This is a genomic window from Capnocytophaga sp. ARDL2 (genome assembly GCF_041530365.1).
Lineage (GTDB): Bacteria > Bacteroidota > Bacteroidia > Flavobacteriales > Flavobacteriaceae > Flavobacterium.
On sequence record NZ_CP168034.1, the window covers coordinates 634,386 to 749,728 of the forward strand.

Consider the following 115,343-nt stretch of genomic DNA (forward strand, 5'->3'; position numbering starts at 1 on the left):
GAATGTAATACCGTAAGACAATGATACATTGTTTTTCTTATCAAGTGGCGATGTGGCCATAAATCCCCATTCCCAATTCATGTTTTTTACATCTTCAAAAGCTGAATTTGGTATTAATCCATCAAATTTTCCAAAACCAAAACCAAAGATAGGTCGAAATTTTGTAGATAATTTCTTTACATCTTTCAAAGGATTTTTGTCTTTTACAATTTTGCTGAAATCAACGTCGTCGTCTTCTTCTATTATTACTTCCACAGCTTCAGCTGCTTCCATTGTATCCCAATCTTCAAACCACTGTGCATAGGTGATATTACTTGTTACTAGCTCAACCATACTTTCTGTTTTTGATTTTTCCAATTGAGCCAAGATGTACTTTTTCTCGTCTTGAGAGATACTACCATTTTTTGCTGCAAATTCTACTGCTTCAATTGCTTTTGTGTAGTTTTCTTTGTACGATTTCAAATCTTTAGAAATTTGTTCGTTTGAAACTTCTTGAGCAAATGCAATGCTTCCTACTAGCAAAGAAGCCAAAATCAATGTTTTTTTCATGATCTATATGTTTTTTAATTAGATTCGATTTTCTGATCTCAGTTTCCAATATCTCAATAATCCTGCCAAAGACATCCAGCAAGGGTTGGCATATTCGTAAATTTTGATTTCTCTTTCACTCAATCCTGATTTTGAATAGGTTTTATGTACAAATTGTATAAAATCTTGGGTTGCAATTTCTACATCAATATTGTTTTCAAAATATGGTTTGATGAAATTTGCCGAATTGTCCAGTTCTGTTTCCAGTTGTTCCAACAGTTCTGTGGGGTTGTGATGCTGAGCAAAATGAGTTAAATACAAAGATTTCGGTTGTTTGGCACGGATTTTCTCTATTGATTGTTTCCACAATTCGATGTTAATATCAGGCGGTGGGCAGGGCGGTATCACAGGTCCATTAGCGATTTTGCATCCTGCCACATCGCCTGTAAAAATGATATCGTCTAAGAAATAGCTGTTGTGATGTACGGCATGACCAGGAGTGTAAAGTACCTCGATGGTCGTATCGCCAAAATGGAGCAAATTGCCCTCGTCTGCCGCTATCAAAAGCGTTTGATCGATGGGTTGCATCGTATACCCCACAGCGTTTGCATTTGGTCTCCGTAGATCATTGCAGCCGAATTCCACAATTTTTCGGGATTGTGCAAATGTTTTATTCCATGAGGGCTTACGAAAATTTTCGTTCCGTTTTGAGCAAATTTCCAAGCCGCTCCTGCATGATCGAAGTGAATATGCGTAAGTAAAACTGCTTGAATATCCTTTGGTGTGTAACCAAAAGTTGCCAACGCCTGTTCGAGTTGTTTGAAAGTAGATTCAGGTCCCGATTCGATGAGTATAGGCCAATAGAGGTTTCTATAAGAAAAACCCCAATAGATTCTTCCGTGTTTTGAAAAGCAAGGTCTATGGTATGGATGTCCATTTTTATTGATGTTTGTTGCAAATATAGCGAATTAGCCAATTTTTCGAATAGAGATTACGGAAGAAAAAATCTGTTTTATTTCTCACTTTTATAAAAATTAAGAGGTTGTATTATCGACAGCCTCTTTAGGATAATAGTATTTGAATATAGAACAATCGAAAAGAACATTTAATATTTTGCAAACCATTCAAACTTTTTTTGAAATCTATTGTCTTCAAAAAACATGTCAACTGGATAATAATCAATTGTGTCTTTTTTGATAACTATTCTATGCTGTAGATTTGTAATATGCTTTTTATAAGAAAGAAATTTATGCGTAGAATTTTGCAAAGTTTTTATCACAAATTGAGTACAATATAACTCATTTTCATTGTCTGAAAATGTATAATTGAACTTTATGTTATTTTTCGACACTTCATCGATTCTATTTTGAATAATTTTTTTATCAAAAGGTATTGCATGATAAATAGAAATGTAATCAATGTTTTCTTTGGTTTTATCTAAAAAAGATTCTATTTTTTCTGAATGAAAAGAACTTTCTTTCGAAAAATCATTCATTACATGATATACTGTCCAATGGTTTTGATTATACAACAAAATTCCGACATGAGATACATCTTTATGGTGTAAATTAAACTTTTTAGCTAATCCACCTTCTTTAGACTCTGTTCCTCTAAAAATCAGATAAACAGAATCTTTATAAAGATTTTCAAGCAGAACATCCTCCGTATTTGAAGGATGTTTACATGAAAACAATGCTGAAATTACAACAATATTAACAAATAGTTTTTCGAGTATTTTCATTTATTTCAATCTAAATTCCAACCCAATGCTTGCATTGTTGAACTTATAGGTTTCTCCTGCGTGTTTGATTGTTGAATAAAAATCACTTTCATAAGACAATTTTACACCTACGCTGTATTTTGCACTTTGTGTAAGCATTGTTCCTACTTCAACTCGCATTCCAGTAGAAAAACCATCAAACGATTGTTTTTTTATATATTGTGTTTGTGAAGCAACCAATGATTTTCCATACAACCCAAATTCCAAAAACGGGGCGATGGTGTTTTCTTTTGTATCGGCAGAAATTCGCACAGATACAGGTACACTTATAAAATGATTGACTGTATTGGTTTTTAGATGATTTTCAAAAGTAGAACCGTTATACGCCAAACCTGTTCTAAAGGTTAAATTGTCTTTTTGAAAAACCGTCTTTTTCAAACCAGCAAACATATTTTGCCCAAACAAAGTACCGTGATTTGCTGTCATTACAGTTGTTAATCCCAATCCTGTTTCCAATGAAACTGTTTCTCTGTTTGTTTCTTGCCCATAACTTACCAAAGTTCCTGCAAGTAATAATGCGATTGTGTGTTTCATAATCTTTCAATATTATTTTATGAGTATCAAGGGGCGGATTCAAGTTATAAATGCAACTTTATCCTCGTGGTTAATATTTTGTAAATGTACTTGATTTGGAGTCAAAAATCCAAATCTTTTTCTTGGTCTATTGTTTAGTTTTTCTTCTACATATTTTATGTCTTTTTCTGTGATTAAATTAAAATTGTAATCCTTTGGAAAATACTGTCTTATAAGCCCATTTAAGTTTTCATTAGAACCTCTTTCCCAACTATGATAAGGCCTTGCAAAGTAATAATCTATTTCTAATGATGTGGCAATTTCCTTATGTAAGGCAAATTCTTTTCCATTATCAGAGGTGATTGTTTTTAAAAATGGCTTCCATTGGCTTAGAATTTCAATGACTTTTTGTTTAGTTTCTTCTGATGATTTTGATTGCAATAACGCCAATTTGGCTTTTCCCGTTACTCTATCATTTGCTGTTAAAATAGCTTTTTTGTGATTTTTGCCAATTACTAAGTCTATTTCTATATCACCAATTCTAATTTTTTCATCAACTATTTTTGGACGATTTTCAATACTCACTTTATCGGGTATTTGACCTCTTTTGTCTTTTTTAGATCCTCGTTTTCGATACTTTTTTCCCTTTGTTCTCAAATGGGTATATAGGTCTCCTCCTTTCTTTTTGTCTGCCCAAATATGTTGATAAATTCGCTCTATTGACACACAATCTTTTCCTAAGAGTTTTCCGAATCCAACGATTTGCTCTGGGCTATAATCTTCTCTGAGCAAACCCTCTATATATTTCTGTATTTCAGGGGTTAATCGTATGTTTTTCCTTTTAGTCTTTTGCCTATGAACATATTTTTTTTCCGCTAATTGTGCTTTGTAAACACCGTTCCTTCGATCTGAATTCCTTTTCAGTTCTCTACTTACAACAGACTTATCGCGATTTATTTCTTTGGCGATGTAACTTTGTGAAAAGCCTTGTTCAAGTAATATTTGAATTTTGTATCTTTGCTCCTGGGTTAAATGACTCATTATTGTGATTTTTGGACGAGGAGCAAGATGAGAATTTTTTCCATTTCAGCAAAAGGGAAGAGTTTTTTCTCTTCTCTTTTCTGAAAAAAAATATTTCATTCCTTCTAAAAGTTGCATTTGTTAGTTGAATCTAAGCTATATTAAAATTTTTAATGAAGAATTTATTCTATTTTTCACGCTGATGAGAACAGATATGTCTTTGAACATTTCGATTAGGTTGTTTATTCTGTAGCAAAGATGGAAAACAAAATCGTAAATCGTTTACAAAATCGTAAAGACTTTTTGGGGTTGACGATTTTTCGAGTGCAAAAAAAGTGAATTATAGTGGAAAAGCGTATTTTTTTACACATAAAAATAAACAAAACATATTTAAAGTTCACAAAATCAACAATCTAAAGTTTTTTGTTATTTTTACAAGAAAATTTTATATTTGTAGCAAGAAAATTTTAAATTTATGAAAGTAAAAAAACACATATTTTATGTTCTTGCATATATGCTTACGATTTTGTTTTTTGTAAATTCGTTGTATGCTCAAAATAATTTACTTTCCTATCAAGAATTAAGAGAAAAAATCGATAGCAAAGAGATTTCTGATGAAGAAAAACTCGAGTGTTTAGACATTTATTTGGAAAAAGCTATCTATGAAAACAATCCTCAAGAGGAATATTATGCCCTTAGAAAAAAAGTGCGAGTACTATCTATTGACCATATAAATGCTTTGAACATTCTCACCAAGATGCAAAATTTACTTGCAGAACTAAAGGATGAGGAATTGGAAAAAAATTTTTATGGCATTGCAGATGAGGTTCATTACAGATATCGTGCGTTTGATCGAGCTCTTGAATATGCATTGAAAGGCGAACAATTCAATTTGAAAAGAAAAGATTATTACAATGCTAATTATTTAAGAGTTGGTATTGCCAATATTTATGCTCATACAAAACACTATTCCAAAGCAATTGAATATTATTCATTATCCCTTGAATATTATAAAGAAAACATAAATACTTCGTATAATCATTTGTTGGGGTATATTACTTCATTACATGGATTAGGAAAAACCTATTGGCAAACAAATAACCAAATTCTTTTAAATAATCTAATAATAGGTTTCGAAAAAGGAATTGAGCTATTAAATGAAGAAGATAAAATACGAGAAATAGCATATTTAAATACATTAAAAGGAGGAGCCTCGTTTTTAGAAAATGATTACGAGCAATCAAAACGATATCTTTTGGTAGCTGCAATGGCATTTGAAAATGATTTTTACAATCCTCCAAATCAACATTTTGTTTATTTGTATCTTGGCAAAATAGCTTGGCAACAAGGAGAAAAAGAAGAGGCTGTAGCATATTTCAAAAAAATAGACGAATTCTATCAAAAAAATAAATTCTTAGACCAAGATTTGAGGGAGGCGTATTCGTATTTGGTATCGTATTATGAAGACATTGATGATATACAAGCAAAAGAAGCGGCAAGTGCTATCTCAAATAAATTGGATGCGATGTACAAAAAAGAGCAGAGAGATATGGCTCTTACATTGAAAAAAAATGAACACACTCAATTTGGCAACGGATACAATATCCGCTTGTGGCAATATGTAGTAGGAGGGGTTCTTTTGTTATTGATATTGGGTTATTGGTACAATCGTAAAAGGAGAAATAGCACAGCGTCTCTTACTGAAAACGAAGTACAAGCTACAACTATCGAACAGGTTCCTACTGCAAAAGAACAAAGTGCAGAAGAAATATCAAAAGTTAGTGATGAGATTGTAGAAAATGCGATGATGGAAGACACTACAGAAGGTTCAGAAAACACTAGTCATGAATTGGGAGGCGATGAAGAAGAAGTTGAGGTTGAAGCTCTTAGAGAAAGTTCAGAAAAAGATCAAAGGAAAGAATATACTTTTTCGGAAGAACGAGTACTCAGGTGTTTACAGCAATTTGAAGAGCGTAAACAATTTTTGGGAAGTGTAAATCTCAATCAATTGGTAGAGGCGTTTGGAGTCAATCGCACAACGATTTCAAAAGTAATCAATCAGGAATACGGTAAGAAATTCAATAAATACATCAATGATTTGCGTATTCAACAGTTTTTGAAAGATGTAGATGCCGATCCTGCAGATTATTTTCTATCAAAAACCAAATTGAGTAAAAAGTATGGTTTCAAAGATCAACGCACTTTTTTACTTGCTTTTTATGAATACACCGACAAAGGATATGATGAATATTACAAAGGGGCAGTATAAATTATCGAAATTTTGCTGTCCTTTTTTTAGCCATGAATTAATTACACCTGCGATGTGTAAATTCTAAACACATAGAAATCATAGGAAGCATAGACGCTTCGCTTTTAGAGAATACAAACTACTCACCACCCACCCACCAACGACTATTCGCTATTCACCAAAAAAAACTATCTTTGCAAAAATTTTGTACAAATGAAAGAAATCAATGGTTTTTCGAAATTAACTAAAACAGAGAAAATAGATTGGATTGTTCAAGCCTATTTTCAAGGAAATTCGTCTGTGGCTGAAACACTTACCAAGTATTGGAATACAGATGCTCAATTGCAAAAATTACACGACGAATTTATAGAAAACACCATTTCAAATTTTTATCTTCCCTTGGGTATTGCTCCCAATTTTATCATCGATGGTGAGGTAAAAGCCATGCCTATGGCTATAGAGGAGAGTTCGGTGGTGGCAGCAGCAGCAAATGCCGCAAAATTTTGGAGTCAAAGGGGCGGATTCAAGACCACTATTTTAGGAACAGAAAAAATAGGACAGGTACACTTTATTTTCAAAGGCGATTATGCAAAACTGTCAAATTTTGTTGCTTCTATTCAGCCGTTGTTTTACGAAGCTACCGATAGCATTACCAAAAATATGAGAGCTCGTGGTGGAGGAATTTCAAAGATAGAGTTGCGTGATATGACGGACAAAATTCCAAATTATTATCAATTACACGCATCGTTTGAAACCAAAAACAGTATGGGAGCAAATTTTATCAATTCGTGTTTGGAAACATTTGCCAGTGTGTTGAAAGAACAAGCTCAACTTTATGCAGGTTTTTCGGTAGAAGAAAAAGAATTAGATGTCGTAATGTCGATACTTTCCAACTATGTACCCAATTGTGTAGTTCGTGCTGAGGTTTCGTGTAAAATCGAAGAATTGGCTTCAAAGGAAATAACCAACCCAAGAAAATTTGCAGAGAAATTTATACAAGCCATTCGCATAGCAGAGGTAGCTCCTTTCCGTGCCGTAACGCACAACAAAGGGATTATGAACGGAGTAGATGCGGTGGTGATAGCCACAGGAAACGATTTTAGAGCCATCGAAGCAGGAGTACACGCTTATGCAAGTAAAGACGGAGAATACAGCAGTTTGTCTCACGCAGCAATCGACGGAGATTCGTTTCGTTTTTGGCTAGATTTGCCATTGGCATTGGGCACAGTCGGCGGATTGACAACCTTGCATCCGATGGTGAAATTTTCGTTGGAATTATTGGGTAATCCATCGGCGGAGGAATTGATGCGTATCATTGCCGTAGCTGGATTGGCACAAAACTTTGCTGCTGTAAAATCTTTGACCACTACGGGGATTCAACAAGGACATATGCGTATGCACATTATGAACATTTTGAACCAAATGAATGCAACCGACAACGAACGAGCAAAAGTTGTGGAGCATTTCCGTGATAAAACCGTTTCGCACAGCGGTGTGGTAGAATTTGTAGAAGCGTTGAGAAAATAAGCCCCCCCCAAAGGGGTGAGGTCTCGGATCGTAGCAAAAAAACAAGCGTAGCGTAAAAATGAAAATAAAAGCAAATGGAAAATTACTTCTTACAGCGGAGTATATGGTATTATTAGGAGCAAAAGCACTGGCACTTCCTACAAAAGTAGGTCAAGTGTTTCAGGTGTTTCCTTTGCGTTCGGCAGGAATTTCATGGAAAAGCTACGACGAAAAAGGAGCGGTTTGGATCAACGAACAGCTTTCTTATGAGGAAATTTATTCGTTTTCGGAAGAAGTCCTCGAAAACAGTCCAAAAACACGCTTGTTGCAGGTGTTGCACGAAGCTCATAAACTCAATTCAACCATTTTAACGCAAGGAAAAGGCTATTTAGTAGAAAGCACTCTTGAATTTCCCAAAAAATGGGGATTGGGAACTTCATCAACGCTGTTGTATTTCATTGCAAAATGGTTTGAAATCGATGCCTATCAACTGTTGGAAAAAACCTTTGGAGGAAGCGGTTACGATATAGCTTGTGCAGGGGTTTCACACCCTATTTTTTACACTAAAAATACACCGCCAAAAATAGAAAAAGTAGAATTTAAACCACATTTTCAAGAAAATTTGTATTTTTTGTACCTCAATCAAAAGAAAAACAGCCGAGAAGCAATTGAGAGTTTCAAAGCGAAAACATCAAATGTTTTCTCAGAAACAATAGAAGAATTTAGTCAAATAACTGAAAAAATTGCCAAAGCATCAACTTTTGAGCAATTCTGCGAATTGATAAACCTACATGAAAATAAGTTGAGTCAATTATTGGAAATTCCGACTATAAAACAAGAGTTGTTTTCAGATTTTCAAGGAAGTATCAAAAGCCTTGGCGGTTGGGGAGGCGACTTTGTGTTAGTAGCAAGTAAAACCTGTCCCAAAGCCTATTTTTCAGCGAAAGGATACGATACTTTGCTGAGGTTTGAGGAGATGTTTGATTAGGGGGATATATGTGGTAAAAAATTTAAAAGTTGAGTAACACACAGCAAAGTTATCTTGACTTTTTTTTTCACGTAGATTTTACAGCTAGTCACATATTTTTTTGAAATGATTTAATAAAACTATACTCATAAACGATTAAATCTATGGTTTAAAGCAGATTACCACAGGTTTTGTTTTTTGATTTATCAAAAAACATCAGCGAAAATCAAATCAATAGAAAGAATTATAAAAATCTGTCTTTTTACACACCTCGGTCTGCGACCAGCCCTCTTTTTAGAAGGGAATGCGTGAAATAAAAGTAAAATTTAAAGTCGAGATAATTTCAACAGCAAATTGTAAAAAAAGTAAAATATTAGAAAAAAGAATAAAATAACAATGCAACCAAAAACACCTAAAGAATCCATAACCATACTTACAGATTTGGTATTGCCAGGAGAAACCAATCCGTTGAACAACCTGTTTGGAGGAGAATTATTAGCGCGAATGGATAGAGCAGCAAGTATTACCGCAAGAAGACATTCGAGAAGAATATGCGTAACCGCATCGGTAAACAATGTAGCGTTCAACAAGTCGATTCCCTTGGGAAGTGTAGTAACTTTACAAGCCAAAGTTTCGAGAGCCTTTCATTCGTCTATGGAAGTGTTTATCGATGTGTGGATTGAAGACCGTGAATCAGGCGAACGCATCAAGGCAAATGAGGCTATTTATACCTTTGTGGCGGTAGATGATACGGGAAGACCTGTGCAAATCCCAGAAATTATCCCAGAAACAGAAGAAGAAAAACAGCGATACGATGCGGCATTGCGTCGCAAACAATTGAGTTTGGTATTGGCTGGAAAAATGAAACCACAAGACGCAACCGAATTAAAGGCGTTGTTTGTGGGAGAATAAAAAAAGGGTTGCTCATCGAGTAACCCTTTTTGTGTAAATGAATAAGATTAATTATTTTACTACTTCGTAGTCTTGAGTTTGGTTTGCTTTAGCTTTTTGTACATTTAAAACTTTACCATCTTTGTCTGTTACAAATACTACAACCTCAGCTTTTGAAACATCGTTTCCAATTAGAGTATATGAAACGGATTGATTGTTTTTAACAACTTCTTGTCCAGCAGTAACTGTCCCTAAAGATGTTCCGTTATATCCATCTAAACCGTATCTGAATACATTTTTGTGAATATAATTTGCTCCTTGAGATGAACCAGTTTGTGCTTGATTAATTTTAACGTCTTGTTCAAGGATAACGATGTGGTAAGACAAATCTTGGTATCCGCTATTAAACTTGAAAGTTGCATTGACAGTACCTCCAGTATTTGAAAGATTTGATTCGATTTTAATTCCTATAGGGCTACCTTCTTGATTCACCGAATTGTAAACAGCTGCAGCATTTCCTGGCAAACCAACAGTTCTATTTAGCATTGAAAAAGGAAAATAAATTTGATTTGAACCTGGTTCAATACGTGTGTCAAACTTAACGTAATTTCCAATAAAATTATTAGATTGGTTCGTTTGCATTGCGTCACCTCTGTGTACAGAGATTGAAATTACTTTACTACCTAATGTGCTGTGACCTTGTGCAGTTGCAATGGCAGATGCCATTGACGGACATGCTCCACACCATGCACCAGTCATGTTTTCAATCAAAGTTTTATGTACAAATTTGGTAGAGGCATTGATGTTGCCATTATTATTGTTGTTGTCAATGTTTTTTTTACCCCCATCATTGTCATTACCACATGCTACAAACGCCAATCCTGTTGCTAAAGCTAAAAAGCCTTTAAAAAAATTTCTTTTCATTGTTTTTGTTGTATTTTAAATGAGTTAAACTTATATTTTTAAGCTGTTTGATTTTCCAAATGTATAAAAAAAAATCATTTAATCAATAAAAAAAATACTTTTTTTTAATTTTAACATCTTATGGTTTTGTTAGAATAAATAAAAATAATATTTTTGTATCGAATTAATTTTAATCTGAATAAAATGAATAAACATTTACTTTCTGTCTTTGCTTTAGGAGGTTTTACGCTATCATCTGCCTTTGCTCAAGTTGCAAACTATTCTTTTACACAAAATGTGGGTACATACACTGAATTGACAAACCCCACGGTACTCGCTACAGCATCATCTACTGATGACTTGGAAAATACGGCTTATACCACTACTTTACCTTTTGTATTTAATTTTAATGGTGTTGATTATACTACTATTCACGTATATGCAGCTGGTTATGTTTCATTTGGTACTGAGAGTATTTTAGGGACATACTATCAGTATAAGCCACTTACTCAAGATACTGCTCACGAAGGGATTATCGCTGTATGTAACGAAAAATTAGTGGGATTAAACAACGATGGTAAAGTTGGTGAAATATCATATAAAGTAGAAGGTGTTGCACCTAATAGAGAATTTGTTATTCAATGGAAAGATTTTACTCGTTATCGTTTTATGGGGTATGATACTGATCGTTATGAGCTAAACTTTCAATTGCGATTACAAGAAAATCAAAATGTTATAAAAAAAGTGTATCAAGCAACTGCGGTAGGGAATCCTTCAGTTGAGTTTATTACTGTAGGGTTGAGAGGAACTACTTCTGCTGATTTTGCAGTAAGAGAATCTTCTACAGGTGTTTGGAGTGCTACAACAGCAGGTGAAACAAAGTATAAAACGATTTCTATCACTCCTTCTACATTGCCTCAGTCTGGTCTTACATATACTTGGACGCCTTCTGGAATTTCTACTCCTACAACTTGTCCTGCTGTTGCAACTTTTGATTTTACCTTTGAAAACAATACCACTGAAACTCTATTTTCTACTGATTGTTGGAAGGGAACGCATACATCATTCCCTACCGTATCTGTAACTAATGCAGCCGGTGGAACTGGAGATATTGCATTGCCAGACAAAGTTTTACAAATTTATAAAAGTGGAACTATTACAACTCCAATTACACTGGTTACACCTGAAGTTTCATCGACAAATGGTACACATGCATTAAGTTTTGATATAGAGTTGGCTTTGGCAGGTACACCAACTGCAATCGATGGAAATGAAAAAATCATTGTAGGTACTATGTCAGATGCCAATGATTTTTCAACTTTTGTAGCGACAAATCAAGAGTTTGCTGTAAATCAAACAGGAACTTTTACTACAGCACCTATTGTTTTTCCAACTAATCATAAATATGTAGCGATACGTTTTGACTTTGGTGTTGCCGGTCATAAAGCATTGATAGTAGATAATATCAAGTGGCAAGAAGCACCTGCTCAGGAAACTTGTCCCGCTGTAAATACTTTTACTTATGATTTTGAAAATCAAACCAATGCAACTGTATTCGAAACTGGTTGCTGGAAGGGTACACATACTTCCTATCCTACCATTTCTATTACCAATATGGGAGGAATGGGCGGAAATATACAATTGTCTGATTATGTGATGCAGGTATATAAAGGAGGCAGTGTTTCAACTCCAATTACATTGGTTACTCCAAAAGTTTCTACAACTTCGGGGACACATGTATTGAGTTTTGATATCGAATCGGCAATCACAGGAATGGCAATCACAGGAACAGAAAAAATCGTCATAGGTACTATGTCAGACAATACAGATTTTACAACATTTGTTTCTACAGGTCAGGAGTTTGCAGTAAGTGAATCGGGTTCGTTTACTACAGCACCTATAACATTCCCAGCAAATCACCAATATGTGGCTATACAATTGGATTTGGGAACTTCGGGACATAAAGTAGTTGTTTTGGATAATATCAAATGGGACGTTCCGTTGAGTACTCCAAAATTGGATAAAAACGCAGTAAAATTGTTTCCAAACCCTGTTTCAGATATACTATATGTAGAAACAGACGAATTAATTAAAGAAATTGCGATTTATGATACCGTTGGAAAAATGATTGATTCAACAGAAAAATTTTTCATAAATGTAAACAGTTTAGAAAAAGGGATTTATATTTTGAAAGTAGAAAACCAAGCAGGTGCCATCGGAAATTATAAATTTATCAAGCAATAAATGAGTCAATAAAAAAGAGAAGCCTAAAAGCTTCTCTTTTTTTATAATGGTAAATGCACCACTTTTTTTGTTTCAAAAAAATCATCTGAAAAATAATCAGAAAGATTGTATAAAGTTGCCTTTGGAAATGATTGTAATTCTTCGGTCAAATCGCCTCCTTTTAAATACAAAATACCATTTGCGAGTTCGTGTCGATGCTTTGATTTTACTTTTCCCTCTATCCAGCTTACAAAATCGGGCATATTGGTCACGGCTCTACTTACGATAAAATCCAGTTTTTTTGTAACCAATTGAGCTCTTTTTTGTTCGGCATATACATTTTTTAGTCCTAAAGCCGAAATCACTTCACTTACCACACGTATTTTTTTTGCAATGACATCAATACCATAAAAATCTACCTGTGGAAAGGCGATTGCCAAAGGAATCAACGGAAAACCACCTCCTGTGCCTACGTCCATGATTTGAGCCCCCTCCTTGAAAGGTTGAATTTTTGCAATACCCAACGAATGCAATACATGACGCGTATATAATTCGTCTATGTCTTTGCGAGAGATAACATTGATTTTTGCATTCCATTCGGTATATAATGGTTCTAACAATTCAAATTGTTTGATTTGTTGGTCAGTAAGATCAGGAAACTGTTTGATGATTTCTTCCATTGAAAAAAAAATTTTCACAAAAGTAGTAAAATTGAAGTCAACTTTGAAAGCGAAAGTAGTTTGAAACCAAAATAAATTGGCTAATAATTTCATGATTAATCGTTTAACTGTCAAAATAAAAGTTTACATTTGTAAGAAAATTGCGTATGAAAAATAAATGGTTTTTACTTTTTATCTTGCAATTAATAAATAGTTTAGTAACGGCTGTCTTTTTGTCTCAAGCTAAATATGTAGATGCAAGTTATCGTTTTATTTATGAATACACCAGCGACTGGAAACAAGGATTTTTTCTATGTTTAGCTATACTTTCTTTGTTGGTTTTGTTTCTAATAGTTGCAAAGCGTTGGTTGAAATCAAGTACTTTTTATATCATCAATCTGTTGTTGATTATTTTTTCTTTGGTGGGCTTGTTGTTTTCTTTTAAAGAATTTGACGCTCAGGCTTCCAATTATTTAAATGAGTATTTCAAATATGGTATTTATGTTTTTTGGGGCACGTGGATTTTTGACTGTTTAGTACTCTTTCTTTTTAAAGTGAAATACAATCAAATGGTTGAAAATCAATCTTCAGAAATTGAAATTATATCAAAATGAAGGACATGAAAAATATGAAAGTCTTGCACATAGACAAAAACCATCCTTTGTTGATAGAACAATTGGCTAGACATAGATTTGAAAATCACGAAGATTATCATTGTACAAAGGCTGAATTTTTAGGTAAAATTGCTGATTATCAAGGGTTGATTGTACGCAGTAGATTGCCTATTGATAGAGAAGTGCTCGATGCGGCTGTACAGTTGAAATTTATTGGGAGAGTAGGGGCTGGTTTAGAAAATATTGATGTAGAATATGCACATTCCAAAGGAATAGAGACAATTGCTGTACCCGAAGGAAACAAAACCGCCGTTGCCGAACACGCAATGGGGATGCTACTTTCTTTGATGAACAAACTCGCCATAGTAGATGCTGAGGTGCGTAAAGGTAAATGGGAGAGAGAAGCCAACCGTGGGTATGAAATAGAAGGGAAAACGGTAGGAATCATCGGATATGGAAATATGGGGAAAGCCTTTGCAAAAAGGCTCAAGGGGTTTGACTGTAAGGTGATTTTTTATGATATATTACCCAATATTGGTGATGAATATGCAGAGCAGGTAACATTACAACGATTGCATGAAGAGGCAGATATTGTGAGTTTGCACACGCCACAAACTCCAGAAACCTTACATTTAATCAATGAGGAATTTATTTCAAAAATGAAAAAATCGTTTTGGTTTATCAACACTGCCAGAGGGAAATCGGTTTGTACCAAAGATTTGGTGAAAAATATTCAATCAGGAAAAATTTTAGGAGCAGGTTTGGATGTATTGGAATATGAAAAATCATCTTTTGAAAATATTTTCTCAGAAGACAATATGCCCGAAGATTTTAAATATTTGATGCAATCTGACAAAGTGTTGCTTTCTCCTCATATCGCAGGTTGGACTATTGAAAGTAAAGAAAAATTAGCTCAATTTTTAGTTGATAAAATTGTAAGAAATTTTTAAAAAAGAAGAATAGTTCTTAAAAGTTAAAATAATGTAATTAAATTTCTAATTTTTCATTGTTTCAAAAATAGGATTTGTTTCTTTTATAAATCCAACATTACAACAAAAAATCTATTGAAAAATTGATTATCAAAAAATGAGGCGATAGCCTCATTTTTTTTGATATCATTCCAAATTTACAGCTAATTTCCTCTACCATTAATAGATAATTGTTTATTTTTGCAAGGTTTTTTTAGAAGTTGTCCAAGAAAGTAGGCTTTCTGTCTTTGCTTTGCCAGTTAGTGCAAAATTCTCGTATTTGAGTAAGGAAAAAAATATATTGTTGATTTTTAAAGATTTTTTCCTTTATTCGAAATAGCAGATAGTTTAAATGATTGACTTTGTGGACTTCTTCAATTACATTAGAAAAAAAAATTGTGAATAGAATTTTTACGCATTAAACACATTGACATATAGCCTACATAGTTTATTTTATACTATAGCCAATGTTTTCTTTGAAAGCAAAGCGTCTAAACATAACCACAAAGTTGTATCTATGTTTCTATTGTGTTTTATGTGGTAAAAAAAAAAGAAAACTGTGTTTTACACACCCCGCCATATGGCACCCCTCATTTTAGAGGGGAATACGTGAAAAACGAATAATATTACAACAACAAATTATGAAATCGCAAGATATAAGAAAGAAATTTCTCGCATTTTTTGAAAAGAAAGGACATTTGGTTGTGCCTTCTGCACCTATTGTACTAAAAGACGACCCTACTTTGATGTTCAACAATTCGGGTATGGCTCAGTTTAAAGAATTTTTCTTAGGAAACGGTACACCACCAAACAAGCGTATTGCCGATACGCAAAAATGTTTGCGAGTGTCGGGAAAACACAACGATTTGGAAGATGTAGGTTTTGATACTTACCACCACACCATGTTTGAAATGTTGGGTAACTGGTCGTTTGGTGATTATTTCAAAAAAGAAGCGATTGCTTGGGCTTGGGAATTTCTTACCGAAGAATTGAAACTTGACAAAGACCGCTTGTATGTTTCGGTTTTTGAAGGAAATAAAGACGAAAATGTACCTTTCGATCAAGAGGCGTGGGACATTTGGAAAGAATTTGTGGACGAAGACCGCATCATTTTAGGAAATAAAAAAGACAATTTTTGGGAAATGGGAGATCAAGGGCCGTGTGGTCCATGTTCGGAAATCCATATCGACCTAAGACCTGACAGCGAAAGAGCATCAGTTCCTGGTAAATCGTTGGTAAATGCAGACCATCCGCAAGTGGTGGAAATCTGGAACAATGTATTTATGGAATTTAACCGCAAAGCCGACGGTAGCCTCGAAAAACTTCCTGCAAAACATGTAGATACAGGTATGGGATTTGAGCGTTTGTGTATGGCTATGCAAGGCGTAACTTCCAACTACGATACGGATGTATTTACACCGCTAATTCAAAAAGTAGAAGAAATTACAGGTCTGAAATACACCAACAATGAGGTAAAAAATATTTCAGACGAACAAAATAAAATCAACATTGCCATTCGTGTAATTGTTGACCACATTCGTGCGGTTGCATTTGCAATTGCCGATGGACAGTTGCCGTCAAACAACGGTGCAGGATATGTAATTCGTCGTATTTTGCGTAGAGCCATTCGCTACGGATTTACTTTCCTCAACAAAAAAGAACCTTTTATCTACGAATTGGTAGCTGTGTTGGCAAAACAAATGGGAGAGGCTTTCCCAGAAATTGCTAAACAAGAACAATTGGTTACCAATGTAATCAAAGAAGAAGAAAATTCTTTTTTGCGTACCTTAGAACAAGGCTTGTTGATGTTGGATACGATGATTGTAAACTTAGAAGGAAAACAATTGTCTGGTAGTAAAGCTTTTGAATTGTACGATACTTACGGTTTCCCAATCGATTTGACTTCTCTTATTTTAGCAGAGAGAGGATTTACTTTAGATGAAAAAGGTTTTGAAGAAAATCTACAAAAACAAAAAGAGCGTTCGCGTGCGGCAGCTCATACCAAAGCCGATGATTGGGTGATTGTTCGCGAAGACGAAGAAACCGAGTTTATTGGTTACGATATTTTGGAAGCGATTGTTCGCGTTACAAAATATAGAAAAATTGAAAGTCAAAAGGATGGAACTTTGTACCAATTGGTATTTAATGTTACACCTTTTTATCCAGAAGGAGGAGGTCAAGTAGGAGATAAAGGTACAATTACTTCTGCCAATGGAGAAACTACTTATATCATTGATACCAAAAAAGAAAATAATCTGATTATTCATTTTACTCAAACTTTACCAAGTAATTTGACAGATCCATTCAAAGCTTCGGTAAAAGGTAGAGCCTTTATAGAAGCTAACCATACTGCTACGCACTTGCTACACCAAGCCTTGCGTGAAGTATTGGGAATACATGTAGAGCAAAGAGGTTCTAAAGTGGATTTTGACGGATTGCGTTTCGACTTTTCTCATTTCCAAAAAATGACAACGGAAGAAATACAACAGGTGGAACGATTGGTAAATCAACGTGTTTTGGAAAAATTACCATTAAACGAACACCGTTCTATTTCGATGAAAGAAGCAATGGACGCAGGTGCTATGGCGTTGTTTGGAGAAAAATACGGAGATAAAGTTCGTATGATTGAGTTTGGAGAAAGCAAAGAGCTTTGCGGAGGAACACATGTTAAAAATACCGCTGATATTTGGTATTTCAAAATTGTGTCAGAAGGAGCGGTTGCCTCTGGAATCCGGAGAGTAGAAGCCATTACAAGAGATAAAGTAAAAGACTATTTTATCAATCTTGAAAAAGAATCGCAACAATTGGCAGAGCAACTCAAAACGAAAGATGTGAGCAAAGCGGTTGAAAAATTACAAGACGAAAATGCCAAATTGAAACTCCAAATAGAGCATTTGCTCAAAGAAAAAGCGAAAAATCTAAAAGGCGAGCTGATTGCACAAGTTCAGGAAGTAAACGGAGTGAAATGCGTAGTAGCCCAAGTAGCTTTGGATGCCGCAGGAGCAAAAGATTTGGCTTACGAAATAGGAGCAACAGGCGAGAATTTCTATATTTTATTGTCAACAGTAAACGACGACAAACCGATGCTTACAGCCTATATCAGCAAAGAAATCGTAGCCAGTCATGGCTTGAATGCAGGGCAAATCGTACGCGAATTGGGTAAATATATCCAAGGGGGCGGAGGTGGACAGCCGTTCTTTGCAACCGCCGGAGGAAAAAATCCAGAAGGTGTAGAAGAGGCATTGAGCCACGCATTAGATTTTGTGAAGTAATATAAAAAAAAAACAAGAGATTGTCAAACTTTGGCAGTCTCTTGTTTTTTTTTAAGAGTTGTAAAAATTAGCGTTTATTTTATTTATAGACAGATTAAAAAAGTTTGTTTATAGTGATTATATATTGTAATTTTGCACTTGTTCAAATATCTGTACAATTAAAAAGTAAACTTATCATAAAAAAATTACATTTTAGATTTTTATTATTTGCCTTTTTTCTTTTAATGTCATGTATAAGAGATAATTGTGTAGATTATATGATAAAAAAATGCAACTAGTTCTGATTTGAAAATCATTTTTTAAAAAGAAGATGTTGTTGAAAAAAATATTAATATATTTTCAAATAATTATCATACAGAATTGAGCAAATGTGATTGGGGAAGTTGGGGAATTGAATATACATACTTTGATTCAATTCAGTTAATTTTAAATAATGTAGTAAGAAGAACCTATTATCCAACTGATGAAGGTAAAAGTATTTATAAAGCAGAAGATTCAAATTATTGGAAACCTGTAGAATCAAGAAAATATTATAACAAATATGTTTTTGAAATTACAGAAGAGGATTTGAATTAAAAAACACGCGGCTGTCCATGTGGACAGCCGCGTGTTTTTTACGCCGTTTCACTTGACGTATAAGTATCTTCATCATCCAAATTATTGGGTTCTTTAAAAGCAATTTCTGGATTGAGTATTTCGTTGAGCAAATTTGCCAATTGTTCTTCAAATTGTGCTAAAATATCAGGGGTAATCAGCGTACCTACTTTGTCTATAGTTAGCAATTTGTATCCCTCACTTTTCAATCGGAAGGAATATATCCCAGCTTGAACTGGTTGTCCATTGGCTTCTTCTTTATACATCAGAGCATAGCAAAATAGCTGTATAGCTTTTTCTCTTTCTAAATGGATTAAATTTTCAAAATTAGAAACTTTTACATTTCGCTCATGCAGGTATCCTGTTTTGTAATCGATAATTCGCAAAATGCCGTTTCTCAATTCGATGCGATCGGCAGTTCCTTTCAATTGGATAGGGCAGGGCAACGTAGGATGTGTAAATGTGTATTCCATTTTTTTCTCCAATGCTACCAATTGAATGGTGTTTCCATCGTTTAATTCGGCAATTTCATTGTCTAAAAAAGCATTGATGTTGTACAAAGTAGCCTCCATCGCTAGTAGATTTTTTCCTGATAAAACATAGTGTGAGGAATAGATTTCTTTGAAATATTTTTCCAACAGAGCAGGTACTTTTTCTTTCATTTGCTTGACATCTTCTGCCAAAATCTCTTTTCCAATGAATGGGGTGTAGAGTTCTTCTAAGGTGCTGTGAATAACATTTCCCAGAGTGTTGACAGCGATGTTTTCTTCCACTTCGGGATTGTCGTAGATTTTTAGTACACTTTGAAGGTAAAACTGCAAGGGATCGCGAAGATAGCTACTCAAACTCGATGGCGAATAGGCAATTTCCTTCAGTAGAGAAATTAGTTGGTCGGTTTTGACGATTTTCTTCTTTTTTTGTGTCGATTTATCAGTGGGTGCAGTTGTGTTTACCTCGGTGATATGGTGTTGTTTGATGTTGTCGAGCTGCAATTGAGTGATAAATCTACTCGGTTCTTTTCCTTGGCTTTGGTCGTTGTCGTAAATGATGTAAATGTTATTTGCTCGATGCAGCAAATGATAAAAATGATAGGTAAAAATCGAGTCTTTTTCCTTGTAAGTTGGCAATCCCAATTCCACTTTTACATCATAGGGGATAAAAGTGTTGATAGTTTTACTCTTAGGGAATTTTCCCTCATTTACTGATGTGATGATAACTGTGTCAAAATCCAACACACGACTTTCGAGAATTCCCATGATTTGTAAACCTTGTAGTGGTTCTCCTTCAAAAGAAACTTCCATCAAATCTGCAATTTGCTTGTAAATATTGGTAAAATGCGATAGCGAATCAATCAACTGATAGGTTTCTTGATAATTTTTTATTTTGTTTAAAGTCTGATAAATCGTGTAGGTAAATGCCAATGAAATATCATCATTTTTTTCGACTAATAGATGTTTTATTTCTTGTAAAACAGTAAACAATTTTTCTATGATTTCATCTAATGAAAGGTTTTTCCATGGAGTTAAAATCGATGCTATAAACGGACTGATTGCGACGTTTTTTTCTAAAGTTTCATAATAGAAAAACGAAATATTTTGCTTGTTGATGAACTGTACAATCTCTTTAGCATCAGTGTGTTGCGAAATGTATGGGTGCTGCAACACATCTAGAACTTCTTTATAGTAAAACGTAGTATGTTCGTTGCGATTGCATGCATTATTTTGCATTTTTAATAACTTTTGAATCAACAAATGCGAAGGATGCGTTTTTGATCCAAATCCCATGGTGATATTGAGAGCATTTGTCTCAATTGGGAGTTGATTGAGTAAAGGCAAAAGCAAGTTTTCGTCACTCAGTATCACTGCAGTTTCTTGTAGATTTTTTCCCTCTTTGGTAAAATTATTGATGATTTCGCCTACGATTTTCGCTTGTCCTATATTTTTAGGCGTACCGTATATGTGGATGTTTTTTTCTTTTGTATAAAAATCATTGATGTCTTCATAAGGACGCGAATTGTACAATCCCCAGTTTTTCTTTATTTTACGAGCAAAATATCCCGCTTCATGGTCGTTGTCGTTGAGGAAATATTGGTCTATGTTCCACAGTATTTTGGCTTTTTGTTCTTTTGCCAAACGTTGAAAAATGATTTCTTCAGCTTGGTTCAATGCATTGAATCCACAAAAATAATAGGTGTTTTCAGAGCGATCGTTTTGGATAAAATCATTGAGTTTTTCAACAGCTTTACGATAGATGATGCCTTGATATCCTTTGTTTTGTGAAATAAGATGTTGCGAAAATTTTTCGTAATAAATAGGTAAAGTCTCCCAAAAAGTCAAATGTTTTTTGATTAAATCGGTTTGAATATCAGCATTTACCGCCCAATGATTGATGTCGTCTATGTTTTGAAGATACGAAAATACGTGATTAGGGTCGAGCAAATAAGTGTCTATGTCGTTGAAATCTTGCAACAACAATTTTGCCCAACCAGAAAACGATTCAAAATCTTGAATTTTTTCTTTGGGAGTGTTTTCGATATAAATGGTGTAAAACACAAATAGAGACTCTAAAGAATCGATTTTTTTGACATGAGAAATTTGAGCTATCAACTCTTCTATACTCATAATTTCTGGAGCAATCACAAATCGTTCCGAGCGATTTTTTAAGGCGTCTTGTAAGAAAATTTTTGCACGTTTGTTGGGTAAAACCACTTTGGTATGAGCAAAATCCCACGCCGTGTCTTTGATGAGTCGCTCGGCTATTTCTTCTACAAAGCTGATGTGTTTCATGATATATGACTGAATAAAACATTTGAAGCGTAAAGGTACTCAAAAAAAGCGTATTTTGAAAAAGGATAAAAGTACATTATATGATAAAAAGTAGTATATTTGAAAAAAAAATAAAAAGAATGAAAAAAGTAATTTGTGTTTTGGCATTGTCGTTTGTTATGTTTCAAGCAAATGCTCAAGAGGTTGCACCTAAAGATATTTTGGTTGCAGGGAAAAAAGAATATGCAGAATATGCTAAAAAAGAAGCAGATTTTGTAGCTGAATATTGCGGGTTGACTAAGGTGCAAAGAAATAATTTGTTTTACATTTTTGAGAAAAAATACGAATTTTTGTCTCAAGATATGTCTACAAAAAAAATAGAATGGGTGAGTGATTTTGTCGGAGAAAGAATGCGTTCGCTTTTGTCAGCAGAAGAATTTGAAAAAATAGCTAGAAAACCAAAGGCAATGATAAAATTGACAGGGACAATCTATTTAACTAAATAAAATATGAAAAAAATTACATCAATAGTAGCATTAAGCGGATTGGTATTTGCTTCTTGTTCGGAGGATAAAACAACAACAGAGCCTACTGACGAAATCGTTGGAAAGTGGGTGCCTAAGAATGTAGAGTTGATTCAAGTGGTAAAATTGTACGAGTACGATTATCCTCACACAGTAGGATGTGACAAGGATTTCTTGGATATACAATCAACTACACAAGGTACATTTACACACTTTTCTGGTACTGAATGTAAAGCAAAAGTAGCAAGTCAGGCGTTTTCAAAAGAAGGGAGTGATGTAAAACTCAATCTAAACGGAGTTGAAGTTTCTGGAAAAGCAACTTTTTCTGGAAATCAAATGTATATCACAGGTAGTTTGGGAGATTATACCACTTTCTTTCAAGAATATTTTCCAGAATATGCAAGTATGATTTCTATGCTGAGTGGAGCAACTGTAAAAATGACTTTTGATAAAAAATAATTTTATGATATATATAATAGTTGTAGTTATTTTAGCTTTGTTTTTTATGAGTTTTTTTACCGTAAAACAACAAAGTGCTGTGATTGTTGAACGTTTTGGAAAATACCTTTCGATTCGTCAATCGGGATTGCAAATCAAAATCCCCGTGATTGATCGAATTGCGGGAGTAGTAAACTTGCGTATCCAACAATTGGATGTTATTATCGAAACCAAAACCAAAGACAACGTATTCGTAAAGATGAAAGTATCAGTGCAGTACAAAGTAGTACAAGATAGAGTTTACGAAGCGTTTTATAAATTGGAATATCCTCACGATCAGATCAGATCGTATGTGTTTGATGTGGTACGAGCTGAGGTTCCAAAATTGAAATTGGACGACGTTTTTGAAAGAAAAGACGATATTGCAATCGCTGTTAAACGTGAATTGAACGATGCAATGATTACCTACGGATACGATATCATCAACACTTTGATTACAGATATCGACCCAGATATTCAAGTAAAAAATGCGATGAACCGTATCAACTCTGCCGATAGAGAAAAAACAGCAGCAGAATACGAAGCAGAGGCTCAAAGAATCCGCATCGTAGCAAAAGCAAGAGCAGAGGCAGAGTCAAAGAGATTGCAAGGGCAGGGTATCGCCGACCAGCGTAGAGAAATTGCACGTGGTTTGGTAGAATCGGTAGATGTGCTAAACAAAGTAGGAATCAACTCTCAAGAGGCATCTGCTTTGATTGTAGTTACACAACACTACGATGCTTTGACAGCTATCGGAGCTGAAAACAATTCTAACTTGATTTTGTTGCCAAATTCACCACAAGCAGGTAGCGATATGCTCAATAATATGGTGGCGTCATTTGTCGCAAGCAACCAAGTGAGCGAAGTAATGAAAAACGTTGCAAAAGTGAAGAAAGAAATAAAACCAAATGTTTCGCAAGAATCCACTTTTGAAGAAGACGAAGAATAATGTATTCTACACAGTAAATGATCCCTTTCAGACAGCTGTTTGAAAGGGGTTATTTATTTATCTGATTACCACTGTAGGTTTAGTTCTATATATGCGTTGAGGTTTTTAGCATTGTTTGAAGTGATGTTACTATTTGATCCTACAAATAATGGTTCAACTCTGAAAGCACTCCCAATAGTTGTTCCCATGTCAGCTACACGATTAATAGGAACATAAACTTCCCCAATGTTTCGCTTCAAATTTTGGTGTGATAGACAAGTTGTTGTGATAGTAAGCGTTGTATATAGATTGACCTTTTGAAGTGAGTTTTACCCTCTAAGTCAGATCTATAAACAATTTACTACAAATGCGTACGTCAACTCTCAGGTGCATTGTTGTAGGCAACGAAGAAGTAAATGTACGACCTTCAATGTTTTCATAAGTTACAATCTTGTTGTAAGATTGTAACGTGTTTTTAATGTTTTGCAAATCGATTCTTATTTCTTGATTACCTGTGTTCAAAGTATATTTAAATGAGTTGGCATTCGCTTTGTAATTCAAACTGCCTATATCTGTAATCGAAAAGCCAATTTTTGCATCATATAGATTTTTTGTAGCCATTTTTTTCTAAATTCATATACAGCACCAATGTCAAAACCTATGGTTGAGGTGTTGATTTTCAATGCGTCTTTGATAGAAAAATCGTCGTCAAAATTGTTGAGACCACCATATTCAGTAATAAATTCTCTTGAACCTTTGGTTGTAAGTATTAAATCGTCATCATTATGGTCTAATCGTAGCTCTCCACTAAAATTGTTGAAACCAATACGAGAATTAGAAGCTTCCCATTACATATTTCACATTGGCACCTATATTGAATTTGTGATGTTCAGTTTCGATGAGATTACGTGAAAATGCTACTCCAATTTCACAAAAGGCGTTTCCTGATACGTTGGTGTTTTCTTTTTTTAATAAAGGATAATTTGCTAAAGTTCCTGTGTTTACATCACCGATAAAATCTTGAATGATTTTTGCATCAATCTCTCTTGCGTGTACCATTGTGCGAATACGAGTAGAAAAACCGATGACATTTTTATCTAATTTAAAAAAGGCTGAAGGCTCCAAAATGTCAGAATGGATACTCTGATTGATATGGTTGTGTGAGTAAACTGAAGAGTTGATAGATGTAAATTTTTCATAATTCTTTTTAAATCTAGCGAATAACTCAATTTGTTGTTTGATAGATTCGCGTCAGTAGAAAAAAGGTAGATTCCTATCTTACTGTTGCTGTTTAATAAATCGGCAGGATTTGAAAGGCTATTGTAAATATCTCCATGAGCACTGCTATTTACCCCAGTGTATTGTTGTTGAGCAAAAGCAGAACATACTGCTATAACACTCAAAAGAATAAAGGATTTTTTTCGTAAAAAAATGTTTAATTATTTTGCAAAGGTACAATGATATGTGCTATTTAAACAGATTTATTTTAACAAAATAAAAGTTTTTGTAAATGGTTGAAACTAAGGAAATAATTCCAAAAGTTTGGTTGGTAACTATTTCTTTTTTAGAGTATCGATAAATAAACGAAGATATAAATAAAATTTTGTATCTTTGGTGATTTAATTATAGGAAATCAATATGCAGAAATTACTATCGTATCCATTAAGTGTTCTCTATTATATTTGTTTGGGATTGAGTTTGGTAATCTTTCATCCGATCCAATGGTTTTGTTTGAAAGTTTTTGGATATCAGTCGCATAAAAAAAGTGTGGATATACTACAATGGTTTTTGATGCGTAGTGCCAATGTATTGGGGACGACTTTTTCGGTAACTGGAAAAGAAAACTTACCAAAAGAGCGACCATTGATTTTTGTTTGTAATCACCAATCGATGTTTGATATTGTGAGCATTATTTGGTTTTTGCAAGAGGCTCATCCAAAATTTGTAAGTAAAATTGAGTTAGGGAAAGGTATTCCGAGCGTCTCATTCAATTTGAAATACGGAGGATCTGCCCTGATAGACAGAAATGACCCAAAACAGGCGTTGTCTGCTATAAGAGACTTGGCAAAATACATACAAACTAACAAGCGTTCGGCTGTAATTTTTCCTGAAGGAACGCGATCAAAAACAGGAAAACCAAAGAGATTTTCTGAAAATGGATTGAAAATGTTGTGCAAATTTGCTCCCAATGCGATGGTTGTACCTTTGACAATCAACAATTCTTGGAAAATATTTAGATATGGTAGTTTTCCGATGGGATTGGGAAGTGCAGTAAAATTGCATGTACACCCCGCTATCAAAATAAAAGATATGGAGTTTGAGCAACTACTAGAAACAGTAGAAAATACAGTAAAATCAAAGATTGAAGAATAATTTGTAAATTATTATCACATTTTCAAATTTCTCAGTCTCATAAATTATAATAAAAACACACTATGTCAGTAAAAAACATCAGATTGGAGGTGATGCAGTTTTTGGAAAAAAACATCGACTCTTTTGTACAAAACTATTTGATTCCAGTAGAGAAAATCTGGCAACCATCAGATTTATTGCCCAATTCACAAAGCGAAAATTTCTTTGAGGAAGTAACCGAATTGCGTGAATATGCCAAAGAATTGCCGTACGACTTTTGGGTGGTATTGGTAGGAGATACAATCACGGAAGAAGCCTTGCCTACTTACGAATCTTGGTTGATGGAAGTAGAAGGTGTAAAACAAAAAGAAGGTGAGGATGGAACAGGAAACGGCTGGGCAAAATGGATTCGTCACTGGACGGGTGAGGAAAATCGTCATGGAGATTTGCTCAATAAATATTTGTATTTGTCTGGGCGTGTAAATATGCGTGAAGTAGAAATCACTACACATCACTTGCTCAACGATGGTTTTGACCCCGGTACAGATCAAGATCCTTATAAAAACTTTGTGTTTACGAGTTTTCAAGAATTGGCAACCTATGTATCTCACAATCGTGTCTCACAATTGGCAAAAAAATACGGAGATCACAAATTGTCAAAAATCTGTAGAATCATTGCAGGAGACGAAATGCGTCACCACCATGCATATTCTGATTTTGTAGAAAGAATTTTTCAAGTAGATCCGTCGGAAATGATGAAGGCGTTCTACTATATGATGAAGAAAAAAATCACTATGCCAGCCAACTTGATTCGCGAATCAGGTGGAGCTATGGGAGATGCTTTTGTACATTTCTCTGAATCTGCACAACGTATCGGTGTTTATACTTCTACCGATTATGTCGATATCTTAAACAAACTTATCAAACGTTGGGAAATCGATAAAATCACCAATCTGACGGATGAGGCAGAAAAAGCAAGAGATTATCTCATGCGTTTGCCAGATCGTATGTTGAAATTGGCGGAACGAATGAAAGTTTCAGAAGAATCATATATTTTTAAATGGGTGAATCCCGCAACTTTACGATAAAAATTAAGGCTGTCCGAAAAGACAGCCTTTGATTTTTAGTTAGCTTTTTTGTAACGGAAAATGACATATTCTTTTACATTATCACCGTTTACGTCAATAAATTCTAAATTTAAAACCTACTGTTTGTGCTGTATGATTATGCAATTGAAAAACAACAGATTCATCTATGTTTAGTTGTACAGTGTTTTCAGCTTGATTGTGAACATAACTACTGATAAACGCTTCTGGAATATATGTTTCGTTTAGATCTTCGTCGTGTACTGTTACTGTCAATTTTCCGTCGTTTTCAAATAAATAAGAATCTAACAATTGACAAGTTTCACCTTGATTAGTCATCAAAGGTTCATGTTTAGCTCCATCGTATAAAACGTTTTTTTCATACGTCCATTTTCCTAATAAAGATGGCTTTGTGTTGTTGTCATCATTTTTACAAGCAACAAAAGCCAAGGCAGTGAATACCATAAAAACTAATTTTTTTTCATAACGTTTTTTGATATGATTGAATTAAATGATTTCTCAAGTTTAGAAATATTTTTTATAAAAAAACAAGTAAATAGATTTTTCTTTTGATGATTTGAAATAAAAAATGAAAAAGGTTTCAATATTTTTATATCTTTGTACATTATATGAAAAATTACAGTCGACTATGTCTAAATCATTTGAAAGATACCAAAAACGAAGATTGATTTCTTCTTATTTCTCTGTTGTAATCAGTATATTTTTAGTTTTGTTTTTGTTGGGTACATTGGGAATGTTTGTCAACAATGCCGAGAAAATTTCCAATACTTTTAAAGAAAATATTCCGATGACCATTTTCTTTAAAGACGAAGCAAAAGATACTGATATCATTGCACTTCAAAAAGAATTAGAACAAAAAGAATATTTAAAAGACATCGCTTTTGTACATAAGGACACAGCAGCTATTCAACATCAGGAAACCATTGGCGAAAATTTCGTTCAGTTTTTAGGGCACAATCCATTGCGTCATTCGTTGGATTTGCATCTGCACGGAGCGTATGTAGAAAAAGATTCTATCAAAAATATCGAAATGAGTTTTAAAGAAAACAAACTAGTTGATGATGTGATTTACGACGCTCAATTGGTGAATTTGGTAAACGACAATGTAGAAAAAGTTACCTTTTGGGTATTGGTTGTAAGTGGTGTTTTTGCGTTGATTGCAATGTTGCTAATCAACAGTTCGTTGAGACTTTCGGTTTACTCCAATCGTTTTATTATCAAAACAATGCAAATGGTAGGAGCGACAAAATCATTTATCCGTCGTCCTTTTGTGTGGAGAAGCATCAAATTGGGATTGATTGGTTCGGTATTGGCAGTAATCGCAGTGTTGTCATTGACATGGTACATTGATAAACAATTACCAGCCTTGGGATTGATGCAAGATTATCAATCTTTGGGAATTGTATCGGTAGAAATTTTATTATTAGGGATTGTCATCACTTGGTTTAGTACTTATTTTGCTACTACAAAATATTTAAATCTAAAATCAGATGATTTGTATTAAATTACAGTTTTTAACCACATAGGAACATAGTTTTTTTACAACGGATAAACAGAGAAGCTTCCGCTTTTAGAGAAAAAATAATTCGTAGCAAATTAAATATGGAAAACAATAAAAAAACATTATTTACAAAAGAAAATTACCTATTGATTGTAGTAGGTGTATTGACCATTGCGGTAGGATTTATATTGATGATGGGAGGGAATAGCGAAAATCCAGAAATCTTCAACGAAGAAGTATTTAGTTTTCGTAGAATAAGATTGGCACCAGCAGTTATTTTTGTTGGATTTACCGTTTGTATCCTTTCTATTTTTTATTCAAGAAAAAAGTAAAAAACAAATTTTGAGGCTATCGCAATATGGAACTTTTTCATTACATACTCATCGCAATCATCGAAGGGTTGACAGAATATTTGCCGATTTCATCAACGGCTCACATGGGGTTTACTGCTGCATTGCTGGGTTTGGATAGCAATGATGAATTTTTGAAAATGTTTCAAGTTTCTATTCAATTTGGAGCTATTCTTTCGATAGTAGTATTGTATTGGAAAAAATTTTTTGATTTCAACAATTTCAATTTTTATTTAAAATTGGCTTTTGCCGTAATTCCTGCTTTGGGATTGGGTTATTTATTTGACGATATGATTGAAGAAGTTTTAGGAAATCAAAAAGTAATTTCGATAGTGTTGATTCTTGGGGGAATTGTTTTGATTTTCGTTGATCAATGGTTCAAAAATCCAAAAATTCACGACGAAAAAGAAATTTCATTCAAAAAAGCCCTAACTATCGGATTTTGGCAATGTTTGGCAATGATGCCTGGTACTTCGCGTTCGGCTGCTTCCATTATCGGAGGGATGACGCAGGGGTTGAGCAGAAAAGCCGCGGCTGAATTTTCTTTTTTTTTGGCGGTGCCTACTATGTTGGCTGTAACTATTTATTCTGTTTTTGTGAAAAAATGGGGGGCAGAAGGGATTGTACAACAAAAAGGTTATGAAATGATTTTGGCTACTTCAGAAAACACACAAATCTTTATTTTAGGAAATATCATCGCGTTTATTGTGGCACTTATCGCCGTGAAAACATTTATTGCAGTTTTGACAAAATACGGATTTAAATTTTGGGGTTGGTACCGCATCATCGTAGGAATTATTTTGTTGATTTATTTTTGGTAATACATTTAAGGTGTAAGGAGTAGCCACGAATTACACAAATTATCACAAATTTCTTTAACATATTCCTCTTCATGATGATTGAGGATTTGTAACAAAAAAGATGTATATGTTCATACTAAAATAGAAAAATATATGATTAGACACTCAGTCTTTAGCCACCATTCTTTTTAGATGTGAATACGAAAGATATTTATTAATAAATGGTGAATAATTTATGGAAATTCGTGGCTAAAATAAAAGCGTATGCAAAAACTAACAAAAGAACAATTTCAAGAGGGACAAATCTTATTGATAGATAAACCATTGACTTGGAGTTCGTTTCAAGCAGTAAATAAAATCAAATATACTTTATTGAAAAATTTGAATTTGCCCAAACGATTCAAAATAGGTCATGCAGGTACATTAGACCCTCTTGCTTCTGGATTGTTGATTGTTTGCACAGGGAAATTTACCAAGAAAATACCCGAACTTCAAGCACAAATCAAAGAATATATAGGCACGATAACCGTTGGGGCAACCACACCTTCTTATGATTTGGAAACGAAAATCGACCAAACTTTTCCTACAGACCACATCACTTCCGAATTGATAGAAACCACTCGTCAGCAATTTATCGGACAAATTCAGCAATTTCCACCTGTTTTTTCGGCATTGAAAAAAGATGGGAAACGATTGTACGAACATGCAAGAGAGGGTAGTGAAGTAGAAATTCAAGCACGAACAATTGAGATTTTGGAATTTGAAATCACTCGAATTGCTTTGCCAGAAATCGATTTTAGAGTGGTTTGTAGTAAAGGAACCTACATTCGCTCATTGGCGTTTGACTTTGGGAAAGCGTTGCGTTCGGGTGCACATCTTATCGCTTTAAGAAGAACTAAAATCGGAAATTTTTCAGTGGAAAAAGGCATAGAACCCAACGATTTTGAACGAATTTACAATCCAAGTAAGTACGAAAATCAAGTAAAATAAACGAGGGTTTGAATGATGAATGAATTAGTAAAACTTGTGTTTTTCTTTTTGTATATACAGTTTTCTTTTGCTCAATCGCCAACCAAATTGGAAAAAGGCGATTTGTTGTTTATCAATATCAATTGTGGTGAAATGTGTGAGGCAATCAATGCGGTAACAGAGGGATATCATGGTTTGAAATTCAACCATGTGGGATTGGTAGATATTGATGAAAAAGGAGGCGTTTGGCTATATGAAGCCGTAGAAAAAGGAGTGGTAAAAACCCCTTTACGATTGTTTTTGGCATATACCAAACAGCCTGTTTATGTTGGAAAATTGGCTAACGAATACCATTATTTAATTCCCAAAGTTTTGGATTTTTGCAATTCACAATTGGGTGTACCGTACGACCATGATTTTTTATATGACAATGGAAAATATTATTGTTCAGAATTGATTTACGATGCGTTTTTATTTGCCAATGAACAAGAAGATTTTTTTCAAATGTATCCTATGAATTACAAAGAACCACACTCTGAGGAATATTATGCCGTTTGGATTAAACATTTTGAAGAAAGAGGAATGGAAGTACCACAAGGAAAATTAGGGTGTAATCCAGGAGCAATGAGTATGGATGAAAAAATTATTATGAAAGAATTTATAAAATAATACACTAAAAATGACAACAAACATTTATTTGAATTTCAACGGAAATTGTTAAGAAGCCTTCAATTTTTACCGTATTGTTTTTTGAGGTGAGTTTCCTTATGTAGGAAGGTTTAAAGATATGCCATCAGAATATCCCATTTCTGAAGAAATGGGCAATCAAAAGCCGAAGCGGATGAAATTTTCGGAAAATTGTTCGCAAATGGTACAGTAACGATGTCAATGGAAAATACATTTTGGGGCGAATATTTCGGAATGTGTACCGATGCTTTTGGTATCAACTGGATGATGAGTTACCGCGAAGGGTAAAAATAAACGAAAAGACTATCTGTTAAATTACAGATAGTTTTTTTTAGTTTTAAAAATTCGTGTAGTGATTGATACTTTTTCTTGTTTTACCAACTTTTTTCCGATATGTCTATGAACGTTTCTGAATTGTCAATTATCAATTACTTATTATTCGCTCTCGTATAAATCCTCTACACGGAGCTTGGTGTATCTGCGAATAGCTCTTGCTATTACTTTTTGTTCTAACCGATGCGTTTCTACATACAACATTCTATATATAGTGGTCGGTGCTTTACCAACGTCGTTAGCTATCTTGGTAATGTTTTTTTTTATTTTTTCTTTTGCCTCTTCTGTTACTTTTCTTTTATTCATATCTTTGGATATTTTTAATGACAGAAATAATTGATTTTTGTCATTATCACATTGCAAATATAATACAGAAATTCTGAATTAAACAAATTAAATTTCAGAAATTTTGAAAATAATTTTATGTTTATGAGTAAAAATATTGTAAATCAGAGATTTATAGAAGTGATAAATTTTCTTATTTTAGAAAAAAAAGTTCCTTCAAAATCATTTTTAGCAGAAAAATTTGGGATAACAGCATCTAAATTTTCAGAAATTCTGAAAGAAAGAATGAATGTAGGAGTTGATTTATTATCTGTATTGATAGACGACTATGAAATCAACGCCGAATGGTTACTTACAGGAAAGGGTTCTATGCTCAAAGGTGAGGTAAAAAATGAGGTTGTTACTCCTAATAATGATAAGTATATAGCAATGTTAGAGAAAAACAATGCTTTATTAGAGGAAAACAAAGCTTTGTTACAAGAAAAAGTAGCCAAGTTAGAGTCTGAGATACAGGCGTTAAAGTCGGCACAAAGTAAGTCAGTCAATAAATATACCCAACCAACTCAATCACAACCTCTTATTCAGCCACGCCGTTAATTATTGTCCTGTGTGTGGGTTTAATGGGGCAAATTTAGGCGAGGCGTAATGTACAAGTAATACATTTAATAACATTGTGTGTAAATAAAAAAATAGGTTTTTTAGGGGTGGGTATCATTTTCGTGGGGTCACGAAAATGGTCGGTTTGCAGGTCTAAAAGTGGAAGGTGGGTATAAAAAAAGCCCCAAAAAAGGCTTGTTTTCAAAGGGTATAGTAGATTAATGATAAAAAACAATAATGATATGGAAGTTAAAAAAATAGAAATTTTTGTTGAAAAAGACAAGGAAGGAATGTATTGGGGAACAACTCAAAATTTTGTGGGTGTGGTCAGCTCTTGTGGAAATACATTTGAGGAATTGAAAAGCAATTTGGAAGGGGCTTTTGCAGATAATATAGAAATTGCTAAAGAGTTTGGGGAAGATTATGCAAATGATTATGAAGATGTAGAATTTGTTTATAAAATGGATTTGTCTTCGTTTTTTGCTTTGATTCCTGAAGTGAAAATTTCATCGGTGGCAAAAAAAGCTGGATTGAACGAATCATTAGTAAGACAATATAAAAACGGCATAGCAACTGCCTCGCAAGAACAGGCTTATAAAATTCAAAATGCTATCCATCAATTGGGTAAAGAGTTGTTGGCTGTGCAATTTTAAAATTTTATTGAGTAGTAAAAAAGCGGAGTTTGTAGCTCCGCTTTTTTTTGTTGGAAAAAATTAATATTTTAGGGGTGGGTAACAAAAATATTATATATCATTTGCAATGATTTTAATTATGGTTTCATAATTAATTCAATAGTATTTAACTACTCTTAAAAGCTAAAACTCTGTACCTTTATACAGAGTTTTTTTTTACTCTTCCTCGTTTAGGAACTTGCAAAATTTATCAATTACACTTTCGTCTAAATCTGTAAGTTTTATCCTCGTGTTTTGGTTTTCAAATTCCTCGAATGTTTGGATAAATTTTTTTGTAATATTTTTTATTTACTTCAGATAATAGTTTGTATCGACTACTTTTATGCGTGGGTGCTTTTTCTTTCATCCACCATTTGCAAAAGTCGGTAAAAAATAGCGTGTGGGCTGTCCTCGATTTGGGTTCGTGTCCGTAAAAAAATAGAATTGTATCACTGAGCCAATTTTTATCTATTTTTCGCCCTTGTGTAAAATCTTTATTAAATGTATCAAGAACAGAGTATTTTATTTCTTCTAACTTCTTATTGATAAAATCATAATCTATCTTCAGCACTTTGCGTACTTTTTTATTTTTTGTATCCCAAAATTCGGCAGGTACACTCAAATTGGTACGGCTCGAAACATCTATATTATATCCGTGCGTTAGTCTCGCATATATGGAGCTTATCCCCTTATTTTTCTTAATGTAATAGTTTACATTTGCCATAACGAAAAATGATTTGATTATTAATTTTATTCTCTTTATTTTCTCTGAACAAAGGTAATTTAAAGGGGTTTTAAGTGCAAAGAATACCGTGTTATTTTTTTTAAGTTATTGAAAAATAAATAATTATAAGTATTATTTAGTAGTTAATATAAAACTACTCTTTTTCCTTTTTCTCTTCTTCTTCCAAAACTTCTTTTTCTACTTTTACACATTCGATGGTAGTAATGTATTTAGCGTCGTATTTTGGTGTTTTTTCGTCGTCTTCTCCAAGCAAAAAGCCGTAAGGACGCATACCTTCTACATTGTCACAAATGATTTTGAACATAGCCATCAACGGAATAGCCAAAAACATTCCTGCTAATCCCCAAATGGCCTCTGCAATTAAAATTCCAAACAAGACCACAAATGAATTGAGTGATACTTTTGAACCTACAATTTTTGGCATAATGATATTTCCATCGATAGAGTTTACAATCACTACCGATATAATTACCCACAAAGCCTGAATGGGTGTACCCGTGGTGTAGGTAACAATGGTTGCCATAGCTGTTGCAGTAAATATTCCAATATAGGGAATCAGGTTTAGCACTCCACACAAAACGGCAAACAACAAAGCGTATTTGATGCCAATGATGCTATATGCAATAAACATTAATACGGTTACAATTACAACCTGTATCATCAATCCAAAGATATACTGTTTTACCACAGATTGTATCTCTTGAGTTACTTTCATAACCTTAGTTTTTTGTGAAACAGGGAAACACCATGTCAGAAATTTTACCAAATGTGAGCGATATAGCAACAAAAAGAATACTGATAAAAACACAAATGAAGCGGTAATCAATATCGAGGTAAGGCTTGATAATACAGATTGTGCAATTGTAGAGCTTCGTTGTAATAGTGTTTCGACATTTCCGCTAAGGTATTGCATTTGTTCTTCTTCAGATACACCAAAATTGGTATAGATATAATTTTGAGTTTGATGAAACAAATTGACCATTTGCGTTTGAAATAAATCCCAGTCTTCTCTGAATTTTGCCATTTGTGTACCTATAAGAAACAGCACCAACAAGACCCCCAAGGTAAACAAAATCGGTGATACTAAAGACGAAACAATTATAGGGAAACGTAATTTTTGTTCAAAAAAACGCGTCATTGGTACAAGTAATAAGGCAATCAAAAGTCCGAGAATCAAAGGCAATAAAATTGATTTTCCGATGATTGCAATATAAACAATCAAAACCATACTGATAAGTATGGTTGCTAATTTTATTACAAAAGGAGTTTTCTTAACTCCTTTTGTAGTGTTGATTTCTGTTGAATGATTTGTCATAATTGATTAGATATTTTAACCTTTTTATATAGATTCCTCCTTTCGTCGGAATGACATTTATCAATTTGTCATTCAGGACAAGAGAGTTCCGATTACTATCGGAACGAATGAAGTGAAGAATCTTTTTATTAGTCAATAATCATTTCGGGAATATCCCCTTCGATAATTAAATCGGCTTCTGTAGCTTTTACGATGTCCTCTACTGAAACCCCTGGTGCTCTTTCCAATAGTTTAAATCCTTTTGAAGTAACCTCCAAAACAGCCAATTCTGTAACTACTTTTTTCACGCATCCTACACCCGTAAGAGGCAATGTACATTTTTTCAGAATTTTAGACTCCCCCGCTTTGTTTACATGCATCATAGCTACGATGATATTTTCGGCAGAGGCTACCAAATCCATAGCACCGCCCATACCTTTTACCATTTTTCCTGGTATTTTCCAGTTGGCAATATCACCATTTTCGGCAACTTCCATAGCACCTAAAATCGTCAAATCTACATGTTGCGAACGAATCATACCAAAACTCGTTGCCGAGTCAAAAAACACCGCACCTGGCAAAGTAGTAATCGTTTGCTTTCCTGCGTTGATGATGTCTGGATCTTCTTCACCTTCGTAAGGAAAAGGCCCCATACCCAACACTCCGTTTTCTGATTGAAATTCTACATTCATACCCGACGGTACATAATTGGCTACCAAAGTAGGAATACCAATGCCTAAATTTACATAAAACCCGTCTTGAAGTTCTTTTGCAATTCGTTTTGCAATACCTATTTTATCTAAAGCCATAGCGATTAGTCTTTTTTTCTTACAGTTCTTTGTTCAATTCTTTTCTCGTAGTTTATTCCTTGAAAAATTCTTTTTACAAAAATCCCAGGAATGTGAATTTCATTAGGATTCAATGCTCCTGCTGGCACCAATTCTTCTACTTCGGCGATGGTGATTTTTCCTGCACCTGCCATATTTGCGTTGAAATTTCTGGCAGTACCTCTAAAAATTAAATTTCCAGCTTCGTCGCCTTTCCAAGCTTTTACAATGGCAAAATCAGCTTTGTAAGCCTCTTCCATTACATACATTTTTCCATTGAATTCACGAGTTTCTTTACCTTCGGCAACCTCTGTTCCGTATCCTGCTGGAGTGAAAAAAGCAGGAATTCCCGCTTGAGCAGCTCTACATTTTTCTGCTAAAGTACCTTGAGGAGTCAATTCTACTTCGAGTTCACCGCTGAGCATTTGTCTTTCAAATTCAGCATTTTCGCCCACATACGAAGCAATCATTTTTTTGATTTGTTTGTTTTGCAAAAGCAATCCTAAACCAAAATCGTCCACACCTGCATTGTTTGAAATACAAGTAAGACCTTTTATATTTTTCTTTACTAATTCAGCAATAGAATTTTCAGGGATTCCGCTCAGTCCGAAACCACCTACCATAATTGTTTGATTGTCTTTTACATCAAACAAAGCCTCTGCGGCATTGGCTACTTTTTTATTTATCATAATTGTATGCTTGTGTTTATTGGGTTTAAAATTAGTGATTTTTTTGATTGAATGGGTATTTTGGGGAGAAAATATTTAATTCACCTTAATAATAAAAACAACTCTAACACAATTTAGTATTAGAGTTGTAAAGTTTATATTTTACTTTTTTTCTGAAGAAAAATAATCGGTAGGGAAACACGCCAAAATTAAATTGACAACAGGAATTAAAAACAAAAATTTATTTAATCCTATGTCATTCATTCTTCTGAAACCAATCGCAAGGATAAAAAACACACCAAGGTATAATTGAATTTTACTTGAAATATCTTCAGGAATTTTTAATAATTTGAGAATAACCATTGAGATTGTACTCATTAAAAAGAGAAACAAATAAAATAGCCAAAATTCTTTTCTTGTAGATTTTCCTGAAAAATCAAACAATTTTTTTAATGGAATTGTAATGTGTTTCATGTCTATTTATTTTAAAGTTATCTAACAATAGTTAAAGAAGGCGTTTGTTTTTGCCAATCTTGAATACCTCTTTCTATACCACAATTATCCCATGCACAACTTGCCATATGTAGTAACAAACAATTCGGCATTGTAAAAGAACAAACAACTTTATCAAATGTATTCAAATTATCTATTCTTTGTACAGCACATTGTCTAATACCTTCGTACGAACAAGGATTTACAGGGCCTATATAATAATTTACTCTTGTTTCTTTACCATCTACAATATCAACAGAATAATATTTTATACCATTAGACAAAAAATAAAGAGTACCTCTTACTTTTCCTCTTTTTTTATAAAAATATTCTTGAAAATCTTTAGAATTTATCGGTAAGTCTTCTGAAGTAACAAACGCTGTTTCTAAAATATGCTTTTTTCCATTATTAAAGAGTAACGCTTACCTTATCTAAAGTTATGGTTTTTTGTTTTGAAAAAGCTGAAACTTCTTTGTTTTTTATGTTTTCATTTGTTACAGATAGTTCTTCCTTATTACAAGATGAAAAGAAGAATGATAATGCTAAAATTGATAATGTTAATTTTATCATATGAATTAATATTTATAATTAATTATGAGGCATAAGGTATCTTTTTTTAATTAATTCTAAAAAAAAATAAATATATTTTTTAGTAATTTTTTTTTGAAAAGATAAAAATGAACCTACATTTATCTTTTTTTATTTATTGAGTATTTTGGGGAGAAAATTTATTGATTACTCTCCAAAATCCAATTCCAATTGATCGGGTAGCAATTTGAAACTCATTCTATGATATTTGCAAGGACCGTATTTTTTGATGGCTTCTCTGTGTTCTTTCGTAGGGTATCCTTTATTTTTATCCCATCGATACATAGGAAATTCCTCGTGCAATTGCATCATTATTTCATCTCGATAGGTTTTTGCCAAAATAGAAGCAGTAGCTATGCTTAAAAATTTTGCATCACCTTTTACAATCGTTTGGTGAGGTATATTTAGAAAAGGATGAAATCTATTGCCATCAACAATGATAAATTCGGGAGAAATAGGCAATTTTTCTAAAGAAAGATGCATGGCTTTGATAGAAGCATTTAAAATATTTATTTCATCAATAATTTTAGGTTGAACATGAGCAACTGCAAAACAATCACTATTTTCTTCGATAAATTTTCTGAGAAAATTACGGGATTTTAGTTGTAACTTCTTAGAATCATTAATCATTTCATGTTGCAATTTTTCGTTCAGAATCACAGAAGCAGCAGTAACTGGCCCCGCTAAACAACCTCTACCAGCTTCGTCAGTTCCTGCTTCAAAAGAAAAGGTACTGTATTTGTAGTCTAACATGTTAAAATATATATAATAAGCGAAAGTAATTATTTTTTAGCAAAAATAAATGTATATTTGTGATCTTCAAAAAATAATTTTTTAAAAGCATTACAAAATGAATAAAAATAAAACTAAAATTTTCTTTACAGCATTGGCATTAGGATTGACTTTTAATGCAAATGCACAAACTGATGAAGAGAGAAAAAAAATTGTAAAAGATTACGATCAGGAATGGTTAGAAAACTTTGCAAAAGAGCAATCAGAGAAATATCATAGAGATATGAAAATTGCTGTACAAAAAGCAAAAGAATTAGGAAAGCCATTAGAAGGTGTTACCGAAGATGGGAGATATTATAGTCTTGTAGGTATTACAGAAGACGAAAATTTGAAATATTATATCACAAATAATAATACAACTCCGAGTTCTATCCAAACTGCAAGAGTACAACACTTACACAACGGAGGTTCTCTAGGTTTGAATATCGAAGGACAAGATATGAATATTGGTATTTGGGACGATGGACCTGTTTTTTACCAACATACAAGTATAGGGTCTAACCGTGTTTCAATAAAAGACAATTCAGGTTCTTCTGCTGCAGGAGAACATGCAAGTCATGTGGCTGGAACGATGGTTGCAAACAACAACATTCCAGGTATCAAAGGTATGGCACCACAAGCAAATCTATGGTCAAACAACTGGACTAATGATACTTATGAAATGACAACTCAAGCCGCAGAAGGATTGTTGATTTCAAACCATTCGTATGGAGCAGATTATGTTGCCTTAGGATTGTCCTCTAATCCTGCTGAGTTTGGACAATACAATGTCGATGCAAGAACATTGGATTTACTTTTGTTCAATGCAGATAGATACTCTGTGGTAATTGCCGCAGGAAACTCAAGAAACGGAGATTATCGCGGAGGACAAATTTATTATTTCAATACTGCAAAAGGAGGGGCAGATTTAATTCATGGAGACGCTGTGTCAAAGAATGCTTTTGTAGTTGCAGCTATTAATGGAATAGAAAATTATACTTCCGCTAGTGACGCTACGATGTCACATTTTAGTCAATGGGGACCAACAGATGATTTTAGAATTAAACCAGATATTTCTGCAAAAGGTGTAGGGGTTAGATCTGTGAGTATCAGTGGAACAAATGCAACAGAGTCGAAACAAGGTACTTCTATGGCAGCACCTTCTGTAACGGGAGTGTTTACATTGTGGCATCAATATTATAGACAACAATTCCCTACGAGAGGATATATGCGTTCTGCAACAGTAAAGGCTTTGATGGCAATCTCAGCAGACGAAGCAGGAAGATACCAATCGGCGAATACAACTACTTGGACAACTTCTCCAGACGGTCCCGATCATCGTTTCGGTTGGGGAGTAATCAATGCTAAAAAAGGAGCAGAAATCATCAGAAATGCCAAAAACTCTACAGCCGTAGGACACAAGTCTCGCATTTTGGAATTGGAATTAACCAACGGACAAACTTACGAAATTCAAATCCAAACTCCGGGTAGTATGCCTTTGAAAGCAGCGATTGCATGGACAGACCCAGCTGGAACGACGAAATCAGGATCCGACAACTCTTCTCCTGCTTTGGTAAACGATTTGGATTTGCGTATCATAAGACCTGGTGGACAAGAAGTTTTGCCTTGGGCTTTGAATAAAGATTGGAATAATATCTATGCGTCCCGTACGGACAACAATGTAGACCCTGTTGAGGTTGTAGAATACAAAGGAGCAGCGTCGGGTGTCGCAAGTCCTGGTTTATACACTATTAGAGTAACTCACAAAGGAACATTAATGGGTGGTTCTCAAAAATATTCATTAATCATCTCTGGTGAGGATACAAATGTTTCTGTTGAAGAAAAAGTATTTGACAACTTGACTGTTTATCCAAATCCTACAACTGATTTGTTGAACATCAAAGCTGATTTTGCTAGTATTGCAAATGCTACTGTAGAATTGTATGATATTACTGGTAAGAAAATCATAACTGATGCTGGTCTTTTCAATAATACTGACAATGCTACGCTAGATATTTCTCACTTGCAAACAGGTATGTACATCTTGCGTTTGAAAAATGACGGAAAAGTACAAGAAGTTAAAGTAATTAAGAAATAATAATAACAAAAAAATCCGACGAAATCGTCGGATTTTTTTATGTTTTGATGGTTTGAATTACACTTCCTTCATTCGTTTTGGTAATAGAAAGCGAGAAGGGTATTTGTTCTTTCAGAGCTTCTAAATGCGAAATGATTCCTACGATATGGCTTTCACTTTGCAGTTGAGCTAGTGTTTCGAAAATGATATGCACCGACTCACTGTCTTGTGTTCCAAACCCTTCGTCGATAAAGAAAAATTTCTTTTTCAATTCAGGCGATTGTGTACTTTCTGCCAATGCCAATGCCAAACTCAAAGAAGCCTGAAATGATTGACCTCCTGAAAGGGTTTTTACACTTCGTGCTTTGCCATCGTTGAGGTAATCAATGATTTCCAATTGTCCTTTTTCGTTGATAGAAAGACTCAACTGATTGCGTGTCATACGGAGAAATCTCTGGTTGGCCACATCGCACAACTGACGCAAATATACATTGGCTATGTATTGTACAAATCCCAAACCATTGAAGAGTTTTTTTATCAATTTTAGGTTCTCTTCTCGAGTTTTCAATTGATGTAATTTTTCTTCTAGTTCTTGCTTTTCTTTGAGCGATTTCTCTTGTTCTTTCCATTCCTTTTCTAGCAATGTAGATTCTTTGGTAAGCTGTTCCAATTGGTTTTTTAGTTCGTTGCAAGACTGCAATTGTGTTTCGTAATCTTCAGTAGAAAAGCGTTCGTTTTTTGTTACTTCTTTCAGCTGATTGATTCGCAGATTTACCATATTCAATTCGGCGTGAAACTCGTTGATTTGTTTTTGCAATTCGGCTACATCCCAATCTTTTTTTAAAATTGCTTTTACATTTTCAATTGAACTGAAATTTTTTGTAATAATCAAATCGTTCAACTCTTTTTCTACTAGATAAATTTCCTCTTTCAATTGTTTTAACGAAAGGAGATTTGCCTCGTAGATCCCTTCTATTTTTGAAATGGCTTGTTTATCAAACTGAATTTTTTCTAAAATTTCCTGATAGTTTTTTATCGTTTGATTGATCAATGTTTGTAATTCGCTTTGTTTTTTCTCCAATTCTTGTTTTGAAAACTCTTTTACATCTAAAAAGTTTAATGCTTGAAGTGAAGTTTCAGCGATTTTTCGTTGTTCTTTTTTTACATCGATTGCTGTTTGAAATTCTTTGATGCCATTGTTGTATTTTTCGTCATTTTGTCGGCATTCATCAATTGTTGTTTGTGTATTTTTTATTTTTTGTTGTAACTGTTCGATTTGATTTTCGATGCGTAATGAATTTGATTTTTTTAGTTCAAAATCCTTTTCATCGGTACAAAAATCCCTCCATTGAAACAGTTTGTTGTGTTCCAAAACATTGTGCTCTTTCGACTTTGAGAGTTCGACTGCTGTTTGCAGTAATTGGTCTTGTGTCTTTTTTTCGTTTAACAATTTAGCAAATTCTTTTTCTTTATCATCAATAGCTTCAACTTGTTGTTTTAGCAAAGTGATTTCTTGCTTTAATATCGTTTTTTCTCTTTCTACATCGTTGGTTTCCAAAATATTCGGATGTTTTTTTGAACCACAAAGCGGACACACACCTGTTTCGTGCAATTGCGTGGTGTAGGCACTCAGTTTTTCGTGAACTTCAACCGTAGAAAGTTGTTCTTCTAGTTGATTGATTTTTAGTTTGTAATCTTTTTTCTTTGATAAAAATTCATTGGGCGTATGTTGCCAATCCCATTGATTTGCTGTTAGTTGTCTTTCGATGTTTTTTAATTCGTCTTCGATTTTTGAAATAGAAAATTTACTTTCGTTTTGCTGTTGTAGCAAAAGATTGTATTTGTCGTACCATTTTCCTATTTCCAACAATTTTTCGGTCGGAATTAGTTGCGTTTTCAAATGTTTTAATTCGTTTTCATATTCGGTTAAAAACAACTTTTCACTATGGAGTTTTCTTTTGTTTTCCTCGATAGCTTTTGTGCCGTTTTCTGTGCGTTTTTCCAAATGTTCGATTTCATCGATTAGTGTTGCACGATGAATCAACTGTGTATAATCGTTTAGTCTTTTTTGATAAATATCTATGTTTAAATAATTCTTTTTTATGGGTGCAAATTGTTTTTCTTCTTCATCTAAACTAAATTTTAAATGTTTCAATTTCAATTCATCTTTCTCAATGGTTGAATGTAAAATTGCCATTTTACTGTTTTTATCTTCAAAAACTGAAAATTTTCCCGAAAACAAACGATTGATTTCTTCGTATTCTTGAATTTCTTTTTGTTTTTGGTTGATAGCTGGAGTGTTGAGTTCCAATTTTCGTTTGCGTTCCTCTTTGACTTCCAATTCCTCGATTTTTTCTTTCAATTTTTCCATAATTTGCAATCGAGCATATTCTATTTCTGTTTTAGTCGAAATCTTTGATAGCAATTCGGAAATAGATTTAAACTGACTTTCCAGTGAGTTACAACGCTCGAGACTGGTGTTTTGATACGCCTGTATTTCCCCTTCCTTGAAAGTGAGTTTTTCGTGATTTTTGTTGTACAATTCACTAGTTTTTGCAGACAAATCAAAGCGGTTGAGGTGGAAAATTTCCTGTAACATTTGGGTACGGTCTTTTTCCGATAATTCTAAAAACTCTTTGAATTGCCCTTGAGGAATAATCACTGTGCGTTTGAAGTTTACATAGCTCATTCCTACGATTTTTTCTATATCAATTTGGTCGATGGGTACCCATTTTTCGTTGATTTTTTCGTAAAATGTGGTATAGCTATGCTTGATGTCTTCAAACTTTTTGGAATTGCGACGATATTCTCTCTCTACACGAAAGATTTTGTTTTCATAATTGAGAAATTCAAGGGCGATAAACGAGCGATTACTCTTTAAGTTCATCATGTTGTAGGCACGAAGGTCTTTGCTGTTGAGTCGTTCGGTTTCTCCATATAATGCAAAGCTAATAGCTTCTAAAATAGAAGATTTTCCTGAACCTACGCTTCCAAAAATTCCAAACAATCCGGCATCGTTGAGTTGAGAAAAATCAATTTCTTGTCGTGTTTGATACGAATAAAGACCTTCGATAGTCAAGTGAATTGGAATCATGGTTGGGTAATTTCTTTAAATAAGTTTTTAATATCTTCGTTGGGTTCTTGGTTGTTGTTTTTCAATTTGAAATAATCGACAAACAATTCCCATTCGCTTTTGTTTAGGTTGATGTTGTGGTGTTCTTGGTTGTTTTTTTTGCCTTTTTTCACAATTTGAGGAATTAGATAAACGATTTTGTCATGAGCGGCAAACAATCGCTTTTTGTCCTCGTTTTTGATAAATTCATCACTGCAAAAGGTAAGCTCGACATAGGTGTTTTTATGATTTTCAAGAAATTGAACCGCATTTTCAATGTCGTTGAATGTTGGTCTATGTAATTGATATCCAGATGAAAGTGGTAAGCGATTGACAACAGTTTTTTTGTTGGGAAATAATTCTACAATAGCTACAGCCTTTTGCTGACCTGCTTCACTAAAACTATAGCAAAGAGGAGAAGAGGCATACACTATAGGACAGTTTTCTGTCCCTATATCGTTGAAATTGTGTAAATGTCCCAAAGCTACATATTGAAATTCAGTTGGAATAGCGTCGGTATAAATCAAATCTGCCGTACCGATTTTGAGCGGTTTTTCGCCGTCGGGTTCGTCGAGTAGGGGAGTGTTTCGCTTGTTCATATACAGATGTGTAACCAAAAGATTTACCCCTTGATTGTCGCAGTAGTTTGTTGCAATTTTTTGCCAGTGATTTTTTAAGGCATCGTTGAGAGCCTGTTCACGGTCTTCGCCCATATAAGATTTCAATCGCCATTCGTTGGCAAAAGGTGTAAGAGCAACTCGCACAGGAAAATCTATCGAATTGATTTTCAATTCTACAAAGCCTTTGTCGGATTGCAAAATTTCAAACCCTTTTGCTTTGTAGGGAGCAATCCTATCGAGAGGAAATCCTGTGAGTATAATTCCATTTATTTTTGCTAATGCATTGGGAGCGTTGATAAAAGCAGGAGCATCGTGATTTCCAGCAATCGCAATCACGGGTCTGTTCCCGTGGTCTGAAAGTTGAATAAGTGTTTCAAAAAACAATTCGATAGCCTCAGCGGGTGGATTGAACGAATCAAATAAATCACCAGCAACGACAACCATATCTACGCTTTCGCGATTTGCGATGCATATGATTTCGTTTAGTACAGCTTTTTGCTCTTCGATGCGACTAAAACGGTCGAGTCTTTTTCCTAAATGCCAATCGGCAGTGTGAAGTAGTTTCATTTTGTATGGATAAATGCTTTACAAAAATAAAAAAAACTCTCCATACGTGCTATCGAGAGTAAATTATTAAAAAGAAAAGTTATTATATATACCCTTAGAATCTGTAACCAAAAGCGATACCACCTCTAAAGAAAAACTCTCTTACTTCTGTAGAAAAATTTTTACCGATTTCACCAGTGAGGTCAACTACCATTCCTTTTCTGTTGAGTAGTTTGTAAACCAAATCCAATACCAGTGTCTGTAAATGATTTTTCGCTTGTTGCTACATTAGCAACTCCTGTAAGATATTGATATTCTTTATAGTCTCTTTTAGAAACATTTAAAAAACCTTCGGCAAAAAATCCATTTGCTTCTCCTTCGTTTGTCTCAGAAAAATAATATCTTACAACAAACGGAGTTACTGCAAAATCTTCTTTAATATCTCTAGTTCCAGAGAAATCAGAATCAAAGTCATCCATTCCTAAACTAATAGACGCACCAACTCCTAATGTACTATTTGGAAAATACTCATAACTAAATTTTGCACTGTGTCCCATTAGCAATTGTACAACGTCTAATCTTATTTCACTTGTACGTGATGGTGTTTCATTGTTGTTTAGGTTCAACTCTTGTCCAAACGATTGATCTACTGTTAATAATCCTATGATAAATGCTGATTTTTTCATCTCTTAAAATTTTTAGTTGTTAAATCAACAAATAATAAAAAAACTTAATTCAAACTATTTTAGTTGAAAAAAATCATTTTTATTTTAAGAATAAGGAAAATTTTGTACCAATTTTTAAGAGAAATATTAAAGTTAGTCATATACATAGTTTTACAATTTCTGCAAAATAAAATCTGTCATTTTGTTGTAGAGCTGTACACGAGTAAAGCCTCCGTAAATTCCGTGGTTTTTGTCTGGATAAATCAACCAATCAAAATTTTTGTTTTGGTGTACCAATTTATTAATCAATACCATAGCATTCTGCACATGCACATTGTCATCGGCTGTACCGTGAATCAACAAATAATTTCCTTTCAGTTTGTGTGCGTGTGTAATCGGTGAATTTTCATCATATCCCGACGGATTTTCTTGCGGTGTGGTCATAAATCTCTCTGTGTAAATCGTATCGTAAAAACGCCACGAAGTTACCGGTGCTACAGCAATGGCAGTTTTGAACACCTCATTTGCCTGAAACAAACAGTTACTCGACATAAATCCTCCAAAACTCCAACCCCAAATTCCGATGCGACTTTCGTCTATATCTTCTCTTTGTGCCATTTGTTTGGCTACAAAAATTTGGTCTTCTACTTCGTATTTACCCAACTCTTTTTGTGTACATTTCTTAAAATCAGCTCCTTTGTAGCCTGTCCCTCTTCCGTCCACACACAAAATAGCATAACCTTGCTGTGCTAACGATTGATGCCATAAATCATTGCCCGAAAGCCAGGTGTCGGCTACTTGTTGCGATCCTGGTCCTGAATATTGAAACATTAGTAAAGGATATTTTTTTCCTGCTTCTTTATTGGTTGGTTGAATCATATAAGCATTCAAATCATGCCCTAATTCATTTTTAATGGTAAAAAACTTTTTTTTAGGCAATCGATACCCATTGATAATTTCTTCCAATCGCTGATTTGAAACCAAATTTTTCAATAGTTTTCCGTCAATTGCATCTGCCAAATCATAAGAAGGAGCTTTTTCCGTTGATGAAAATTTGTTGATATAATGAGTATATTGCGAATTGAATACTGCCGAATTGGTTCCCTTGTTTTTGCTCAATAATTTTTTGTTTTTTCCATTTAGGGAAATGCTGTACACATCACGATAAATCGAACCTCTTTCAACCGATTGATAATAAATTGTTTTCGTTTTTTCGTTCAAGCCATAATATTGAGTTACTTCCCAATTTCCATCAGTGATTTGCTTGATTAATTTTCCTTTTATTGAATAATGATACAAATGATTGTACCCAGATTTTTCACTTGTCCAAATAAAAGAATTGTCATTTAGGAACGTAAGATTGTCGTGTATATCCACATACGCCTTGTCTGTTTCCTTTATAATGATTTCTTTTTTCAAAGTTTTAGCATTTACCAAATTGAAATTCAATTCGTTTTGATGACGATTTAATATTTGAACCGAAAGCAAATCACTGTCGTTTGTCCATTTTATACGAGGAATGTAAAAATCGTTATACGAACTAAAATCGATGTTTTTCGTCAATTTTTGCTCAATATCGTATAAATGTAGCGATACTTTTGCGTTTTTTTCTCCCGCTTTTGGATATTTGAAAACTTCTTGTTTTGGGTACAAATCTTTTCCGTACACATTCATTGAAAACTCAGGTACTTGCGATTCGTCAAATTTGATATATGCCAAAGTAGTTCCGCTTTTGTTCCATTCAAAGGCACGAACAAAGCCAAATTCTTCTTCATACACCCAATCGGTAATTCCGTTGACGATATGATTTTTCTTTCCGTCGGTAGTAATTTTGTCGGTTTGTAAAGTGTTTAAATCCAATATGTGCAAATTGTTTTGAAAGACAAAAGCAACATGAGTTCCCTGCGGATTGATGGTAGGTTCTTGAATTTGTGAATTGGAAATTTTAATCAATTTTTCGGTGGTACGATTATAGATATAAAAAATCGAAGTAAACGAATGTCTATAAATAGGAGCATAATTAGTAGCAAAAAGTACTAAATTTTCATCTTCTGAAAATTGAATATTTGAAATTTCTGTAACCTGTGGAAATTTTTCATTAGAAAAAGCGGTATAAACCTTTTGTTGTGTAAGAAAATCATACACATTGATTTCAGTATGCAGACCATTTCGTTCCAATACCACATATTGATTAGACTTTGGTAACGATTGCAAATCTTGCATGGTTTTGGGTTGAAATTTGCCACCCCAAATTTGTTCTACCGTAATTTCATTTTGCGAAAAACCTATCGCACTGCCCAGTAATAAAACAAATAATGTAAATATTGATTGTATGTTCATTTTGTAGGTGTTTTAAAATATTATTTCACACAAAAATACGTTTAGCATATAAAAACGTACTAATGATTGGACGGCTAAATTACATAAATTTATTACGTATAACAAATTTTGGGTAAAACGAACTATGGTAAAAAAGGATAAATAACTAAGATTGAATGCCGTTTTTTACAAAAAAAGAAAAAAACTATTGTGTTGTAAAATAAAATGTTTAATTTTGCAGTCCCTTAATTGGGAAAGGAATGTTTAATTAATAAAAAGTAATTTATTGTGGAAAGTTTAAGCTACAAGACTATTTCGGCAAACAAAGCTACAGCTCAAAAAGAATGGGTTGTTGTAGATGCTGAGGGGCACAACTTGGGACGCTTGGCTTCTAAAGTAGCAAACCTACTTAGAGGAAAGTACAAACCAAGCTTTACGCCTCATGTGGACTGTGGAGATAATGTAATCGTTATCAACGCAGAAAAAATCAACCTTACAGGAAACAAGTTGAACGACAAAGTATATGTTCGTCACACAGGTTATCCAGGAGGACAGAGAGAATTGACAGCTAAAGTAATGCAAGAGAAAAATCCAGCATTATTGATCGAGAAAGCTGTAAAAGGAATGTTGCCTAAAAACAAATTAGGAGCACAATTATTCCGTAATTTAAATGTTTATGTAGGTGGAGAGCACAAACACGAAGCTCAACAACCTAAAACCGTTAACTTAAACGAATTGAAGTAATGGCAGTTATTCACAAAATCGGTAGAAGAAAAACCGCAGTAGCTCGTGTATATGTTTCTCAAGGAAGTGGAAACATCACGGTGAACAAAAAAGATTTCACAACTTATTTCCCAACTGCAACTTTACAATACAAAGTTACTCAGCCTTTGGTAATGACTGAAAACGCTGACAAATACGATGTAAAAGTAAATGTATATGGTGGAGGAACTACAGGACAAGCAGAGGCAGTGCGTATGGCAATTGCAAGAGCTATGTGCGAAGTAGATGTAGAAAACAGAGCAATCTTGAAACCAGAAGGATTATTGACTCGTGACCCTCGTATGGTAGAGCGTAAGAAATTTGGTCAGAAGAAAGCTCGTAAGAGATTCCAATTCTCTAAACGTTAATATTTTATATTATTATTTAAAAGAATCTAAGTTTTTGTTGTCGCTTGCCGAGGCAAGAGGTAGTTTAGCATCTAAATGGTACGGACCGAATGTTTCCTCGCTACCTTACCATTGCTAATTTCAACAGAACGTAAACTATTACTAAAATGGCAAACAAAGTAGAAGTTAAAGAATTACTAGAAGCAGGTGTTCACTTTGGACACATGACTAGAAAATGGAACCCAAACATGGCTCCTTACATTTATATGGAGCGTAACGGTATTCATATCATCAATTTATACAAAACAGCAGCTAAAATCGAAGAAGCTAACGAAGCTTTGAAAAAAATCGCTGCATCTGGTCGTAGAGTATTATTCGTTGCGACTAAAAAACAAGCAAAAGATATCGTAGCTGAAAAAGCAAAAGCAGCTAATATGCCATATATCACTGAGCGTTGGCCAGGTGGTATGCTTACTAACTTCGTTACTATTCGTAAAGCAGTTAAAAAAATGGCTTCAATCGACCGTATGAAAAAAGACGGAACTTTCAATACTCTTTCTAAAAAAGAGCGTTTACAGGTTGACCGTTTGCGTGCAAAATTAGAGAAAAACTTAGGTTCTATCGCTGATATGACACGCTTACCAGCTGCATTGTTTGTAGTAGATATCAAAGCTGAACACATCGCAGTAAAAGAAGCAAAAAAATTAAACATTCCAGTATTTGCTATGGTAGATACAAACTCAGACCCTCGTTTGGTTGACTATGTAATCCCAGCAAATGACGATGCTTCTAAATCTATCGAAAAAGTATTGTCTTTGGTTTCTAACGCAATTATCGAAGGAAACTCTGAAAGAAAATCAGAGAAAGAAGAAGTTGCTAAAAGTGAAGCTCAAGGATAATCCTAAATAGCATCTTAAAGTCGTTATGCTGATGGAATCTTTTTCGATACTATCTCGTAACGACTTTTTTATTTTTGAACATAAAAACAATTTAATAACTCATAAAAAATTATAGATATGGCAAATATTTCTGCTGCAGATGTAAATAAATTGAGACAAGCTACAGGTGCCGGAATGATGGACTGTAAAAAAGCACTTGTTGAGGCTGAAGGAGATTTCGATAAAGCAATCGAAGTACTTCGTAAAAAAGGACAAAAAGTAGCTGCAAACCGTTCAGACCGTGAGTCTTCAGAAGGTGCTGCTGTTGCTTTCTTGAACGCTGATAACACAAAAGGTGCAGTAATCACTTTGAACTGTGAAACTGACTTCGTAGGTAAAAACGAAGGTTTCGTAGCGTTGGCTAAAGAATTGGCTGAAAAAGCAATTAACTACAATACTAAAGAAGAATTCTTGGCTTCTCCATACGATGCTACACAAACAGTTGCTGAAAAATTGATTGAACAAACAGGTGTAATCGGTGAGAAAATCGAAATCGGTGGATTTGAAATCTTAGAAGGGTCTTTCGTTGGTGCATATGTACACGGAAACAAAATCGCTGCTTTGACTGCACTTTCTGAAAAGAACGAAGCATTGGCAAAAGACATCTCTATGCAAGTAGCTTCTATGGGAGCAGATACTTTGTCTTACAAAGATTTCGACCCTGCATTCATCGCTTCTGAAACAGATGCTCGTATCGCAGTAATCGAAAAAGAAAACGAAGAGTTGGCTCGTTTAGGAAAAACATTGAAAAATGTACCTAAATACATCTCTATGGCTCAATTGACTCCAGAGGTATTGGCTCAAGCAGAAGAAGATGCAAAAGCTGAATTGAAAGCTGAAGGAAAACCAGAGCAAATTTGGGATAAAATCTTACCAGGTAAATTGCAAAGATTTATCTCTGACAACACTACTCTAGACCAGGAGAAATGTTTGTTAGACCAAAATTTCATCAAAGACGATGCTAAAAAAGTTGGAGATTATGTAAAAGGTTTCGGATGTGAAATCACAGGTTTCAAACGCGTAACTTTAGGATAATCAGTCTGATAATTGTTCAAAACCTCGAATGTTCTATTCGAGGTTTTTATATTGTAAAAAATGACAAATACCACACAGACTACATGATTTTATCGTATATTTGTATATTAATCGAATAAAAACTCATGGAACAAGCAAAATTTGCGGTAATAGGAGGTGGTAGCTGGGCAACAGCTATCGTTAAAATATTATGCCACAACTTAGATAAAGTGTCTTGGTATATGCGCAATGAAGCGGCTATTGAGCATATCATTGAAAACAAACACAATCCCAATTATTTGAGTTCTGTAGAATTCAATACTGATAAATTAGCACTTACTTCCGATATAAACGAGGCAATTTCACAAGCTGATTATGTGATTTTTGCCATTCCTTCTGCTTTTTTAGGAAAAGAATTAGAAAAATTGACCGTTAGTCTCGACGGAAAAACGATTATTTCTGCCATAAAAGGAATCATTCCAGAAACTGGTCTCATTGTAGGGCAACATTTTATGCAAACCTACAATATTCCCATAGAAAACATTGCGGTTATTGCAGGGCCATGTCACGCAGAAGAAGTGGCTTTGGAAAGATTGTCGTATCTTACAATTGCTTCGGGCGATAAAGCCACAAGCGAAGTCATCGCCTCTTGTTTGAGAGGGCATTATATCAAAACCAAAATCTCTACAGATATCATCGGTATAGAGTACGCCTCTATGTTGAAAAACATTTATGCCATTGCCGCAGGAATTGCTCACGGATTGGGATATGGCGATAATTTTCAAGCCATTTTGATGAGCAACGCCGTAAGAGAAATGAACCGTTTTGTGAAAAAAGTACATAAAACCAAACGAAATATTAATCATTCAGCCTATTTGGGCGATTTGTTGGTTACAGGCTATTCACTGTTTTCTCGCAATCGCATGTTTGGAAATATGATAGGAAAAGGCTATACGGTAAAATCGGCTCAAATGGAAATGAACATGATAGCAGAAGGGTATTATGCAGCAAAGAGTGCATTCGTCATCAACGAAAAACATCAAGCCAAAACACCAATTATCGATGCGGTGTACGAAATATTGTACAAAGGTACCCATGCAAAAGCTACATTTAAAAAATTAATAGAAAAATTAGATTAAAAATGAATCAAATTCCCGACGATCATATCATCAATCATCCGTGGCTTATTGCAGGATTTGCCGTTACGGTTTTGTTTATGCTCTTGTTAGATTTAGGCGTTTTCAACAAGAAAAGTCATACTATTTCCAACAAAGAAGCACTCAATTGGACAATACTTTGGATAGCATTGTCTATGATTTTTAGTGGTGTAGTGTGGTGGGTACTCGACAAACCTTATGGCATTACTGACAATTTTTCAAAATACCAAGCCGCCTATTGGATAGAAAAAGCACTTTCGGTGGACAATTTATTTGTCTTTGTATTGGTGTTTAAATTTTTCAAAATACCCAAAGAATATCAGCACAAAGTATTGTTTTGGGGGATTTTAGGAGCTTTGATATTTCGTGCCGTATTCATTTTTGCAGGAGTCGAACTCATCAAACACACATTTGTAACGCTTCCGTTTTTGGGTGTAGATGCCTTGGGCAACCCTCGAGAGTTGAACATTATATTGTTTATTTTCGGTTTGTTTTTGTTATTTGCAGGTTTTAAATCGGCAAAATCAGACGAACCCGATACCGAAGATGCCAATTTGTCGAAAAGTTTTGGTGTGCGATTGGTACATAAATTCTTCAAAGTAAGCAAGGGTTTTGACAAAGACAACTTTTTTATTGTAGAAAACGGAGTGAAAATGGCAACTCCTTTATTTCTTGCATTGGCCGTTATAGAAATTACCGATTTGGTATTTGCCGTAGATAGTATTCCAGCCATTTTTGCCATTGCACCCGATGACCCATTTATTCTTTACACATCCAATATTTTTGCAATATTAGGATTGCGTTCGATGTATTTTCTATTGGCAAATTCTATGGATTTGTTCTCCAAATTGCATTACGGATTGGCAGTGATTTTGTCATTTATCGGAGTAAAAATGATTATCATGCCTTTTTACCATTTCGAGCCTACACATTCCTTACTCATTATCGGAGGCGTACTCACTTTGACGATACTTTGGTCATTGTTGGTTCGAAAAAAAAATATAAAAATTAAGACATCATAATATGAATTTTCAACCAAAATATGTAAGTGTAGAAGAGGCAGTTTCGATTGTGCAAAGCGGCAATCGAGTGTTTTCTCACGGTAGTGCTTGTACTCCCACGGTATTATTAGACGAATTGGCAAGACAAGCCCACAGACTAAAAAATGTAGAAATCGTTTCAATCACCCAACAAGGGAATGTAGAAATTGCAAAACCAGTCTACAAAGATTCATTTTTTATCAATTCGCTCTTTGTTTCTACTCCAGTCAGAGAAGCTGTGGCAAGCGAACGAGGAGATTATGTGCCTATTTTTTTGAGTGAAATCCCTATTTTGTTCAAAAATAATATATTAGAACTCGATGTAGCGATGGTTACGGTTTCGCCACCAGACAAACACGGCTATTGTACTTTGGGAACATCGATTGATATTGCTCGTGCAGCTGTAGATTCTGCCAAAAAAGTAATCGCAGTAGTCAATCCTAAAATGCCCAAAACTCATGGAGACGGTATGATTCATATCAGCCGTATAGACAAGATGGTGTGGTATGAGCAGGATTTATATACGGTAAATTATGCCGAAAAAGTAACCGACATCGAACTACAAATCGGTAAAAATGTAGCAGAACTCATCGATGACCGTGCAACATTACAAATGGGAATTGGAACCATTCCAGATTCAGTTTTAAAATGTTTGCACAATCACAAAGATTTAGGGATTCATACCGAAATGTTGAGCGATGGAGTGATTGACTTGATATTAAACGATGTGATTACCAACAAACACAAAGGTTATCATGTCAATCGTTCGGTAACGGGGTTCTGTTTTGGAACGCGTAGATTGTATGACTTTGTAAACGAAAATCCATCATTGTCATTTTTGGATATACAGACGGTAAACAACCCGATGAATATCATGAAAAACAAAAAAATGACGGCGATAAACTCTGCGATAGAGATAGATATTACAGGTCAAGTATGTGCAGATTCTATAGGTAGTGTCCAATATTCAGGAATTGGAGGACAAATGGATTTTATGAGAGGAGCGGCATTGAGCGAAGATGGAAAACCTATTATTGCTTTGACTTCTAGAACCAAAAAAGGCGTACCTCGTATTGTGCCGTTTTTGAAAGAGGGAGCAGGAGTAGTTACCACTCGCGGACACATGCATTATGTAGTTACTGAATACGGTGTAGCTTATTTGTATGGAAAAAATTTGCGCCAAAGAGCTAAAGAATTAATCAATATCGCCCACCCCGACGATAGAGAAGAGTTGGAAAGACAGGCATTCGAGCGATTTAAAACATCATTGTAATAAAAAGAAAAGAGACTGTCAGCAACTGGCAGTCTCTTTTTTTTATGTTGCAAGGTGAGTTTTTAATAAATGATTAACAAAAAAGTGATGTTTTTTGGGTAAAAAAAAGAAATTAAAATTTAACAAAAAAATGTATATTGTAAAAAATTAACAATGTAATTTAGTAAACAGATAATTTAATATAAAAAATATAAACATAAATAACAATAAATGGCTAAATATTTTTTGTTATTGATAAAAAAATAAAAAATTGATTTTAATAAAATATTTTGAAGTTAAAAAATACTTTAATAGATTTACAACCAATTAATTTTTAAAAGTAAAAGACATGGTAAAAAAATTACAAACAAAGAGAAGTTTTTTAGGAACTTTGACGGGGGCTTTTCTTGCCTTAGCAGGATTTACCAGTTTAGATGCCTCGGCTCAGTATTGTACGCCTACTTTTAGTAGTGGGTGTAATTATGGTGATGGAATTAACGATTTTAAGGTTACTCAAAATGGAGTTGTTATTTTCGAACATTTAGATTCAGGTTGTTCTCCAGCTGCTTATGGTGATTTTACATCCCAAACGATTTCTGTGGAAGCTGGTCAAACGTATTCTTTTACATCTATTACCAATGGAGAAGATGGTCAGAGACTTAAAATTTGGGTAGATTTTGATAACAATGAAACTTTTGAAGAAAGTGAGCAGTTAGCTTTTGTTACGGGAGGTGTGATTGCAAACGGTACATTTGTAATATCCGAAACTATACCTACAGGACAATATAGATTACGTGTTGCATCGAGATATTATAATTCATCATTATTATCTCCTTGTAATAATACAGCTTATGGAGAGGCTCATGATTATACGTTAAGTGTTGTTAACAATGTTACATGTTTATCTCCGACAGATTCTTCAGTATCTAACATCACAGCTTTTACAGCTAATTTATCATGGACAGTCTCTGGAACACCAGAGTCTTATGTTGTTGAATATGGAACCAATGGATTTTCCTTAGGTTCTGGGACAACGGTAACCACAACAGAGTCTTCATATCAATTGACAGGGTTGTCTCAAAACACTCAATATCAGTATTATGTGAAATCTATCTGCACAATGGGAGATGAAAGTGTTTTTGCGGGACCTTTTAGCTTTACAACTCTATACTCTTGTCCTGCACCAACTCAATTAGAAGTTTCTAATGTTACTGCTTCAAGTGCAACTTTGACGTGGCAGTATAGTGGTGATGGGACTAATTTTGAAGTAGAATATGGTCAATTAGGATTCACGGTTGGTACAGGAACAGTGCAAACTACGACTACTAATACAGTTACATTATCAGGACTGACAGATTGGACTAATTATCAGGTGTATGTGAGAGAAATTTGCTCAGCATCAGATACATCACTTAACTCAGCTGCTGTATCTTTTCTGACTTTGTTAAATCCAGTTCCTTCACCTTGGACTGAAAACTTTAATTCTTTAGTTTTGCCATTCTCTACCTCAAGTAACAATGTATTTCCAGATGGCTGGACACATTCATCTTTTAGAAGTGTGGGACCAGAATATCATAAAGTAATAGCAAATGGGGATGGAAATTATGTAGATACCAATTTATTTGGTGTATTGGAGACTACTTGGGTTCAATCAAGACCCGTAACAGTTCAATCGGGTGATTCATTAAAATTGAAATATGCGTTAAGAGGTTGGAATTCTGATAATACAGTAGGTGGTGATCTACAAGTGAAAATTGTTTTAGAAGATAATTCTGAAATAACATTAGGTACAGTTACTTATGATGAACCGACCCCTTGGACAGAATTATCTTATTCGTTAGATGATTATGCAGGACAAATACTTCAAGTAAAAATAGTTGCTCAAAAAGCTTCAGGACCGCATGACTTCTTACTTGGTTTAGATGATTTTGAAATCAGAGGATGTACACCAGGTGTTGCACCAACAGGTGAAACTAGCCAAACAGTAGATGCTGGTACTACATTGGCTCAATTGAATGTAACTGGTACAGAATTAAAATGGTATGCAGACCAAGACTTAAACAATCAATTAGCAGATACTACTGCAGTTGTTAACGGAACTACATACTATGTTACTCAAACTGTAAACGGATGTGAAAGTAATGCATTGGCTGTAACTGTTGAGGTTACTTTGAGCAACGATACTCTTGATTTAGCTGAGTTGAAATTGTTCCCTAATCCTACAACTGATGTATTGAATATTTCTTACAAAAACGAAGTAGCTAATGTTACAATCTTTGATATCCAAGGACGTCAAGTAGCAACTCACAACGTAAACGCTACTAGTGCTGTAATCAACGTTACTGATTTGGCTACAGGAACTTACTTGATCAAAATAGAAACTACTTCAAACGAAGTATCTACTTTGAAATTTATTAAAAAGTAATTTCTCGCTGAATATACAATAAAACCAAAAGGGTTGTCTTTTGACAACCCTTTTTAGTTTTAAAAATCTCTTTTGATTTTTTATTAAAATGATTTGTTGTTTAAGAAAAAATGAGTAAATTTATGCAAAACAAAAACTGTCAGCTATGAATACTATTAGAAACAGCGTTCGTCTAATCGGTAGAGTGGGCAACGCACCAGAGGTGAAAACTTTTGACAATGGCAATAAAGTGGCTTCATTTCCTTTGGCAACTAACGAATATTTTTACAACGACAAAGGAGAAAAACAAGAACAAACTCAATGGCATAGCATTGTAGCTTGGGGCAAAAATGCAGAAGTAGTGGAAAGATTTGCTGAAAAAGGAAAAGAATTGGCCGTTGCAGGTCGTATTAATTACAACAGCTATCAAGACAAAGATGGTGTAAAACGCACTAACACCGAAATTGTCATCAACGAATTGCTATTGTTATAATTTTATGGGCTACCATGTGTAGCCTTTTTTTTATTATTTTTGAGCAAATACTAAATCATGGATAAACAACAAATACTCAAACGACATAAATTACTGGCTACAGGTTTATTTGTCTTGATGGCTCTGATTTTTGCAGCGATGCTTTTACTCGAAAAATATCAACCTGCAAAATGGATTGGGTATGTAAAAGCGTTTTCCGAAGCGGCTATGGTCGGTGCTTTGGCAGATTGGTTTGCTGTAACCGCTTTGTTTAAATATCCTTTGGGACTAAAAATCCCACATACCAATCTCATCGAAAATCGAAAAAATGATATTGGCGAAAACCTTGGGACTTTTGTAGTTGATAACTTTCTTACACCACAGACTCTTCGACCTTATGTAAAGGAAATTGCGGTTACCAAAACAGCAGGTAATTGGTTGTTGAAAAACAATCAAATGATTTTGAATGAAGTAAAAAATGGAGTGGTAAATTATTTAGAAACCAATGATTTAAAACACATTAAGCAATATATTGCGGAACAATCGACGCAATTGGTTCATAAAATACCTGTGGAAAATTTGATGTCCAACGCACTAAATTATCTCATCGAAAATAGAGAGCAAGACAAGGCATTGGATTACATTTTACAAAGATTGAATGAAGTAATCAAGCAACCCAAATTACTACAAATGGTACAAGAAAAAGTGGATAAAAAGTTTTTTTCTTTATTACCCAATTTTGCTTCAGAATTGATAGCTTCCTATTTTTTAAGTGAAATACAAAAAATTATAGACGAAGTCAGACAAAATCCTCAACATAAGATTAGACGAGAAATCGATAGGGAATTGTCTCAATTTGTCATCGATTTACATTCAAAACCACAATGGAAAGACAAAATCCATCAATTGAAACAACAATTAATAACGGTTGAAAATTTATCAAACTACACCAATCAAATCGTTTTTTACCTAAAAAATCAATTGATAAATGATTTAAATTCAGATCAATCCAATGTTTTGGCCTATATAGATTCTATTATTGAAAATTTTGCTGTAAAACTATCAACAGATAAAGATCAACAGGAAAAAATAGACGGATTTGTAAGAAAAAAACTCTATCATTTAGCTTTGAAAAACAACAAAAAAGTAGGACAATTGATTAGCAATACAGTAGAAAGTTGGGAAGGAAAATCATTGAGTGAAAAACTCGAACTCGAGGTTGGAAAAGACCTGCAATTCATCCGAATCAACGGAACTTTGGTAGGGGGTATGGTCGGATTGATGATTTATACTTTGGTACAATTGTTTTTTTAGTAATTACTGTTTAAAAGGAGACAAATTGTTCTCCTTTTTTTATTGAAATAATTTCAACAATAAGAAAATATTCAACTGTTGAAAACCTATATTTTTCCATAAATTATTTAAAGTGGGAAAAATTTTTCAACAAAGTGGGAAAATGTGCCAAAAAGTGACGTAAATATCATAATTTTGTCAAATAGTATAAAAGCCATTTTGTTTTGAATATTTTGTTAGGTACATACGAGTGTAAAGTCGATGCAAAAGCCCGCATCTCTCTGCCTGTGGCACTGAAAAAACAGTTGCCTCAGCTGTCTGATGGCTTTGTACTAAAACGCTCTGTGTATGAGAAATGTTTGGAACTGTGGCCAATGCAGGAATGGAAAAAAACAATGGAGGGTATCAACCAACTCAACCGATTTGTGAGAGAAAACGATTTGTTTATCCGCAAATTTATGGCAGGGGTAAAATTTATCGAAATGGATGATACAGCTCGTTTTCCTATCTCGAAAGATTTACTCCAATACGCTCAACTTTCCAAAGAGGTGGTATTGGCATCGAAGCTCAACATCATCGAAATTTGGGACAAAGAGGCTTACGAACAAGTGGTAAACGAAGACTCTATCGACTTTGCTGCCTTGGCGACAAAAGTGATGGGAGGTACGATCAATCAATAAATTTAGATTTCAAACATGTCAAACGAATATCATCTTTCTGTGCTATTGCACGAAACAGTTGACGGACTCAACATAAAATCCGACGGCATCTATGTAGATGTAACTTTTGGTGGGGGAGGGCATTCTCGCGAAATTTTACGCAGATTAGGACCTAATGGAAAATTATATGCCTTTGACCAAGACGAAGACGCTTTGCAAAATGCCATAGACGACCCAAGATTTACTTTGATCAACGAGAATTTTCGCTTTTTGAAAAGATTTTTGCGTTTTCATGGCGTAAAACAAGTGGATGGTATTTTGGGAGATTTTGGTGTTTCTTCTCATCAATTCGATGTGGCAGAAAGAGGTTTTTCTACTCGTTTTAATGCGGTTTTGGATATGCGCATGAATCAAAACGGCGAATTGTCGGCTCATCAAGTGATTAATGAATACAGCGAAGAGGATTTGAGTACAATGTTTTTCCAATACGGTGAATTGAAAAACGCTCGTGCATTGGCAAGAACGATAGTAGAGGCGAGAAGAAACGGCGAAATAAAAGATTCGGATCAATTGAAAGAGGTTTTGTCGGCTCATCTTCCAATACATAAAAGCAATAAAATTTTGGCTCAAATCTATCAAGCCATTCGCATAGAGGTAAACCAAGAAATAGAAGTGTTGCGAGAGTTTTTACAACAAGCTTTGGAAGTGCTAAAACCAGAAGGACGATTGAGTGTGATTTCGTATCATTCGCTCGAAGACAGATTGGTAAAGCGATTTATCAAAAACGGAATGTTTGAAGGAGAGCCTGAAAGAGATTTCTTTGGACGATATGAAGTACCGTTTAAGTCTATTGGAAAATTAATCGTTCCGTCAGACGAAGAAATCGAACGAAACAACAGAGCCAGAAGTGCCAAATTGAGAATCGCAGAAAAAAGACCATGAAGTTAAAAGAAATATTTGACAATAAAGCTATAGTTCCTCAGTTGAAGTCCGCATCCAACTGGGGGGTTGTTTTTTATTTGGTATTGCTTGTATTACTCATTATCGGAAACAATCACAGATACGAAACAAAGGTAATCGAGCTAAAAAGACTAAATGAAGAAATGAAGGAATTGCGTACCGAATATGTAGAAAGGCGTTCGGAATTGATGCGAATCAAGATGGAGAGTAATGTTTCGGACATTATGCAAGAACGAGAGGTGTATCCGTCGCAAGTTCCTCCACAAAAAATCAGAGTTGTGATAGAGAAAGAAAAAAAATGGTATGAGCTATGGGATTGAAAAATATAGATAGAAACATATATATCTGCTTGTTTATCTTCATTTTTTTCATCTTTATGGTTATGGTAAAATTGGTGTATATCCAAGTGGTAGAAGGAGATAAATGGCGTGCAAAAGGAGAAAGACAAATTTTAAAAGATGAAATCGTTCCTGCTACAAGGGGAAATATTTATTCATCAGATGGTAGTTTGTTGGCAACTTCTGTTCCCAAATACGACATTGCCTTTGACCCATCTGCCTCGACTGAAGAGCTTTTTCAAAGTGAAATAAAAGCATTGGCAGATTCGTTGGCCGTTTTCAAAGGAAAAAAAACATCTAAAGAATACGAATCTCGTTTTAGAAAATTGCGTTCCAACGGAGGAAAATATGTCTTTTTGTTTAGGCGTTTGAGTTATCCTGAATTTCAACGATTGAAAAAATTTCCGTTGTTGAAATATGGTGGAAATGCGGGTGGATTGATTGTAAATCAAACCCCTGTACGCGAACATCCAATGGGAATGATTGCCAACCGAACGATAGGATATGAAAGGCAAAACGAAGACGGTACTATTACAAGGAAAGGAATTGAGGCAGCATTTACAGAATATTTATCTGGAAAAGACGGCAAGCGAAAAGTTCAAAGGGTTACTAAAACAGCTTGGAAACCAATCCATGATGAAAATTTTGTCGATCCACAAGACGGATTGGATGTGGTAACGACGATCGATGTCTATATTCAAGATATTGCACACCATGCCTTACTCAACTCACTGCAATATTATGGAGCCGAACACGGAACAGTGGTGGTGATGGAAGCAGAAACTGGTGAAATCAAAGCCATTTCAAACCTCGGATTAGGTGCTAATGGAAAATATACCGAAACCATCAATTACGCTGTTTTGGAACGACATGACCCAGGTTCAACCTTCAAATTGGCGTCTTATCTCGCGTTGCTCGACAATGGAAAAGTAGATACCGCAACGATTTTTGACACGCGTAATGGAGTGGTAACTTTCGGTGGAAAACGAGTAACGGATTCCAACCGAAGAGGTTATGGAAAAATTTCATTTGCTCGTGGATTTGAAGTTTCGTCCAATACTGTGATTACACAGGCAGTTTATCAGGCTTATAAAGACAAACCGACAGAGTTTATCGATAAATTGGAATCGTTTGGTTTCAACAAAACTTTGGGATTGGATTTAAAGGGCGAACCTGCATCGTATATTCCAAGACCAGGCGATAAGGCGTGGAGTAAAATCGCTTTGCCATGGATGGCTTATGGATATGGTATTTCTGTAACACCGTTGCAAACTCTGACATTTTACAACGCTGTAGCCAACGGAGGAGAATTGGTAAAACCACGATTTGTAAAAGAAATCAAAAAGGTAAACAAAACAGTAAAAACCTTTGACAAAGAAGTGCTAAATCCTCGCATTGCAAGTAAAGAATCGATAGGAAAAGTACAAGAAATGTTGAAAAATGTAGTGAAACGCGGAACAGGAAAAAGTTTGTATTCATCAGATTTTTCAATGGCAGGAAAAACAGGAACAGCTCAGATGAATTATGGAGCAGGAAAACAAAATATGTTTTATGCCTCATCGTTTGTAGGATTTTTCCCAGCCGAAAATCCAAAATATTCGTGTATCGTAGTGATTCACAGACCTACACAACATAGTTATTATGGAGGAGATGTGGCAGGCCCAGTGTTTAAACGCATTGCACAAAAGATTTTTACAGATGTGCCGTCTTTGAAAGAAATCAAAAACATAGACGAACCACTGAAAAACACTAAAAAAGATTACGAAACCTATTATACCAATGTGCGAAAAATGAACGGAATCGTTCCAAATGTGGTGGGTATGCAAGTAATGGATGCCTTGCCATTGTTGGAAAATTTGGGAGTAAAAACGCAAATCATTGGCAAAGGAAAAGTAAAACAACAGTCGTTGCCATCAGGACACGAAATCAAAAAAGGCGACCAGATGGTTTTGACATTGGGATAGAATTTCAATTGTTAATGATTAATGATGAATTTGCAGGATTGGTTATTTAATTAAAATCTTTAGTTTAAAGCCAATAATATGACTGAAAAACAAATACAAAACATTCAGCAAAAGGAAGAGATTCTCTAAAAAGCTGAGGAGTTTCTTCAAAAAGCGGAAAGTTTATTAGAAGAATGGAAAGCTTTGCAACCTGAAATAAATCAATTAGAGAATTATTATTTCAGTGAACAATGGAAAGTAGATTTTGAGGCGAGTAATCGTGGAGAAATTCCTAAAGAAATACCGCACGGCGTGTTGAGTGAAGGTTTGGTTTACAATCTCATCGCCACGCAACAATCATTAGCGATTCAATACCTCAAATGGATGGCTGAATTATTGGAAAGAAAATGAGAACATACATTGTATTGCTCAGAGGCGTAACGCCCACAGGGAAAAACAAAATTCCGAGTATGGCTTTTCTGAAAGAAATTTTAGAAAAAGGCGGCTTTGTGAATGTAAAAACCTATATCCAAAGCGGGAATATTGTATTACAAACGGAGCTTTCCCCTATGGAAGTGAGTGGGAAAGTACACGAACTCATCAAGGAAAACATTGGGGCAGAACTCCCTGTAATGGTGAAAACCGCTGAGGAAATCAAACAGGTCTTGAGCGAAAATCCGTTTACGGAAAACCACGATATTAAGCGTGTTTTCTTTACCCTTTTTAACGATGAGCTATCGCAATCATTGGCAAACGAACTCAAAACGCAAGATTTCGGAGAAGAAAAATTCGATTTCACACCCCGAGCGATGTATATGTATTTACCCAAAGATGCCAGTCGCACCAAACTCAGTAACAATTTTTTGGAAAAGAAACTAAAAATCATTGCTACCACGCGTAATTTTAATACATTGGGTAAGTTGGTGGAAATGGCAACAGAGGGAGCGAATTTATAAAGTAAAAAATCAAAAACTATGAATTTTATTTTAAATAAATTTACAGCAACAGATTTCGAAGATTATTACCGATTGGTCGGTGATGAGCAGGTAATGGCGATGATTACCGAAAGAGCGATTCCGTTAGAGGAGGCGAAAAGTGATTTTGCAAAGGAATTGATAAAAAATACAATACATCCCGATTTTGGTATTTTTAAAATCATTAATGCAGAAAACCATTCTTTTATTGGACTTGCGAAATTGGAAATTGAAAAATCAGAAAGCAAAGAAGCGGAATTGGGTTATATGATTTTACCCGAGTTGTGGGGCAAAGGCATTGCAGGAAAAGTGACAGCTCAGTTGGTGGACTTTGCCAAAAATCATTCTCAAATATATGAACTTTTTGCAATTATTGACCCTAAAAATATTCCATCAAGAAAGATATTGACCAACAACGGTTTTGAACACCAAGAATACAAAGATTTTGACGGATTACCTGGCGAAATTTTGAGATTAAAGTTTTAATATCAACTCTTAGTAACAACATTATGAACAACAACCAAAATTGGATAGATAAGTGGAATCATAATTTCCAAAATAAAGAATATGTATATGGCAAGTTGCCCAATGTATTTTTGAAAGAACAGCTGGATCAGCTTCCCGCTCAAAACATTCTCTTTGCTGCCGAAGGCGAAGGTAGAAATGCCGTATATGCCGCCAAAAAAGGGTGGAATGTTACGGCTTTTGACATCAGCGAGGAAGGACGAAAAAAGGCACTTCAGTTGGCGAACGAAGTAGGGGTAAACATTGATTATAGAGTAGGCGAATTGCCTAATTTGGATTTTTCCAACCATAATTTTGATGTGGTGGCACTGATTTACGCCCACTTCCCAGCAAAAATAAAATCTGATTATCACAAACAACTCGCAAAGCTCTTACCAGCCAATGGACTGGTGATTTTCGAGGCATTTTCCAAAAAACATTTGCCTTACCGCGAGAAAAATCCCAAAGTGGGAGGCCCTGCTGATGAAGCCTCGTTGTTTTCTATCGAAGAGCTAAAAGCAGATTTTTCAGATTTTGAGTTACTCTATTTCGAAGAACTTGAAATAGAGCTGAATGAGGGGCTACTCCATAACGGAAAAGGAGCCGTAATTCGATTGGTAGCGAGGAAGAAATAGACGGTATTCGAAGATGTATGAAATTAAGAAAGGATATTACTGATTGAAAACAAAACTATGAACCTAAAAGATATATTACAAAACATAGAAATCATTTCCCTTTTGGGGGAAGTCAATACCGAAGTAGGTAACTTGGTACAAGACTCACGGTCAATACAGCAAGGCGATGTATTCATTGCTATAAAAGGCGCCGCATCGGATGGGCATCAATTCATCAAAAAAGCAATCGAAAAAGGAGCGAAAGTCATCGTTTGCGAGGAAATTCCGCAAGAAACTATTTCGGAAATCGTTTACATAAAAGTAAAGGATAGCGTTTCGGCTTTGGCAACGATGGCTTCCAATTTCTACGGAAATCCTTCCGAAAAACTCAAATTAGTAGGTATTACAGGAACCAACGGAAAGACCACTACCACGAGTTTGCTGTATCAATTGTTCAGAAAATCAGGACACAAAGTCGGACTGATTTCTACTATTGCTATTTATGTTGATGATGAAAAATTCGACACGATAAACACCACACCTGATATTCTTACATTGAATAAATATCTGAAAATGATGGTAGATGTAGGTTGCGAATATTGCTTTATGGAAGTAAGTTCGCACGGCGTGGAGCAACGACGCATCGAAGGATTGCACTTTGCAGGGGGCGTGTTTACGAACCTCACACACGACCATTTGGACTATCACCAAACCTTTGCTAATTACCGTGATGCCAAAAAGAAATTTTTTGACCAATTGCCCAAAACGGCTTTTGCCCTAACAAATGTTGATGACAAAAACGGCAGTGTGATGCTTCAAAACACCAAAGCCCAAAAGAAAGCCTATGCACTAAAAACAATGGCAGATTATCGTTTGCAGATTTTGGAAAATCAGTTTTCAGGATTGGTGGTAAAAATAGACGGACAGGAAGTTTGGACAAACCTCATTGGGCAGTTCAACGCTTATAATCTGTTGGCGGTTTATGCCGTTGCCGATTTGCTCGGAATCGAAAAAATGCAGAACCTAACCGCATTGAGTACGTTGCAGTCGGTGGGCGGACGATTTCAGTATTTTGTATCGAAAGACAAAATCACCGCGATTGTGGATTATGCCCACACACCCGACGCCTTGCAAAATGTGTTAGACACCATCAACAACATACGCACCAAAAACGAACAACTCATCACGGTGGTAGGTTGCGGAGGCAATCGCGATAAAACCAAGCGTCCGATTATGGCGGACATTTCAACCAAGGAAAGTACACGAGTGATTTTCACTTCGGATAATCCGCGAGACGAAGACCCACAAACGATTTTGGAAGAAATGGAAGCAGGGGTTTCGGCAGAGCATTACAAAAAGTTTGTTACCATAACCGACCGCCGTCAGGCAATAAAAACCGCGTGTCAGTTTGCCCAATCAGGCGATATTATCCTCATTGCCGGCAAAGGACACGAAACCTATCAAGAAGTAAAAGGTGTTCGCACCCATTTTGATGATATGGAGGAGGTAAAGGTTGTTTTTGAATAAACCTAAAACCGATAAACTATGAAGACATTACCTTATTTACCGCCTAATAAAGAGATAGAAACCATCGCAGTATTTAAGCAGTTGAATATGTCTCACAGACGATTAGCAGAGTTAAAAGGAGTTGTGAAGACAATTCCAAACGAACAAATATTGATAAATACTTTAACGCTCCAAGAGGCAAAAGATAGTAGTGAAATTGAGAATATTGTAACAACTCACGATGATTTGTTTAAAGAAAATATATTGATAGAAACCAAAAATCCGGCTTCAAAAGAAGTGTATAATTACGCTCGAAGTTTGCGTTTTGGTTTTGAAATAGTTCGTAATGAAAAAATGTTGTTGAATAAGCACATTATTGCAGTTCAGCAAATTTTGGAACAGAACAATGCAGGATTTAGAAAACAAGCGGGAACAAAATTGGTCAATTCATTAGGAGAAACTATATATGTACCACCACAAGATAGTGAAGAAGTATTGCGATTGATGGCAAATTTAGAAAAGTTCATCAATGATGATGATTTTTCAAACTACGACCCTTTGGTAAAAATGGCAATCATTCATTATCAATTTGAAAGTATTCACCCATTTTACGATGGAAATGGTCGTACAGGTCGTATTATCAATATTTTATATTTGGTTTTACAAGGGTTGTTGGATTTGCCAGTGCTGTATTTAAGTCGATATATCATTCAAAATAAAGCACAATATTACCAAGTATTGCAAAATGTAAGGGATAAAGATGATTGGGAATCGATGATTTTATATTTATTAAAAGGAGTTGAGGTTACATCATTACAAACCATTGATTTGATAATGAAAATCAAACAAACAATGAGTGAATATAAGTTGCGATTAAGAAGATCATTGCCAAAGATTTATAGTCAGGATTTATTGAATAATTTGTTTAAAAATCCATATACTAAAATAGAATTTTTACAAGAAGATTTACAGGTAGCAAGAAGAACAGCATCAAATTATTTAGATGCAATTGTGGAGTTGGGATTGTTGGAAAAAGTAAAAGTCGGAAAACAGAACTATTATTTGAATCTAAATTTGATAAAAGTTTTGATGGGAGAACAATGATACGGCAAAAAAAAGCGATTTTTTGCCACGAGAAAAATAATGTGGCAAAAAAAAGCGATTTTTTGCCACGAAGATAGTGATATGGAAAAAACGCCATTTTTTTCCACGAAACTGACAAATTGCGTTGTATATAAAAACCTAAAACCGATAAACTATGAAGACAAACAAAATACAATTATTTGAACAAAAACAAGTTCGCACCCATTGGGACGGAGAACAAGAAAAATAGTATGTTTCTATTATTGATGTGATTAAAGTTTTAATGGGAACTGATCGTCCAAGAAAGTATTGGAGTGATTTAAAAACCAAATTGAAAAAAGAAGGAAGTGAGTTGTCCGAAAAAAATCGGACAACTGAAAATGCAATCTTCGGATGGGAAATATTATAAAACAGATGTAGCTGATAATGAGCAGATTTTACGATTGATTCAGTCGATTCCTTCCAAAAAAGCGGAACCTTTTAAATTATGGTTAGCACAAGTAGTCAGTGAGCGAATAGATGAAATGCAAGACTCTGAAATTTAGATAGATAGGGCATTGGAACAATATCTGAAATTAGGTTATTCCGAAAATTGGATTAACCAACGATTAAAAAGTATTGAAATTCGCAAAAAACTGACCAAAGAATGGAAAAATAGAGGTGTAAAAGAAGGGAAAAATTTGCTATACTTACAGATATTATTACCAAAGCATAGAGTGGCAAAACTACTAAGGAATACAAAATTCTCAAAGGTTTAAAGAAAGAGAATTTGCGTGATAATATGACTAATACAGAATTGATTTTAAATATGTTGGCTAAGGGCTTCGACCAAAGATATTTCTCAGGCTACCCAGTCAAAAACATTTGAAGAAAACGCCATAGTGGCACAACAAGGCGGAGAAATAGTAGGTGGTGCAAGAAAAGAATTAGAAGCTAAAACAGGCAAAAAAGTAGTGAGTGGAATTAACGCAAAGTCGGTTTTAGAACTAAAAAAGAAGGAATAATCCAAAGAATAAGTGAAAACACAATTAAAATGCATTTTTACCACAATGAGACATATCAAAATCAAATTGTGATGTAAATATAATGGTAAAATAACAAAATATTTTCTCTTTAAAATGAACATAGAACAGTTACGAGATTTTTGTTTGTCATTTCCAGAGGCAGGAGAAAAGATGCCTTTTGATGATGATATATTGGTTTTTACCGTATGCGATAAAATATTTTGTTTGGTAAGCACCAAAAATTATGAATTTATGAATCTGAAATGCAATCCCGAAAAGGCAATCGAACTCAGAGAGCGATACAGCGAGGTTTCTCCTGGGTATCACATGAACAAAAAACATTGGAACAGCGTACGCGTAGAAGGGAATTTGTCGGAGGAAATGTTAAAAGAGTGGATTTCAGATTCCTATTGGTTGGTGGTAAATACGCTGCCAAAGAAACGAAAAGAATTGTTGAAAAGTAATGGATAATAAAGAAGAAAATGAAAGTAAATAAAGTGAAAAGAATTGTAATATTGTTGTTTGTATTGATAGGTTTCTTACAATCTTGTACGGTAAATGCAGAATATGTTTTTCATAAAGATGAAACTTCTACTGTAACATTAGAAGTTGAGGTTAAAGAAGACTCTGAAGGGAATTTAGTATCGAAAGATTCAGTAAAATCAAAATTTCCGAAGGAGTGGACAAGTGTTTATGATATGAATAAAGTGGAAGGGGAAGTTATACCGCCAGATTCCGAAGAAATTGCAAAACGAACTTTCGTAAAAGGAATATATAAAGATGAGAAAAAAATAGGCTTTGGAATTCGGTTGGAGCGATTGAGCAATGAAGATTGGAAGAAAATAGAAAAATCTCAAAAAAAAGAAGAAAAATTACTTTCTTCTCTAAATCAATCATCTATAGAATGGAGTGATAAAAAATTGATTATTAATCTTGAAGAGTTGCTAAGAGACGATAATCAAACAAAACAAAAGTCCAAAAACAAAACAAAGAAAAAAGAGGATGATTTTGGAGCCCAAATAGCCTCTTCAATGCTTGAAGCTTTTGATATTCAATTGAACACAAAGTTTGTGTTTGAAAATGAAATAAAGTCAATAAAAGGAAAACATCCAAACTTTAAACAAATTAATAAGCACACAGTTCAGTTTAACATAAACTTAAAAGAAAAAATGGAGCAATCCAGCAAAAAGAAAAAGCACGACAAATTCATCATCATTGAAACAAAATAAAAAAAAAATGATTTATAGTATTTAAACAAAGAAAGATAAAAATTAAATTATGGCTCAAAATACTAAAACACTCTTTATTCAGATAAAAGATTTTTTATTTGAATTAATGAATATTCAAGACGGAACGGATAAAAATGCCACAATAGAAAGCATTAAATCAGACATATATCTCAAAGGGCATACATCATGGATTTTGATATGTGCAATAGTGATCGCGTCTTTAGGATTGAATGCAAATTCTCCTGCTGTAATTATAGGGGCGATGCTTATTTCTCCTTTGATGGGACCTATTTTAGGAATAGCACTCTCATTAGCCATGAATGACTTGGATTTGTTAAGGAAGGCTATGAAAAACTTTGCTATTATGGTTTCTTTGAGTGTTTTCTCAGCATTTGTGTTTTTTTATCTTTTTCCATTGTCCAATACATCTTCAGAACTTTTAGCACGTACATCACCAGATATTCGTGATGTTTTGATTGCTTTTTTTGGAGGTTTGGCTTTAGTAATCGCAAGAGCCAAGAGAGGAACTATGGCTAGTGTGATTTTTGGTGTAGCTATAGCAACGGCCTTGATGCCTCCTCTATGTACGGTAGGTTTTTTCTTGTCGAAAGCAGATTTTAAATTTGCTTTTAGTGCCTTATATTTGTTTTTTATAAATACATTTTTCATAGCATTAGCAACCTTTATAATACTACGTTTTATAAAAGTACCTATGGTTGTTTATGCCAATTCGTCAAGAAGAAAAAAAATCTCTAAAATCATTTACTTTTGTTCAACCTTGATGATTGTTCCAGCAGGATATACCTTTTATGGAGTATGGAAAGAATCAAAATTTATATCAGACGCCAATTTATTTATAGACAACACTATTACAACTTATCAATTTGATGGAAAAGGATATTTTTTAAAAGACTTTTCTAAAATAGATTATAATAAAGGAAAATCTTATATAGAATTAGTTTTTTTTGGAGACGTTTTTATTTCTCCTGAAATCGAAAAAAGTTGGAATCTTCAAAAACAAAAATACAATTATTTGAAAAATACAGAATTACGAATTTTAAGTGGTAATCAAAATTTACAAGATCAAAGTGTTTATGTAACAGAACTATACAATACAAGTAAAGAACAACTTGTTACAACACAAGGGCAAATAAAACTATTACAAGAGCGATTGGAAAACTTAAATAAATATACAAAAGAAGCAACCAAATTTGAACAAATAGTAAAAGAAATTTCCACAAGAAACGATTGGATTGCTTCCGTATCTTTTGCAAATGAGTTGAGAAGTACGTTTGATAAAACAGATACTATCCCAGTATTTCGTTTTCAATGGAAAGAGAACGTAAAAGATGAAATAAAAAAGAAAGAAAAAGAAAATATAGAGAAATGGTTAAAAGTACGATTGGAAATAGACACTCTTGAAGTAAAAACATATGAAAGATAAAAGTCTAATAAAATAAAAACGCATAAAATAAAAATGTTATATTATTTATTTAATTTTTTAGGAAGAGAATACGATTTGATTGGAGCAAGATTGTTTCAGTATCTTACTTTCCGTTCGGGTGTAGCGTTTATTTTAGCCTTGTTGTTATCAACGATTTTCGGAAAACGTATCATCAATTATTTAAGGAAATTGCAAATAGGCGAGACCATTCGCGATTTGGGATTGCAAGGACAAAACGAAAAAGCAGGTACGCCAACAATGGGAGGAATTATCATTATTTTGGCAACATTGATTCCTGTGTTACTGATGTCAAAAGTTGATAATATTTACATCATCATATTACTGATTACCACCGTTTGGATGGGAACAATTGGATTTTTGGACGATTATATCAAAGTGTTCAAAAAAGACAAAGAAGGATTGAAAGGTAGGTTTAAGGTTATTGGTCAAGTGGGATTGGGGTTGATAGTAGGAGCGATGTTTTATTTTCACCCAGATATTACGATTAAAGAAACACCAAATGCCTTGATAGACGGAACAATTAGCCGATTTGATGTGAAATCTACAGCGACGACCATTCCATTTTTCAAAAACAACGAATTTGATTATGGATTTTTCCTTTCGTGGATAGGCGAAGGATACCAAGATTATGTTTGGGTGATTTTTATTCCAGCGGTTGTTTTTATTATTACGGCGGTTTCCAATGGAGCCAATTTGACCGATGGAATTGACGGATTGGCGGCAGGAAGTAGTGCAATCATTGTTTTGACTTTGGGGATTTTTGCCTTTGTATCGGGAAATTTTATTTTCTCAAACTACTTAGACATTATGTTTATTCCCAATGCAGGAGAAATGACGGTGTTTATATCCGCCTTTGCTGGAGCTTTGATAGGCTTTTTGTGGTACAATACTTTCCCAGCTCAGGTGTTTATGGGCGATACAGGAAGTTTGACTATCGGAGCTATCATTGCAGTTTTGGCAATTGCGGTTCGCAAAGAGTTGATTTTGCCAGTACTTTGCGGAATTTTTGTTATGGAAAATTTATCAGTAATTATACAAACTTCCTATTTCAAATATACGAGGAAAAAATATGGTGAGGGGCGACGCATCTTTTTGATGGCTCCATTGCATCATCATTATCAGAAAAAAGGATATCAGGAAAGTAAAATTGTTACTCGTTTTTGGATTGTAGGAATTTTATTGGCAATTTTTTGTGTGATTTCATTGAAATTGAGATAAAATGAATCCATTCATGGTATTTTCGTAATTCGTTGGTTAGAGTAAATTATGAGGATATTTCTCAGGGAATTTACAAAATAGAAAAGTTTCTCATTCGTTTTTTATCGAATTTACTATTAGGAGAAAATTTTTTATTGAGAAATCGAGAGATGCATATTCGTTATGACCTTGTAAATTCAGAAAGTGGCACTGTAAATTTAGAAAACGATTCTTTATTATTATTGATTCAAGAAAATCAAAATATTACAATACAACAATTAGGCGAGTCGTTGAATTTAAGTATTCGAACAATTAATAGAAGGATTAAAAAAACTAAAAGAAGAAGGTGTTTTAGAAAGAATTGGCAGTGATAAAACAGGACATTGGAAAATTGTAGAAAAATAGAATGAAAAAATTAATCATACTTGGAGGAGGCGAAAGCGGCGTAGGTACAGCAATACTTGGCAAGAAACAAGGCTGGGAAGTCTTTCTTTCAGACAAGGGGAAAATCGCACCAAAGTACCAAGAAATCCTTAATCAGTACACTATAGAATGGGAAGAATTGCAACATACGGAAGCGCGTATTCTTCAAGCCGATTGCATTGTGAAAAGTCCTGGTATTCCCGATAAGGTTGCATTGATTCAACAAGCGAAAGAAAAGGGAATTGAAATCATTTCCGAAATAGAATTTGCGTATCGATATACCGACAGCGAAATCATTGCAATTACAGGAAGCAACGGTAAAACGACTACTACAAGTCTGGCTTTTTATGTGTTGAAAGAATTGGGGTTAGATGTCGAAGTAGGAGGAAATATCGGATTCAGTTTTGCTCAGTTGGTTGCCAATCAATCAGCAAAAAACTATGTATTGGAATTGAGTAGTTTTCAATTAGATGGAATCACTAGTTTTAGACCACATATTGCTGTGATTACCAATATTAGTCCCGATCACCTAGACCGATACGATTACAAGTATGAAAATTATATAGAAGCAAAATTTAGAATTACAAAAAATCAAACCGAAGAAGACTTTTTGATTTATGATGCAGATGACGAAGCCATAGAAAATTGGATGAATCAAAATGAAATCAAAGCCCAAAAAGTACCTTTTTCAATTACAAAAACATTTACCGGAAACGGAGCCTATTTAGAAAACCAAAACATCATCATACAAATGGAAGGAATAAAAAACACAATCGCAGTAGAAGAATTGTCTATCAAAGGAAGTCATAATGTAAAAAATGCTATGTCTGTAGCATTGATTGCCCAAATGAAAAACATCAGAAAGCAAACCATTAAAGACAGTTTGTGCCGTTTTGAAGGAGTAGAGCATCGTTTGGAAAAAGTGGCTAAAATTGAAAAAGTACAATACATCAACGATTCGAAAGCTACAAATGTAAATGCTGCGTATTTTGCATTGGAAAGTGTAAAAACTCCAATTGTGTGGATTGTAGGTGGTGTGGACAAAGGAAATGACTACGACGAATTGATGAATTTCGTAAAACAAAAAGTAAAAGCCATCGTTTGTTTGGGTACAGACAATAAAAAAATCAAAAATGCATTTCAGTCTGTAGTGCCTGTGCTGGTAGAAACCAATAATATGAAAGATGCAGTAGTAAAATCAAGACAATTGGCAACGGAAGGAGATACAGTATTGTTGTCGCCAGCATGTGCAAGTTTTGATTTATTTGAAAATTACGAAGACAGAGGAAGACAGTTTAAAGAAGAAGTTTTGGGCATGTAATTCCACAAAAAAAAAATGAATATATCAAGAATATTTAGAGGAGATATAAAGCTATGGGTAGGCATCTTTGTTTTGATGATACTCTCATTGTTTTTGAGTTATAGTACAGCTTCTCATCATATATATACCATCAACAATCCTGGTTCTACCGAATCGATTTTGTTCAAACATTTTGTGCATTTGCTCTTTGGTTTGGCAATCATTTGGGGAGTGCATCGCATGAAGTCGAAATGGATGTGGTATGTAGCACCTGTGAGTTGGATTGTATCTTTGTTTTTGATTTTAGTTGCACGCATGCAAAATATAGTGATAGGTGGAGCAGATGCTAGTAGATGGGTCAAAGTACCTGTGATTGGAGTATCTTTTCAACCCTCATCATTGGGGATTTTGTCACTGATATTATATGCAGCTTGGTATGTGAGTTGGAGTCAAAACAAACCCAATTTGTCAAAGAAAGTAAAATATTCTGTCATAGGAATTCCTCTGTTTGTAGTAGCTGGATTGGTAGGAAATGACAACTTATCCACAGCTTTGATGATGATTTTGATTTGCATGATTGTATTGTTGGTAGGAGGATTTCCAAGAAAAGATTTTATCAAAATTGCAGGAGTAGGATTGATTTTTGGGATTTTAGGTTTTGGATTAATCAAAGCTTTTCCCGACATAGCTCCTTCTCGATTTAAAACCTGGGTTTCTCGTATCGATCGATTTGGTTCGAGTTCGCCAGACAAAGATACTTATCAGGTGGACAATGCGAAAATTGCCATCGCACAAGGAGAGTGGTTTGGATTAGGACCTGGAAAGAGTACTTTTAAAAATTTATTGCCTCAAGCCTCATCCGATTTTGTTTATGCCATTATTGTAGAAGAATATGGGGTCGTAACAGGAATCATCCTTTTGCTCACATATATTGGAGTTTTTGTGCGAATATGCATTATAGCCACGCGGACAGACAAAATTTTTAGTAAGATGATGGTTTTTGGAATTGGATTTTTTACCATAGTACAAACCTTTATCAATTCGGGAGTTGCAGTAGAATTGTTACCTACAACAGGGCAACCGTTGCCGTTGGTTAGTGCAGGAGGTTCTTTTATTTGGATTACTTGTATTTCTTTGGGATTGGTTTTGTCGGTTTCGAGAGAAAATCATGAATTGAAAGCGAAAAAAATCAAAAAAGAAAAGAAATCAACAAATAAAAAAGTTGAAGAGACCAATTATCACAATGTACCAGAGGACAATCCTATGTCAGCGGTGGTGAATTAAGCATTAATACGAACTAAGTCATGAAACAACCAAGATATATTATAAGCGGTGGAGGTACTGGAGGGCATATTTATCCAGCGATTGCCATTGCAAACGAATTGAAAAAGCAAAATCCAGACTGTGAAATATTATTTATTGGAGCTCAAGATAAAATGGAAATGCAAAAAGTACCTGCAGCAGGGTATCCCATCGAGGGATTGTGGATATCGGGTATTCAGCGTTCCTTGTCGTTAAAGAATTTGCAATTTCCTTTCAAATTGATGTCGAGTTTGTGGAAATCTATGAGAATCATCAAAAAGTTTCGCCCCGATGTGGTGATTGGTACAGGCGGATTTGCCAGTGGTTCTGTGGTAAAAGTGGCAGCTTCTATGGGAATTCCAACTGTAATTCAAGAGCAAAATTCTTATCCGGGGATTACCAACAAAGCATTGGCGCAGGCAAAGGCGATTTGTGTGGCTTATGATGAAATGGAGAGATTTTTCCCAAAGCATAAATTGCACAAAACAGGAAATCCCATACGAGAAGACTTGTTGAATGTAAGCGAATTGAGAAACGAAGCTCAATCTTTTTATCAATTAGACCCATCGAAAAAAACGATAGTGGTTTTAGGTGGAAGTTTGGGTGCAAGAAAAATCAATCAGTTGATAGAAAGTAAATTGCAATTTTTCAAGCAAAACGGTTTTCAAGTACTTTGGCAATGCGGGAAATTGTATCATCAAGAATATGGGAAATACAATCAAGAAGAGGGTATACAGGTTTTTGATTTTATCGAACGCATGGATTTGCTATACGCAGCAGCCGATGTGATAGTATCGAGAGCGGGAAGCTTCGTCGGTTTCGGAATTGGCAATTGTGGGAAAACCCGTATTGTTTATTCCATCGCCCAATGTAGCCGAAGACCATCAAACCAAAAATGCGATGAGTGTAGTAAAACACGGCGGAGCAGAAATGCTGAAAGAATCGGAAGTAGATGCTAAGTTTGAAACAGTGATTTTGCAATTGGTACAGGAGAAACGAGCAAGAGAAATTTCTCAAAATTTAAAAAAACTCTCGTTGCCCAATGCCACAAAAGATATAGTGGAGATTGTGAAGAACCTAATACCTTAATCCCCAAAGAGGGAATTTGGACTATTAATATTTATTTTTGTACCGTACTCCGTACGGAGTGTAGAGGTTTGTGTTATTTTCCCAAAGCTGACGCATTGGGTTATACATTGTTCAACTCTACAAGTTGCTTTGCCGAAACTGACACGGAGTGTCGAACTATGCGTAACCACAAGTGTAAACTTGGGGGGAGTATAGATCACTCAAAATACGACTCGGAGAGTCGAACAATAATAAATGTAATTATAGATTATATAAAAAAAAACAGTGAATTATGTTTTTGTTTAAAATTTAAATAAAAAGTTATCTCGGCTTTTAAATTTTAGTTTTATTTCACGCTGATGAAGATAGATTTTTATAATTTTTTCTGTTAATTTTATTTTCGTTGATGTTTTTTTTTGATTTATCAAAAAAACAAAATCTGCGGTAAACTGCTTTAAACCGTAGGTTTAATCGTTTTTAAATGAATTTTTCTTAAATCATTTCAGAAAAAATCTGTGATTATCTGTGAAATCTGCGTGAGAAAAAAAGTCAAGATGACTTAATATGATAGTTAAATAAATTTACTCTAAAGGAGTTTCCACATTTCCAAATTATCACATTCTCAAATTAATAAAAATGAACCTACAACAAGTAAAAAATGTATTTTTCATAGGAATCGGTGGTATTGGTATGAGTGCCATTGCTCGATACTTTATGCAATTGGGCAAAAATGTTTCGGGTTATGACAAAACGCCTACACATTTGACCAACGAATTGCAACAGGAAGGCATTTCTATTACATTCAAAGATACTTTAGAAAGTATAGCTGACGAATTTTTAAACAAAGAAGAAACGCTGATTGTCATTACCCCAGCGATTCCAAAAGATCATCAACAATGGAATTTTTTCCAACAAAATGGTTTCACAATCAAAAAGAGAGCTGAGGTGTTGGGAATGATTACCGCACAATCGTTTAGTTTGGCTGTTGCTGGTACGCATGGAAAAACGACCACTTCGAGTATGTTGGCTCATATAATGTACGACAATCAGACGGAAGTTACTGCGTTTTTGGGCGGAGTGTTGGAAAACTATCAAACTAATCTCATCGGCAAAGGAACTGAAATTACGGTAGTCGAAGCAGACGAATTTGACCGTTCGTTTATGCATTTACATCCCAATATTGCCTGTGTGATTTCTACCGATGCAGACCATTTGGATATTTATCATACAACCGATGCAATCAAATCTACTTTTCAAGATTTCGCAGATAAAATCACAGATACAGAAAACTTGTTTGTAGCAGAAAATACTCAGTTGAAAGCAGGTGTGAAAGTAGGATTTTCCGACCAAGCCGATATACAGATAAAAAATGTAAGAGTGGTAGAAGGAGCGATTGTTTTTGATATTCAATATCCAAATCTATTGATTGAAAATGTATCACTTTTGATGCCAGGAAATCACAACATTCTCAATGCAACATTGGCTTTTGCAATGGCTCATAAATACGGATTGTCGGCAGAGCAAATCAAAAAGTCATTGGCAACATTTACAGGTGTAAGAAGGAGATTTTCGTACAAGGTAAAAGAAGACAATAAAGTTTATATCGATGATTATGCCCATCACCCTACGGAAATCAATGCCGTGTCTCAAGCGGTAAAACAATTGTATGGAGATAAAAAAGTATTGGCAATTTTTCAACCGCATTTATTTTCTCGTACCAGAGATTTTATGGACGGATTTGCAGAAAGTTTGTCATCGTTTGACGAAATAGGCTTGATGGAAATTTATCCTGCAAGAGAATTGCCAATAGAGGGAGTCACATCAAGCGTATTGTTGGGAAAAATAAAAAATCCTAACAAAAAATTAGTACAAAAAGACGAAATTTTTTCATATATAGAAAGCAAGGACTTTGATGTGTTGGTAACCATTGGAGCAGGAGATATAGGTGAAATGGTAGAAGAAATCGCTAAAAAAGTAAAACAAAAATGAAGCATTTATACCGATGGATTTATGTATGGATTTTTCTTGCCATCATAGCCTTATTTGGGATATACTTTTTTGCTCAACATAGATTTGAAACCAAAAAGATTAATAAAATTCAGGTAAAATTTACCTCGGAAAAGAATCATTTTATCAGCGAAAATATGGTTGATAACTTGTTGAAACAAAATTTGCCGAGAGGGTCAAATGTTAAAATAGAAGATGTAAATTTGGCTACTTTAGAGCAAGTACTGCGAACGCATGAAATGATAGAAGATGCACAGGTGTATTTATCTCCAAAAGGTGTGTTATGTGCCGAGGTAAAACAGAAGACAGCCATCGCGAGGGTAGTAACCCCTATCACTTCGTACTATATTGATGATAAGGGAAATAGAATGTCTTTGTCGCAAGAGTTCAGTGCACATTTGCCCATAGTTTTTGGCAATGTAAACACAAACATCAAAGACTCGCTTTGTGTACTTTTGGAGAAAGCGAGACAAGATGAATTTTTGAAAAATACTCTTACCGAGATACACATTTTGGCAGACAATAGTGTGCAACTCGGTGTAAGGGATTATGATTATTCTATCGAATTTGGAAAACTCAAAGAGATAGATAAAAAAATACAAAACTATAAAGCGTTTGTACATCATGCCCAGCAGGACTCGTTGATACAAACCTATAAAAATGTCAATTTAAGATTTACAGAACAAGTAATTTGTGCAAAACATACCAAAGATGAATAGAGAAAATATCGCAGTAGGATTAGATATCGGTACCACCAAGATTGTTGCAATGGTGGGAAAGAAAAACGAATATGGAAAACTGGAAATACTCGGTCTGGGTAACGCCAAAAGCGACGGTGTACAGAGAGGAGTAGTTCACAATATCACCAAAACGATTCAATCTATTCAGAAAGCTGTTGAAGAAGCTGAGCAAGAAAGCGGAATAAAGATCAACGAAGTGGTGGTAGGTATTGCAGGACAGCACATTCGCAGTATGCAGCACAGCGAATACATCATCAGACAAGACCCTGATAGTGTGATTTCGGAAGAAGATATCGAATTGCTAATCAATCAGGTGAAAAAATTAGGTATGTTGCCTGGTGAAGAAATTATACATGTTTTGCCACAAGAATTCAAAATCGATGACGAAATCGGTGTGAAAGAGCCAATCGGTATGTACGGTCGCAGATTGGAGGCAAATTTTCATGTGGTGGTAGGTCAGTCGGCATCGATTCGCAATGCAGGGCGTTGTGTAAAAGATGCAGGTTTGGAATTGGCAGGATTGACACTCGAACCTTTGGCGTCTGCAAATGCCGTTTTGAGTGAAGAAGAAAAAGAAGCTGGAGTAGCCTTGGTTGATATCGGAGGTGGAACTACAGATTTGGCAATTTTCAAAGACGGAATTATTAGACATACTTATGTGATTCCATTTGGAGGAAATGTGATTACAGAAGATATCAAAGAAGGTTGTAGCATTATTGAAAGAAATGCCGAAGTGTTGAAAGTGAAATTTGGATCGGCTTGGCCAGGCGAATGTAGAGATCAAGATGTGATTTCCATTCCAGGGTTGAGAGGACATGATCCAAAGGAAATTTCTATGAAAAACCTTTCGAAAATCATTAACGCTCGTGTAACAGAAATCATCGAAATGGTATTCGAACAAATCAGACAATATGGATACGACAATCCACAGAAAAAATTAATTGCAGGTATCGTATTGACAGGAGGTGGTTCGGAATTGAAACATATCAAACAATTGGTAGAATACATCACGGGAATCGACACGAGAATTGGTTATCCAAACGAGCATGTGGCAGGAGAATCAGCAGAGAGAATTTCACGACCATTGTATGCTACATCAGTAGGACTGACTATGGAAAGTGAAATGATGTTGAGAAAAAACAAAATCAGAGGGGCTGAAAAAAATCAACCTGAAGAAGATTTGAAACCTTTGGAAGTCATCGACGAAGGACAACCAACCCAAGAAACCAATAAAAAAACAACAAAACAAAATCTTGGAAAAACAGAAAATGTTGTCATGAGATCGTTCAACAACTTTTTTACTAAATTCAAGAATTTTATAGATAGCGGAGAAGATTATTAAAATAAAATTTAAAAAACTATGGAAAATATAACTTTTGATCTACCAAAAAATCAATCAAGAGTAATCAAAGTGATTGGAGTAGGAGGTGGAGGTAGCAATGCCGTAAATCATATGTTTCGTCAAGGAATTGAAGGTGTAGATTTCGTAATTTGCAACACAGACCATCAAGCACTTCAAAACAGTCCTGTACCTACAAAAATCCAGTTGGGTATCAGCCTTACAGAAGGATTGGGAGCAGGTGCAAATCCTGAAATTGGTCAGCAAGCAGCATTGGAAAGCATCGAAGAAATCGAAAACATTTTGGATACAAATACCAAAATGGTGTTTATCACTGCCGGTATGGGTGGTGGAACAGGTACAGGAGCCGCTCCAGTAATCGCTCAGTTGGCAAAAGAAAGAGGGATCCTTACGGTAGGTATCGTAACGATTCCTTTCCAATTTGAAGGAAAAAAACGATTGGAACAAGCCTTGAGAGGAGTAGAAAACCTTAGAGCAAATGTGGACTCTTTGATTGTAATCAACAACAACAAATTGAGAGAAGTATATGGAAATCTTGGATTCAAATCAGGCTTTTCAAAAGCAGATGAGGTATTGGCTACTGCATCAAAAGGAATTGCAGAATTGATTACGCACCACTATACAGTAAATGTGGATTTGGAAGATGTGCGTTCAGTACTTTCAAACAGTGGTACAGCTATTATGGGATCTGCCATTGCAGAAGGAGAAAACAGAGCAAAAGATGCAGTAATTGCAGCTTTAGATTCTCCATTGTTGAGCGATAACAAAATCCGTGGTTCGAAAAATGTATTGTTGTTGATTGTTTCTGGAAATTCAGAAATTACAATGGACGAAGTAGGAGAAATCAATGACCACATCCAAAACGAAGCAGGCCACAATGCAAATATCTTGATGGGTATTGGTGAAAATTTGGAATTGGGAGAAGGTATTGCTGTAACGGTAATTGCTACTGGTTTCAATGCAGAGCAACAAAAAGACATTATGAATATTGGAGGAGAGTCAGCAAAAGTAATTTTACCATTGGACAATAACCAAAAAGTAGAAATCGATTTGCAATCACAAGTTGCTCCAACAGCAGCTCCAACTCCAGATCAGCCGTTGAATCCTAACAATGCGTTTCGGCATCAAGAGCGAATAGTACACAATCTAAACGAAGCTACTCATTCGCCTGAAAATGCAATCGAAGAGCCTGTAGTTGCAAAAGTTACAGATATCAATATGATAGAAGTAATCGAGCCAGAGTTTGTCATCGAAAAAGTGTCAACACCAGTTCAGCAAGAAGTAGCTTTTACTTTTGACCTTCAAGAGCAACAACAAGCCTTTGAAAAAGAGCAAGAGGTAGAAACGCCAAAAGCAGAGGTAGAGGTACCACAAGCAGTTGAGTCTCAGTCTCCAGAAAGAGTAGTATTTGATCTAAATGACTTTTTGGAAGTAGAAGAGCCACAAATAGCTAAGAAAACAGTAGAGCCCTTACAAGAAGACGAAATAAAATTTGAAGTACGCACAGAGCCATCTGCTCCCGTACAGCCAAGTTATCAGTCGCTTGCAGGTGAGCAAAATCCTACCGATAATTCAATCGAAGAAGTTTTGAAAAACAGAGCTGACGAACGCAGACAAAAGATGAAAGAATTTAATCATAAATTCAAAAACAGTTTCTCTCAAATCAATGAATTGGAAAAAGAACCCGCATACAAGAGAATGGGAGTAGATTTAGATTTGTTTGCAGACGAGCAAGTTTCAAGATATTCAGTAGGAGGAAACTCAGATACTTTGCGTAGCAATAATTCATTCTTACATGACAATGTAGATTAATTTTATTAGTGAAAAAACCGCCAAATCGGCGGTTTTTTTATTTTACAATTCCCCATGGTCGGCAAAGCTATAATAGTCGTTTTGAGTGATGATGAGGTGGTCTAAAAGTTTTATTTCTAATTGATTTCCTGCTAAACGGATTTTTTCCGTGAGTTGTTTGTCTTGTAGGCTCGGTTGCAGGGAACCCGAAGGATGATTGTGTGCCAAAACAATGGCAACGGCAAGGTGTTCAATAGCTGTTTTAAACAACATGCGTATATCTACGATGGTAGCAGTAAGACCGCCTTTACTCAGTTGAAATTTATGTACCACTTTGTTGTTGTTATTGAGGCATAAAACCCAAAATTCTTCATGAGGCAGATCGGCAATCAAGGGGTGTAATAGTAGAAAACCATCGTTGCTACAAGTGATTTTTTTCAATTCGTTGGTTTCGGAAAGTTTTAGCCTATTTGCCAATTCCAAGGCGGCTATGATAGTAATCGCTTTGGCTTCGCCTATACCTTTGAATGTTTGCAGTTGTTGCAAACTCTGTTTTTGTAGCAGATGCAATTGATTGTCGTATTTTAGCAAGATGCGTTTACATAGTTCTACTGCATTTTCCTCCCTACTACCCGAACCAATCAGTATAGCCAATAGTTCAGCATTAGACAAACTCTGTTTGCCTTTGTACAGAAGTTTTTCCCTTGGTTGATCATCTTGCGACCAATTTTTTATTGTGTATTTATCTATTTCCATAAGCAAAAAGTTTCCTCTAAAATAAGAAAAAAATGGATAAAATCTCTTTAGATGGACTTACATTTTTCTAAAACACTTTCCACGGTTGGTATTTCGGAAATAAAAATGTTGTCTGTAATTTCTTGTAATGCTTCAGCAGTTGTCGTGCCTATGCAAATTGCTTTGCTGTTTTTTATTTGGTTGTTTTTTAGATAACTGCGAACACCCGAAGGACTGTAAAACAAAACAATTTCAGGGGTAAAATCAATAATGTGTGAAGTTTCAATGGTTTCGTAAACAGTATATTCTATGAACGAAATTTGATGTAAATTCATCGCATCAGGTAAAGTGTTTCTACGAATATTCCCCGCAAAAAAGGCAATTTTTTCAATTGAATAGTTATCAATTATTTTTAAAGCCAATTGTTCGGCATAATCAGTATATGCGAGAACATAAAACCCTTCTTTTTCCAAAAGATTTTTTGTTTTCAATCCAACGCAAATCACGGGAATAGGTTTTAATTCTTCTAAAAAAATGGAATTTAATATACTTTTTACAGCATTTTGTGAAGTAAATAAAAGTAAAGTAGGTTTTTGTTGAATTTTGAAATTCAGAGAATTCGTAGTGATAAAATCGATAGAGGTAACAGAAAAACCGATTTTTTCTAAAAAATCGGTTTGCTCTATAGTAAGTTCTTTAGTAGAAAGTATTGTGGGAATATATGACATAGATTTAATGTTGGTAAACAACTCAACCACTGCTCTTAAATTTTTATTTTTTCAATTGCTTTCTCAATTCTTTCATCAGTGCATCACCGCCCTTTGATAGTATTTCTTGTGCAGCTTGATATCCCAATTTTTTCCATTCGTTGATCGGAACTGTTTTGTCAATGTCAAATCGTTGTTTGCCGTCTGTAGATAGTAAAACGCCTTGCAAACGGATGGTGTCATCTGTTTCGTTGTAGGTTGCTAACGCTCCAATCGGTGCGGTACAGCCACCTTCTAATGTGCGGAGAAATTGGCGTTCGATATGTGTAGCGATTTCGGTTTCAATATCGTTGAGTTGTGACAAAGCTTCTAAAACAAAAGTGTCGTCTGCCATAGCGACCACCATCATCGCTCCTTGTGCAGGTGCTGGAATCATCCAATTCAACGAAAGATGATTTTCTGGTTTCAAATCGATGCGTTCCAACCCAGCTGCGGCAAAAATAGCTCCGCCCCAGTTGCTTTCTTCCAATTTTTTTAAGCGTGTATTGACATTTCCTCTCAAATCTTCGATACTGTGCTGAGGATATTTATTCAACCATTGAGCTTTTCTACGCAATGAACTCGTAGCAATGGTTGCTTCGGTGTTTAAAAAATCGGTGTTGCCTTTGTGAATTAACAAGTCAACCGTATTGGCTCTTTTCAATACCGCCGCTTGTACAATACCTTGAGGCAATGCCGTAGGTACATCTTTCATCGAGTGAACAGCAATATCCACTTTGCCCGACAACATAGCTACATCGAGGGTTTTGGTGAAAATACCCGTGATGCCTAATTCGTACAGAGGTTTGTCGAGCTGAATATCACCGTCAGATTTTACAGCTACTATTTCGGTTTGGTATCCTATTTCGTTGAGTTTGTTGGCAACGGTATGGGCTTGCCATAATGCCAATTGACTGTCGCGTGTTCCTATTTTTATGAGTTTCATTGTTTTGATTTATAGCCTTACGATAGTAATCGGAAAGGCAATTAGAGATTATAAGATTTAGATCCCGTATCAGACGGATAGGAATTTGGTTCCTGTATGAAATGAGATAGGATTAATTTTGTGGATTGTTTCAAAAGCCTATGTTTACTTTATAAAGTGTAGCGTCTAAACATAACCACAATGTTACATCTATCGTTTCTATTGTGTCCTATGTGGTTAAATTTTACACAGCCCACTCTTCGAGCACCCTTCTTTTTCCTTCGACTTTGCTCAGGATGACAAGATGGGAATGCGAGAGGTTCATAAACTACTCCAAATGAAAAACTTTTTCAATCCATTCGATGCTTTCTTCCACTTCGGTTTCTTTGTCTTTCAGGTGATTAGCGAAATGTGTCGTGATTTTTTGAATGATTCTATTTGCAATGATTTCCGCTTGTTCCTCCTGGAAATTATCAATTTTTTTACGTTGATAGTTCAATTCGTTTTGTTTGATTTCTTCCAATTTCGATTTCAAAGCGTGAATCGTAGGAGCGTATTTTCTTGCCTGTGTCCACGAGATGAATTCACCTTTTATTTCTTCGATGATTTCCATGGCTTGTGGCACATATTGTTTGCGTTTTTCTAATGTATCGTCGGTGATTTTTGACAATTTATCCAAATGTACCAATTCTACTCCGTCGATTTCCTCAACATTTTCGTTTACATTTTTCGGAATAGATAAATCTAAAATTAGCAAAGGTTTTTTCAGCGAAAACACCTCTTTGTCAATAGTAGGATTTTGAGCACCCGTAGCTACAATGAGTACATCTGTATTTTGAATTTCCGCTTGTAATTCGGCATAATCCTTTACAATCAAATTGAATTTTCCTGCAATTTTCAATGCCTTGTCTTTGGTGCGATTTATCAGAGTAATTTGATTGTTTTTGGTGTGTTTTACGAGGTTTTCACAAGTGTTTCTTCCGATTTTTCCAGTACCGAAAAGCAGGATGTTTTTCTTTTGAATATTAGGTACATGGGTCAAAATATATTGCACCGAAGCAAAAGAAACCGAAGTAGCTCCTGTGCTGATTTCTGTTTCGTTTTTGATACGTTTGCTGGCTTGAATCACCGAATTGACCAATCGCTCGAAGTAATTGTTGGTTAGTCCTTTTTCTTTAGCAGCCAAAAAGCCATTTTTTACTTGAGCAATGATTTCAAAATCACCTAAAATCTGGCTGTCCATACCTGTTCCTACCTTGAATAAATGAGAAACAGCATCGTTGTTTTTGTGTACATACGCCACTTTTTGAAAGTCTTCAATCGTACCATTACTGTGTTTGCACAACAAGTTGATCAACTGAAAAGGATGCTCGGCAAAACCATACAATTCCGTACGGTTGCAGGTAGAAATCGCAATCATTGATTCGATACTTTCAAATTTTGCGTCGTCGAGTAGATGGTTTTTCGCCTCTTCAGACAAGCTAAATTTTCCGCGTGTTTCGGCATCGGCTTTCTTATAACTAAGTCCAACGGCGTAAAAATGTTTGTGCTTTCCTTTGTAATGAAACTCCATAATGTGAATACTTCAAATAAAACAGTACAAAATTACAGTCTATTTTTGGATAAAAATAACGCTCAAAGGACTATAAATGTCTCTCAAAAATTTTTTCCGGTATTATGATAGATTATTTGATAAAACTTATTATATTTGTGGAAGTTATATGATTTTCACAAAGTAAATTTATAGATAATCTAAATTAAATTTATTAATAAAAAATTATATATAAATTGCAAAAAAATAACGCTATGAGTTCGATACAAGATATTATATTAGAAGACGATTTTATTTGTTGGCGATTTGTAAATAATTCACAAAATCAACAAGTTATAGAAAGAGAATTCCACAGTGGGATTATACAATTTCACTTTTTGCTCAAGGGAAAAGCGGTGTTTTTGTTCAACAAAGGGGCTTATGAAATGCCATTGACAGAGGAGAACAATCTTACTCTCTACAATCCTCAGAAAAATCTATCGTTACATACACAATTAGCTCCAGAATCATGGTTGATTTCTATTGCGATTTCGGTCAATAAATTTCATGCGTTGTTTTCTACCGAGGCAGAGTTTATTCCGTTTTTGTCGAAAGGTGCGATTGATAGAAAGCATTATGCGATACAACCTATTACGCCGTCGATGTCGGTGGTTTTGTATCAGATTTTGAATTTCAATTTGCATCCGTCGGTAAAGAAATTGTACCATAGAGCCAAGGTGTATGAATTGATGAGTTTGCTGTTCAATAAACCCGAAGATACCGACGACGAAAGCTGTCCGTTCAAAGCAGATGGAGAGGAAACCATGCGTATTCAACAAGCAAAAGATTATTTGATAAAAAATATGCACGAACCGCCAACTTTGCAAGAGTTGGCAGATAAAGTTGGTCTAAATATCAAGAAGTTAAAGCAAGGGTTTAAGCAATTGTATGGCGACACAGCCTATGGATTTTTGTTTGATTACAAAATGGAATACGCTCGTCGTTTGCTAGATAGTGGAGCTTATAATGTAAACGAAGTGGGAATAAAAATCGGATATAGCACCGCAAGCCATTTTATTGCAGCTTTTAAAAAGAAATTTGGCACGACTCCAAAAAAATATTTAATGAAAGGGTAGGGGAATTATTCCTGTTTTAGCATTTCAATAAACCAAATATTTTTAGTACCTTTACCAATTAAAGTTTATACATAAAATAATGAGCACAGATAAAGAAGCCAAATTGAAAGCTTTACAAACGACTTTAGAAAAATTGGACAAAGCGTTTGGAAAAGGAACCGTGATGAAATTGGGAGACAAAGCAGTTGAGGAAATCGAAGTAATCCCTTCGGGTTCGTTGGGAATCGACTTAGCTTTGGGAGTAATGGGGTATCCAAAAGGAAGAATTATTGAGATTTTTGGGCCTGAATCTTCGGGTAAAACCACACTAACTTTGCATGCAATTGCCGAGTGCCAGAAAGCAGGTGGTATCGCTGCTTTTATTGATGCGGAACACGCTTTTGATCGTTTTTATGCAGAAAAATTGGGTGTAAACATCGATGAATTGATTATTTCTCAGCCCGACCACGGTGAACAAGCCTTAGAAATTACTGAAAACTTGATTCGTTCGGGAGCTGTAGATATGGTCGTAGTGGATTCGGTGGCAGCATTGACTCCAAAAAGCGAAATCGACGGAGATATGGGAGATTCTAAAATGGGCTTACACGCTCGTTTGATGTCTCAAGCCTTGAGAAAATTGACAGGTACGATTTCAAAAACAAATTGTACGGTGTTTTTTATCAACCAGTTGCGTGATAAAATTGGAGTAATGTTTGGAAGTCCAGAAACGACAACTGGAGGTAATGCGTTGAAATTCTATGCTTCGGTGCGTTTAGATATTCGCAAATCTACTCAAATCAAAGATGGTGAGCATGTTATCGGAAATAGAACGAAAGTAAAAATCGTAAAAAACAAAGTAGCACCTCCATTCCGCACAGCCGAGTTTGATGTAATGTACGGCGAAGGTATTTCAAAAACTGGTGAAATCCTCGATATGGCGGTAGAATACGATATCGTGAAAAAATCGGGGTCTTGGTTTAGCTACGGAGACACAAAATTGGGTCAAGGTAGAGATGCTGTAAAAGGCGTAATCAAAGACAATCCAGAATTACAAGATGAACTAGAAAACCTAATCAAAGAACGATTGAAAGAGGAACAATAAAAAAATGAGGCATTCGCCTCATTTTTTTATTCTATCTATTTCTTCCTTGGTTTAAAAACAATCGACATCCAATATCCAGCACCTAAAGAACTTAGAATTTTTATGGCAATTGTACTAAAACTTTGCTCAAACACTTCAAGCGTATTGGGAAACTAAATCCTATAAAGAAAAAGCATCCAAAAAGCAATGTGAAATAGATTTTGTGTTTCATTATTGTACTTTTTCAATAGCTTTTTTAATGCGGTTTACCGTTTCTTCTTTTCCTAATAATGCAATGATTTCAAACAAATCAGGCCCTTTCATTTCTCCAACCAAGGCTACTCGCAAAGGTTGCATCACTTTCCCCATGCCAATTCCTTGTTCGCTAATCCACGATTTTACCGTGCTTTCGATTATTGTTGGTAAAAATTCTGCTACGCCTTCTATCAACGAAGCAACAATTTGCAACCATGTTTTGGTGTCTTCTGTCCAATTTTTCGTTGCTTTTTCGTCGTACGAAGTTGGTGCTACAAAGAAATAATCAGTCAATCCATACAATTCGGTTGCGAAATTGGCTCTGTCTTTTACCAATCCAACGATTTTTTCAATGGTTTCATCAGGTGCAGAAATGCCATTTTTCTGTAAATCAGCTTTTAAATATGTAGCCAATTCACCATTTGATTTTTGCAATAAATATTGATGATTGAACCATTCGTTCTTCTTAGGATCAAATTTTGCCCCAGATTTATTGATACGAGATAAATCAAATTTCTTGCACAATTCTTCCAAAGAATAAATTTCTTGCTCTGTACCGTCGTTCCATCCCAACAATGCCAAAAAGTTTACCACTGCTTCTGGGAAATATCCTTGCTCACGGTATCCCATTGAGGTTCCTCCTTCTTCGTTTTTCCATTCTAATGGAAATACCGGGAATCCCATTTTATCACCATCTCTTTTTGACAATTTTCCGTTTCCTATGGGTTTTAAAATCAATGGTAAATGTGCAAATTGTGGTGCTTCCCAATCAAAAGCACGATACAATAAATAGTGCAATGGCAACGACGGCAACCATTCTTCCCCACGGATTACATGCGAAGTTTGTTGCAAATGGTCGTCCACGATGTTTGCCAAGTGATAAGTAGGCATTCCGTCTGATTTAAACAACACTTTATCGTCCAACAAAGTCGTATCGAATGTTACCTCTCCACGAATCATATCTGTGATCGTCAATTTTTCGTTTAAAGGCATTTTAAAACGAATCACAAACGGATGATTTTCGTTCAATCTCTTTTCAACTTCTTCCGGCAAAAATGTCAATGAATTTTCCAATTCTCCACGAGTGGTGTGATTGTAAATAAACGATTGACCGTTGGCTTCGCAAGATTTTCTTTTTTCGTCCAAAGATTCGGCTGTGTCAAAAGCGTAATAGGCTGCACCTTTTGCAATCAATTCCATTGCAAAATCTTTGTATAAATGTTTGCGATCGCTTTGTTTGTAAGGTCCAAATTTTTCGTTTACTCCAATGGTTTCATCTGGTTGAATTCCCAACCATTTCAATGCTTCGAAAATATACTCTTCAGCACCTGGCACAAAACGCGTTTGGTCGGTATCTTCTACTCGTAAATAAAAAGTACCGTTATTTTTTTTCGCAAACAAATAATTGAACAAGGCAGTGCGTACACCACCGATATGTAAAGGTCCTGTCGGACTTGGAGCAAAACGTACTCTTACTGGTTTTGTTGACATTTTTGATTTAGATTAATTGATTATTGATGATGTATTCTGCAATTTGAATGGTATTGGTTGCTGCACCTTTACGCAAATTGTCGGTTACAATCCACAGATTGAGTGCTTTTTCACGAGTTTCATCTTTGCGAATACGCCCTACAAATACTTCGTTTTTGTCTTTGGCATACAACGGCATAGGATAGGTAAGAGTGTCGAGATTGTCTTGCACCACCACCCCCGGAGTTTCTTTCAAAATCGCACGAACTTGCTGTAAATCAAATTCGTTTTCAAACTCTATGTTTACCGCCTCGCTGTGTCCGCCCATTACTGGGATACGCACTGCAGTAGCCGAAACCAACACTTTTTCATCTCCTAAGATTTTTTTGGTTTCGTTCGTAAGTTTCATTTCCTCTTTGGTGTAGCCGTTTTCGAGGAAAACATCGCAATGAGGAATCGCATTTTGATGGATTTGGTAGTGATACGCCATTTCGCCTTTCACACCTTTACTTTCGTTTTCCAATTGTTTCACGGCTTTTACACCTGTTCCCGTAATCGATTGATAAGTAGAAACAATCACGCGTTTGATGTTGTATTTTTTATGTAAAGGAGCCAAAATCATCACCAATTGAATAGTAGAACAATTGGGATTTGCAATGATTTTATCTTCTTTAGTCAATACATAAGCGTTGATTTCAGGCACGACCAATTTTTTAGTCGGATCCATACGCCACGCCGAAGAATTGTCGATAACTACTGTACCCACTTCGGCAAATTTAGGAGCCCATTCGAGCGAAGTATCACCACCCGCTGAAAACAAAGCAATTTCGGGTTTTAGTTCCACTGCTTGTTGCAGACTTACTACTTTATAATTTTTGTCTTTGTATGTAATTTCTTTTCCTACCGACTTTTCCGAAGCCACAGGAATCAATTCAGTCAATGGAAAGTTGCGTTCAGCCAACACGCGTAGCATCACTTCACCCACCATACCTGTAGCACCAACAACAGCTACTTTCATATTTTTTTATGTTTGATTAATTTTTGTACAAAGATAGGGAAAAATAGTATTAAGTATTAAGTACAAAGTATTACGAGGGGGATAATTGAAAAAAGTAAAAAAGTTGTAATATACAAAACACGAGACTGTCTTATTCGGACAGCCTCGGTTATTTAATTTAAATCGTCTTCTAAAATTTCAAAAACATACTTGTTATAACCTGTTGTGCATTATGAAATAAAATAAAAAAAGTTGTTCATTTAACTGAAATTCAGTATATTTAGTTCGCTAAAACAAATAAAAAATGAACAACTTAGAGCAAATATACGAAAGAATTTTAGAAGTTTTAGAAGATTTTTTTCCTCATCAACTTTTACCTTATCAAAGGAGAAAGCCAAAAATGAGTGATTTAGAATTGGTGAGTTTAAATTTAACAGCAGAATATTTAAGTATTGATAGTGAATTACAACTCTTTAGAAAAATACCTAATTCTTTGAAAAACAAAATAGAAAGAAGTGTTTATAACAAAAGAAAACGAAATCTTTTTTATTATATAAATCAGATTAGGGAAAAACTTGCAATGTGTTTTAATAGAGAGGAGAGTTATTTTGTAATTGATAGTATGCCTTTGAAAATATGTGAAAATGCTAGAGCAATGAGAAGTAAAATTTGTAGAGACGAAAGTTTTTCATATCCTGATTATGGTTTTTGTGCTAGTCAGAAGTTACATTATTTTGGATATAAATTACACATAATCTGTTCAATAGAAGGTATTGTACAAAGTTTAGATATGACTCCAGCATCTGTTCACGATGTTCATTATTTAAAAGATGTTAGTTCTCAAATTCAAAATTGCGTTTTGATTGGTGATAGAGGTTATATATCGTCACAATATCAATTAGATTTGTTTAACACTGCTACTATTCAGTTAGATACACCTAAAAGAATAAATCAAAAAGATTACAAACCTCAATTTTATTTATTCAAAAAGAAGAGAAAAAGAATCGAAACTCTATTTTCTCAACTTTGTGATCAATTTATGATTAAAAGGAATTATGCTAAATCATTCAACGGTTTTAAAACACGAATTATCAGTAAAATAACTGCTTTAACCTTAATTCAATACATTAACAAATTTGTATTAAAAAAGGAAATAAATAAAATTAAAGCAAGTATAATTTAAAATGCACAACGGGTTTGTTATAATATTTTCTTGATTCTACAGGTTTTCATGAATTTGGGTCTTCAGTTTTGTATATACTTTTACCATCATCAGTTGGATAGTAGGTTTTTCTTACTACATTATTTAAAATTAACTGAATTGAATCATTTCTAATTCCAAGAACACTTGGCGAAGTTCCTTTATCACAAACAGACAATTGATTTTTAAACGACTTAGATTCTATAATTTGCACAATATAATTATCATTTTTATATGCTTTCATTATTATTTGAGAATTTAAATCATTATAAATTTCATAATCAACACAAGATTCAGGATCACAATTAATTAAAAACAGTGAAATAAAATTGAACCTAATATTATCTTCAGCTCTCTCATAATTAATTGTGTTTAGTTATAATAATACGCTTCAAATAGTTTTTTTACTTGAGCTTGTTGTCTATTTCCATTATTAGATAAAAGACGATTACGAAATGCTTGTAGGCTCTGAACATCTGATTGTAATGCGTTAAAAATTTGTGATAATGTATAATCACTCACATTATCAGTAAAACCTTGTCTTACTATATCTGCACTTCTATCCATCAAATTATGAATGATTCCAACAGGTATCCAACCATCCATCTCTATAATATTACCATTACAATTAATATCTAATTGTGGATTACATCTTCTTTTTTTAATATCTCTATTACTAGGTCTCGAAAAAGGAGTAAAATTTTCCATTGCAACAGGATGAATTATTGGATTTTCATCTCCAAAATGCTGTAATGTTAAAAAATATCCCATGTGATACCCCCACATTTCACCAACTGCAACTATACCATTATTCATATCATGATCATTGCCATATGGGCCGTAAGTAATAATGTAATTGATATATTTTATCCAATAACTACTACCTACTTGTTTAAAATGAGAGGCATGAGCTAACTTATGAAAAGTAGATTCAAATACTTTGGCTGTTCCTTGAGAAGGAGCATTTTTTATTATTACAATCAGGTAATACAAGCTTTGTTACTATCCACAAACTATTTGCAGCAATTGTTATACCATTTAACAAGTGAAAAATGTTTAATGAGAAAAAAAATTTTTATTTAGGTGAAAACAAAGAGTTTTTTTCCTGTTAAATATTTTTTTAAATAAATTAACAACTTTTTTTTCAAAGAGGTACAGATATTGTTTACTTTTGGTAAAAATAAATTAAGTAATAAAATATGAAAAAAGTATTGAAATTAGTTGCAGCTTCAATGTTTATGTTTGCTGTTTCTACAGGTGCTAATGCATCTACTTTGGCTGACCAAGCAGGTGTAGAAAAAACAACGCAAGAGCAAGAGAAAGATAAAAAATCTTGTTGTAGCTCTAAAAAAGATAAAAAATCTTGTTGTTCAACAAAAGATAAAAAATCAGCTTCTGTAGAAAAAGGTTCTTGTCCATTAGGATATGATAAAAAAGAGAACAAAGAAGGTAAAGATAAAAAATCTTGTTGCTCATCTAAAGAAACTAAAAAAGCTTAATTTTTTAAAACTGCCCATTATGGCAGTTTTTTTTTACAATTCATTTAACGGTGCTAATTGTGTTTTCGCTCCATAGGAAACATAAAAAAATACTATCTTTGTAGTTTCTAAAATTCAGAAACTATGTCGAGTGTTATTCGTTTATTACCAGATCATGTTGCCAATCAGATTGCTGCTGGAGAGGTTGTACAAAGACCAGCTTCGGTGGTAAAAGAGTTGCTCGAAAACTCTGTTGATGCTGGGGCTACATCGATAAAACTCGTAGTCAAAGACGCTGGGAAATCTCTGATTCAGGTGATTGACAACGGTAAAGGTATGAACGAAGTAGATGCACGAGTGTGTTTTGAACGCCACGCAACTTCTAAAATTTCATCGGCAGACGATTTGTTTCAACTACAAACCAAAGGATTTCGTGGCGAGGCGTTGGCTTCGATTGCCGCTATTGCTCATGTAGAACTGGCTACCAAAACCAAAGATGCCGATTTGGGGACAAAAGTGGTGATTGAGGGAAGTAAAATCACTTCGCAAACCGAGGCAGTGTTGCCCGATGGGACTTCGTTTTCGGTAAAAAATCTTTTTTTTAACATTCCTGCTCGTCGCAATTTCTTGAAATCAGACCAAGTGGAAATGCGTCATATCGTAGATGAATTTGAACGCGTAGCTTTGGCTCATCCGCAAATACAATTTTCGTTGATAAGCAATGGTGCAGAAATGTTTCAATTGCCTATTTCCAATCTGCGTCAGCGAGTGGTGAATGTGTTTGGCGGAAAAACCAATGAAAAATTAGTTCCTGTGTGCGAACAAACCGAAATGGTAAAAATCGACGGTTTTGTAGGCAAACCCGAATTTGCTAAACGCAGTCGTGGAGAGCAGTTTTTCTTTGTAAATAATCGATATATAAAGAGTAGTTATCTGCATCATGCCGTTACAGCTGCCTTTGAAGGTTTGCTGAAAGATGGTACGCATCCCAGTTATTTTCTGTATTTAGAATTACCTGCTCATACAATAGATATCAACATACATCCCACCAAAACCGAAATCAAATTTGAAGACGAAAAGGCACTGTATGCTATTTTGAGAGCGAGTATCAAGCATAGTTTGGGACAGTTTCAGGTGGCACCTGTTTTGGATTTTCAACGCAATCCCGAGTTGGATTTGCCTTACGAAATGGAAGGGACACAATCGAAATTTCCAACGATTGCCATTGACCCCAATTTCAATCCGTTTGAATCTCAGGAAAAGACACCTTCACAGATTTTCAACCCTTTTGAATCAGATTTGTCTACAAAAACAAAAAGCCAATCGTTTAACAGTGGAAAATCGTCGGGATACAGCGGAAAACCGAACAATTACACCCCCTCTCATTCGCATTGGGAAACTTTGTATCAAGGAATTTCCGATGCCAAAGGAGATATTCTCAACGCTCAATTATTTATCGAAAAAGAGGTAGAGCAAGACAAATTGTTTCACAGTGATCAATCTGCGTCAGCTCAAAGTCAAGTGTCGTTTCAGATGCAACGAAAGTACATTGTACAGCCCATAAAATCGGGTTTGATGATTATTGACCAACGCCGAGCTCACCAACGCATTTTGTATGATGAATATTTGCGAAAATTGAGCAATAACTTTTCGTCGAGTCAGCAATTGTTATTTCCATTGGCATTGTATTTTACTCCGTCGGAATTGGCATTGTTTGCCCATATCAAAGACTATTTGTACAATATGGGCTTTGTATTTGATGAGGTTACGAATGAAAAAATCACCATTTCTGGGATACCTGTGGGAATTTTAGAAAGTGAAGTTTCGATGATTATCGATGATTTGATGAGCGAATTGCAAGAAGAAACTTGGGACGAAGTAGAAATAATCAGTCATAAAATAGCCCTTTCAATGGCTCAGAGTTTGGCGATAAAATCAGGAACAATTTTAAACAAAGAAGAACAAGAAAATATTATCAATCATTTATTTGCTTGTAGCGAATCGAGTGTTTCGCCCTTTGGTAAAAATATTTTTACAGTAATAAATTTAGACGAAATCGATAGAAAATTTTTGTAATCATGATGAATATACAATTGACTCCCATAGTCAAACAATTACTAATAGCCAATATCATTTTCTTTATAGGAAGTTTTTTAGTTCCAGCTGCTCAATCGTTGTTTGCGTTGTACTATTTTGAAAACCCAAATTTTCAGATTTGGCAACCTTTGACGAGTATGTTTATGCACGGAGGAATAACGCACATCTTATTCAATATGTTTGCTTTGGTTTCTTTTGGAACTTTTTTGGAATATGTATTTGGTGGAAAAAGATTTTTAGCTTTTTATATTTTATCAGGATTGGGAGCGTCGATTTTGCATTTGGTAGTCAATTATTATCAAGTGCATCAAGCGGTAGATTTGTTGGTATTGAATGGATTTTCAAAAACAGAAATCTACGAATTGTTGAATAAAGGCATGTACAACACAGGGTGGATGACTGTCTTGTCTCAAGAAAAATTAAATGCTTTGAATATGGCATTTCACACGCCAGCGGTAGGAGCTTCGGGAGCAATTTACGGTTTGTTAGTGGCTTTTGCGTTTATGGCACCCAATGCAGGATTGTCGCTGTTGTTTATCCCTGTGCCTATCAAAGCAAAATATTTTGTACCAGGATTGTTGCTTATCGATTTGTATTTGGGCGTAACAGGCGGAGGAGCCATCTTTGGAGGTTCTACTGGAATAGCACATTTTGCACATCTTGGAGGAGCTTTGGCAGGTTTTGTATTGATGATGAATTTCAGAAAACGCCAGTTTGACCAAAATCGTTGGGATTAACAATATGAATACAATATTAAAACACCTCAGACAACAAAACCAAACGACTTGGCTGATTTATGCGTTTATCGCCGTGTTTGTCATAGGAAATTTGCTTGGGTTGATTTTTAAAATCAATTTGAGTAATTACCTTTGTTTAAACACTGTTCAAACGCCGTTTTATCCACCATTTTGGACATGGTTTACCTATGCGTGGTTGCACAACGATATTGTACATTTGTTAATGAATTGCGTAGGTGTTTATGCAATTTCAATCATTTATCAGACCTATTTACCGAGGTATTCTGTGATAAAGCAATTTATGATTGGTAGTGTTTTGGTTGGAATTGTTTATCAATTGCTAATTTTTCTAGATTGGCAACACGCTGCTGTAATCGGAGCAAGTGCGGGGATTATGTATTTGTTTTTTACAGCTGTAGGTTTGCAACCCCACGGTCAAGTTCGCATTCCGTTGATAGGAATTGTAAAACTTTGGCATATTGGTTTGTTTTTTGTGCTATTTGATGTATTGATGATTTTTATCAATTTGAATAGAGGAGGCTCGGTAACACATTTATTGGGTGCAGTACCAGGTTTTATATATGGTTTTGTAGTATTGGGAAAAAACGAAATTACTCTAAATTTTCAAAAAACGAAAAAACATTTAAAAACGAAAAAATCACAAAACAAGACTTTCAAGCAATGGGTAAAAGAGGATAAAACCCAACAGCAAATCGACGAAATACTGGATAAAATCAATAAATCGGGTTACGAAAGTTTAACCGAAGAAGAAAAACAATTTTTGTTTAAACAAAAGTGAAAATGAAAAACTTATCATGGTTCAATAAAATAGTATTTATACTCAATGTACTACTGCTTTTGTGTACGCTCATCGGATATATATTGCCTTATTTAGCCCCAAAATTGTTTCCACTTTTGGCGGTATTTACCTTGATATTGCCCGCATTGTTGGTGCTAAATTTCATTTGTGCTTTGTATTGGGCGGTGCAGTTAAAAAAACAAGCGGTTTTATCATTGACTGTTTTTTTAATTGGGTATATATTTTTCCCTACCTTTTATAAATTTAGTGAAAAAAATCTCGAAAAAGAGGAGAACGATTTTATCGTTTTGAGTTATAATGTTCGATTATTTAACCTATTTAAATGGATAAAAAACGAAAATGTACCTGAAAATATCAAGAAGTTTATCGAACAACAGCAACCTGATGTAATTTGTTTTCAAGAATACTCACATTCAGCTGATTATGAATTGAGTGATTATAAATTTCGCCACATCATTACGCATGGAAACAAAATCAAAACAGGTCAGGCGATTTTTTCAAAATATCTCATCATCAACGAAGGAGAAATAGCCTTGCCCAATTCAGACAACAATGTAATTTATGCCGATATTGTCAAGGATAAAGATACCATTCGCATTTATAGTTTGCATCTACAGTCGATTAATATCAGTACAAAAATACAAGACGGAACGATTGATGAAGACAAATCGAAAATGATTGTAGAACGATTGAGCATTGGATTTAAAGAACAACAATTACAGTCAGAACTGATTTTGTCGCATATCGATGATTTTGATGGAAAAAAAATCGTGTGTGGAGATATGAACAATACTGCGTATTCCTATACCTATCGCAATATTAGAGGAGAAATGAAAGATGCCTTTCTCGAGGCAGGAAAAGGATTTGGACGCACTTATAATTTTAATTATTACCCAGCAAGAATTGATTATATTTTGGTAGATGATGTCTTTGAAGTAAAACAATTTCAAACATTTACAGAGTTTAAAAACTCAGACCATTTTCCTATCATGGCACGATTGAAAATCAAGGAATAAAGATTTTAAGTAAAAAAGAGAATAGAAAATTCAATAAAATTCAATACCTTTACACAAATAAAATAGTCGAATAAAAATTTAAAGAAACATATAAAAATGGAAGTAATTGGAAGAATAAAAAAAGTGTTTCCGATTGTAGATGTTAGCCCTACTTTCAAAAAAAGAGAATTGGTTGTAACTACAGAGGAACAATATCCACAACATATTTTGATTGAATTTACTCAAGATAGATGTATGTTATTGGATCAGTTTCAAGAAGGTGAAGTGGTAAGAGTAGGAATCAATTTACGAGGTAGAGAGTGGATGAATCCAGAAGGAGAATTACGTTATTTCAACTCTATTCAAGGATGGAGAATAGACAGAAATCAACCACTGCAAGGATATGGACAACCACAACAAGGATATGGACAACCACAACAAGGATATGGACAACCACAACAAGGATATGGACAACCACAACAAGGGTATGGACAGCCACAACAAGGGTATGGACAGCCACAACAAGGGTATGGACAGCCACAACAAGGGTATGGACAGCCACAACAAGGATTTGCAACTCCACCACCAGCTCAACCAGAGCAGGGGTTTGGTACACCACCACCAGCGTCAAATCCGTTTCCACCAGCACCAGACTTTGTACAAAACAACGAACCAGACGATTTACCATTTTAATCAATAATAAAAAATCCCATTATTTGGGATTTTTTTTAATTGTCAAATGATACATTATTTATTCAAAGATTTATATTTTCCACCTGTCGAAGAGGCTCATGAGTCAGGTATATTGGCAGTAGGTGGTGATTTGTCGATAGAACGTTTGCTTTTGGCGTATTCCAAAGGGATTTTTCCTTGGTATTCAGAGGGCGAACCCATCACTTGGTATGCCCCTGATTATCGCATGGTATTGCCGATAAATAGCTATAAAACCAAAAAAAGTCTTAGAAATATACTGAATAGAAAAATTTTTACATGTACTATAAATCAGTCTTTTGTCGAAGTGATGAAAAACTGTAAAGATGTTTTTCGCAAAGACCAAGACGGCACTTGGATTAGTGATGAAATCATCGATGCTTACACTCAATTGTATCAAAAAGGTTATGCACTTTCGGTAGAAGTTTGGCAAGATGGAATATTAGTAGGAGGATTGTATGGTGTATGTGTAGGAAAAGTTTTTTGTGGAGAAAGTATGTTTTCAAAAGTGAGTAATGCATCCAAAGTTGGTTTTGATTTTTTAGTAAAATACTTAGTTGAAAAAGATTTTAAATTGATTGATGGTCAGGTGTATAATGACTATTTAGAACAATTGGGATTTTTTGAAATCTCACGAGAAAATTTTATGAAAGTGTTCAACGTATTAAAAGTGTAATATGCGAGTAGTAGTTCAACGAGTATCCTCTTCGAGTGTTGAGGTAGAAGACAAGATGGTAGGGAAAATTTCTAAAGGATTGCTCTTGCTTTTAGGGGTAGAAAATAAAGATACTATAGAAGATATCGATTGGTTGGTGAAAAAAATCGTCAATATGCGTATTTTTTCAGACGAAAACGGAAAGATGAATAGGTCTGTAAAAGATGTTCAAGGAGAGTTTTTAGTCATAAGCCAGTTTACTTTATTTGCTTCTACAAAAAAAGGCAATCGTCCGTCCTTTATAAAAGCTGCAACACCCAATTTTGCCAATCAAATGTATGAGATGTTTGTAGAAAGATTGAGAGGTTACTGTCATCTCAATGTTGAAAAAGGAATCTTTGGAGCAGATATGAAAGTACAGTTGCTCAATGATGGACCTGTAACTATAATAGTTGATACAAAAAACAAAGAATGATACTATGAAAATACTTCTCATTTATGCCATTGTTTTTATAGTAGTTACTGCTTTGATTAGTCCAGAAGATTTTTCTGCTATAACTTTGGGCGAACCCTTAGGTTGGATCAATTTGGTAGTAAAATTTGTCGTTTTTGTGTTTGCAGTTGCGCTTTTTGAACTATTCAAGAAAATCTTTCGCAAGAAAGATAAAAAGGATGTAAAAGAATAATTTTCAAAAATGTATCTTTGTCAGATGAAATAATTTTTAGGCATATCATCGAAGAATAAGAACAGCTCGGCTTTTGCTCAGTATTATTTTTTGTAAATAAAGTAAAATTTATCCTATTGACTAAATAAGTAAAATCTAAAATAACACATTAAAAATACAATGAAAAACTTCATACAAGAATTACAATGGAGAGGAATGATTCAGGATATTATGCCTGAAACGGAACAACATCTTTTAGAAGGCGTACGCTCGGCGTATGTAGGGATTGACCCAACGGCAGATTCGCTTCACATCGGACATTTGGTGGGCGTGATGATGCTAAAACACTTCCAAAATTGCGGACATAGACCGTATGTGCTCGTAGGTGGAGCAACTGGTATGGTGGGAGATCCTTCGGGGAAATCTGCCGAAAGAAATCTTTTAACCAACGATGTTTTAGAACACAACATCGCTGGAATTAAAAAGCAATTGGCAAAATTTCTCGATTTTGAAAGCAATGCTGAAAACAAAGCCATTTTGGTAAACAACTACGATTGGATGAAAGATTTTTCATTCTTAAACTTTATCCGTGATATTGGAAAGCACATCACCGTCAATTATATGATGGCAAAAGATTCTGTAAAAAAACGCTTTGACCCAACAGAAAACACTGAGGGAATGTCGTTTACGGAGTTTTCTTACCAGTTGTTGCAAGGATACGACTTTTTGCATTTATACAGAGAAAACGGCTTGACTTTGCAAATGGGAGGTTCTGACCAATGGGGAAATATCACCACAGGAACTGAGTTAATTAGAAGAATTGCAGGAGGAAAAGCTTATGCGATGACTTGTCCGCTCATTACCAAAGCCGATGGAACAAAATTCGGGAAGTCTGAAGGTGGAAACATTTGGCTCGACCCTCAAAAAACTTCGCCTTACAAATTCTACCAATATTGGTTAAACACTTCGGATGCCGATGCGGAAAGATACATCAAAATCTTTACGATGCTTACGGAAGAGGAAATCAAAGCATTGGTAGCACAGCATCAAGAAGCACCACATTTGAGAGCATTGCAAAAGAAATTGGCAGAGGAAATCACCGTGATGGTTCACTCTCGTGAGGATTTTGAAAATGCGGTAAAAGCATCGGAAATCTTGTTTGGAAATTCTAATTCAGACAGTTTGAAAGCATTGGATGCAAAGACTTTCTTAGATGTTTTCGAGGGAGTGCCACAAGCAGAAATCTCTATGGAGGATTTAAAAGCAGGAATCGATATTGTGGAAGTGTTGAATGCCAAAACAGGCTTTTTGAAATCAAACGGAGAGGCGAGAAGAGCCTTGGGAGAAAACTCAATATCTGTAAACAGAGAAAAAGTACAAGAAGGTTTTACGCTTACAACCAATGATTTGATTAATAATCAATTTGTATTATTACAAAGAGGAAAGAAAAACTATTTTGTAGTAGTAGTAAAATAATACAAAAAAGAGCAACTGTAAAAAGTTGCTCTTTTTTATTCTCCCAAATACATCAAACGCAAGGCAGCAATTTGAGGCATACCGGTGGGTGTGATGACGTGGTGATAATTTTTATTGGTATTGATAGAAATTGTAGAAGTAGGCAATATTTTTAACCAAATGCTGATTTCGTCTTCTTTTTCAAAATAGTGTGATTTGGGTGGAAATAAAAACGAACGTGCGACATTAAAATTTCCATACGTATAGGTGTGTTTGGCTACATGTAGGAGTTGTTCATCTTCTTCAGTTCTATTTTTATATAGGTAAACTTCAATTTCTATAAGATCTTTAAAAATACCAAAAACACCTGGATTGATGTTTACAAATCCATTGATTTCGTAAATACCCGATTTTTTGATTTGGATTTTCTCCTCATGAAAATCAATGATTTTGTTGTAAATTATATCCGCTTCTTTAAATTTTATAGGCTGAAACAGCGTATCTTGTCGCAATTGTATGCTGCGATTCAATCGTAAATACAAAGCCTCTGACTGAGCGAATGTGTTGAATGTCAGTAAGAAAAAGAGTGCTTTAATAATATTTTTGTTGTGCTGTTTCATTGCTGATCAATTTTATAGACCATTTTATAGCAGTCTGTTCAGATGTTTTATCATTTGTGCCTAAATGTGCGTTTACTATAGGTTTGTTGAGCAACCCTGTGCTAAGTGCAGGAGCAATTACAACTCCTTTTTCAAGATAAACTATTGTAGGATAAATTTGTACTTGTACATATTCGTTTTGATTTTTTTCTTCAAATGAAAATCGAGTCGCTGCAAAATAAACCTCTTGAGAGGGAATGATTTTTACAAATCCAAAGTTGATTCCCGCCTTAGCCCCTCTTAAATTTCCCGTGTTCATACTAAAGGAAAATGTACCTTGAATTTCATAAAATCCATCATTTGGGATTATAAGTTTGGTCGTTTTTTCATCAATTTCAAACAAAGAATTGTACTGAATGTCCCCTTTATCCATATAGATATAATGCATAATGTCGCTTCGACCTGGATGAATTCTGAAAAATTGTTCTTGCTTACTTTCGTACAAAAAATATTGATAATCCTGTGCAAAAATGTTTATCAATGGAAAAAAGAGTAGGATAAATAATGCTTTCATATTGTATAAGTTTAACTTGTCGGTGAAATCAATAGTCTAAATTTTCCCCAACAAAAATTCCATTGTATCTACTCCATCGGCATAATCCCATAGTTTTGGAGATTGTGTCGTTCCGAAAGGTAAAGCACCGTCAATCAATTGATGGTTTACCACACATTGTATTTGTTCAGCATCTTGAGCGAGTTTGTTTTTTACCTCTTCAATATCTGAATAATATTCGTAAAATACCGAAGAAATCGGTGATGCATAACCAGTATCTTCTTTAAGGGTTAAAAATTCGTTGTCCAATAATTTGAAATTACTCATCAAAAATACCGCTTTGTTGTAATCGTAATTATTGGCATATTTTTCATAAAAAATTACATCTTTATAGGTGTACATTGCTTCGAAAAACAAAGTGAAATCATAGTTTTCTGGTACGAACAATTTGGAAACACTACGGCAACCCAATCCGTAATATCTAAAAATATCTTCACCCAAGGCAATTAATTCTTCTTTAGATTCGTTTCCAGACAAAACGGCAACCGAATTTCTGTTTTTACGAATGATGTTGGGATATTTTGAAAAATAATAATCAAAATATCGAGCCGTATTGTTGCTGCCAGTGGCGATTACTGCATCGAAATTTTCCAATTTTTCTTTGGTAAAGGAAATTCTATCAGCAAAACTCGGTTCTACTGCCAATAAATATTCCAAAACAAATGGAATCAGCAAATTATCAGAAGAGGAATATTTTATCAAGGCTTTATTGCCAGAAATCAAGACCGACAACACATCGTGAAAACCTACAAAAGGAATATTTCCTGCCAATATCAATCCAATGGTTTTCAAAGGTTCGTCTGCAAAATGATAACGAGATGTCCACTCGCTTAAAGAAGAAATGTTCAATGCCTCAGCCCAACTTTTATTGGCAAAGGTTAGTTGATCTATGGTAAACCAACCGTTGCTTTGGTCTAATCTTTCGATTAATTGAGCATAACGGTCGAAAAATTCCTCATTATTTACAATGTTTTCTTTTTTTGTAAAAGGAAATTCAGTGAATTGGCTTAAAAATTTTCCCAATTCTACAAAGGCGTTTATTTTGTCTTGTAAAATCATATTAGATTTGCTTGTAAATACTTTTTTAAAACTCAATTATAGCGTAATTTTGCACAAATTTACTACTAATTTAAAAATAACAACTATGGCAATCATAATAACTGATGAATGTATCAACTGCGGAGCATGTGAACCCGAGTGTCCAAATACTGCAATTTACGAAGGAGCCGACGATTGGCGTTGGAAAGATGGTACCGCTTTGATGGGGAAAATCACCCTGCCAGACGGAACCGAAGTTGATGCTGACGAAGCTCAGACACCTGTTTCAGACGATTTGTACTATATCGTACCAGGAAAATGTACGGAATGTAAAGGATTTCACGAAGAGCCTCAATGTGCTGCCGTTTGTCCTGTAGATTGTTGTGTCCCAGACGACAATTTTGTGGAATCTGATGAGGTACTTCTCGCAAGAAAAGCATTTTTGCATCAAGAGTAATAATAATTTGAAAATGAGATGATTTGAAAATTTGAAAATGAGATTTATTTTAATTTTAAAATTACTAAATTTCCAAATCACCAAATAAAATATATGACTTATATAAACGAAATACAAAAACGACGCACTTTTGGTGTCATTGCTCACCCCGATGCGGGTAAAACCACTTTGACGGAAAAATTACTCCTTTTTGGTGGAGCTATCCAAGAAGCGGGTGCTGTAAAAAGCAACAAAATCAAAAAAGGAGCTACTTCCGATTTTATGGAAATCGAACGTCAAAGAGGGATTTCGGTAGCAACTTCGGTGTTGGCTTTTAATTACAAAGACAAAAAAATCAACATTCTCGATACACCAGGACACAAGGATTTTGCCGAAGATACATTCCGTACACTTACGGCGGTCGATTCGGTAATTGTGGTAGTCGATGTAGCAAAAGGGGTGGAGGAGCAAACTGAAAAATTGGTGGAAGTTTGCCGTATGCGTAATATCCCTATGATTGTGTTTATCAACAAACTCGACCGTGAGGGAAAAGATGCGTTTGATTTGCTTGATGAGGTGGAGAAAAAATTAAGACTTACCGTTACACCGCTTTCATTTCCAATAGGAATGGGATATGATTTCAAGGGAATTTACAATATTTGGGAGAAAAACATCAATTTGTTTTCTGAAGATAGCAAGAAAAACATAGAAGATGTGATTACCATCGATGATTTGTCAAGTTCGGAATTGGACGAATTGGTGGGAGCAACCGCTGCCGACAAGCTCAGAGAAGAATTGGAATTGGTAAGCGAAGTATATCCTGAATTTGACCGCGAAGCCTATATCAATGGAGATTTACAACCTGTGTTTTTTGGTTCGGCGTTGAATAATTTTGGTGTTCGCGAATTGTTGGATTGCTTTATTGAAATCGCTCCGTCGCCAAGAGCCAAAGAATCGGATACGAGATTGGTACAACCTGATGAAAACAAATTTTCGGGCTTTGTATTTAAAATTCACGCCAACATGGATCCCAAACACCGCGACCGTTTAGCATTCGTGAAAATTGTTTCAGGAACATTCGAGAGAAATAAACCTTATAAACATGTTCGCTTGGGGAAAAATTTGAAATATTCTTCGCCGAATGCGTTTTTTGCAGAGAAAAAAGAAATTGTAGATATTTCGTATGCAGGAGATATTGTAGGACTGCACGATACTGGGAATTTCAAAATTGGAGATACACTTACCGAAGGCGAATTGATGCACTTTAAAGGAATTCCATCGTTTTCACCAGAACATTTCCGTTACATCAACAATGCCGACCCAATGAAGTCTAAACAATTGGAAAAAGGAATAGACCAGCTGATGGACGAAGGGGTAGCTCAATTGTTTACCTTGGAAATGAACGGAAGAAAAGTCATCGGAACCGTAGGAGCTTTGCAATACGAAGTAATCCAATACCGTTTGGAACACGAATACGGTGCCAAGTGTACTTACGAAAATTTCCCAGCGTTCAAAGCATGTTGGGTGCGACCAGAAGACCCTAAAAACGAAGAATTTGCCGAATTTAAACGCGTAAAACAAAAATTTTTAGCCAAAGATAAATCAGGTCAATTGGTATTCTTAGCCGATTCTGAATTTTCTATTCAAATGATACAAAGTAAATATCCAACTGTAAAATTGGATTATGTGTCAGAGAGGATATTGTAGTATGTAAACTTCATTTTTAAGTTTTTTCATAATTGAAAAGAGTTGTATTTTTTTGTGCAACTCTTTTTTCTTTATACCCCCCCCCCTTGTGTATATTAAATTATATTTGTTATTATTGAATTTTATAATGCAAAAAGGACGAATTAGCAAATCATTAAAAGTTTGTCAAAAGTTTTCGCAAAAAGAGTATAAGAAAGTCCAATAATAAATGTTGTGTTAAATTAATTCAAGCTGTTTAGAATATTAATTTTAAAACAAATTCCTTTTACAAACTGAGTTTGTTGTTTTTTTATGAGGGGTGTGTGCTTGTGAATTTTAGTAATATTCAATTTTTACCCTAAAAAAATAGGGGTGAAAATGTTTTTAAATGATATTTTTTATAAATTTGCCCTGTAAAAAAAATCAATATGGCAATTTTTAGATTCGAAGCGTTAAAATCTGCGGCAAACAGAAAACCTGTGGCGGTAGAAGAAATAGGAAGAAAATCAGAATTATTTGGAGCAAATGTGTTTAATGACAAAGCAATGCGTCAGCATTTGACTTCAGAAGCTTACAAAGCGGTGAGAGCTGCTATTGAACACGGTGTGAAAATAGACCGTAAAATGGCAGAATATGTAGCCTTGGGAATGAAAGAATGGGCAATGTCTAAAGGTGCTACTCATTATACACACTGGTTTCAGCCATTGACAGGTACAACTGCCGAAAAACACGATGCGTTTTTTGAAACATCAATGGACGGAAGCGACCCTGTAGAAAAATTCAGCGGTTCTACTTTGGTACAGCAAGAATCGGATGCATCTTCATTTCCAAACGGAGGTATTCGTAACACTTTCGAAGCTCGTGGATACACCGCCTGGGATCCTACTTCACCAGCATTTGTGTACGGAACAACTTTGTGTATTCCTACGGTTTTCGTTTCTTATACAGGAGAAGCCTTGGACAACAAAGCTCCTTTGTTAAGAGCCTTATCAACCATAGATGTTGCGGCTACTGAGGTGGCAAAATACTTCGATAAAAATATAAAAAAAGTAACGCCAACTTTGGGGTGGGAACAAGAATATTTCTTGATTGATATTGATTTAGCGGCGTCTCGTCCAGATATTTTACAAACAGGTAGAACTTTATTAGGACATACATCAGCAAAAGGTCAGCAATTGGAAGACCATTATTTTGGTTCAATTCCAACTCGCGTATTGAACTATATGAGAGATTTGGAAAATGAATGTATTTTGTTGGGTATTCCTGCAAAAACGCGTCATAACGAGGTAGCTCCTAACCAATTTGAGTTAGCACCTATTTTTGAAGAAACCAATTTGGCAGTAGATCACAACTCTTTGTTGATGGATGTGATGCAAAAAGTTGCCGAAAGACATAATTTCAAAGTGCTTTTCCACGAAAAACCATTCAAAGGAGTAAACGGTTCTGGAAAACACAACAACTGGTCGTTGGCCACCGATACAGGAGTAAACCTGCTTTCACCAGGAAAAACGCCAATGAGCAACTTGCAATTCTTGACTTTCTTTGTCAATACAATCAAAGCGGTAGCAGATTATGAAGAATTGTTAAGAGCGTCAATTGCATCAGCTTCAAACGACTATCGATTGGGAGCAAACGAAGCACCACCAGCTATTATTTCGGTGTTTATCGGAGAGCAATTGATTAAAGTTTTGGAAGAATTAGAAGGAGTTTCAACAGGGAAATTATCTCCAGAAGAAAAAACAGATTTAAAATTGAATGTAGTAGGAAAAATTCCAGATGTAATGTTGGATAATACCGACAGAAATCGTACTTCTCCTTTTGCATTTACAGGAAATAAATTTGAATTTCGTGCAGTAGGTTCTACGGCAAATTGTGCCAATTCTATGACTACATTGAATGCAATTGTTGCAAAACAATTAATGGATTTCAAACAAGAAGTCGATGCTTTGATTGCTAAAGAAAACCTGAAAAAAGACGAAGCAATTTTCAATGTGTTGAGAGAATACATCAAACAAGTAAAACACATTTTGTTTGAAGGAGACGGATACAGCAAAGAATGGGAAATCGAAGCAGAAAAACGCGGATTATCTAACCATAAAAACACGCCAGATGCGTTGAAAGCCAAGGTTTCTCAAAAGTCATTAGACCTTTTCGAAGCAGTAAATGTGATGAGCAACAAAGAGGTAGAAGCAAGATACGAAATCGAATTGGAAGAATATGTAAAAAAGGTACAAATCGAAAGTAGAGTATTGGGAGACATCATCCGTAATCACATCATTCCTACCGCATTTAGATACCAAAATGTACTGATTGAAAACATCAAAGGATTGAAAGAAATTTTCGGAAAAGATTACGAGCAATATGCAGATGAACAAATCAAAATCTTGAAGAAAATTTCAGAACACATCAATCAGTTGAATGCAAAAATGCACGCAATGATGGATGCTAGAAAAGAAGCAAACGCTTTGACCAATATCGAACAAAAAGCACACGATTATTGCAACAAAGTAAAACCATTCTTTGATGACATTCGTTATCACGCAGACAAATTAGAATTGATGGTGGACAACGAATTGTGGACATTGACAAAATACCGTGAATTGTTGTTTACAAGATAATAAAACGAAAAGCTGTTGGATTTTTTCTGACAGCTTTTTTCAATTGTAAAAAGAATTTGTTTTACTTGAAAATCAAGTGTTATTACTGATTAAATATTTTGAAAAAAATCATTAAAAATCGTATATTTGCAAACTATTTTTTCGTAATTTAGTCGGAGAAATTTAAAATATTAATAAATCTACTACCTTTTTTAGGGTAAAATAATAAATTTATACATGAAATTAATTGTACTATTTGGAAAACCAGGAGCAGGAAAAGGAACACAAGCAGCGTTTTTAAAAGATAAATACAATTTATGTCACATTTCAACAGGTGATATTTTCCGTTTCAATATCAAAAACGAAACAGAATTGGGGAAAAAAGCTCAAGAATACATCAATCAAGGACAATTGGTGCCCGATTCATTGACGATTAATATGTTGAAATCCGAAGTTGAAAAAAATATGGACAAAGCTGGATTTTTGTTTGATGGATTTCCACGTACAATTGCTCAAGCAGAGGCGTTGGATGAATTTTTATCTTCAATCAATCTTGAGGTAACTGGTACCGTAGGTTTGGAAGCAGAAGACGATGTATTGGTAGCTCGTATTTTGGAAAGAGGTAAAACTTCTGGAAGAGCAGACGACCAAGATGAAGCAAAAATTCGAACACGTTATGTAGAATACAACGAAAAAACAGCACCGTTGATTGATTTTTACAAAGCACAAAACAAATACCATGCTGTAAACGGAATTGGTTCTATCGAAGAAATTACTGAAAGATTGAGTAAAGTAATTGATAATTTATAATCAGAAAAACAAAAACAATTCAAAATCTTATCTTCCTTTTTCAAAAAGAGATAAGATTTTGTTTTTTAAAATAAAATATCATGACAGAAGGAAATTTTGTTGATTATGTAAAAATATATGTTGCCTCTGGAAAAGGAGGAAAAGGTTCATCTCACTTACACCGAGAAAAATTCATCGAAAAAGGAGGACCAGACGGTGGAGACGGTGGTCGTGGTGGACACATCATCATCAGAGGTAATCAAAGTTTGTGGACTTTGCATCATTTGCGTTTCGAACGACACATCAAAGCCGGACATGGTGGCGACGGTGGTAGCTCGAGAAGCACAGGTGCAGACGGAGTGGACAGATACATCGATGTACCACTGGGTACCGTGATAAAAGACAAAGAAACAGGAGAATTTATCTTTGAAATCACCGAAGATGGTGAAGAAAAAATTCTTGCCAAAGGTGGAAAAGGTGGTTTGGGTAACTGGCATTTTCGCTCATCGACCAATCAAACGCCACGATATGCTCAGCCAGGATTACCAGGGGAAGAGTTGGATATCATCATGGAGTTGAAAGTATTGGCAGACGTTGGGTTGGTAGGATTTCCAAACGCAGGAAAATCGACCTTGCTTTCTGTGATGACTTCGGCAAAACCAAAAATCGGAGATTATCCGTTTACGACTTTAAAACCCAATTTGGGAATTGTAGAATATCGTGATTTCAAATCATTTGTAATTGCAGATATACCAGGGATTATCGAAGGAGCTGCCGAAGGAAAAGGACTCGGACATTATTTCCTGAGACATATTGAAAGAAATTCAACTTTGTTGTTTTTGATTCCAGCCGATACAGCCGACATTAAAAAAGAATACGAAATCTTGTTGGACGAATTGAGGAGATATAATCCCGAATTGTTGGACAAAGACCGATTGATTGCCATTTCAAAATGTGATATGCTCGACGACGAATTGAAAGCCGAGTTAAAAGAACAATTAGATAAAGAATTTGGCGATATGCCGTATTTGTTTATTTCTTCAGTAGCTCAACAAGGATTAATAGAATTGAAAGACACACTTTGGAAAATGATTAACAAATGATAAGATGTCAAAAAAACTGCTTCTAATCACTGAGGCAGTTTTTTTTTATTTTAATATATTTTATTTCAACGGCATGGTCAATTTTTCAACTACCAAAAATGGAAAATATTGTTCCATAGTGTTACAAATGGGAATTTCTTCTTCTGTTGGCAATCTGAAATGTAAAAAGTGAGTTTCGTGAAAATCTTCTGTAATTGGAGAATTTATCAAAGCAAAAACATTACCTGTTTGATTTTCTGGAATATTTTCCTCGGGATAATTCAATTGTACCAATACCTGATTTCCACAATGATTTGAGTTTAAATGAGTAAAATAAACTGCATTGTTTGGAAAGGGGTCGTTTGGTTCATCACACGAAAACATTGATGAAAATACAAAAAGTATAAAAAATAATTAGGTTTTCATAATTGTATTTTTCTTCAAAGTTAATCAAAAATATAGGTTAAATATATTTTCTACATCATAAAAAGTTTTATTTTTGTGGAAATAAATAAAAGTTAGAATTATGTATCCACAAGAAATTGTTATTCCTATGCAAGAAGAATTGACTTCTGCAGGATTTCAAGCACTTCATACACCAGAAGAGGTAGAAACAGCATTGGCAAAAGAAGGGACTACTTTGGTTGTAGTAAACTCAGTTTGTGGTTGTGCTGCAAGAAATGCAAGACCAGGTGCCATTATGAGTTTGAACAATGCTAAAAAACCAAATCATATCGTAACCGTTTTTGCAGGTGTTGATAGAGAGGCAGTTGATGCTGCAAGAGAAAAAATGTTTCCATTTCCACCGTCATCGCCTTCTATGGCTTTGTTTAAAGATGGAGAGTTGGTACACATGTTAGAGAGACATCATATCGAAGGTCATTCTGCTGATATCATCTCTGAAAACTTGAAAGGAGCATACGACGAATTTTGTTAATCTATAACAAAATCATATGTAAGAAGTGTTTTACTCCAAAAAATAAAAAGGCAACCTAAATTTAGGTTGCTTTTTAGTTTTATCAATGTGCTTCCAACCAATTGTCTCCAATTCCGATTTCTACTTCGAGGGGAACAATCATTTGGAAAGCGTTTTCCATTTCTTCTTTGATGAGTTTACTTGCTGTTTCGATTTCGCTTTTCGGTACATCAAACACCAATTCGTCGTGTACCTGTAGCAACATACGAGTTTGCAAGTTTTCGGTTTGTAATCGCTTGTGAATATTTATCATTGCAATTTTAATAATGTCTGCGGCACTTCCTTGTATCGGTGCGTTGATGGCGTTTCGCTCTGCCGCTCCTCTTACCACTGCATTTTGCGAATGTATATCTTTTAGATACCTTCTACGCCCCAAAATGGTTTGTACATATCCATGTTCTCTTGCAAATTCGATTTGGCGGTCGATATAATCACGCAATTTTGGATAAGTGGCATAATAAGTATCAATCAAGGCTTTACTTTCCGAGCGTGTCAAATCTGTCTGCTGACTCAAACCAAAGGCTGAAACTCCGTAAATAATACCAAAATTCACAGTTTTGGCATTGCTTCTTTGTTTGCGTGTAACTTCCTCTAAAGGTACATTAAACACTTTTGCTGCCGTAGCTCGGTGAATGTCTTGTTTTTGGTTAAACGATTCAATCATAGTAGGTTCTTGACTCATCGCAGCAATGATACGCAATTCGATTTGTGAATAATCGGCGGCCAACAATACATGATTTTCGTTTCGAGCTACAAACGATTTTCGAACTTTTTGTCCTCTATCGGTACGGATAGGAATGTTTTGCAAATTGGGATTGTTTGAACTCAAACGGCCAGTAGCTGCCACCGCTTGCATATAATCGGTGTGTACTCTTCCTGTATTTGGGTTGATTTGAGTTGGTAAGGCATCTACATAAGTATTTTGCAATTTTACGATTTGTCGCCATTCCAAAATATTGCGAACTACTTCGTGTTCTTTTGCCAAATCGCTCAAAATTTCTTCACCTGTGGCATATTGACCTGTTTTTGTCTTTTTGATTTTTCCTGAACCCAATTTCAATTTTTCAAACAAAATCACTCCCAATTGTTTAGGAGACGCCAAATTGAAATCTTCTCCAGCAATTTCGTAAATTTTGCTTTGTAATTGCTGAGCTTCAATAGACAATTCTTCCGAAAGTTGTCGCAAATAATCAACATTCAGACGAATTCCTTCCGCTTCCATCGATGCCAAAACAGCAACCAACGGACTTTCAATTTTTTTAAATAAATCAAAAGTATTGGCATTCACCATTTTTGGATGAAAAACTTCTTTCAATTGTAAGGTAATATCGGCATCTTCACCTGCATATTCTTTTACTTCTTCTACGGCAACATCACGCATTGACAGTTGATTTTTTCCTTTTTTGCCAATGAGAGTTTCTATTGAAACAGGCGAATATTGTAGATAAGTTTCCGACAACACATCCATATTGTGCCTCATATCTGGATTGATGAGATAATGAGCAATCATGGTGTCGTAAATAAAACCTTTAACCTCAATGTTGTATTTTTTCAATACTTTGATGTCGTATTTTAGATTTTGACCGATTTTTGTAATGTGTTCGCTTTCAAAAAACGGTTGTAATATTTGTAAATATTCTTTGGTTTGTTCTTCGTTTTTGCAAGGAATATAATAGGCTTTTCCCTTTTCAAAACTAAACGAAATTCCCACCAATTCGGCTTGAAGTGGGTCGATATGAGTAGTTTCCGTATCAAAACAAACTTCCTTTTGATTCATCAATGATTCTAAAAGGAAATGCACAGCCGCACTTCCTTCAATCAATTGATAAAAATGTGGTGTGTTTTGAATGGTTTTGTAATAACTTGGGTCGGTGATTTCTGTTTCGCTATCTCCTACTTCAAACAACGAAAATTGCTCTTGAGTACGAGGTTTTGAAGCAGAAATAGTTATAGCTTCTATCATCGGATTTTCGTCAGAAAACAGTTTGTCGAACTGCTCTTTCATGCGACGAAATTCCAATTCTTGAAACAAAGCGTCGGTTTTTTGCACATTGGGCTTGTCGAGTTTAAAAGCCACTTCGTCAAACTCTACCGGGCAATCCAACAGAATACGAGCCAATTCTTTAGAAAGCAAACCAAGTTCTTTAGAAGCCTCGATTTTTTCTTTCATTTTACCTTTCAGCAGGTGAGTATTTGCCAAAAGATTTTCCATAGAGCCAAATTCTGCCAAAAGTTTTTTCGCAGTTTTTTCGCCCACACCAGGCAACCCGGGGATATTATCTACCGCATCGCCCATCATACCCAAGAAATCGATAACTTGGATAGGGTCTTGCACTTCAAATTTTTCTTTTACTTCTTTTACGCCCCAAATTTCGATACCGTTGCCCATACGAGCCGGACGATACATAAAAATATTTTCAGAAACCAGTTGAGCATAATCTTTATCAGGCGTAACCATATATACCTGAAAACCTTCTTTTTCGGCTTTTTTTGCCAAAGTACCAATCAAGTCATCAGCCTCAATACCAGCCATCTCGATAATGGGAATGTGCATGGCTCTCAAAATCTCTTGAATATAGGGTACAGCGATGCGAATCGCCTCTGGAGTTTCGTCGCGATTGGCTTTGTATTCGGTAAAAAGTTCGGTACGCACGGTGCTACCACCTTTGTCGAACGCAACGGCAAGATATTCAGGTTTTTCCCTGCGGATTACATCCATTAGCGAGTTCATAAACCCCATAATTGCCGAGGTATCCAACCCTTTTGAATTGATACGAGGATTTTTAATAAATGCGTAATATCCTCTGAAAATCAACGCGTAAGCATCGAGTAAAAAAAGTCTTTTTTGTGTCATGTTGCAAAGATAGGGAAAAATAGTGATTTGTAATTAGTAAGCAGAGGAGAGAGAAAGATTGAAAAATAGAAAATGAGGCATACAATGTACCTCATTTGTTTTAATAAAAATAGGATTATCTTTTTAATAAATAAGTGATTACATGTTCGGCAGAATGAAGTCCAAAAAGAGCAGGCATCCAACTATTGGTTCCGAAAAAGGATTTTTTAAAGTTGGTTCCGTCAGTTTTTTTTAGGCTACTTTCATCAGGTTTTTCCAAAGAATAAACAGCTTTTACCCCTTTGCTTATTCCCAATTTTTTCAAGCGTTTTCTGATGACTTTTGCCAATGGACATACATCCGTTTTGCAAATGTCTCTTACTACTATTTTGTTGGATTGCATTTTTCCACCTGCCCCCATATTGGAAATTACTTTGACTTTTTTCTTTTTTGCAGCAACGATTAGATGCAATTTGGGTGTAATAGAGTCGATGCAATCTACAACATAATCAAATTCTTCTGTAACGATAGCTTCCGCACGCTCGGGAGATAAGAATTCTTGTATTTTTGTGAGGTTTAGTTCAGGATTGATGTCCAGCAAACGAGCAGCAACTACTTCTACTTTTGGTTGTGTTACTGTACTGTGCAAAGCTGGTAATTGTCTGTTGATGTTGGTAATATCGACGGTGTCGCCATCTACGATTGTGAGATTTCCTACTCCCGCACGTGTGATAAATTCGGCTGCAAATGACCCTACGCCTCCCAGTCCTACAATTAGTATATTTGCGTTTTTTAGTCTTTCAATCCCTTCGGTTTTAAATAATAATTCTGCTCTTTCTTGCCAGATTGCCATTTTGTTAGTCTTTAAAAAGTTGTTTGAAATTTTTTTCTATTATCGCTTCTACATTTTTGTTTAAAAGATTTGAAGCCTTATCATAAAGTTCATCAATAATGATTGATTGATTTGCGTCTGTTTCTAGGAAAATACATTCAACAGATACGTTTTTAAAAGTATGTTGAACTTTAGGATTTTCAAGTAAATGATGACCAAATGAAAGATAATTTCCATTTTTTATGAGCCAATTTGCTACTTGAATATTTTTTGAAAATCCATGAAAAATCAT

Annotated in this window: 114 protein-coding genes and 2 pseudogenes (2 of these 116 cut by a window edge); 76 read left to right on the forward strand and 40 right to left on the reverse strand. The window is 34.9% G+C overall.

The features are described from left to right. The 6 genes from AB4865_RS03150 to AB4865_RS03175 all read right to left on the reverse strand — a co-directional run. Window positions 1-549 carry the 5' portion of an outer membrane beta-barrel protein gene (locus AB4865_RS03150; RefSeq protein WP_372474282.1) on the reverse strand. 417 nt of this gene lie to the left of the window's left edge, so the window shows 549 of its 966 coding nt (coding positions 1-549); its start codon is at window positions 547-549; the stop codon falls past the left edge of the window. Window positions 550-567: 18 nt separating this feature from the next. Then, window positions 568-1,116, reverse strand: coding sequence for a hypothetical protein (locus AB4865_RS03155; protein ID WP_372474283.1), 549 nt, complete (start codon window positions 1,114-1,116; stop codon window positions 568-570). Continuing rightward, window positions 1,089-1,331, reverse strand: coding sequence for an MBL fold metallo-hydrolase (locus tag AB4865_RS03160; RefSeq protein ID WP_372474284.1), 243 nt, complete (start codon window positions 1,329-1,331; stop codon window positions 1,089-1,091). Before AB4865_RS03160 ends, AB4865_RS03155 begins: the two co-directional genes overlap by 28 nt. Window positions 1,332-1,633: 302 nt before the next feature. After that, window positions 1,634-2,269, reverse strand: coding sequence for a hypothetical protein (locus tag AB4865_RS03165; protein ID WP_372474285.1), 636 nt, complete (start codon window positions 2,267-2,269; stop codon window positions 1,634-1,636). Continuing rightward, window positions 2,270-2,842 carry a hypothetical protein gene (locus AB4865_RS03170; protein WP_372474286.1) on the reverse strand — a complete coding sequence of 191 codons (573 nt, stop codon included), beginning with the start codon at window positions 2,840-2,842 and terminating at the stop codon, window positions 2,270-2,272. 39 nt (window positions 2,843-2,881) lie between these two features. Beyond that, window positions 2,882-3,865, reverse strand: coding sequence for an IS30 family transposase (locus AB4865_RS03175; protein WP_372474875.1), 984 nt, complete (start codon window positions 3,863-3,865; stop codon window positions 2,882-2,884). A gap of 451 nt (window positions 3,866-4,316) precedes the next feature. Between AB4865_RS03175 and AB4865_RS03180 the strand changes: the two genes are divergently transcribed. The 4 genes from AB4865_RS03180 to AB4865_RS03195 all read left to right on the forward strand — a co-directional run bounded on the left by AB4865_RS03180 (window position 4,317) and on the right by AB4865_RS03195 (window position 9,474). Next, window positions 4,317-6,110, forward strand: coding sequence for a hypothetical protein (locus AB4865_RS03180; protein ID WP_372474288.1), 1,794 nt, complete (start codon window positions 4,317-4,319; stop codon window positions 6,108-6,110). Window positions 6,111-6,302: 192 nt separating this feature from the next. Next, a complete protein-coding gene (locus AB4865_RS03185; RefSeq protein ID WP_372474289.1) occupies window positions 6,303-7,616 on the forward strand; it encodes a hydroxymethylglutaryl-CoA reductase, degradative in 1,314 nt (437 codons plus the stop codon). Window positions 7,617-7,674: 58 nt separating this feature from the next. Beyond that, window positions 7,675-8,583: a GYDIA family GHMP kinase gene (locus AB4865_RS03190; protein ID WP_372474291.1), complete on the forward strand. Its 909-nt coding sequence runs from the start codon at window positions 7,675-7,677 to the stop codon at window positions 8,581-8,583. A gap of 375 nt (window positions 8,584-8,958) precedes the next feature. Beyond that, the gene (locus AB4865_RS03195; protein ID WP_372474292.1) at window positions 8,959-9,474 is read left to right on the forward strand and encodes an acyl-CoA thioesterase; all 516 of its coding nucleotides are present in this window, start codon (window positions 8,959-8,961) and stop codon (window positions 9,472-9,474) included. Window positions 9,475-9,525: 51 nt separating this feature from the next. Here the strand turns inward: AB4865_RS03195 and AB4865_RS03200 are convergent, their stop codons facing one another. Continuing rightward, entirely contained in the window at window positions 9,526-10,377 is an 852-nt protein-coding gene (locus AB4865_RS03200) for an Omp28-related outer membrane protein (protein ID WP_372474293.1), read from the reverse strand. A 183-nt stretch (window positions 10,378-10,560) separates the two neighbouring features. On the opposite strand from AB4865_RS03200, the gene AB4865_RS03205 reads away from it, so the two are divergent. Further along, window positions 10,561-12,600, forward strand: coding sequence for a T9SS type A sorting domain-containing protein (locus AB4865_RS03205; protein ID WP_372474294.1), 2,040 nt, complete (start codon window positions 10,561-10,563; stop codon window positions 12,598-12,600). Window positions 12,601-12,641: 41 nt separating this feature from the next. Here AB4865_RS03205 and rsmG read toward each other — a convergent pair whose 3' ends face one another. Beyond that, on the reverse strand, window positions 12,642-13,259 hold the full coding sequence (gene rsmG / locus AB4865_RS03210) for a 16S rRNA (guanine(527)-N(7))-methyltransferase RsmG (RefSeq protein WP_372474295.1): 618 nt from the start codon (window positions 13,257-13,259) through the stop codon (window positions 12,642-12,644). 146 nt (window positions 13,260-13,405) lie between these two features. Between rsmG and AB4865_RS03215 the strand changes: the two genes are divergently transcribed. From AB4865_RS03215 to AB4865_RS03230, 4 genes are all read left to right on the forward strand, one after another. Beyond that, entirely contained in the window at window positions 13,406-13,852 is a 447-nt protein-coding gene (locus AB4865_RS03215) for a hypothetical protein (RefSeq protein ID WP_372474296.1), read from the forward strand. A gap of 14 nt (window positions 13,853-13,866) precedes the next feature. Then, on the forward strand, window positions 13,867-14,802 hold the full coding sequence (locus tag AB4865_RS03220; protein WP_372474297.1) for a 2-hydroxyacid dehydrogenase: 936 nt from the start codon (window positions 13,867-13,869) through the stop codon (window positions 14,800-14,802). Between the two features lie 659 nt (window positions 14,803-15,461). Further along, the gene (alaS, locus tag AB4865_RS03225) at window positions 15,462-18,092 is read left to right on the forward strand and encodes an alanine--tRNA ligase (protein WP_372474298.1); all 2,631 of its coding nucleotides are present in this window, start codon (window positions 15,462-15,464) and stop codon (window positions 18,090-18,092) included. 360 nt (window positions 18,093-18,452) lie between these two features. Then, the gene (locus AB4865_RS03230; protein WP_372474299.1) at window positions 18,453-18,668 is read left to right on the forward strand and encodes a hypothetical protein; all 216 of its coding nucleotides are present in this window, start codon (window positions 18,453-18,455) and stop codon (window positions 18,666-18,668) included. Window positions 18,669-18,706: 38 nt separating this feature from the next. Here the strand turns inward: AB4865_RS03230 and AB4865_RS03235 are convergent, their stop codons facing one another. Further along, on the reverse strand, window positions 18,707-21,472 hold the full coding sequence (locus AB4865_RS03235; protein ID WP_372474300.1) for a PD-(D/E)XK nuclease family protein: 2,766 nt from the start codon (window positions 21,470-21,472) through the stop codon (window positions 18,707-18,709). Window positions 21,473-21,591: 119 nt separating this feature from the next. Between AB4865_RS03235 and AB4865_RS03240 the strand changes: the two genes are divergently transcribed. The 3 genes from AB4865_RS03240 to AB4865_RS03250 are packed head-to-tail and all read left to right on the forward strand — an operon-like array spanning window position 21,592 to window position 23,401. Next, the gene (locus AB4865_RS03240; RefSeq protein WP_372474301.1) at window positions 21,592-21,957 is read left to right on the forward strand and encodes a hypothetical protein; all 366 of its coding nucleotides are present in this window, start codon (window positions 21,592-21,594) and stop codon (window positions 21,955-21,957) included. A 3-nt stretch (window positions 21,958-21,960) separates the two neighbouring features. Next, window positions 21,961-22,434, forward strand: a complete 474-nt coding sequence (locus AB4865_RS03245; RefSeq protein WP_372474302.1) for a hypothetical protein — start codon at window positions 21,961-21,963, stop codon at window positions 22,432-22,434. A gap of 4 nt (window positions 22,435-22,438) precedes the next feature. Next, window positions 22,439-23,401 (forward strand): SPFH domain-containing protein, encoded by a 963-nt coding sequence (locus AB4865_RS03250; RefSeq protein ID WP_372474303.1) that lies wholly within the window; start codon window positions 22,439-22,441, stop codon window positions 23,399-23,401. A gap of 65 nt (window positions 23,402-23,466) precedes the next feature. On the opposite strand, the gene AB4865_RS03255 is transcribed toward AB4865_RS03250, so the two are convergent. The 3 genes from AB4865_RS03255 to AB4865_RS03265 form a co-directional block, all read right to left on the reverse strand. Continuing rightward, window positions 23,467-23,640, reverse strand: coding sequence for a hypothetical protein (locus AB4865_RS03255; protein WP_372474305.1), 174 nt, complete (start codon window positions 23,638-23,640; stop codon window positions 23,467-23,469). A 76-nt stretch (window positions 23,641-23,716) separates the two neighbouring features. Further along, window positions 23,717-24,001 (reverse strand): DUF5723 family protein, encoded by a 285-nt coding sequence (locus AB4865_RS03260; protein ID WP_372474306.1) that lies wholly within the window; start codon window positions 23,999-24,001, stop codon window positions 23,717-23,719. 213 nt (window positions 24,002-24,214) lie between these two features. After that, the gene (locus AB4865_RS03265) at window positions 24,215-24,622 is read right to left on the reverse strand and encodes a DUF5723 family protein (protein ID WP_372474876.1); all 408 of its coding nucleotides are present in this window, start codon (window positions 24,620-24,622) and stop codon (window positions 24,215-24,217) included. A 396-nt stretch (window positions 24,623-25,018) separates the two neighbouring features. Here AB4865_RS03265 and AB4865_RS03270 point away from each other — a divergent pair, with 396 nt between their 5' ends. Continuing rightward, complete coding sequence (locus tag AB4865_RS03270; RefSeq protein ID WP_372474307.1) at window positions 25,019-25,753, forward strand: lysophospholipid acyltransferase family protein; 735 nt, start codon at window positions 25,019-25,021, stop codon at window positions 25,751-25,753. Window positions 25,754-25,815: 62 nt separating this feature from the next. Beyond that, the gene (locus AB4865_RS03275; RefSeq protein ID WP_372474308.1) at window positions 25,816-26,820 is read left to right on the forward strand and encodes an acyl-ACP desaturase; all 1,005 of its coding nucleotides are present in this window, start codon (window positions 25,816-25,818) and stop codon (window positions 26,818-26,820) included. A 93-nt stretch (window positions 26,821-26,913) separates the two neighbouring features. Here the strand turns inward: AB4865_RS03275 and AB4865_RS03280 are convergent, their stop codons facing one another. Next, window positions 26,914-27,282 carry a hypothetical protein gene (locus tag AB4865_RS03280; protein WP_372474309.1) on the reverse strand — a complete coding sequence of 123 codons (369 nt, stop codon included), beginning with the start codon at window positions 27,280-27,282 and terminating at the stop codon, window positions 26,914-26,916. 184 nt (window positions 27,283-27,466) lie between these two features. Here AB4865_RS03280 and AB4865_RS03285 point away from each other — a divergent pair, with 184 nt between their 5' ends. From AB4865_RS03285 to AB4865_RS03310, 6 genes are all read left to right on the forward strand, one after another. Then, window positions 27,467-28,342, forward strand: a complete 876-nt coding sequence (locus AB4865_RS03285; RefSeq protein ID WP_372474310.1) for a cell division protein FtsX — start codon at window positions 27,467-27,469, stop codon at window positions 28,340-28,342. Window positions 28,343-28,440: 98 nt separating this feature from the next. Beyond that, entirely contained in the window at window positions 28,441-28,671 is a 231-nt protein-coding gene (locus AB4865_RS03290; protein ID WP_372474311.1) for a DUF3098 domain-containing protein, read from the forward strand. A 26-nt stretch (window positions 28,672-28,697) separates the two neighbouring features. Further along, window positions 28,698-29,510 carry an undecaprenyl-diphosphate phosphatase gene (locus tag AB4865_RS03295; RefSeq protein WP_372474312.1) on the forward strand — a complete coding sequence of 271 codons (813 nt, stop codon included), beginning with the start codon at window positions 28,698-28,700 and terminating at the stop codon, window positions 29,508-29,510. 243 nt (window positions 29,511-29,753) lie between these two features. Further along, window positions 29,754-30,479 (forward strand): tRNA pseudouridine(55) synthase TruB, encoded by a 726-nt coding sequence (gene truB / locus AB4865_RS03300; RefSeq protein ID WP_372474313.1) that lies wholly within the window; start codon window positions 29,754-29,756, stop codon window positions 30,477-30,479. Between the two features lie 12 nt (window positions 30,480-30,491). Then, window positions 30,492-31,127: a YiiX/YebB-like N1pC/P60 family cysteine hydrolase gene (locus AB4865_RS03305; RefSeq protein WP_372474314.1), complete on the forward strand. Its 636-nt coding sequence runs from the start codon at window positions 30,492-30,494 to the stop codon at window positions 31,125-31,127. A 189-nt stretch (window positions 31,128-31,316) separates the two neighbouring features. Beyond that, complete coding sequence (locus AB4865_RS03310) at window positions 31,317-31,433, forward strand: VOC family protein (RefSeq protein WP_372474315.1); 117 nt, start codon at window positions 31,317-31,319, stop codon at window positions 31,431-31,433. A gap of 147 nt (window positions 31,434-31,580) precedes the next feature. Here AB4865_RS03310 and AB4865_RS03315 read toward each other — a convergent pair whose 3' ends face one another. Further along, window positions 31,581-31,784 (reverse strand): hypothetical protein, encoded by a 204-nt coding sequence (locus AB4865_RS03315; protein WP_372474316.1) that lies wholly within the window; start codon window positions 31,782-31,784, stop codon window positions 31,581-31,583. Between the two features lie 123 nt (window positions 31,785-31,907). Here AB4865_RS03315 and AB4865_RS03320 point away from each other — a divergent pair, with 123 nt between their 5' ends. Together AB4865_RS03320 and AB4865_RS03325 are read left to right on the forward strand one after the other, a co-directional pair. Further along, on the forward strand, window positions 31,908-32,360 hold the full coding sequence (locus AB4865_RS03320) for a hypothetical protein (protein ID WP_372474317.1): 453 nt from the start codon (window positions 31,908-31,910) through the stop codon (window positions 32,358-32,360). A gap of 242 nt (window positions 32,361-32,602) precedes the next feature. Continuing rightward, on the forward strand, window positions 32,603-33,013 hold the full coding sequence (locus AB4865_RS03325; protein ID WP_372474318.1) for a type II toxin-antitoxin system HicB family antitoxin: 411 nt from the start codon (window positions 32,603-32,605) through the stop codon (window positions 33,011-33,013). A 280-nt stretch (window positions 33,014-33,293) separates the two neighbouring features. Here the strand turns inward: AB4865_RS03325 and AB4865_RS03330 are convergent, their stop codons facing one another. The 7 genes from AB4865_RS03330 to AB4865_RS03360 all read right to left on the reverse strand — a co-directional run bounded on the left by AB4865_RS03330 (window position 33,294) and on the right by AB4865_RS03360 (window position 38,398). Then, a complete protein-coding gene (locus AB4865_RS03330; RefSeq protein ID WP_372474320.1) occupies window positions 33,294-33,755 on the reverse strand; it encodes a hypothetical protein in 462 nt (153 codons plus the stop codon). A gap of 154 nt (window positions 33,756-33,909) precedes the next feature. Then, window positions 33,910-35,091, reverse strand: a complete 1,182-nt coding sequence (locus AB4865_RS03335; RefSeq protein ID WP_372474322.1) for an AI-2E family transporter — start codon at window positions 35,089-35,091, stop codon at window positions 33,910-33,912. A gap of 128 nt (window positions 35,092-35,219) precedes the next feature. Continuing rightward, complete coding sequence (locus tag AB4865_RS03340) at window positions 35,220-35,879, reverse strand: CoA transferase subunit B (RefSeq protein ID WP_372474324.1); 660 nt, start codon at window positions 35,877-35,879, stop codon at window positions 35,220-35,222. Window positions 35,880-35,884: 5 nt separating this feature from the next. Then, window positions 35,885-36,586, reverse strand: coding sequence for a CoA transferase subunit A (locus AB4865_RS03345; protein WP_372474325.1), 702 nt, complete (start codon window positions 36,584-36,586; stop codon window positions 35,885-35,887). A 141-nt stretch (window positions 36,587-36,727) separates the two neighbouring features. Then, entirely contained in the window at window positions 36,728-37,039 is a 312-nt protein-coding gene (locus AB4865_RS03350) for a DUF805 domain-containing protein (protein ID WP_372474326.1), read from the reverse strand. A gap of 426 nt (window positions 37,040-37,465) precedes the next feature. After that, window positions 37,466-37,627 carry a hypothetical protein gene (locus AB4865_RS03355; protein ID WP_372474327.1) on the reverse strand — a complete coding sequence of 54 codons (162 nt, stop codon included), beginning with the start codon at window positions 37,625-37,627 and terminating at the stop codon, window positions 37,466-37,468. A 165-nt stretch (window positions 37,628-37,792) separates the two neighbouring features. Further along, complete coding sequence (locus AB4865_RS03360; protein WP_372474328.1) at window positions 37,793-38,398, reverse strand: ribonuclease HII; 606 nt, start codon at window positions 38,396-38,398, stop codon at window positions 37,793-37,795. 97 nt (window positions 38,399-38,495) lie between these two features. Here AB4865_RS03360 and AB4865_RS03365 point away from each other — a divergent pair, with 97 nt between their 5' ends. Further along, window positions 38,496-40,514, forward strand: a complete 2,019-nt coding sequence (locus AB4865_RS03365; RefSeq protein WP_372474329.1) for a S8 family serine peptidase — start codon at window positions 38,496-38,498, stop codon at window positions 40,512-40,514. Between the two features lie 37 nt (window positions 40,515-40,551). Here the strand turns inward: AB4865_RS03365 and AB4865_RS03370 are convergent, their stop codons facing one another. From AB4865_RS03370 to AB4865_RS03385, 4 genes are all read right to left on the reverse strand, one after another. Continuing rightward, complete coding sequence (locus AB4865_RS03370) at window positions 40,552-43,587, reverse strand: AAA family ATPase (protein WP_372474330.1); 3,036 nt, start codon at window positions 43,585-43,587, stop codon at window positions 40,552-40,554. Continuing rightward, complete coding sequence (locus AB4865_RS03375) at window positions 43,584-44,792, reverse strand: exonuclease SbcCD subunit D (protein ID WP_372474331.1); 1,209 nt, start codon at window positions 44,790-44,792, stop codon at window positions 43,584-43,586. The genes AB4865_RS03370 and AB4865_RS03375 overlap by 4 nt, the downstream gene beginning before the upstream one ends. Window positions 44,793-44,974: 182 nt before the next feature. Next, on the reverse strand, window positions 44,975-45,457 hold the full coding sequence (locus AB4865_RS03380; RefSeq protein WP_372474332.1) for a hypothetical protein: 483 nt from the start codon (window positions 45,455-45,457) through the stop codon (window positions 44,975-44,977). A gap of 150 nt (window positions 45,458-45,607) precedes the next feature. Beyond that, entirely contained in the window at window positions 45,608-47,776 is a 2,169-nt protein-coding gene (locus AB4865_RS03385; protein ID WP_372474333.1) for a S9 family peptidase, read from the reverse strand. A gap of 267 nt (window positions 47,777-48,043) precedes the next feature. Here AB4865_RS03385 and rplM point away from each other — a divergent pair, with 267 nt between their 5' ends. The 34 genes and pseudogenes from rplM to ftsZ all read left to right on the forward strand — a co-directional run bounded on the left by rplM (window position 48,044) and on the right by ftsZ (window position 81,922). After that, window positions 48,044-48,499 (forward strand): 50S ribosomal protein L13, encoded by a 456-nt coding sequence (rplM, locus tag AB4865_RS03390; protein ID WP_372474334.1) that lies wholly within the window; start codon window positions 48,044-48,046, stop codon window positions 48,497-48,499. Beyond that, window positions 48,499-48,885 (forward strand): 30S ribosomal protein S9, encoded by a 387-nt coding sequence (gene rpsI, locus AB4865_RS03395; RefSeq protein ID WP_372474335.1) that lies wholly within the window; start codon window positions 48,499-48,501, stop codon window positions 48,883-48,885. Before rplM ends, rpsI begins: the two co-directional genes overlap by 1 nt. Window positions 48,886-49,031: 146 nt before the next feature. After that, window positions 49,032-49,763, forward strand: coding sequence for a 30S ribosomal protein S2 (gene rpsB / locus AB4865_RS03400; RefSeq protein ID WP_372474336.1), 732 nt, complete (start codon window positions 49,032-49,034; stop codon window positions 49,761-49,763). Between the two features lie 117 nt (window positions 49,764-49,880). After that, window positions 49,881-50,837, forward strand: a complete 957-nt coding sequence (tsf, locus tag AB4865_RS03405) for a translation elongation factor Ts (RefSeq protein ID WP_372474337.1) — start codon at window positions 49,881-49,883, stop codon at window positions 50,835-50,837. 125 nt (window positions 50,838-50,962) lie between these two features. Beyond that, window positions 50,963-51,955 (forward strand): NAD(P)H-dependent glycerol-3-phosphate dehydrogenase, encoded by a 993-nt coding sequence (locus AB4865_RS03410; RefSeq protein ID WP_372474339.1) that lies wholly within the window; start codon window positions 50,963-50,965, stop codon window positions 51,953-51,955. Between the two features lie 2 nt (window positions 51,956-51,957). Continuing rightward, window positions 51,958-52,995, forward strand: a complete 1,038-nt coding sequence (locus AB4865_RS03415; protein ID WP_372474340.1) for a TerC/Alx family metal homeostasis membrane protein — start codon at window positions 51,958-51,960, stop codon at window positions 52,993-52,995. Between the two features lies 1 nt (window position 52,996). Further along, window positions 52,997-54,286: an acetyl-CoA hydrolase/transferase family protein gene (locus AB4865_RS03420; protein WP_372474341.1), complete on the forward strand. Its 1,290-nt coding sequence runs from the start codon at window positions 52,997-52,999 to the stop codon at window positions 54,284-54,286. 328 nt (window positions 54,287-54,614) lie between these two features. Next, the gene (locus AB4865_RS03425) at window positions 54,615-56,690 is read left to right on the forward strand and encodes a fibronectin type III domain-containing protein (protein WP_372474342.1); all 2,076 of its coding nucleotides are present in this window, start codon (window positions 54,615-54,617) and stop codon (window positions 56,688-56,690) included. Window positions 56,691-56,835: 145 nt separating this feature from the next. Beyond that, window positions 56,836-57,162 (forward strand): single-stranded DNA-binding protein, encoded by a 327-nt coding sequence (locus tag AB4865_RS03430; protein ID WP_372474343.1) that lies wholly within the window; start codon window positions 56,836-56,838, stop codon window positions 57,160-57,162. Between the two features lie 57 nt (window positions 57,163-57,219). Then, on the forward strand, window positions 57,220-58,455 hold the full coding sequence (locus AB4865_RS03435; RefSeq protein ID WP_372474344.1) for a DUF445 domain-containing protein: 1,236 nt from the start codon (window positions 57,220-57,222) through the stop codon (window positions 58,453-58,455). Window positions 58,456-58,658: 203 nt separating this feature from the next. After that, complete coding sequence (gene mraZ / locus AB4865_RS03440) at window positions 58,659-59,114, forward strand: division/cell wall cluster transcriptional repressor MraZ (RefSeq protein ID WP_372474345.1); 456 nt, start codon at window positions 58,659-58,661, stop codon at window positions 59,112-59,114. A 15-nt stretch (window positions 59,115-59,129) separates the two neighbouring features. Continuing rightward, on the forward strand, window positions 59,130-60,035 hold the full coding sequence (rsmH, locus tag AB4865_RS03445) for a 16S rRNA (cytosine(1402)-N(4))-methyltransferase RsmH (RefSeq protein ID WP_372474346.1): 906 nt from the start codon (window positions 59,130-59,132) through the stop codon (window positions 60,033-60,035). Next, entirely contained in the window at window positions 60,032-60,373 is a 342-nt protein-coding gene (locus tag AB4865_RS03450; protein WP_372474348.1) for an FtsL-like putative cell division protein, read from the forward strand. The genes rsmH and AB4865_RS03450 overlap by 4 nt, the downstream gene beginning before the upstream one ends. Then, entirely contained in the window at window positions 60,364-62,355 is a 1,992-nt protein-coding gene (locus AB4865_RS03455; protein WP_372474349.1) for a penicillin-binding protein, read from the forward strand. Before AB4865_RS03450 ends, AB4865_RS03455 begins: the two co-directional genes overlap by 10 nt. A 141-nt stretch (window positions 62,356-62,496) precedes the next feature. Next, a pseudogene (locus tag AB4865_RS03460) lies at window positions 62,497-62,745 on the forward strand (DUF4298 domain-containing protein); the annotation flags it as partial. After that, a complete protein-coding gene (locus AB4865_RS03465) occupies window positions 62,742-63,290 on the forward strand; it encodes a DUF1697 domain-containing protein (protein WP_372474350.1) in 549 nt (182 codons plus the stop codon). The pseudogene AB4865_RS03460 and the gene AB4865_RS03465, both read left to right, overlap by 4 nt. Window positions 63,291-63,308: 18 nt before the next feature. Further along, window positions 63,309-63,794, forward strand: coding sequence for a GNAT family N-acetyltransferase (locus tag AB4865_RS03470; RefSeq protein ID WP_372474351.1), 486 nt, complete (start codon window positions 63,309-63,311; stop codon window positions 63,792-63,794). Window positions 63,795-63,817: 23 nt separating this feature from the next. Beyond that, on the forward strand, window positions 63,818-64,447 hold the full coding sequence (locus AB4865_RS03475) for a class I SAM-dependent methyltransferase (RefSeq protein ID WP_372474352.1): 630 nt from the start codon (window positions 63,818-63,820) through the stop codon (window positions 64,445-64,447). A gap of 57 nt (window positions 64,448-64,504) precedes the next feature. After that, window positions 64,505-65,953 (forward strand): UDP-N-acetylmuramoyl-L-alanyl-D-glutamate--2,6-diaminopimelate ligase, encoded by a 1,449-nt coding sequence (locus AB4865_RS03480; protein ID WP_372474353.1) that lies wholly within the window; start codon window positions 64,505-64,507, stop codon window positions 65,951-65,953. Between the two features lie 18 nt (window positions 65,954-65,971). Continuing rightward, on the forward strand, window positions 65,972-67,036 hold the full coding sequence (locus AB4865_RS03485) for a Fic family protein (RefSeq protein ID WP_372474354.1): 1,065 nt from the start codon (window positions 65,972-65,974) through the stop codon (window positions 67,034-67,036). A gap of 326 nt (window positions 67,037-67,362) precedes the next feature. After that, a complete protein-coding gene (locus tag AB4865_RS03490) occupies window positions 67,363-67,560 on the forward strand; it encodes a BRO family protein (RefSeq protein WP_372474356.1) in 198 nt (65 codons plus the stop codon). Between the two features lie 336 nt (window positions 67,561-67,896). After that, entirely contained in the window at window positions 67,897-68,019 is a 123-nt protein-coding gene (locus tag AB4865_RS03495; protein ID WP_372474357.1) for a hypothetical protein, read from the forward strand. 114 nt (window positions 68,020-68,133) lie between these two features. Further along, window positions 68,134-68,490: an MmcQ/YjbR family DNA-binding protein gene (locus AB4865_RS03500; protein ID WP_372474358.1), complete on the forward strand. Its 357-nt coding sequence runs from the start codon at window positions 68,134-68,136 to the stop codon at window positions 68,488-68,490. Window positions 68,491-68,501: 11 nt separating this feature from the next. Then, entirely contained in the window at window positions 68,502-69,248 is a 747-nt protein-coding gene (locus AB4865_RS03505; RefSeq protein ID WP_372474359.1) for a hypothetical protein, read from the forward strand. Window positions 69,249-69,297: 49 nt separating this feature from the next. Next, on the forward strand, window positions 69,298-70,692 hold the full coding sequence (locus AB4865_RS03510; protein WP_372474361.1) for a DUF389 domain-containing protein: 1,395 nt from the start codon (window positions 69,298-69,300) through the stop codon (window positions 70,690-70,692). 33 nt (window positions 70,693-70,725) lie between these two features. After that, complete coding sequence (gene mraY / locus AB4865_RS03515) at window positions 70,726-71,931, forward strand: phospho-N-acetylmuramoyl-pentapeptide-transferase (protein ID WP_372474362.1); 1,206 nt, start codon at window positions 70,726-70,728, stop codon at window positions 71,929-71,931. A gap of 149 nt (window positions 71,932-72,080) precedes the next feature. Further along, complete coding sequence (locus AB4865_RS03520) at window positions 72,081-72,281, forward strand: winged helix-turn-helix transcriptional regulator (RefSeq protein WP_372474877.1); 201 nt, start codon at window positions 72,081-72,083, stop codon at window positions 72,279-72,281. A gap of 35 nt (window positions 72,282-72,316) precedes the next feature. Further along, window positions 72,317-73,654 carry a UDP-N-acetylmuramoyl-L-alanine--D-glutamate ligase gene (gene murD / locus AB4865_RS03525; protein WP_372474363.1) on the forward strand — a complete coding sequence of 446 codons (1,338 nt, stop codon included), beginning with the start codon at window positions 72,317-72,319 and terminating at the stop codon, window positions 73,652-73,654. Between the two features lie 15 nt (window positions 73,655-73,669). Further along, window positions 73,670-74,917, forward strand: coding sequence for an FtsW/RodA/SpoVE family cell cycle protein (locus tag AB4865_RS03530; RefSeq protein ID WP_372474364.1), 1,248 nt, complete (start codon window positions 73,670-73,672; stop codon window positions 74,915-74,917). Window positions 74,918-74,937: 20 nt separating this feature from the next. Next, window positions 74,938-76,024: pseudogene (gene murG / locus AB4865_RS03535) on the forward strand (undecaprenyldiphospho-muramoylpentapeptide beta-N-acetylglucosaminyltransferase). 615 nt (window positions 76,025-76,639) lie between these two features. Continuing rightward, window positions 76,640-77,992: a UDP-N-acetylmuramate--L-alanine ligase gene (gene murC, locus AB4865_RS03540; protein WP_372474365.1), complete on the forward strand. Its 1,353-nt coding sequence runs from the start codon at window positions 76,640-76,642 to the stop codon at window positions 77,990-77,992. After that, window positions 77,989-78,729, forward strand: a complete 741-nt coding sequence (locus AB4865_RS03545; RefSeq protein WP_372474366.1) for a cell division protein FtsQ/DivIB — start codon at window positions 77,989-77,991, stop codon at window positions 78,727-78,729. Before murC ends, AB4865_RS03545 begins: the two co-directional genes overlap by 4 nt. Beyond that, on the forward strand, window positions 78,722-80,092 hold the full coding sequence (ftsA, locus tag AB4865_RS03550; RefSeq protein WP_372474367.1) for a cell division protein FtsA: 1,371 nt from the start codon (window positions 78,722-78,724) through the stop codon (window positions 80,090-80,092). Before AB4865_RS03545 ends, ftsA begins: the two co-directional genes overlap by 8 nt. A gap of 18 nt (window positions 80,093-80,110) precedes the next feature. Further along, entirely contained in the window at window positions 80,111-81,922 is a 1,812-nt protein-coding gene (ftsZ, locus tag AB4865_RS03555) for a cell division protein FtsZ (RefSeq protein ID WP_372474368.1), read from the forward strand. A gap of 42 nt (window positions 81,923-81,964) precedes the next feature. Here ftsZ and radC read toward each other — a convergent pair whose 3' ends face one another. From radC to hemA, 4 genes are all read right to left on the reverse strand, one after another. Next, the gene (radC, locus tag AB4865_RS03560) at window positions 81,965-82,657 is read right to left on the reverse strand and encodes a DNA repair protein RadC (protein WP_372474369.1); all 693 of its coding nucleotides are present in this window, start codon (window positions 82,655-82,657) and stop codon (window positions 81,965-81,967) included. Window positions 82,658-82,704: 47 nt separating this feature from the next. Then, window positions 82,705-83,364, reverse strand: coding sequence for a uroporphyrinogen-III synthase (locus AB4865_RS03565; protein ID WP_372474371.1), 660 nt, complete (start codon window positions 83,362-83,364; stop codon window positions 82,705-82,707). A 43-nt stretch (window positions 83,365-83,407) separates the two neighbouring features. Further along, the gene (hemC, locus tag AB4865_RS03570) at window positions 83,408-84,328 is read right to left on the reverse strand and encodes a hydroxymethylbilane synthase (protein ID WP_372474372.1); all 921 of its coding nucleotides are present in this window, start codon (window positions 84,326-84,328) and stop codon (window positions 83,408-83,410) included. A gap of 307 nt (window positions 84,329-84,635) precedes the next feature. Next, window positions 84,636-85,880, reverse strand: coding sequence for a glutamyl-tRNA reductase (gene hemA / locus AB4865_RS03575; protein ID WP_372474374.1), 1,245 nt, complete (start codon window positions 85,878-85,880; stop codon window positions 84,636-84,638). Window positions 85,881-86,113: 233 nt separating this feature from the next. Between hemA and AB4865_RS03580 the strand changes: the two genes are divergently transcribed. Both AB4865_RS03580 and recA read left to right on the forward strand, forming a co-directional pair. Continuing rightward, entirely contained in the window at window positions 86,114-86,974 is an 861-nt protein-coding gene (locus tag AB4865_RS03580; RefSeq protein ID WP_372474375.1) for a helix-turn-helix transcriptional regulator, read from the forward strand. A 79-nt stretch (window positions 86,975-87,053) separates the two neighbouring features. Then, window positions 87,054-88,055 carry a recombinase RecA gene (recA, locus tag AB4865_RS03585; RefSeq protein ID WP_372474376.1) on the forward strand — a complete coding sequence of 334 codons (1,002 nt, stop codon included), beginning with the start codon at window positions 87,054-87,056 and terminating at the stop codon, window positions 88,053-88,055. 210 nt (window positions 88,056-88,265) lie between these two features. On the opposite strand, the gene gltX is transcribed toward recA, so the two are convergent. Together gltX and AB4865_RS03595 are read right to left on the reverse strand one after the other, a co-directional pair. After that, window positions 88,266-89,780, reverse strand: a complete 1,515-nt coding sequence (gene gltX, locus AB4865_RS03590) for a glutamate--tRNA ligase (protein ID WP_372474377.1) — start codon at window positions 89,778-89,780, stop codon at window positions 88,266-88,268. Between the two features lie 7 nt (window positions 89,781-89,787). After that, entirely contained in the window at window positions 89,788-90,777 is a 990-nt protein-coding gene (locus AB4865_RS03595; RefSeq protein ID WP_372474378.1) for an aspartate-semialdehyde dehydrogenase, read from the reverse strand. Between the two features lie 283 nt (window positions 90,778-91,060). Between AB4865_RS03595 and AB4865_RS03600 the strand changes: the two genes are divergently transcribed. Then, window positions 91,061-91,939 carry an IS982 family transposase gene (locus tag AB4865_RS03600; protein ID WP_372472445.1) on the forward strand — a complete coding sequence of 293 codons (879 nt, stop codon included), beginning with the start codon at window positions 91,061-91,063 and terminating at the stop codon, window positions 91,937-91,939. A 46-nt stretch (window positions 91,940-91,985) separates the two neighbouring features. On the opposite strand, the gene AB4865_RS03605 is transcribed toward AB4865_RS03600, so the two are convergent. Continuing rightward, a complete protein-coding gene (locus tag AB4865_RS03605; protein ID WP_372474380.1) occupies window positions 91,986-92,171 on the reverse strand; it encodes a hypothetical protein in 186 nt (61 codons plus the stop codon). A gap of 158 nt (window positions 92,172-92,329) precedes the next feature. Then, entirely contained in the window at window positions 92,330-92,950 is a 621-nt protein-coding gene (locus tag AB4865_RS03610) for a hypothetical protein (RefSeq protein WP_372474381.1), read from the reverse strand. 206 nt (window positions 92,951-93,156) lie between these two features. Between AB4865_RS03610 and AB4865_RS03615 the strand changes: the two genes are divergently transcribed. The 10 genes from AB4865_RS03615 to tyrS all read left to right on the forward strand — a co-directional run bounded on the left by AB4865_RS03615 (window position 93,157) and on the right by tyrS (window position 101,591). Then, the gene (locus AB4865_RS03615) at window positions 93,157-93,456 is read left to right on the forward strand and encodes a hypothetical protein (protein WP_372474382.1); all 300 of its coding nucleotides are present in this window, start codon (window positions 93,157-93,159) and stop codon (window positions 93,454-93,456) included. Window positions 93,457-93,579: 123 nt separating this feature from the next. Then, window positions 93,580-95,511 carry a DNA mismatch repair endonuclease MutL gene (mutL, locus tag AB4865_RS03620; protein WP_372474383.1) on the forward strand — a complete coding sequence of 644 codons (1,932 nt, stop codon included), beginning with the start codon at window positions 93,580-93,582 and terminating at the stop codon, window positions 95,509-95,511. A gap of 2 nt (window positions 95,512-95,513) precedes the next feature. Continuing rightward, window positions 95,514-96,269: a rhomboid family intramembrane serine protease gene (locus AB4865_RS03625; protein ID WP_372474384.1), complete on the forward strand. Its 756-nt coding sequence runs from the start codon at window positions 95,514-95,516 to the stop codon at window positions 96,267-96,269. Window positions 96,270-96,273: 4 nt separating this feature from the next. After that, on the forward strand, window positions 96,274-97,068 hold the full coding sequence (locus tag AB4865_RS03630) for a rhomboid family intramembrane serine protease (RefSeq protein ID WP_372474385.1): 795 nt from the start codon (window positions 96,274-96,276) through the stop codon (window positions 97,066-97,068). Window positions 97,069-97,070: 2 nt separating this feature from the next. Then, on the forward strand, window positions 97,071-98,105 hold the full coding sequence (locus AB4865_RS03635; protein WP_372474386.1) for an endonuclease/exonuclease/phosphatase family protein: 1,035 nt from the start codon (window positions 97,071-97,073) through the stop codon (window positions 98,103-98,105). Window positions 98,106-98,201: 96 nt separating this feature from the next. Then, window positions 98,202-98,777 (forward strand): DUF3127 domain-containing protein, encoded by a 576-nt coding sequence (locus tag AB4865_RS03640; protein ID WP_372474387.1) that lies wholly within the window; start codon window positions 98,202-98,204, stop codon window positions 98,775-98,777. A 49-nt stretch (window positions 98,778-98,826) separates the two neighbouring features. Continuing rightward, complete coding sequence (gene aat / locus AB4865_RS03645) at window positions 98,827-99,471, forward strand: leucyl/phenylalanyl-tRNA--protein transferase (RefSeq protein ID WP_372474878.1); 645 nt, start codon at window positions 98,827-98,829, stop codon at window positions 99,469-99,471. Window position 99,472: 1 nt separating this feature from the next. Further along, window positions 99,473-99,925, forward strand: a complete 453-nt coding sequence (gene dtd / locus AB4865_RS03650; RefSeq protein WP_372474388.1) for a D-aminoacyl-tRNA deacylase — start codon at window positions 99,473-99,475, stop codon at window positions 99,923-99,925. 4 nt (window positions 99,926-99,929) lie between these two features. Then, a complete protein-coding gene (locus AB4865_RS03655; protein WP_372474389.1) occupies window positions 99,930-100,136 on the forward strand; it encodes a hypothetical protein in 207 nt (68 codons plus the stop codon). A 159-nt stretch (window positions 100,137-100,295) separates the two neighbouring features. Further along, complete coding sequence (tyrS, locus tag AB4865_RS03660; protein WP_372474391.1) at window positions 100,296-101,591, forward strand: tyrosine--tRNA ligase; 1,296 nt, start codon at window positions 100,296-100,298, stop codon at window positions 101,589-101,591. Between the two features lie 35 nt (window positions 101,592-101,626). Here tyrS and AB4865_RS03665 read toward each other — a convergent pair whose 3' ends face one another. From AB4865_RS03665 to AB4865_RS03675, 3 genes are read right to left on the reverse strand one after another with little or no spacing between them, the layout of a single operon-like run. Then, entirely contained in the window at window positions 101,627-102,190 is a 564-nt protein-coding gene (locus AB4865_RS03665) for a hypothetical protein (protein ID WP_372474393.1), read from the reverse strand. Then, window positions 102,162-102,743: a hypothetical protein gene (locus AB4865_RS03670; RefSeq protein WP_372474395.1), complete on the reverse strand. Its 582-nt coding sequence runs from the start codon at window positions 102,741-102,743 to the stop codon at window positions 102,162-102,164. The genes AB4865_RS03665 and AB4865_RS03670 overlap by 29 nt, the downstream gene beginning before the upstream one ends. 36 nt (window positions 102,744-102,779) lie before the next feature. Beyond that, window positions 102,780-103,841, reverse strand: coding sequence for an acyl-CoA reductase (locus tag AB4865_RS03675; protein ID WP_372474397.1), 1,062 nt, complete (start codon window positions 103,839-103,841; stop codon window positions 102,780-102,782). 85 nt (window positions 103,842-103,926) lie between these two features. Here AB4865_RS03675 and AB4865_RS03680 point away from each other — a divergent pair, with 85 nt between their 5' ends. The 5 genes from AB4865_RS03680 (at window position 103,927) to obgE (ending at window position 110,431) form a co-directional block, all read left to right on the forward strand. After that, the gene (locus tag AB4865_RS03680; protein WP_372474399.1) at window positions 103,927-104,277 is read left to right on the forward strand and encodes a 4Fe-4S binding protein; all 351 of its coding nucleotides are present in this window, start codon (window positions 103,927-103,929) and stop codon (window positions 104,275-104,277) included. Between the two features lie 93 nt (window positions 104,278-104,370). Beyond that, window positions 104,371-105,963, forward strand: a complete 1,593-nt coding sequence (locus tag AB4865_RS03685) for a peptide chain release factor 3 (RefSeq protein WP_372474400.1) — start codon at window positions 104,371-104,373, stop codon at window positions 105,961-105,963. A gap of 407 nt (window positions 105,964-106,370) precedes the next feature. Beyond that, window positions 106,371-108,560, forward strand: coding sequence for a glutamine synthetase III (locus AB4865_RS03690; protein WP_372474402.1), 2,190 nt, complete (start codon window positions 106,371-106,373; stop codon window positions 108,558-108,560). A 216-nt stretch (window positions 108,561-108,776) separates the two neighbouring features. Beyond that, window positions 108,777-109,349: an adenylate kinase gene (locus tag AB4865_RS03695; protein ID WP_372474403.1), complete on the forward strand. Its 573-nt coding sequence runs from the start codon at window positions 108,777-108,779 to the stop codon at window positions 109,347-109,349. Window positions 109,350-109,429: 80 nt separating this feature from the next. Next, entirely contained in the window at window positions 109,430-110,431 is a 1,002-nt protein-coding gene (gene obgE, locus AB4865_RS03700) for a GTPase ObgE (protein ID WP_372474404.1), read from the forward strand. Between the two features lie 60 nt (window positions 110,432-110,491). On the opposite strand, the gene AB4865_RS03705 is transcribed toward obgE, so the two are convergent. After that, on the reverse strand, window positions 110,492-110,794 hold the full coding sequence (locus AB4865_RS03705) for a hypothetical protein (protein WP_372474406.1): 303 nt from the start codon (window positions 110,792-110,794) through the stop codon (window positions 110,492-110,494). Window positions 110,795-110,936: 142 nt separating this feature from the next. Here AB4865_RS03705 and AB4865_RS03710 point away from each other — a divergent pair, with 142 nt between their 5' ends. Continuing rightward, window positions 110,937-111,347, forward strand: a complete 411-nt coding sequence (locus tag AB4865_RS03710; RefSeq protein ID WP_372474407.1) for a BrxA/BrxB family bacilliredoxin — start codon at window positions 110,937-110,939, stop codon at window positions 111,345-111,347. Between the two features lie 82 nt (window positions 111,348-111,429). Here the strand turns inward: AB4865_RS03710 and polA are convergent, their stop codons facing one another. From polA to AB4865_RS03725, 3 genes are all read right to left on the reverse strand, one after another. Continuing rightward, window positions 111,430-114,240, reverse strand: coding sequence for a DNA polymerase I (gene polA / locus AB4865_RS03715; protein ID WP_372474408.1), 2,811 nt, complete (start codon window positions 114,238-114,240; stop codon window positions 111,430-111,432). Between the two features lie 115 nt (window positions 114,241-114,355). After that, window positions 114,356-115,072, reverse strand: coding sequence for a ThiF family adenylyltransferase (locus tag AB4865_RS03720; protein WP_372474409.1), 717 nt, complete (start codon window positions 115,070-115,072; stop codon window positions 114,356-114,358). A gap of 4 nt (window positions 115,073-115,076) precedes the next feature. Continuing rightward, window positions 115,077-115,343, reverse strand: partial view of a TatD family hydrolase gene (locus tag AB4865_RS03725; RefSeq protein ID WP_372474410.1) — the final stretch only. It continues 372 nt past the right edge of the window; only the last 267 of its 639 coding nucleotides appear in the window; its start codon lies off the right edge, out of view — the gene reads right to left on this strand; it ends in the stop codon at window positions 115,077-115,079.

Excerpts from the sequence above, each read along its gene's own strand:
- AB4865_RS03480 (WP_372474353.1), top strand. The coding sequence starts at position 64,505 with ATGAACCTAAAAGATATATTACAAAACATAGAAATCATTTCCCTTTTG.
- AB4865_RS03465 (WP_372474350.1), top strand. The coding sequence starts at position 62,742 with ATGAGAACATACATTGTATTGCTCAGAGGCGTAACGCCCACAGGGAAA.
- ftsZ (WP_372474368.1), top strand. The coding sequence starts at position 80,111 with ATGGAAAATATAACTTTTGATCTACCAAAAAATCAATCAAGAGTAATC.
- AB4865_RS03565 (WP_372474371.1), bottom strand. The coding sequence starts at position 83,364 with ATGTCATATATTCCCACAATACTTTCTACTAAAGAACTTACTATAGAG.
- AB4865_RS03250 (WP_372474303.1), top strand. The coding sequence starts at position 22,439 with ATGATATATATAATAGTTGTAGTTATTTTAGCTTTGTTTTTTATGAGT.
- AB4865_RS03270 (WP_372474307.1), top strand. The coding sequence starts at position 25,019 with ATGCAGAAATTACTATCGTATCCATTAAGTGTTCTCTATTATATTTGT.
- AB4865_RS03290 (WP_372474311.1), top strand. The coding sequence starts at position 28,441 with ATGGAAAACAATAAAAAAACATTATTTACAAAAGAAAATTACCTATTG.
- AB4865_RS03335 (WP_372474322.1), bottom strand. The coding sequence starts at position 35,091 with ATGACAAATCATTCAACAGAAATCAACACTACAAAAGGAGTTAAGAAA.
- AB4865_RS03410 (WP_372474339.1), top strand. The coding sequence starts at position 50,963 with ATGGAACAAGCAAAATTTGCGGTAATAGGAGGTGGTAGCTGGGCAACA.
- AB4865_RS03245 (WP_372474302.1), top strand. The coding sequence starts at position 21,961 with ATGAAAAAAATTACATCAATAGTAGCATTAAGCGGATTGGTATTTGCT.
- AB4865_RS03615 (WP_372474382.1), top strand. The coding sequence starts at position 93,157 with ATGAAAAAAGTATTGAAATTAGTTGCAGCTTCAATGTTTATGTTTGCT.
- radC (WP_372474369.1), bottom strand. The coding sequence starts at position 82,657 with ATGGAAATAGATAAATACACAATAAAAAATTGGTCGCAAGATGATCAA.
- rpsB (WP_372474336.1), top strand. The coding sequence starts at position 49,032 with ATGGCAAACAAAGTAGAAGTTAAAGAATTACTAGAAGCAGGTGTTCAC.
- AB4865_RS03415 (WP_372474340.1), top strand. The coding sequence starts at position 51,958 with ATGAATCAAATTCCCGACGATCATATCATCAATCATCCGTGGCTTATT.
- AB4865_RS03195 (WP_372474292.1), top strand. The coding sequence starts at position 8,959 with ATGCAACCAAAAACACCTAAAGAATCCATAACCATACTTACAGATTTG.
- AB4865_RS03485 (WP_372474354.1), top strand. The coding sequence starts at position 65,972 with ATGAAGACATTACCTTATTTACCGCCTAATAAAGAGATAGAAACCATC.
- tsf (WP_372474337.1), top strand. The coding sequence starts at position 49,881 with ATGGCAAATATTTCTGCTGCAGATGTAAATAAATTGAGACAAGCTACA.
- AB4865_RS03690 (WP_372474402.1), top strand. The coding sequence starts at position 106,371 with ATGGCAATTTTTAGATTCGAAGCGTTAAAATCTGCGGCAAACAGAAAA.
- AB4865_RS03680 (WP_372474399.1), top strand. The coding sequence starts at position 103,927 with ATGGCAATCATAATAACTGATGAATGTATCAACTGCGGAGCATGTGAA.
- AB4865_RS03185 (WP_372474289.1), top strand. The coding sequence starts at position 6,303 with ATGAAAGAAATCAATGGTTTTTCGAAATTAACTAAAACAGAGAAAATA.
- AB4865_RS03315 (WP_372474316.1), bottom strand. The coding sequence starts at position 31,784 with ATGAATAAAAGAAAAGTAACAGAAGAGGCAAAAGAAAAAATAAAAAAA.
- AB4865_RS03655 (WP_372474389.1), top strand. The coding sequence starts at position 99,930 with ATGAAAATACTTCTCATTTATGCCATTGTTTTTATAGTAGTTACTGCT.
- AB4865_RS03630 (WP_372474385.1), top strand. The coding sequence starts at position 96,274 with ATGAATACAATATTAAAACACCTCAGACAACAAAACCAAACGACTTGG.
- AB4865_RS03420 (WP_372474341.1), top strand. The coding sequence starts at position 52,997 with ATGAATTTTCAACCAAAATATGTAAGTGTAGAAGAGGCAGTTTCGATT.
- AB4865_RS03295 (WP_372474312.1), top strand. The coding sequence starts at position 28,698 with ATGGAACTTTTTCATTACATACTCATCGCAATCATCGAAGGGTTGACA.
- AB4865_RS03455 (WP_372474349.1), top strand. The coding sequence starts at position 60,364 with ATGGGATTGAAAAATATAGATAGAAACATATATATCTGCTTGTTTATC.
- AB4865_RS03305 (WP_372474314.1), top strand. The coding sequence starts at position 30,492 with ATGATGAATGAATTAGTAAAACTTGTGTTTTTCTTTTTGTATATACAG.
- AB4865_RS03285 (WP_372474310.1), top strand. The coding sequence starts at position 27,467 with ATGTCTAAATCATTTGAAAGATACCAAAAACGAAGATTGATTTCTTCT.
- polA (WP_372474408.1), bottom strand. The coding sequence starts at position 114,240 with ATGACACAAAAAAGACTTTTTTTACTCGATGCTTACGCGTTGATTTTC.
- AB4865_RS03475 (WP_372474352.1), top strand. The coding sequence starts at position 63,818 with ATGAACAACAACCAAAATTGGATAGATAAGTGGAATCATAATTTCCAA.
- AB4865_RS03375 (WP_372474331.1), bottom strand. The coding sequence starts at position 44,792 with ATGAAACTACTTCACACTGCCGATTGGCATTTAGGAAAAAGACTCGAC.
- AB4865_RS03275 (WP_372474308.1), top strand. The coding sequence starts at position 25,816 with ATGTCAGTAAAAAACATCAGATTGGAGGTGATGCAGTTTTTGGAAAAA.
- obgE (WP_372474404.1), top strand. The coding sequence starts at position 109,430 with ATGACAGAAGGAAATTTTGTTGATTATGTAAAAATATATGTTGCCTCT.
- AB4865_RS03545 (WP_372474366.1), top strand. The coding sequence starts at position 77,989 with ATGAAGCATTTATACCGATGGATTTATGTATGGATTTTTCTTGCCATC.
- truB (WP_372474313.1), top strand. The coding sequence starts at position 29,754 with ATGCAAAAACTAACAAAAGAACAATTTCAAGAGGGACAAATCTTATTG.
- AB4865_RS03635 (WP_372474386.1), top strand. The coding sequence starts at position 97,071 with ATGAAAAACTTATCATGGTTCAATAAAATAGTATTTATACTCAATGTA.
- AB4865_RS03580 (WP_372474375.1), top strand. The coding sequence starts at position 86,114 with ATGAGTTCGATACAAGATATTATATTAGAAGACGATTTTATTTGTTGG.
- alaS (WP_372474298.1), top strand. The coding sequence starts at position 15,462 with ATGAAATCGCAAGATATAAGAAAGAAATTTCTCGCATTTTTTGAAAAG.
- rsmG (WP_372474295.1), bottom strand. The coding sequence starts at position 13,259 with ATGGAAGAAATCATCAAACAGTTTCCTGATCTTACTGACCAACAAATC.
- AB4865_RS03235 (WP_372474300.1), bottom strand. The coding sequence starts at position 21,472 with ATGAAACACATCAGCTTTGTAGAAGAAATAGCCGAGCGACTCATCAAA.
- recA (WP_372474376.1), top strand. The coding sequence starts at position 87,054 with ATGAGCACAGATAAAGAAGCCAAATTGAAAGCTTTACAAACGACTTTA.
- AB4865_RS03530 (WP_372474364.1), top strand. The coding sequence starts at position 73,670 with ATGAATATATCAAGAATATTTAGAGGAGATATAAAGCTATGGGTAGGC.
- AB4865_RS03670 (WP_372474395.1), bottom strand. The coding sequence starts at position 102,743 with ATGAAAGCATTATTTATCCTACTCTTTTTTCCATTGATAAACATTTTT.
- AB4865_RS03380 (WP_372474332.1), bottom strand. The coding sequence starts at position 45,457 with ATGAAAAAATCAGCATTTATCATAGGATTATTAACAGTAGATCAATCG.
- AB4865_RS03280 (WP_372474309.1), bottom strand. The coding sequence starts at position 27,282 with ATGGTATTCACTGCCTTGGCTTTTGTTGCTTGTAAAAATGATGACAAC.
- AB4865_RS03385 (WP_372474333.1), bottom strand. The coding sequence starts at position 47,776 with ATGAACATACAATCAATATTTACATTATTTGTTTTATTACTGGGCAGT.
- hemA (WP_372474374.1), bottom strand. The coding sequence starts at position 85,880 with ATGGAGTTTCATTACAAAGGAAAGCACAAACATTTTTACGCCGTTGGA.
- tyrS (WP_372474391.1), top strand. The coding sequence starts at position 100,296 with ATGAAAAACTTCATACAAGAATTACAATGGAGAGGAATGATTCAGGAT.
- AB4865_RS03520 (WP_372474877.1), top strand. The coding sequence starts at position 72,081 with ATGCATATTCGTTATGACCTTGTAAATTCAGAAAGTGGCACTGTAAAT.
- AB4865_RS03165 (WP_372474285.1), bottom strand. The coding sequence starts at position 2,269 with ATGAAAATACTCGAAAAACTATTTGTTAATATTGTTGTAATTTCAGCA.
- AB4865_RS03215 (WP_372474296.1), top strand. The coding sequence starts at position 13,406 with ATGAAAAATAAATGGTTTTTACTTTTTATCTTGCAATTAATAAATAGT.
- AB4865_RS03595 (WP_372474378.1), bottom strand. The coding sequence starts at position 90,777 with ATGAAAGTAGCTGTTGTTGGTGCTACAGGTATGGTGGGTGAAGTGATG.
- AB4865_RS03200 (WP_372474293.1), bottom strand. The coding sequence starts at position 10,377 with ATGAAAAGAAATTTTTTTAAAGGCTTTTTAGCTTTAGCAACAGGATTG.
- AB4865_RS03355 (WP_372474327.1), bottom strand. The coding sequence starts at position 37,627 with ATGATAAAATTAACATTATCAATTTTAGCATTATCATTCTTCTTTTCA.
- dtd (WP_372474388.1), top strand. The coding sequence starts at position 99,473 with ATGCGAGTAGTAGTTCAACGAGTATCCTCTTCGAGTGTTGAGGTAGAA.
- murD (WP_372474363.1), top strand. The coding sequence starts at position 72,317 with ATGAAAAAATTAATCATACTTGGAGGAGGCGAAAGCGGCGTAGGTACA.
- AB4865_RS03510 (WP_372474361.1), top strand. The coding sequence starts at position 69,298 with ATGGCTCAAAATACTAAAACACTCTTTATTCAGATAAAAGATTTTTTA.
- AB4865_RS03435 (WP_372474344.1), top strand. The coding sequence starts at position 57,220 with ATGGATAAACAACAAATACTCAAACGACATAAATTACTGGCTACAGGT.
- rpsI (WP_372474335.1), top strand. The coding sequence starts at position 48,499 with ATGGCAGTTATTCACAAAATCGGTAGAAGAAAAACCGCAGTAGCTCGT.
- mraY (WP_372474362.1), top strand. The coding sequence starts at position 70,726 with ATGTTATATTATTTATTTAATTTTTTAGGAAGAGAATACGATTTGATT.
- AB4865_RS03340 (WP_372474324.1), bottom strand. The coding sequence starts at position 35,879 with ATGGCTTTAGATAAAATAGGTATTGCAAAACGAATTGCAAAAGAACTT.
- AB4865_RS03695 (WP_372474403.1), top strand. The coding sequence starts at position 108,777 with ATGAAATTAATTGTACTATTTGGAAAACCAGGAGCAGGAAAAGGAACA.
- AB4865_RS03625 (WP_372474384.1), top strand. The coding sequence starts at position 95,514 with ATGATGAATATACAATTGACTCCCATAGTCAAACAATTACTAATAGCC.
- AB4865_RS03600 (WP_372472445.1), top strand. The coding sequence starts at position 91,061 with ATGAACAACTTAGAGCAAATATACGAAAGAATTTTAGAAGTTTTAGAA.
- rsmH (WP_372474346.1), top strand. The coding sequence starts at position 59,130 with ATGTCAAACGAATATCATCTTTCTGTGCTATTGCACGAAACAGTTGAC.
- AB4865_RS03350 (WP_372474326.1), bottom strand. The coding sequence starts at position 37,039 with ATGAAACACATTACAATTCCATTAAAAAAATTGTTTGATTTTTCAGGA.
- AB4865_RS03240 (WP_372474301.1), top strand. The coding sequence starts at position 21,592 with ATGAAAAAAGTAATTTGTGTTTTGGCATTGTCGTTTGTTATGTTTCAA.
- hemC (WP_372474372.1), bottom strand. The coding sequence starts at position 84,328 with ATGAAACTCATAAAAATAGGAACACGCGACAGTCAATTGGCATTATGG.
- AB4865_RS03470 (WP_372474351.1), top strand. The coding sequence starts at position 63,309 with ATGAATTTTATTTTAAATAAATTTACAGCAACAGATTTCGAAGATTAT.
- AB4865_RS03675 (WP_372474397.1), bottom strand. The coding sequence starts at position 103,841 with ATGATTTTACAAGACAAAATAAACGCCTTTGTAGAATTGGGAAAATTT.
- ftsA (WP_372474367.1), top strand. The coding sequence starts at position 78,722 with ATGAATAGAGAAAATATCGCAGTAGGATTAGATATCGGTACCACCAAG.
- AB4865_RS03325 (WP_372474318.1), top strand. The coding sequence starts at position 32,603 with ATGGAAGTTAAAAAAATAGAAATTTTTGTTGAAAAAGACAAGGAAGGA.
- AB4865_RS03665 (WP_372474393.1), bottom strand. The coding sequence starts at position 102,190 with ATGAAACAGCACAACAAAAATATTATTAAAGCACTCTTTTTCTTACTG.
- AB4865_RS03370 (WP_372474330.1), bottom strand. The coding sequence starts at position 43,587 with ATGATTCCAATTCACTTGACTATCGAAGGTCTTTATTCGTATCAAACA.
- AB4865_RS03320 (WP_372474317.1), top strand. The coding sequence starts at position 31,908 with ATGAGTAAAAATATTGTAAATCAGAGATTTATAGAAGTGATAAATTTT.
- AB4865_RS03505 (WP_372474359.1), top strand. The coding sequence starts at position 68,502 with ATGAAAGTAAATAAAGTGAAAAGAATTGTAATATTGTTGTTTGTATTG.
- AB4865_RS03685 (WP_372474400.1), top strand. The coding sequence starts at position 104,371 with ATGACTTATATAAACGAAATACAAAAACGACGCACTTTTGGTGTCATT.
- AB4865_RS03450 (WP_372474348.1), top strand. The coding sequence starts at position 60,032 with ATGAAGTTAAAAGAAATATTTGACAATAAAGCTATAGTTCCTCAGTTG.
- AB4865_RS03425 (WP_372474342.1), top strand. The coding sequence starts at position 54,615 with ATGGTAAAAAAATTACAAACAAAGAGAAGTTTTTTAGGAACTTTGACG.
- AB4865_RS03170 (WP_372474286.1), bottom strand. The coding sequence starts at position 2,842 with ATGAAACACACAATCGCATTATTACTTGCAGGAACTTTGGTAAGTTAT.
- AB4865_RS03360 (WP_372474328.1), bottom strand. The coding sequence starts at position 38,398 with ATGTTAGACTACAAATACAGTACCTTTTCTTTTGAAGCAGGAACTGAC.
- mutL (WP_372474383.1), top strand. The coding sequence starts at position 93,580 with ATGTCGAGTGTTATTCGTTTATTACCAGATCATGTTGCCAATCAGATT.
- AB4865_RS03220 (WP_372474297.1), top strand. The coding sequence starts at position 13,867 with ATGAAAGTCTTGCACATAGACAAAAACCATCCTTTGTTGATAGAACAA.
- AB4865_RS03500 (WP_372474358.1), top strand. The coding sequence starts at position 68,134 with ATGAACATAGAACAGTTACGAGATTTTTGTTTGTCATTTCCAGAGGCA.
- AB4865_RS03365 (WP_372474329.1), top strand. The coding sequence starts at position 38,496 with ATGAATAAAAATAAAACTAAAATTTTCTTTACAGCATTGGCATTAGGA.
- AB4865_RS03155 (WP_372474283.1), bottom strand. The coding sequence starts at position 1,116 with ATGCAACCCATCGATCAAACGCTTTTGATAGCGGCAGACGAGGGCAAT.
- AB4865_RS03705 (WP_372474406.1), bottom strand. The coding sequence starts at position 110,794 with ATGTTTTCGTGTGATGAACCAAACGACCCCTTTCCAAACAATGCAGTT.
- gltX (WP_372474377.1), bottom strand. The coding sequence starts at position 89,780 with ATGTCAACAAAACCAGTAAGAGTACGTTTTGCTCCAAGTCCGACAGGA.
- AB4865_RS03180 (WP_372474288.1), top strand. The coding sequence starts at position 4,317 with ATGAAAGTAAAAAAACACATATTTTATGTTCTTGCATATATGCTTACG.
- AB4865_RS03205 (WP_372474294.1), top strand. The coding sequence starts at position 10,561 with ATGAATAAACATTTACTTTCTGTCTTTGCTTTAGGAGGTTTTACGCTA.
- AB4865_RS03345 (WP_372474325.1), bottom strand. The coding sequence starts at position 36,586 with ATGATAAATAAAAAAGTAGCCAATGCCGCAGAGGCTTTGTTTGATGTA.
- murC (WP_372474365.1), top strand. The coding sequence starts at position 76,640 with ATGAACCTACAACAAGTAAAAAATGTATTTTTCATAGGAATCGGTGGT.
- AB4865_RS03720 (WP_372474409.1), bottom strand. The coding sequence starts at position 115,072 with ATGGCAATCTGGCAAGAAAGAGCAGAATTATTATTTAAAACCGAAGGG.
- AB4865_RS03260 (WP_372474306.1), bottom strand. The coding sequence starts at position 24,001 with ATGGCTACAAAAAATCTATATGATGCAAAAATTGGCTTTTCGATTACA.
- AB4865_RS03190 (WP_372474291.1), top strand. The coding sequence starts at position 7,675 with ATGAAAATAAAAGCAAATGGAAAATTACTTCTTACAGCGGAGTATATG.
- AB4865_RS03710 (WP_372474407.1), top strand. The coding sequence starts at position 110,937 with ATGTATCCACAAGAAATTGTTATTCCTATGCAAGAAGAATTGACTTCT.
- AB4865_RS03640 (WP_372474387.1), top strand. The coding sequence starts at position 98,202 with ATGGAAGTAATTGGAAGAATAAAAAAAGTGTTTCCGATTGTAGATGTT.
- AB4865_RS03330 (WP_372474320.1), bottom strand. The coding sequence starts at position 33,755 with ATGGCAAATGTAAACTATTACATTAAGAAAAATAAGGGGATAAGCTCC.
- AB4865_RS03430 (WP_372474343.1), top strand. The coding sequence starts at position 56,836 with ATGAATACTATTAGAAACAGCGTTCGTCTAATCGGTAGAGTGGGCAAC.